76 protein-coding genes and 1 pseudogene are annotated in these 88,389 nt (G+C 71.8%); 48 read left to right on the top strand and 29 right to left on the bottom strand.

What is annotated here, in order from left to right:
• Positions 1-224: pseudogene (locus IEY93_RS27785) on the bottom strand (endo-1,4-beta-xylanase); the annotation flags it as partial.
• Positions 225-961: 737 nt separating this feature from the next.
• Positions 962-1,726, bottom strand: coding sequence for a ZIP family metal transporter (locus tag IEY93_RS27780; protein ID WP_189166084.1), 765 nt, complete (start codon positions 1,724-1,726; stop codon positions 962-964).
• 313 nt (positions 1,727-2,039) lie between these two features.
• Here IEY93_RS27780 and IEY93_RS27775 point away from each other — a divergent pair, with 313 nt between their 5' ends.
• Positions 2,040-2,792, top strand: coding sequence for a phosphotransferase (locus IEY93_RS27775; protein WP_229691531.1), 753 nt, complete (start codon positions 2,040-2,042; stop codon positions 2,790-2,792).
• Positions 2,793-2,802: 10 nt separating this feature from the next.
• The gene (locus IEY93_RS27770; RefSeq protein WP_268241587.1) at positions 2,803-3,849 is read left to right on the top strand and encodes a cobalamin biosynthesis protein; all 1,047 of its coding nucleotides are present in this window, start codon (positions 2,803-2,805) and stop codon (positions 3,847-3,849) included.
• Positions 3,850-3,938: 89 nt separating this feature from the next.
• On the opposite strand, the gene IEY93_RS27765 is transcribed toward IEY93_RS27770, so the two are convergent.
• Positions 3,939-4,298 carry a hypothetical protein gene (locus IEY93_RS27765; RefSeq protein ID WP_189166081.1) on the bottom strand — a complete coding sequence of 120 codons (360 nt, stop codon included), beginning with the start codon at positions 4,296-4,298 and terminating at the stop codon, positions 3,939-3,941.
• 233 nt (positions 4,299-4,531) lie between these two features.
• Here IEY93_RS27765 and IEY93_RS27760 point away from each other — a divergent pair, with 233 nt between their 5' ends.
• The 5 genes from IEY93_RS27760 (at position 4,532) to IEY93_RS27740 (ending at position 9,926) form a co-directional block, all read left to right on the top strand.
• The gene (locus IEY93_RS27760) at positions 4,532-6,187 is read left to right on the top strand and encodes a cobyric acid synthase (protein WP_229691534.1); all 1,656 of its coding nucleotides are present in this window, start codon (positions 4,532-4,534) and stop codon (positions 6,185-6,187) included.
• A 263-nt stretch (positions 6,188-6,450) separates the two neighbouring features.
• The gene (locus IEY93_RS27755) at positions 6,451-6,816 is read left to right on the top strand and encodes a thiol-disulfide oxidoreductase DCC family protein (RefSeq protein WP_189166079.1); all 366 of its coding nucleotides are present in this window, start codon (positions 6,451-6,453) and stop codon (positions 6,814-6,816) included.
• Between the two features lie 245 nt (positions 6,817-7,061).
• The gene (locus IEY93_RS27750) at positions 7,062-7,967 is read left to right on the top strand and encodes an ABC transporter ATP-binding protein (protein WP_189166078.1); all 906 of its coding nucleotides are present in this window, start codon (positions 7,062-7,064) and stop codon (positions 7,965-7,967) included.
• A complete protein-coding gene (locus tag IEY93_RS27745; protein ID WP_189166077.1) occupies positions 7,948-8,748 on the top strand; it encodes a DUF2705 family protein in 801 nt (266 codons plus the stop codon). Before IEY93_RS27750 ends, IEY93_RS27745 begins: the two co-directional genes overlap by 20 nt.
• Complete coding sequence (locus IEY93_RS27740) at positions 8,748-9,926, top strand: PucR family transcriptional regulator (protein ID WP_189166076.1); 1,179 nt, start codon at positions 8,748-8,750, stop codon at positions 9,924-9,926. Before IEY93_RS27745 ends, IEY93_RS27740 begins: the two co-directional genes overlap by 1 nt.
• 88 nt (positions 9,927-10,014) lie before the next feature.
• On the opposite strand, the gene IEY93_RS27735 is transcribed toward IEY93_RS27740, so the two are convergent.
• Entirely contained in the window at positions 10,015-10,593 is a 579-nt protein-coding gene (locus tag IEY93_RS27735) for a hypothetical protein (protein WP_189166075.1), read from the bottom strand.
• 208 nt (positions 10,594-10,801) lie between these two features.
• Between IEY93_RS27735 and IEY93_RS27730 the strand changes: the two genes are divergently transcribed.
• Positions 10,802-11,713: an SHOCT domain-containing protein gene (locus tag IEY93_RS27730; protein WP_189166074.1), complete on the top strand. Its 912-nt coding sequence runs from the start codon at positions 10,802-10,804 to the stop codon at positions 11,711-11,713.
• Positions 11,714-12,105: 392 nt separating this feature from the next.
• Here the strand turns inward: IEY93_RS27730 and IEY93_RS27725 are convergent, their stop codons facing one another.
• A complete protein-coding gene (locus IEY93_RS27725) occupies positions 12,106-13,068 on the bottom strand; it encodes a quinone oxidoreductase family protein (protein ID WP_189166073.1) in 963 nt (320 codons plus the stop codon).
• A gap of 327 nt (positions 13,069-13,395) precedes the next feature.
• Here IEY93_RS27725 and IEY93_RS39615 point away from each other — a divergent pair, with 327 nt between their 5' ends.
• Positions 13,396-15,801: a GH1 family beta-glucosidase gene (locus IEY93_RS39615; RefSeq protein WP_189166072.1), complete on the top strand. Its 2,406-nt coding sequence runs from the start codon at positions 13,396-13,398 to the stop codon at positions 15,799-15,801.
• A 649-nt stretch (positions 15,802-16,450) separates the two neighbouring features.
• Positions 16,451-17,803, top strand: a complete 1,353-nt coding sequence (locus IEY93_RS27715) for an MFS transporter (RefSeq protein WP_189166071.1) — start codon at positions 16,451-16,453, stop codon at positions 17,801-17,803.
• Positions 17,804-17,818: 15 nt separating this feature from the next.
• Here the strand turns inward: IEY93_RS27715 and IEY93_RS38680 are convergent, their stop codons facing one another.
• Positions 17,819-19,816 (bottom strand): serine/threonine protein kinase, encoded by a 1,998-nt coding sequence (locus IEY93_RS38680; protein ID WP_229691530.1) that lies wholly within the window; start codon positions 19,814-19,816, stop codon positions 17,819-17,821.
• A 268-nt stretch (positions 19,817-20,084) separates the two neighbouring features.
• Here IEY93_RS38680 and IEY93_RS27705 point away from each other — a divergent pair, with 268 nt between their 5' ends.
• A complete protein-coding gene (locus IEY93_RS27705) occupies positions 20,085-20,837 on the top strand; it encodes a MerR family transcriptional regulator (RefSeq protein WP_189166070.1) in 753 nt (250 codons plus the stop codon).
• Positions 20,838-20,912: 75 nt separating this feature from the next.
• Positions 20,913-21,665 carry a GOLPH3/VPS74 family protein gene (locus IEY93_RS27700; protein ID WP_203968910.1) on the top strand — a complete coding sequence of 251 codons (753 nt, stop codon included), beginning with the start codon at positions 20,913-20,915 and terminating at the stop codon, positions 21,663-21,665.
• 111 nt (positions 21,666-21,776) lie between these two features.
• Here IEY93_RS27700 and IEY93_RS27695 read toward each other — a convergent pair whose 3' ends face one another.
• From IEY93_RS27695 to IEY93_RS27680, 4 genes are read right to left on the bottom strand one after another with little or no spacing between them, the layout of a single operon-like run.
• Positions 21,777-22,856: an ABC transporter ATP-binding protein gene (locus IEY93_RS27695; protein ID WP_189166069.1), complete on the bottom strand. Its 1,080-nt coding sequence runs from the start codon at positions 22,854-22,856 to the stop codon at positions 21,777-21,779.
• Positions 22,853-23,734, bottom strand: a complete 882-nt coding sequence (locus tag IEY93_RS27690; RefSeq protein ID WP_189166068.1) for an ABC transporter permease — start codon at positions 23,732-23,734, stop codon at positions 22,853-22,855. Before IEY93_RS27690 ends, IEY93_RS27695 begins: the two co-directional genes overlap by 4 nt.
• Positions 23,722-24,606 carry an ABC transporter permease gene (locus IEY93_RS27685; protein ID WP_189166067.1) on the bottom strand — a complete coding sequence of 295 codons (885 nt, stop codon included), beginning with the start codon at positions 24,604-24,606 and terminating at the stop codon, positions 23,722-23,724. Before IEY93_RS27685 ends, IEY93_RS27690 begins: the two co-directional genes overlap by 13 nt.
• A gap of 33 nt (positions 24,607-24,639) precedes the next feature.
• Positions 24,640-25,806 (bottom strand): ABC transporter substrate-binding protein, encoded by a 1,167-nt coding sequence (locus tag IEY93_RS27680; RefSeq protein WP_189166066.1) that lies wholly within the window; start codon positions 25,804-25,806, stop codon positions 24,640-24,642.
• 328 nt (positions 25,807-26,134) lie between these two features.
• Here IEY93_RS27680 and IEY93_RS27675 point away from each other — a divergent pair, with 328 nt between their 5' ends.
• Positions 26,135-26,401: a DUF6504 family protein gene (locus tag IEY93_RS27675; RefSeq protein WP_189166065.1), complete on the top strand. Its 267-nt coding sequence runs from the start codon at positions 26,135-26,137 to the stop codon at positions 26,399-26,401.
• The gene (locus IEY93_RS27670) at positions 26,401-30,228 is read left to right on the top strand and encodes a DNA polymerase III subunit alpha (RefSeq protein WP_189166091.1); all 3,828 of its coding nucleotides are present in this window, start codon (positions 26,401-26,403) and stop codon (positions 30,226-30,228) included. The genes IEY93_RS27675 and IEY93_RS27670 overlap by 1 nt, the downstream gene beginning before the upstream one ends.
• On the opposite strand, the gene IEY93_RS27665 is transcribed toward IEY93_RS27670, so the two are convergent.
• Together IEY93_RS27665 and IEY93_RS27660 are read right to left on the bottom strand one after the other, a co-directional pair.
• Positions 30,137-30,814: a hypothetical protein gene (locus tag IEY93_RS27665; protein ID WP_189166064.1), complete on the bottom strand. Its 678-nt coding sequence runs from the start codon at positions 30,812-30,814 to the stop codon at positions 30,137-30,139. The two genes, IEY93_RS27670 and IEY93_RS27665, sit on opposite strands and share 92 nt — an antisense overlap.
• A gap of 297 nt (positions 30,815-31,111) precedes the next feature.
• Entirely contained in the window at positions 31,112-31,750 is a 639-nt protein-coding gene (locus IEY93_RS27660) for a response regulator (protein WP_372444528.1), read from the bottom strand.
• 154 nt (positions 31,751-31,904) lie between these two features.
• Between IEY93_RS27660 and IEY93_RS27655 the strand changes: the two genes are divergently transcribed.
• Together IEY93_RS27655 and IEY93_RS27650 are read left to right on the top strand one after the other, a co-directional pair.
• Entirely contained in the window at positions 31,905-32,621 is a 717-nt protein-coding gene (locus IEY93_RS27655; protein WP_189166062.1) for an ABC transporter ATP-binding protein, read from the top strand.
• Entirely contained in the window at positions 32,618-34,342 is a 1,725-nt protein-coding gene (locus IEY93_RS27650; protein WP_189166061.1) for an FtsX-like permease family protein, read from the top strand. The genes IEY93_RS27655 and IEY93_RS27650 overlap by 4 nt, the downstream gene beginning before the upstream one ends.
• Before the next feature lie 147 nt (positions 34,343-34,489).
• Here the strand turns inward: IEY93_RS27650 and IEY93_RS27645 are convergent, their stop codons facing one another.
• Positions 34,490-35,176: an expansin EXLX1 family cellulose-binding protein gene (locus IEY93_RS27645; protein WP_189166060.1), complete on the bottom strand. Its 687-nt coding sequence runs from the start codon at positions 35,174-35,176 to the stop codon at positions 34,490-34,492.
• A gap of 208 nt (positions 35,177-35,384) precedes the next feature.
• Here IEY93_RS27645 and IEY93_RS27640 point away from each other — a divergent pair, with 208 nt between their 5' ends.
• Positions 35,385-36,014, top strand: coding sequence for a GNAT family N-acetyltransferase (locus IEY93_RS27640; RefSeq protein ID WP_189166059.1), 630 nt, complete (start codon positions 35,385-35,387; stop codon positions 36,012-36,014).
• 70 nt (positions 36,015-36,084) lie between these two features.
• Here the strand turns inward: IEY93_RS27640 and IEY93_RS27635 are convergent, their stop codons facing one another.
• The 3 genes from IEY93_RS27635 to IEY93_RS27625 all read right to left on the bottom strand — a co-directional run bounded on the left by IEY93_RS27635 (position 36,085) and on the right by IEY93_RS27625 (position 38,683).
• A complete protein-coding gene (locus IEY93_RS27635; RefSeq protein ID WP_189166058.1) occupies positions 36,085-36,567 on the bottom strand; it encodes a hypothetical protein in 483 nt (160 codons plus the stop codon).
• A gap of 95 nt (positions 36,568-36,662) precedes the next feature.
• A complete protein-coding gene (locus tag IEY93_RS27630) occupies positions 36,663-37,628 on the bottom strand; it encodes an MvdC/MvdD family ATP grasp protein (RefSeq protein WP_189166057.1) in 966 nt (321 codons plus the stop codon).
• A gap of 461 nt (positions 37,629-38,089) precedes the next feature.
• On the bottom strand, positions 38,090-38,683 hold the full coding sequence (locus tag IEY93_RS27625; RefSeq protein WP_189166056.1) for a TetR/AcrR family transcriptional regulator: 594 nt from the start codon (positions 38,681-38,683) through the stop codon (positions 38,090-38,092).
• Between the two features lie 62 nt (positions 38,684-38,745).
• Here IEY93_RS27625 and IEY93_RS27620 point away from each other — a divergent pair, with 62 nt between their 5' ends.
• Positions 38,746-40,254, top strand: coding sequence for an FAD-dependent oxidoreductase (locus IEY93_RS27620; RefSeq protein ID WP_189166055.1), 1,509 nt, complete (start codon positions 38,746-38,748; stop codon positions 40,252-40,254).
• A gap of 14 nt (positions 40,255-40,268) precedes the next feature.
• Here IEY93_RS27620 and IEY93_RS27615 read toward each other — a convergent pair whose 3' ends face one another.
• A complete protein-coding gene (locus tag IEY93_RS27615; RefSeq protein WP_189166054.1) occupies positions 40,269-41,252 on the bottom strand; it encodes an AF_0692 family protein in 984 nt (327 codons plus the stop codon).
• 162 nt (positions 41,253-41,414) lie between these two features.
• On the opposite strand from IEY93_RS27615, the gene IEY93_RS27610 reads away from it, so the two are divergent.
• The 4 genes from IEY93_RS27610 (at position 41,415) to IEY93_RS27595 (ending at position 45,948) form a co-directional block, all read left to right on the top strand.
• Complete coding sequence (locus tag IEY93_RS27610) at positions 41,415-42,683, top strand: sensor histidine kinase (protein WP_189166053.1); 1,269 nt, start codon at positions 41,415-41,417, stop codon at positions 42,681-42,683.
• Entirely contained in the window at positions 42,676-43,344 is a 669-nt protein-coding gene (locus IEY93_RS27605) for a response regulator (RefSeq protein WP_189166052.1), read from the top strand. The genes IEY93_RS27610 and IEY93_RS27605 overlap by 8 nt, the downstream gene beginning before the upstream one ends.
• A gap of 35 nt (positions 43,345-43,379) precedes the next feature.
• Entirely contained in the window at positions 43,380-44,003 is a 624-nt protein-coding gene (locus tag IEY93_RS27600; RefSeq protein WP_189166051.1) for a DUF6461 domain-containing protein, read from the top strand.
• Between the two features lie 355 nt (positions 44,004-44,358).
• Positions 44,359-45,948, top strand: a complete 1,590-nt coding sequence (locus tag IEY93_RS27595) for an NsdA family TPR-like regulatory protein (protein WP_189166050.1) — start codon at positions 44,359-44,361, stop codon at positions 45,946-45,948.
• 33 nt (positions 45,949-45,981) lie between these two features.
• On the opposite strand, the gene IEY93_RS27590 is transcribed toward IEY93_RS27595, so the two are convergent.
• Positions 45,982-47,001 (bottom strand): LLM class F420-dependent oxidoreductase, encoded by a 1,020-nt coding sequence (locus IEY93_RS27590; protein ID WP_189166049.1) that lies wholly within the window; start codon positions 46,999-47,001, stop codon positions 45,982-45,984.
• Between the two features lie 59 nt (positions 47,002-47,060).
• A complete protein-coding gene (locus tag IEY93_RS27585) occupies positions 47,061-47,807 on the bottom strand; it encodes a FadR/GntR family transcriptional regulator (protein WP_189166048.1) in 747 nt (248 codons plus the stop codon).
• Between the two features lie 74 nt (positions 47,808-47,881).
• On the opposite strand from IEY93_RS27585, the gene IEY93_RS27580 reads away from it, so the two are divergent.
• From IEY93_RS27580 to IEY93_RS27500, 17 genes are all read left to right on the top strand, one after another.
• A complete protein-coding gene (locus IEY93_RS27580; RefSeq protein WP_189166047.1) occupies positions 47,882-48,658 on the top strand; it encodes a (Fe-S)-binding protein in 777 nt (258 codons plus the stop codon).
• Positions 48,655-50,121: a lactate utilization protein B gene (locus IEY93_RS27575; protein WP_189166046.1), complete on the top strand. Its 1,467-nt coding sequence runs from the start codon at positions 48,655-48,657 to the stop codon at positions 50,119-50,121. Before IEY93_RS27580 ends, IEY93_RS27575 begins: the two co-directional genes overlap by 4 nt.
• Positions 50,108-50,725 carry a LutC/YkgG family protein gene (locus IEY93_RS27570; RefSeq protein WP_189166045.1) on the top strand — a complete coding sequence of 206 codons (618 nt, stop codon included), beginning with the start codon at positions 50,108-50,110 and terminating at the stop codon, positions 50,723-50,725. The genes IEY93_RS27575 and IEY93_RS27570 overlap by 14 nt, the downstream gene beginning before the upstream one ends.
• A gap of 258 nt (positions 50,726-50,983) precedes the next feature.
• Positions 50,984-51,547 carry a DUF3887 domain-containing protein gene (locus IEY93_RS27565; RefSeq protein ID WP_189166090.1) on the top strand — a complete coding sequence of 188 codons (564 nt, stop codon included), beginning with the start codon at positions 50,984-50,986 and terminating at the stop codon, positions 51,545-51,547.
• Between the two features lie 53 nt (positions 51,548-51,600).
• The gene (locus IEY93_RS27560; RefSeq protein WP_189166044.1) at positions 51,601-52,506 is read left to right on the top strand and encodes a CPBP family intramembrane glutamic endopeptidase; all 906 of its coding nucleotides are present in this window, start codon (positions 51,601-51,603) and stop codon (positions 52,504-52,506) included.
• A 162-nt stretch (positions 52,507-52,668) separates the two neighbouring features.
• Positions 52,669-53,166, top strand: coding sequence for a hypothetical protein (locus IEY93_RS27555; RefSeq protein WP_189166043.1), 498 nt, complete (start codon positions 52,669-52,671; stop codon positions 53,164-53,166).
• Positions 53,163-53,480 (top strand): winged helix-turn-helix domain-containing protein, encoded by a 318-nt coding sequence (locus tag IEY93_RS27550; protein WP_229691529.1) that lies wholly within the window; start codon positions 53,163-53,165, stop codon positions 53,478-53,480. Before IEY93_RS27555 ends, IEY93_RS27550 begins: the two co-directional genes overlap by 4 nt.
• Complete coding sequence (locus IEY93_RS27545; RefSeq protein ID WP_189166042.1) at positions 53,473-54,393, top strand: ABC transporter ATP-binding protein; 921 nt, start codon at positions 53,473-53,475, stop codon at positions 54,391-54,393. The genes IEY93_RS27550 and IEY93_RS27545 overlap by 8 nt, the downstream gene beginning before the upstream one ends.
• On the top strand, positions 54,390-55,562 hold the full coding sequence (locus IEY93_RS27540) for an ABC transporter permease (RefSeq protein WP_189166041.1): 1,173 nt from the start codon (positions 54,390-54,392) through the stop codon (positions 55,560-55,562). Before IEY93_RS27545 ends, IEY93_RS27540 begins: the two co-directional genes overlap by 4 nt.
• A gap of 177 nt (positions 55,563-55,739) precedes the next feature.
• Entirely contained in the window at positions 55,740-56,849 is a 1,110-nt protein-coding gene (locus tag IEY93_RS27535; RefSeq protein ID WP_189166040.1) for a GNAT family N-acetyltransferase, read from the top strand.
• A 313-nt stretch (positions 56,850-57,162) separates the two neighbouring features.
• Positions 57,163-58,338, top strand: coding sequence for a sirohydrochlorin chelatase (locus IEY93_RS27530; RefSeq protein WP_189166039.1), 1,176 nt, complete (start codon positions 57,163-57,165; stop codon positions 58,336-58,338).
• A 2-nt stretch (positions 58,339-58,340) separates the two neighbouring features.
• On the top strand, positions 58,341-59,495 hold the full coding sequence (locus IEY93_RS27525) for a nicotinate-nucleotide--dimethylbenzimidazole phosphoribosyltransferase (protein WP_189166088.1): 1,155 nt from the start codon (positions 58,341-58,343) through the stop codon (positions 59,493-59,495).
• Between the two features lie 165 nt (positions 59,496-59,660).
• Positions 59,661-60,704 (top strand): agmatinase, encoded by a 1,044-nt coding sequence (gene speB / locus IEY93_RS27520; protein ID WP_189166038.1) that lies wholly within the window; start codon positions 59,661-59,663, stop codon positions 60,702-60,704.
• Between the two features lie 55 nt (positions 60,705-60,759).
• Entirely contained in the window at positions 60,760-61,995 is a 1,236-nt protein-coding gene (cobA, locus tag IEY93_RS27515; protein ID WP_189166037.1) for a uroporphyrinogen-III C-methyltransferase, read from the top strand.
• Entirely contained in the window at positions 61,992-64,901 is a 2,910-nt protein-coding gene (locus IEY93_RS27510; RefSeq protein ID WP_229691528.1) for a GTPase, read from the top strand. Before cobA ends, IEY93_RS27510 begins: the two co-directional genes overlap by 4 nt.
• Complete coding sequence (locus tag IEY93_RS27505) at positions 64,898-66,544, top strand: GTPase (RefSeq protein ID WP_189166036.1); 1,647 nt, start codon at positions 64,898-64,900, stop codon at positions 66,542-66,544. The genes IEY93_RS27510 and IEY93_RS27505 overlap by 4 nt, the downstream gene beginning before the upstream one ends.
• A gap of 598 nt (positions 66,545-67,142) precedes the next feature.
• Complete coding sequence (locus IEY93_RS27500; protein ID WP_189166035.1) at positions 67,143-67,895, top strand: single-stranded DNA-binding protein; 753 nt, start codon at positions 67,143-67,145, stop codon at positions 67,893-67,895.
• Positions 67,896-68,092: 197 nt separating this feature from the next.
• Here the strand turns inward: IEY93_RS27500 and IEY93_RS27495 are convergent, their stop codons facing one another.
• The gene (locus tag IEY93_RS27495; RefSeq protein WP_189166034.1) at positions 68,093-68,842 is read right to left on the bottom strand and encodes an SDR family NAD(P)-dependent oxidoreductase; all 750 of its coding nucleotides are present in this window, start codon (positions 68,840-68,842) and stop codon (positions 68,093-68,095) included.
• A 288-nt stretch (positions 68,843-69,130) separates the two neighbouring features.
• Between IEY93_RS27495 and IEY93_RS27490 the strand changes: the two genes are divergently transcribed.
• The 3 genes from IEY93_RS27490 (at position 69,131) to ettA (ending at position 73,194) form a co-directional block, all read left to right on the top strand.
• Positions 69,131-69,760 carry a TetR/AcrR family transcriptional regulator gene (locus IEY93_RS27490; RefSeq protein WP_189166033.1) on the top strand — a complete coding sequence of 210 codons (630 nt, stop codon included), beginning with the start codon at positions 69,131-69,133 and terminating at the stop codon, positions 69,758-69,760.
• A gap of 452 nt (positions 69,761-70,212) precedes the next feature.
• Positions 70,213-71,520, top strand: a complete 1,308-nt coding sequence (locus tag IEY93_RS27485) for a GGDEF domain-containing protein (RefSeq protein WP_189166032.1) — start codon at positions 70,213-70,215, stop codon at positions 71,518-71,520.
• A 9-nt stretch (positions 71,521-71,529) separates the two neighbouring features.
• Positions 71,530-73,194 carry an energy-dependent translational throttle protein EttA gene (gene ettA / locus IEY93_RS27480; RefSeq protein WP_189166031.1) on the top strand — a complete coding sequence of 555 codons (1,665 nt, stop codon included), beginning with the start codon at positions 71,530-71,532 and terminating at the stop codon, positions 73,192-73,194.
• 351 nt (positions 73,195-73,545) lie between these two features.
• Here the strand turns inward: ettA and IEY93_RS27475 are convergent, their stop codons facing one another.
• The 4 genes from IEY93_RS27475 to IEY93_RS27460 all read right to left on the bottom strand — a co-directional run bounded on the left by IEY93_RS27475 (position 73,546) and on the right by IEY93_RS27460 (position 77,351).
• Complete coding sequence (locus IEY93_RS27475) at positions 73,546-75,084, bottom strand: glycoside hydrolase family 13 protein (RefSeq protein ID WP_189166030.1); 1,539 nt, start codon at positions 75,082-75,084, stop codon at positions 73,546-73,548.
• A 101-nt stretch (positions 75,085-75,185) separates the two neighbouring features.
• Positions 75,186-75,575, bottom strand: coding sequence for a globin (locus IEY93_RS27470; RefSeq protein WP_275412042.1), 390 nt, complete (start codon positions 75,573-75,575; stop codon positions 75,186-75,188).
• A 14-nt stretch (positions 75,576-75,589) separates the two neighbouring features.
• Entirely contained in the window at positions 75,590-76,522 is a 933-nt protein-coding gene (locus tag IEY93_RS27465; RefSeq protein ID WP_189166029.1) for a mechanosensitive ion channel family protein, read from the bottom strand.
• 559 nt (positions 76,523-77,081) lie between these two features.
• Positions 77,082-77,351 (bottom strand): hypothetical protein, encoded by a 270-nt coding sequence (locus tag IEY93_RS27460; protein WP_189166028.1) that lies wholly within the window; start codon positions 77,349-77,351, stop codon positions 77,082-77,084.
• 502 nt (positions 77,352-77,853) lie between these two features.
• Between IEY93_RS27460 and IEY93_RS27455 the strand changes: the two genes are divergently transcribed.
• From IEY93_RS27455 to IEY93_RS27445, 3 genes are all read left to right on the top strand, one after another.
• Positions 77,854-79,254 (top strand): NsdA family TPR-like regulatory protein, encoded by a 1,401-nt coding sequence (locus IEY93_RS27455; RefSeq protein WP_229691527.1) that lies wholly within the window; start codon positions 77,854-77,856, stop codon positions 79,252-79,254.
• Positions 79,251-79,748 carry a GNAT family N-acetyltransferase gene (locus IEY93_RS27450; RefSeq protein ID WP_189166026.1) on the top strand — a complete coding sequence of 166 codons (498 nt, stop codon included), beginning with the start codon at positions 79,251-79,253 and terminating at the stop codon, positions 79,746-79,748. Before IEY93_RS27455 ends, IEY93_RS27450 begins: the two co-directional genes overlap by 4 nt.
• A gap of 225 nt (positions 79,749-79,973) precedes the next feature.
• Positions 79,974-81,959 (top strand): tetratricopeptide repeat protein, encoded by a 1,986-nt coding sequence (locus IEY93_RS27445; protein WP_229691526.1) that lies wholly within the window; start codon positions 79,974-79,976, stop codon positions 81,957-81,959.
• 46 nt (positions 81,960-82,005) lie between these two features.
• Here the strand turns inward: IEY93_RS27445 and IEY93_RS27440 are convergent, their stop codons facing one another.
• The 3 genes from IEY93_RS27440 to IEY93_RS27430 all read right to left on the bottom strand — a co-directional run bounded on the left by IEY93_RS27440 (position 82,006) and on the right by IEY93_RS27430 (position 83,223).
• Positions 82,006-82,464: an NUDIX hydrolase gene (locus IEY93_RS27440; protein WP_189166024.1), complete on the bottom strand. Its 459-nt coding sequence runs from the start codon at positions 82,462-82,464 to the stop codon at positions 82,006-82,008.
• 12 nt (positions 82,465-82,476) lie between these two features.
• Positions 82,477-82,950 (bottom strand): hypothetical protein, encoded by a 474-nt coding sequence (locus tag IEY93_RS27435; RefSeq protein WP_189166023.1) that lies wholly within the window; start codon positions 82,948-82,950, stop codon positions 82,477-82,479.
• A 108-nt stretch (positions 82,951-83,058) separates the two neighbouring features.
• Entirely contained in the window at positions 83,059-83,223 is a 165-nt protein-coding gene (locus IEY93_RS27430; RefSeq protein WP_189166022.1) for a hypothetical protein, read from the bottom strand.
• 213 nt (positions 83,224-83,436) lie between these two features.
• On the opposite strand from IEY93_RS27430, the gene purU reads away from it, so the two are divergent.
• Positions 83,437-84,285 carry a formyltetrahydrofolate deformylase gene (purU, locus tag IEY93_RS27425; RefSeq protein ID WP_189166021.1) on the top strand — a complete coding sequence of 283 codons (849 nt, stop codon included), beginning with the start codon at positions 83,437-83,439 and terminating at the stop codon, positions 84,283-84,285.
• Between the two features lie 66 nt (positions 84,286-84,351).
• On the opposite strand, the gene IEY93_RS27420 is transcribed toward purU, so the two are convergent.
• Positions 84,352-86,424, bottom strand: a complete 2,073-nt coding sequence (locus tag IEY93_RS27420; RefSeq protein ID WP_189166020.1) for a prolyl oligopeptidase family serine peptidase — start codon at positions 86,422-86,424, stop codon at positions 84,352-84,354.
• Positions 86,425-86,789: 365 nt separating this feature from the next.
• Here IEY93_RS27420 and IEY93_RS27415 point away from each other — a divergent pair, with 365 nt between their 5' ends.
• Together IEY93_RS27415 and IEY93_RS27410 are read left to right on the top strand one after the other, a co-directional pair.
• The gene (locus IEY93_RS27415; protein ID WP_189166019.1) at positions 86,790-87,299 is read left to right on the top strand and encodes an HNH endonuclease; all 510 of its coding nucleotides are present in this window, start codon (positions 86,790-86,792) and stop codon (positions 87,297-87,299) included.
• A gap of 159 nt (positions 87,300-87,458) precedes the next feature.
• Positions 87,459-87,668, top strand: coding sequence for an FmdB family zinc ribbon protein (locus tag IEY93_RS27410; RefSeq protein WP_189166018.1), 210 nt, complete (start codon positions 87,459-87,461; stop codon positions 87,666-87,668).
• A gap of 99 nt (positions 87,669-87,767) precedes the next feature.
• Here IEY93_RS27410 and IEY93_RS27405 read toward each other — a convergent pair whose 3' ends face one another.
• Positions 87,768-88,295, bottom strand: coding sequence for a helix-turn-helix transcriptional regulator (locus tag IEY93_RS27405; protein WP_189166017.1), 528 nt, complete (start codon positions 88,293-88,295; stop codon positions 87,768-87,770).
• Positions 88,296-88,389 lie beyond the last annotated feature (94 nt).

The following is an 88,389-nucleotide window of genomic DNA, read 5'->3' as shown; positions in this document are numbered from 1 at the left end:
ATCGTGGTGTAGGTCGAGTCACCCAGCTTGCCCGCGGCGATCGCGGTGCCGAAGTACCGGCCGCTCTGCGCGGCCGCCGCGCCCAGCGTGCTCTCGGCGGCGTCCGCGCGGAGGGGAATCGTCAGGGTGATGCCGATGACGCCGACCGCTCCGGCGATCAGCGCCCGGCGCAGACCGCCGGAGTGACGGCGGGCCCAAGGCGGGGCCGAGTCGTTCATGCCCATGCGTGAACTCCAGAAGTGCATAAGGAAACGGAGAGAATGCGGAGGTCGTCCGCGGACTCGACGTCGCGTCATCTAGCGAGGACGCACACCACAGGACGTCGCGGCCAGGGCCCATGCGACACGCACCACCGACTGACAAGGGCGGCCTGGGTGCTCAGTCTGGAAACGGTTGTGAAACGTGTCAAGCCCTAGCTGAAACTTTCGGGTACGGCTGAGGCTATGGCGTGGGTCAGCTGCAAAGTGCCGCGAGAATGACGGTGAAAGTTTCGGGACGGAGTTCTCGTGCGTCGCGGGTGGTGACTGTTCCATCGGGATGCTCTGAGATGCGCGGACCGTCAACCCGCGGAGTTGCCCGACAGGCGCCTGTCCGGAGCCTCGCCGGCACTACGTGACACATCCTTGACCGGCCGGACCTGATTGTGTTTACTTCCCCCACGCCACCGAATGTCGTCACGTGTGGAAGGGAGTCCGACACGGAGCCGTTGTCGCTCGCACACTTCGTCGCGTAGACGTCCGCCGGCGTGAATGCCGCTCGGGAAGAGTGCCGTGAGATCTGTGGGCCGACACCACGTTCGCCGGTCTCATCTGCATTCTCTTTCGCGTGGGTCACCGACGCGCGGCGAGGAGTCGGCCGAGGTCGCTCGGACGTGTGGGCGAGCCGCCATCTGAATTCGGGCCAGTGCTCCGGCGTTCACGCCGGGGGTGAAGGCCCGCGCGTAAGTGCTGAATCCCGGCCTTCACTTCAGGCCGGGGAGTGCGTCAGTGTGATGTGCGGCCAAGCCGATGACGAGCCACATGAACACGGTGCCCGCGAGGGTGGCGAGGAGGGTGGCCTGGGTGGGGTGGTCGGTGGTGTGCGCTTCGGGCAGGATGTCGGCGGTCGCGAGGTAGAGCAGGAAGCCGGCGAAGAAGCCCAGGTAACCGGCGAGCACGGGCTCGGGAATGTCCACCAGGAAGGTCAGCGCGGCGCCGAGCACGGGGGCCACGGCGTCGAGGAGCACGAGAGTCAGGGCGCGGCGGCGGGCGTTGCCGTACAGCGTCGTGAGGGTGAAGGTGTTGAAGCCGTCGGTGAAGTCGTGCGCGATGACGGCGACCGCCACCACCAGGCCCAGTTCCCGGCCCGACTGGAAGGCGGCGCCGATCGCCGCGCCGTCAATGAAACTGTGCACGACCAGTGCCGACCCGGCGCCGAGGCCGACGGCGGAGTGCCGGTGACTGTGGCTGGCATAGTGACCGTCCTTGACATCGTGGACGGCGAGTGACCGTTCGACGACGTGGATCGCGAGGAAGCCCGCCGCGAGCGCGAGCACCGGAACGGGGACGCCCAGAAGGCGGTGGGACGACAGCGCCAGGCTTTCCGGGATGAGGTCGAAGGCGACCACGCCGAGCATCACGCCGGCCGCCGCGCCCAGGACGATGTGCCGCCGGTCGCGGACGCGCTGTGCGACGAGCCCGCCCAGCAAGGTCGTGACGAAGGCGGCGAAGGCCAGGGCGATCGGCATGAGGTAACCGTAGACAACCCGGGCCGGTGCTCCGTCCCAGGACAGCAGGCCGGTGCCGTCTTCCGCCCGGGGAACGGGAGCGTGGAGCGGGGTGGTCGTGGTCGCGCGCGCAGTGCCCTCGGTGCCGGGACGGTGGGCCGGAGTGCGAGGGTGGCGTGCGGGTGCCGGCGGCCGAGGACGCTGGCCGCGCACCTTGCGCCGATGCCTGGTGCAGTGTGAAAGGGGACGTTCTGGAGGGAGGGGAGGACTATGCTGGTGCGCCATGTTCGTCGGCACGACTGCTCCTCCGGAAATCCCCCTACACGGCGGTGATGTGACGGAGGGGGTCGTCCGGGTGGGCGACACCGTGCGCCGGCCGATGCGGGCGTCCAGTCCGGCCGTGCACGCTCTGCTGCGGCACTTGGAGGCGGCCGGGTTCGACGGGGCGCCGCGGGTGCACGGCGTCGACGAGCGGGGACGGGAGGTCCTGTCCTATGTGCCCGGTGAGGCGGCCGTGCGTCCGCTGCGGTCCCATGTGCTGAGCGACGAGGCGCTGGTGCACCTGGCGGTGCTGATCCGCCGGTACCACGAGGCCGCCGCGGGGTTCGTCCCGCCGCGGGACGCGTGCTGGGTCCGCGGCGCGTACGACGACGCGTCGCCCGAGCTGATCGGCCATTGCGACATCACCCCAGAGAACGTGATATTTCGTGACGGCCGACCGTATGCCCTGATCGACTTCGACATGGCCCGCCCCACGACCCGCCTCTTCGACGCGGTCACCGCGCTGCGCCACTGGGCGCCCATCGCCGATCCGGTGGACCGTGACCCGGCGCAGCGGCGCCTGGACGTCGGGCCCCGCCTGCGGCTGTTCTGCGACGCGTACGGCTTCTCCGCCCGCGAGCGGCGCCGGTTGCTGGAGGTGAGCCGTCTCCGGTTCGGCCGCTCGTACGTCGCCATGCGCGCCCGCGCGGAACGGGACGGCGGGGGCTGGGCCCGCATGTGGCGAGACGGCGCGGGGGAACGCATCCGCCGCGCCGCGGCCTGGCTGGACGCCAACTGGGATGACCTGAATGCCCACCTTGTCTAGGCGAGGACGTGTGCCGGGGCTCGTGCCGGCCTTGGGCACCTCGCCGGTGCTGCGAGAGCGCTCGGCACGCCGGCACGCGGCGACGGCCGGGCGGAGCGGCTGGAAGGCACGGGCGGCAGGGCTGGCGGCCGGGGTCGTCCTGGACGCGGTGTTCGCCGACCCGCGCAGCGGAGCCCACCCGGTGGCGGTGTTCGGCCGGGCCGCCGCGGCCGTCGAGCGCCGCCTGTACGGCAGGTCGCGCGGCAGGGGCGTGGCGCACGTGGCGGTGTGCGTGGGCACGGTCACCGTCCTGGGCGCGGCGGCCGAACGGCTGACCCGGCGGGCCCCGGCGGCGCGTGCCACGCTGACCGCGGTCGCCACCTGGGCGGTGCTCGGTGGCACGACCTTGGGCCGGGAGGGGACGGCGATGTCCCGTGCTCTGGAGTCCGGCGATCTGGCCGCCGCGCGGGCGCGACTGCCCCACCTGTGCGGGCGTGACCCGTCCGGGCTGTCCGCGGGCGAGCTGGCCCGGGCGACGGTCGAGTCCGTCGCGGAGAACACCTCCGACGCCGTGGTCGCCCCGCTCGTCTGGGGAGCCGTGGCGGGCGTGCCCGGCCTGCTGGCCTACCGAGCGGTCAACACGCTGGACGCGATGGTCGGCCACCGCTCCGACCGGTACGAACGGTTCGGCTGGGCGGCGGCGCGCCTGGACGACGGCGCCAACTACCTGCCGGCCCGGCTCACCGGGGCGCTGGCCTGCGCGCTGGCGCCGCTGGTCGGCGGGACGCCGGGGGAGGCCGCCGCGGTGCTGCGCAGGGACGGCGGCCGGCATCCCAGCCCGAACTCCGGCCGCTGCGAGGCGGCCTTCGCGGGCGCGCTCGGCGTCCGCCTCGGCGGGCGCAATGTGTACGGGGAGCGGGTCGAGCACCGCCCGGTCATGGGCGACGGCCCCGAACCCGAGGTCGCCGACATCCCCAGATCGGTCCGCCTCGCCCACGCCATCAACCTCACCGCAGCCGCCCTCGCCGTCGGGGTGGCCTGGACCCTGGGACGCCGGCGCCGCGCCCTTGCTCGGTAGTGCGATGCCGGAAGCTGTGCCGTCGGCCGGTATTCGGGTTTCGCTAGGTTGGTGCGGACGGGGCGATACGCGTCCCGGTATATGGGCGCTTACGCCTCCTTTTCGATGCGCTCGAAGATGTCAGAGTCTGTCTCCTGCTGCCATTCCGGCAGGTCATCCCAATCCGCAACATAGGACGGTTTAGGGGATTCGATGTGCCGGTAAATCTGAGCGATCCAGCACAATGCCACGAAGCGGCCCTTTTGGGCGCGGGTCAGTTTGCTGGTCATACCGTCGCTGACCTCGATGAAGTCGCGCACCTGCCGGTGAACGGCGGCAGCCGCCCGTCGTTCCCACTCGGGGGTGTCCTCCCAAGGAGTCACATAGCCCGGCTTCGGTTCTCCCGGATAGTGCGCGCGCACGCCCGCGATCCACGCCTCCCGGAAAACACGTCCCTCTTCCTCGCTCATGGCCTGCATCCTTTCAAGATCAGGTTTCGGCGCGAGCATGGAGATGTGCTCGACGAACTTTGTGGCGCGAAGGCCCGCAGCCCTTGCAGCTTACGACTCACGTAGCCGACCGAACGGGCTTGCTCGGCAAGCTTTGCATCGTCTGGCCGATGCCTTCCTTGGCTGCAGGATCTCGGCGGGCCTTGAGGGTGGGTTTTGGTGGGGACGGGGGGACTGGCATTGTTCGGGGTGTGTTGAAGGGGACGTTGCTGGTCGCGGGGACTACGTCGGATGCGGGGAAGAGCGTCGTCACGGCGGGTATCTGCCGGTGGCTCGCCCGGCGGGGGGTGCGCGTGGCCCCGTTCAAGGCGCAGAACATGTCGCTCAACTCGTTCGTCACGGTCGACGGCGCCGAGATCGGGCGGGCGCAGGTCGCGCAGGCGCAGGCGGCGGGCATTGAGCCGACCGCCGACATGAACCCCATTCTTCTCAAACCGGGCAGTGACCGGCGCAGCCAGGTGGTCGTGCTGGGCAGGCCGATCGCCGACGTCGACGCGATGGAGTACGGCGCGTACCGCGACCATCTGCGGAAGGTCGCGCTGGAGTCGTACCAGCGGCTGCGCGCGTCGTACGACGTCGTGGTCTGCGAGGGGGCGGGCAGCCCGGCGGAGATCAATCTGCGCCGGGGCGACATCGCGAACATGGGGCTGGCCCGGGCCGCGGACATCCCCGTGGTGGTCGTCGGGGACATCGACCGGGGCGGGGTGTTCGCCGCGCTGTACGGCACGCTCGCGCTGCTCGACGCCGCCGACCAGGCGCTCATCAGCGGCTTTCTGATCAATAAGTTCCGGGGGGCCCGGGAACTGCTGGAGCCCGGGCTGGACATGCTGCGCGACCTGACCGGCCGGCCGGTGTACGGGGTGCTGCCGTGGCTGGACGGCCTGTGGCTGGACCTGGAGGATTCGCTGGCCCTCGATGGGCGGGGCCGGACGATGGCGGCAACCGGTGTTCCCGGGGTTCCCACGGCGACGAACGTCCCAGGGGCTCTCGGGGCGGCGGACCTCAGAAAAGCGCTTCGGGCGGTGGACTCGCAGGGGGCGGGCTTGCAGGAGGCGCCCGGGGCCTTCAGGGGCGAGGGGCTGCGGGTGGCGGTGATGCGGTATCCGCGGGTCTCCAACTTCACCGACCTGGACGCCCTCGCCGCCGAGCCGGGCGTCGTCGTGCGGTTCGTCGGTTCGGCGTCCGAAGTGGGGGACATCCGGGACGCCGATCTGGTGGTCCTGCCGGGGTCCCGCGCCACGGTGGCCGACCTGGAGTGGTTGCGCCGTACCGGTCTGGCCGCGGAGTTGCTCGCCCGGCGCGGACCGATCCTCGGCATCTGCGGCGGCTACCAGATGCTCGCCCGTTCGATCAGGGACGAGGTCGAGTCGGGTGCCGGGCTGGTCGAAGGGCTCGGACTGCTGCCCGCCACGGTGGAGTTCGCGGCCGAGAAGACCCTGGCCCGGCCGGTCGGCGCGGCGTACGGCTGCCGCGTCGCCGCGTACGAGATCCACCACGGCCAGGTCACCGTCGCCTGGCCGGAGTCCGGCGGCGGGGTGGAGCCGTTCCTGGACGGGTGCCGGGCCGGATCGGTGTGGGGGACGACGTGGCACGGGGCGCTGGAGAACGACGACTTCCGGCGCGCGTTCCTGGCCGAGGTGGCCGCGGCGGCAGGGCGGCGTTTCGTCCCCGCGCCGGGAGTGTCGTTCGCCGCACTGCGGGAGGCCCATCTGGACGCGCTCGGCGACCTGATCGAGCGGCATGTGGACACCGACGCGCTGCTCGCCCTGATGAAGAACGGCGCGCCCGCGGGCCTGCCCGTCCTCGCGCCCGGAGGCGTCTCCGGAACGGGCCCGGCGGCCGGTCGGTGACGAGGCCGTTCCGGCTGGAGCGACGCAGGTGACCGGCCGGTGACCAACCGCTCCGGCTGGAGCGATGCCGGTGGCCTGTCACTGTGCTGCCCACCCGGCGCGCTCGGCGGCCCGTTCGTGATCGGGGCAACCGGCCCCGGGGGACGATCGCGCGGCGGCGCCCGTTGTGCTGTCGAGTGGTCGCGCCATCCCAGGGCACAGGGGCGATGGCTACCGAGGCGCGTTCCGGGTAGGGCGCGGAGGGATACGGAAGGGGTTGGCGGATGCTGGTCTATGACGGGGACTGCGGGTTCTGCCGGCGCTGTGTGGACTTCGGGCGTGAGCATCTGCCGTACATGCCGACGGTCCGGGCCTGGCAGGGGCTCGACCTGGCCGAGCACGGGCTGACCCGCAAGGAGGTCACCTCGTCGGTGCAGCTTCTCGGACCGCACGGGCTGCGCGCGTCCGGGGCGCGGGCCATCGCCGTGCTGCTCGCGGTGCAACCCAGCGCGTGGTGGCGGGCCGCCGGGCTGGTGATGATGGCCCCGCCGGTGAGCTGGGCGGCCGAAGGTGTGTACCGCCTGGTCTCCCGCTACCGGCACCGGCTGCCCGGAGGTACGGACGCCTGCTCGATCGACGGCCCCCGCTAGCCGCACGTCGATCTCGCGTTCGGCGGTGGTGACCAGGTCGCGGGAGGGGGCACCATCGCCCGCAATGGTCCGGTGCTCGCTGGGGCCGGCCGGGTGCCTTTGTACGGTCGGCCGCCACGGAGTGCGGGAAGGAGCGGGTAGAGCGTTCTTGGCGGGAGCTTGCCGGGTTGTGGAAATGAAGAGGGCGGCAACTGTCCGGGTGCGTGCCTGTCGGGGGTGGCGGGTTCGGCGTCACGATGCCGTGCATGACAGCAGTGGTGCAGACCGAGGGACTGACGAAGTTCTACGGGAAACGCCGGGGCCTTGAGGATCTCACCCTGGAGATCCGTCCCGGCGAGGTGTTCGGGTACCTCGGACCGAACGGCGCAGGGAAGACGACCACGATCAGGCTGCTCCTGGACGTGATCAGGCCGACGCGCGGCGTGGCCCGCCTGTTCGGCGCCGACCCGCGTGACGCGGCGGTACGCGGGCGGGTCGGGTACCTGCCCGGCGAGCTGGCCCTGGAAGGCCGGGAGAAGGCGAGCGAGTACCTCGCCTACCTCGCCGGCGTGCGCGGCGGCATCGGCAAGGGCATGATCGAGACGCTGGCCGAACGGCTGGAGGTCGACCTGTCGGTCAGGATGGGCCGGCTCTCGAAGGGCAACAAGCAGAAGGTCGGCCTGATCCAGGCGTTCATGCACGAGCCCGACCTGCTGATCCTCGACGAGCCGACCAGCGGCCTGGACCCGCTGGTGCAGCAGGAGTTCCTGGCCATGGTGCGCGAGGCCCGTACGGCGGGCCGTACGGTGCTGATGTCCTCGCACGTCCTGGCCGAGGTGGAGCACGTCTCCAACCGGGTGGGCATCGTCCGGCGCGGCCGGCTGGTCGCCGTGGAGGACATCGCCGCGCTCCGCGAGAAGGCCGTGCGCAAGGTGGAGTTGCACTTCGACGCGCCGGTCCCGGAGGAGGCGTTCCGCGACCTGCCCGGAGTGCGCGACCTCAAGATCGAGGGGGCGGCGCTGAGCTGCACGATCGACGGCCGGCCGGACGCGCTCATCAAGGCGGCGGCGCGGTTCACCGTCGTGCACCTGGTCTCGGCCGAGCCGGACCTGGAGGAGATCTTCCTGACCTACTACAGCGAGGACGTGCACCATGCCCATGTTGGTGCGTAAGACCCTGCGCGAGTACCGCCGCGCGCTCATCGGATGGACGATCGGCATCTGCACGTTCATCGGGCTGTACGTCTCGTTCTTCCCGCAGATGCGCGACAATCCCGATTTCTACAGCCAGGCCGCGCTCGCGAAGTACCCCGAAGGCGTCCGCAAGCTAATGGGCGGGCTGGAGAACTTCACCAGCGGCGCCGGCTTCCTGCAGGCCGTCGTCTACCAGCTGTTCGTCCCGCTGCTGTTCATCATGTGCGCGGTGATCCTCGGCAACAAGGCGATCGCCGCGCCGGAGGAGTCCGGGACGCTGGAGCTGACGGTCACGCTGCCGGTGGACCGCAAGAGGCTCGTGCTGGAACGCTTCGCCGCGCTGGCCGCCGGGCTGCTCGCGGTCGCCGTGGTGTCGCTCACGGTGCTGACCGTCCTGGCGGCGGCGGTGGACATGGACGTGCCCTTCGGCCGCATCCTCGCCGCCCACATCGCGCTGTACCTGCTCGTGCTGTTCTTCGGGACGCTCGCCCTGACCGTGGGCGCGGCCACCGGGAACAAGGGGCTCGCGATGGGGGTCGCGGGTGCCTACGCGGTGGCGGGCTATGTGTTCACCGCGCTGTCCAGGGACTCCCAGGTGATGGACGTGCTGAGCCGTCTCACGCCGTTCCACTACTACAGTGAGGGAAACCCGCTGGTCAACGGCCTCCCGGTCGGAGACTGCCTGGTGCTGCTCGCCGGGACGGCCGTGCTCGCGCTGACCGCCGTGCTGTCCTTCGACCGGCGTGACGTAGGAGTGTGATGGACGTTCTCGCTCACGTGAGCGAGGCCACCGGGGTGCCCGCCGACCTGGTCGAACGGTGCCTTCCGGTGCTCAGTGCGGCCTCGGCCACCGGCCGGCTGCCCGGCCGCGACGTCGTCGAGGCGCTGCGGGCCGCCGGGACGGCCGCCGCCGAGCGCGGCGTGCCCATGCGCTCGCTGGCCGAGGCGTGCCTGCTCGCCGCCGAGCTGACCGTACGCCCCGCCCGCTTGACCGCCCGTGCCCCGGAGTCAACAGACCGCCCGGTGGAGTCCGCCGCCCACGTCGCGGAATCCACTGGTCGTCCCGCCGAGTCCGCCGGGCGGGCCGCGGAGGGGTCCGTGCTGGGGGCGGTGCGGCGGGTGCTCGGCGCGTACTTCGAGGGGTACGAGGAGGCGCAACAGCGGGCGCTGCGCCAGGAGGAGCGGGCGCGGCGGGAGTTCATCGACGACCTGCTGCAGGGACGGGCGGACCGGCTGGCCGAGCGCGCCGAGCACTTCGGGCTGCGGCTCGCCGAGGCGTACGTGGTCGCCGTGGCCAAGGACGCCGAGCCGATCGGCGAGGGCGATCCGCTGGTGCGCCGCATCGAGCAGGCGCTGATCGCCCGGTTCGGCTCGCACAACATCCTGGTCGCGGCCCGGGACGGCCTGCTGGTGTGCGTCGCGCCCGGCACGCTGACGGCGGCCACCGGGGAGTTCACCCACCATGTGCGCGGCGCGCTCGACGGCGAGTGGCGGGTCGGAGTGGGGCGCCCGCACCGGGGCCCCGGCGGGGTGGTGACCTCCTTCCGGGAGGCGAGCGACGCCATCAGGCTGGGCGAGCGGCTGGGGTTGCGCCCCCAGGTGCTCAAGGCCGCCGACCTGCTGGTCTTCCCGGTGTTGTTACGCGACCGCGAGGCGATCGAGGACCTGGTCGCCACCGTGCTCGGCCCGCTGCGCAACGCCCGCGGCGGGCCGGAGCCGCTGCTCGCGACGCTGGAGGCGGTGTTCGCGGGGCAGGGCAACCAGGCGGCCGCCGCCCGCCGGCTCGGCATCAGCACCCGCGCGGTCACCTACCGGCTGGAGCGGATCCGCAGGCTCACCGGGTTCTCCCCGGACGACCCGACCCAGCGCTTCACCCTGGAGACGGCCGTCCTCGGCGCCCGCCTCCTCGACTGGCCCCCCGACGCCGCGGAGCCCTGACCCTTGCCCCGGTCCGGCCGGGACGGTGAGCGGAGGAGCCATGCCTCCGCTCACGTCTCAGGGAGCCTGGGTAAGACGGCGGTTTCGGTTAGCCCCTTTCCGGGGTGTAAGTGAGGCCTTCCTTCCACGCGTCAGGCTGTTGCCGTGCCACGGCGTTCTTCCAACGGTTGCGCAGATCCACGCTCGTGCGGAGCGAGGGGTCGGGCAGCGGGATGTCGCCGTAATGCGGCACGATCCAGTGGCGCCCCTTGGACTGGCGGCTGACGAAGAGGTATTCGCGGCCCGGCTCCAACAGCGCGTCATCGTCCATGAGCAGCAGGCTGTTCGTCTCCTGGACGTATCCGCCCTGCTGGGCCAGCGTCACGGTTCCGGAGAGATCGCCTTTGTAGTTCTCGGCGATTTCGGCGCTCCAGAGCGTCACCGGCATCTTGCTCGTCGTGCTCATCTTCTCCTGGCCTTGCTTCGCGCTCACCTTGGCGACGAAGACGTTGTCGGCCCAGCCGGCCAGCACCTGGTCGTTGCCTACGTCGAAAGCGTGGCTCGCGTGCACGCGCTGCACCGAGAATTCCGGCGCATTTCGGAACCATCCCGTTGCCGCTCCGCCTGCGACGCCGCCGACCAGAAGACCTATGAGCGCCGAGGCCGCGACCGATCTCTTGAGGATCATCTCTGAATCGCTCCTCAGCACCAGAGGTGGTTGTCATCGGAGATGTCACGGGACTGAGGCGTGGTGACCCCGCTCACCGCGTAGTACATCAGCTGTCCGCCGGCCACGAAAGCGTGCGGGTAGCGCGGAGGGTTGGGGCGAAGGAGGTTGTCCACAGGGGTGGGGTGGACTCTGTTTCGGCGGGGGTGTCTGGCCTACCATGCGGAGCGTGATCTCCCCCCTGCAGCTCGTCCGCCGGTCGATCGGCGTCCTCCTCGGCCTGGGCGGCGCCAGTTGTGCCCTGACCCTTCTCTTCCTGTGTTCGCGAGCGGTCATGAGCATCGGCGGCAGCTGCGGTTCCGGCGGCCCGTACGTCATCGCCGTCCCATGCCCGGAGGGGGTCGACTGGCTCCTCCCGATCTCGATCTTCGGCGGCCTGGCGGGGATCGGCGTCTACGCGTTCAGCCTCCTGCCGGTGGGGCCCCGGCTGGTCATGCTGGGCTGGCCGGCGCTGTTCCTCAGCCTCGGGTACGCCTTCCTGGAGAGCGCGCTGTCGGCCCCGGAGCCCGACGGGGGTTTCCTGTTCTGCGGGGTGCTGTTCGTGCTGATGGGCATCGGCCCATTGTTCTTCCTGTTCAGCCGCGGCGCGTTCCGGGCGGTGTTCTGGGGGACGGCGCCACGGCCCGGCCCGTCCGGGTCGCCGGCGCCCACCCTTCCCGGAACCGTGCGCTGGACGACCTCGGTGGTGCTGCCAGGGCAGCAGATCAGGCACACCAGCCGCGATCGCGATCGGCCGTACGTCGACTACCCGCCGGGCGACGTCCCGCAGGACGCGCCGCCGCGCCGCCGCATCCTGTCGGGCCTGCCCGCTTCGTGGGACGACCCGCGTGGCGGGGCACGCTACGTTCGTGGCGCACCTCAGGACGGCGGGACGCCGCAGGACGACGTGCCGCAGGACCGCCCCCCGGCCGGGCCTGGGCCACGGTTCATCGAGCCGACCCCCTCGAACGTCCCCGCCGATCCTGGGCCGGGCGACCTGGTCGGCCGGCTCGAACGGCTGTCGGCGCTGCACGCGGACGGCCGGCTGGACGACGCCGAGTACGCCGCGGCCAAGGCCCGCCTGCTCAACGGCTCCCACTGATCCTTCGAATCGGAGAACGCGATGAAGAACGAGAGCGCACTGCGCGCCTGGGCGATCGCGCTGCACGTGATCGCGATCGCCGGCGGCATCTACCTGGGCGTCCTGCTCTTCGACCTGGCCGCCGGCCGTTGACCCTCCCGCCGGCCGGGGCGGGTCTCGGGTGCGGGAAAGGGCACTGGACCCCGCCGGGGGCGCGAGCCGGGGTGTCCCGGGTCCGAGGTGAGCCGGGTGCCCGGGTCCGAGGTGAGTGAGCGGGCACCGGGTCTGCCGATCAGCCGACCCGGTGACACCCATTACGGCATGAGCGGGCCCCGGTGACTCCATCACATGACGGGGTGATGTGACCGCGCTGACCTCATCACGGGGTGAGTGTGTGCCCCCGGCGGCTCTCGTCAGGGGATGAGGAGGAGTTTGCCGGTGGTGCGGCGGGCTTCGAGGTCGTCGTGGGCGCGGCGCGCCTCGGCCAGCGGGTAGCGGCCGCCGATGTGCACCTTGACGGTGCCGGAGGTCACCCAGCCGAGCAGTTCGTCCGCCCGGGCGAGCAGCTCCTCGCGGGTGGCGACGTAGTGACCCAGCGTGGGCCGGGTCAGGAACAGCGAGCCGAGCTGGTTCAGCCGCATCGGGTCGAACGGCGGCACCGCGCCGCTCGCCCCGCCGTACAGCGCGAGCAGGCCACGCGGGCGCAGCGAGGCCAGGCTGCCGTCGAAGGTCGTCTTGCCCACGCCGTCGTACACCACGTGGACGCCCCGGCCGCCGGTGAGGTCGCGCACGGCCTCGGCGAAGCCCTCGTAGCGGATCACCTCGTCGGCGCCTGCGTCCTTGGCCAGCTTCTCCTTCTCGGCGCTGGACACCGTGGAGATGACCCGGCCGCCGCGCAGCTTGACGATCTGGGTGAGCAGCAGCCCCATGCCGCCCGCGCCCGCGTGCACCAGCACCTCGTCCCCCGGCTGGACCGGGTAGGTCGAGGTGGCCAGGTAGTGGGCGGTGAGGCCCTGCAGCAGCACGGCGGCGGCCGTGTCGGACGCCAGCCCGTCCGGCAGCGGGATGGCCCGGTCCGCCGGGATCACGGCCTTCTCGGCGTACCCGCCGAGCACGCCCTGCCAGCCGACCCGGTCGCCGGTGGCGATGCCGGTCACGCCCTCCCCGACGGCGGCCACGGTGCCCGCGCCCTCCGACCCGAGGGTGAACGGCACCGGGATCGGATAGCGCCCTTCGCGCTGGTACACGTCGATGAAGTTCACGCCGCTCGCGTCGAGGTCGACCAGCACCTCGCCGGGGCCGGGCACCGGGTCGGGCACCTCGGCGTAGGTCAGCGCGGACGACCCGCCGGGGGTGTTGACGACGATTGCATGCATGCCGCTGGACTCCTTCGCGATCGACGCTGCTCGCCGATGGCCAACCATCCGCGGTGCGCCCCTTGTTCCCATACGGAACGGGCTTTCCCCGCGGAGAACCGGAATTCACCGGCAAGATCGGCGTTCGTTTCCCGCCTGGTCGCGGACGGATCCCGCACCGCTGATAATCGTGCTCACATTCGCACCTGCCACGGGGTGCGCGGGCGGGGAAGGGGCGGACAGAATGGCTCTGCCACGTTCCACCGTTCTCCGGGCGCCACAATCGGACGTCCCGGCCGTGGCGGGCACACGACAGGCACGACGACCGCAGACGGGAGTTTCCAGAGGATGTCCGCGACGACCACCGCGATGCGGGGGCAGACGCTCGCCTTTCCCGACGGGTTCATCTGGGGGGCCGCCACGGCGGCCTACCAGGTGGAGGGAGCCACGCGGGCGGACGGCCGGGGCGTGTCGATCTGGGACACCTTCTCGCGCAGGCCCGGCGCGATCGCCGACGCGCGCACCGGGGACACCGCCTGCGACCACTACCACCGCTACGCCGAGGACATCGGCCTGATGGACCGGCTGGGGCTGTCGGCCTACCGGTTCTCCATCGCCTGGACACGCGTGCGGCCCGACGGGTCCGGGCCGGTCAACCAGGCAGGGCTCGACTTCTACGAGCGCCTGGTCGACGGGCTGCTGGCGGCCGGCATCGAGCCGTACCCGGCGCTGTACCACTGGGACCTGCCGCAGGCGCTGGAGGACCGCGGCGGCTGGACCGACCGCGACACGGCGTACCGCTTCGCCGAGTACGCCGAGACCGTGCAGGCCCGGCTCGGCGACCGGGTGCGCACCTGGATGACGGTCAACGAGCCCTGGGTGGCGTCCGTGCTGGGCTACGGCATCGGTGTGCACGCGCCGGGCCGCAACTCGTGGGCGGACGCCTTCCGCGCGGCCCACCACCTGCTGCTCGCCCACGGCCTCGGGGTGCGGGTGCTGCGCGCGGGCGGCGCGTCCCAGATCACCCTGAACGTCAACCTCGCCCCGGTGCTGACCCCCGGCCAGGTGAACGACCCGGCCGTCGCGCTCTCGCCGGAGGACGCCGAGGCGGTGGACCGGGTGGACGCCCTGATCAACCGGCAGTTCCTCGACCCGGTGTTACGCGGGGAGTACCCCGCGCGGGTGCTGCCCATCATCGAGCGGGTGGCCGGGCTCGGCCACATCAGGGACGGCGACCTGGCCGAGATCGGCCGGCCCATCGACCTGCTGGGCGTGAACTACTACACCCCGTGTGTCGTCCGGTCGATGCCCGGCACCCCGGCGAACCCCGCCTATCCCGGCACCGAGGACATCGAGTTCCCCGGCGCCTTCGCCCCGACCACCGCGACCGGCTGGCCGATCGTGCCGACCGGCCTGTCCCAGCTCCTGCTGCGGCTCACCCGCGACTACCCCGGGGTCGGCCTGCTGGTCGCCGAGAACGGCGCGGCCTTCGACGACGTGGTCTCCGGAGATCGCGTGCACGACGCCGACCGTACGGCCTTCCTGGAGAGCCACCTGCGGGCGGCGCACGCGGCGATCGAGGCCGGCGCCGATCTGCGCGGCTACCTGGTCTGGTCGCTGCTGGACAACTTCGAGTGGGCCGAGGGGTACAACAAGCGGTTCGGCATCGTCCACGTCGATTTCGGCACGCAGCGGCGGGTGCTCAAGGACAGCGGGCTGTGGTACCGCGAGGTGATCCGCCGCAACGGGCTGTGGAAGGAACGGGCCCGGCGGCCGACCCTGGAGGAGGTCGCCGCCCGGGCCGGGGTGTCCCGGTCGACCGTCTCCCGGGTGATCAACGGCCAGGCGACGGTGAGCCCCCAGTTCCGCGAGACCGTCATGCACGTGGTCAACGAGCTCGGCTACGTGCCGAACTCCGCGGCGCGCACCCTGGTCACCCAGCGCACCGACACGATCGGCCTGGTCGTGCCCGGTACGCCCGGCGGGGCGGACGACCCGGCGTTCGCGGCGGTCGTCCAGGCGGCGGGTCACGCGCTGGAGGCGGCGGGCAAACGGGTCATGCTCATGCTCGGGGGGTCGCCGGGCAGCCGGTTCCGGGTGGAGGAGCAGGCCGTCGCCGGGCACCTCGACGGGGTCGTGATCGTGGCCACGGCGGGCGCCGACCCGCTGCTGAGCGCGCTCGCCCGCACCGGCGTCCCGATGGTGGCGCTGGGACGGCCCGCCGCGCCGCCGGCCGTGCCGTACGTGGCTGGCGACGACGTGGGCGGGGCCCGGGCCGCGGTCGACCACCTGCTCGCCCAGGGCCGCCGCCGGGTCGCCATGATCTGCGGCCCGGTGGACAGCACCGCCGCGCGAGACCGCCTTGCGGGCTACCGCGAGGCGCTGCGCGAGGCCGGGCGCCGCTCGGTCATCGCGACGGGCGACCTCACGCGGGCGTCGGGCGCGCAGGCCATGAGGGAGCTGCTGGAGGACGATCCGGGGCTGGACGCGGTGTTCGCGGCGGGCGACCTGATGGCGGCCGGCGCGCTGAGCGTCCTGCACGAGGCGGGGCGGCGGGTGCCGGACGAGGTCGCCGTGGTCGGCTTCGACGACCTCGAGGCCGCCTCGTACACCGTCCCCCCGCTCACCACGGTCCGCATGCCCGCGGCCGACCAGGCCCGCACGGCCGTCCGCCTCCTGCTCCGCAATCTGGACGGCGGCCCGGCGTCCTCGGTGATCCTGCCCGCCGAACTGATCGTCCGCCGCAGCGCCTGACGCGGGGTCCGCCGGTCCTGCCCGCCGCCACGAGCGCACATGCGGGTGTCATTCTTTGTGAATTGTGGCATCTGTCGCTTCGCCCTGCATAAGTCCTTAAAGAAGGACTAGCGGGTACGTACCCCCCTTTGTAGGCGTAGGGGGCTATAGGGGTAACCCCAGGCTATGGACCTCATAAGCAGCTTAATATCGCCTAAATCCCATCTTCTCCTGCAATCATGACTCTTTGTAGCCTCGCTCTGTCGAAGCGGAGGAAAGCGTCAGGGCGTCGTGGGGGGCTACGCGGATCGGACAGGCGCGACGCGGGCTTCCCCAGCCGCGCCGCGCCACCTGCGACCTGGAACGCGAGGACTGAGCGCCGGTGAGCGAAGATCTTCAGGAGACGGGGGCCGGGGATCGTCCCGGGCCGGTGACGGCGACGGCCACACCGACGGTCACGGACACCACGGCGGCGACGGGGCGCGCGTACGGTGGCGCCGACCCCGTCCCGGCCGCGAGCACCGCCCACGTCGCGGGTGCCGGCCGAGCCTTGCGCGGCGCCGCCACGGGTGGGGGCCGGGCCCGGAGGGCCATGGGCCGGGGGAGAGGCAGGCATCGGCGTACGGGCAGGGTAACGGCCACGGACGACCGGCCGGCGACGTTCCGGGACGTGTTCGGGGTCGCCGAGTACCGCGCCCTGTTCGGTGCCGCCGTACTGTCCTGGGTGGGCGACTACTTCGCCAAGGTCGCCGTGGCCTTCCTGGTGTTCAGCAACACCGGCTCGGTGCTGCTGTCGGCCATCGGCTTCGCCATCAGCTACCTGCCCTGGGTGGCCGGCGGCCCGGTGCTCGCCGCCCTGGCCGAACGCTACCCCTACCGCCGCGTAATGATCATCTGTGATGTCGCGCGGATGGTGATGGTGGGGCTGATGGCCCTGCCCGCGACGCCGCTGCCCGTACTGCTCCTGCTGCTCCTCGGCGCGTCCCTGCTCACCCCGCCGTTCCAGGCCGCCCGCTCGGCCATGGTCGCGCAACTGCTCACCGGCGACCGGTACGTCGTCGGGCTGTCCTTCCAGAACATGGCCGGCCAGTCCGCGCAGGTCGCCGGGTACGCGCTGGGCGGCGTGGTCGCGGCCATCGATCCGCACGCCGCACTGGTGATCAACGCCGCCACGTACGCCGCCTCGACGCTGCTGCTGTGGCGCGGCGTGCGTCCCCGGCCGCTGCCGGTGGTCCACACCGAGCGGCGCTCGCTGCTGCGGGAGACGTTCGACGGCCTGGGCTTCGTGTTCGGGCACCGGGTGATGCGGCCCACCGCCATGGTCGTGTTCAGCGTCGTCGGCATCATCATCGTCCCCGAAGGGCTCGCCGCGGCCTGGGCGCCGTCCTTCGGAGGCGGCTCGCAGGTCACCGGCCTGCTCATGGCCGCCCCGCCGATCGGCGCGGTGCTCGGGGCCGTCGTCACCCGCATGACCGGCCCCGAGCGGAGGCTGCGCCTGCTGCGGCCGCTGTTGCTGGCCGCGCCGCTGCTGCTGGTGCCCGTGCTGGCCGCGCCGCCGTTCGCGGTGGCGTTCGCGCTGGTGCTGCTGGCCGCCGCGGCGGTCAACACCGTCCTGGTCCCGCTGAACGGGCTGTTCGTCCAGATGCTGCCGAACGCCTACCGGGCACGTGCGTTCGGCATCATGCAGGGCGGCATCCAGCTCACCCACGCCGTCGCCGTACTGGTCGCCGGCGCGCTCGCCGAACGGCTGCCCGTGCCGCTCGTCATCGGCGCCTGGGCGGTGTGCGGACTGCTCCTGATGGCCGTGTCGGTGACGACCTGGCCGTCCCGGCAGGTCATCGCCGAGGAGGTCGCCCGCGCCGCCGAACTCAACCGCGCCCCGGAGCCGGAAGCGCCTGCGCCAATGCCCGCTCGGCCACCGGTACCCGCCCAACCGGCGATGCCCGCCCGCCAGCCGGTGCCCGCGCAGCAGGTGCTGCCGGTCCCCGCCCAGCACGCCGCCTCCCAGCCGGTCACCACCTGAACGGCCGGCCGGCGGTCAGCCCTGTTTGGGGGTGGCGGGGGTGGGGCCTTGGACGATGAAGTCGTCGAAGGTGGTCTGCAGGGTCGCGCCCGACTTCTCCGGTACGCGGGCGAGGAAGCCGACGTCGCCGTTCGGCAGGTACGGCGGGTTGCCCGAGTTGTCGACGTAGGACTGCACCCGCTCGCCGTTCACCCACAGGGCCAGCCGCACGCCCTCGCCGGTCGACGCGCACTCGGCCTGCACCTTCGCCGGTTTGCCGGCCTCCAGGCCGTCCACCGCGAGCGGTGGGGTGAGATCGCCGCCGGTGCCCTTGGTCACCCGGCGGATGCGCGCCTCGCCGTCGGCGTTCAGCAGGAACTCGTACCGGCTCTGCGGGTACTGGGCGTCGGCCCGGCAGAACAGCCCGTACTCGCCGGGTCCCTTGGCCGCCCGGGCCGTCGCTGTCACGGTGATCAGCAGCCGGTCGGGGGTCGTCGGTGTGGGGGAGGCGGACGGGTCGGGGGTGGGCGGCTGCGCTGGGATGAACGGCAGGGGGGCCTTCTCCATGTGCTCGGCCTGTTTCTCGTCCACGTCGATGGCGTAGTACCCGGCGGGCGCGTAGCCGTACCGGCCGTACTCCTTGCCGGTGTACTCGCCGCCGCTCCAGCCGGTGCCGCTCTCGTTGAAGTCGGCCCGGTAGAGGTAGCCGAGGTCGTCCGGCGGGCCGGGCGGCGCGAACAGCGCGCGTACGCCCGCCACCACGAGGACCACGCCGAGCAGGCCACCCAGCACGACCCACTTGCGCCCCGCCGCCGGCACCCCGCGCCGCACGCCTGTGCCCGGGCCGCCCGCGGACGACGTACCGAGCGCCTGCGTGCCCACCGGTCCGCCTGGCCGGGGGATGCCCGGGGCTCCCGGCGCCTGACCCGTCGGCCCGCCCGGCAGGTGGCCGTCTGGTGTTCCCGGCCATCTGCCCGGAGCATCCTGTGTCTGACCCGCCGGTACGCCGTGGCCGCCAGCCATCGGTCCCTGGCCTGCACCGGCCGGGCCGTTGTGTGGGGCGGCGAGGGTCTGCTGGGCGGTGTAGGGATGGGTGGGGGGAGAGCCCGCGATGGTGGGCGCAGGGCCGGCGAGGGTGGGTGGGAGGGCGGTGGGACTCCCGGCCGGAGGTGGGGAGACGGGCTGGGCCTGCCAGGTCTGCAGGACGGTGTGCTGGGCGTGTTCGGGGGTCGTCCGGCCGATCATCTGGTCCAGGATCTGCTGGGCCGTGGGCCGGCGCGCCGGGTCCTTGTTCAGGGTGGCGGCCACCAGGTCGCGCAGCGGCGGCTCCAGGCCGTCCAGCGACGGCTCGCCGTTGAGCACCTGGTACATGATCGAGGGCATCGAGTCGCCGCCGAACGCGGGCCGCCCGCTCGCCGCGAACGCCACCAGGCCGCCCCAGGAGAACACGTCGCAGGCGGGCGCGGCGGGCGCGCCGCGCAGCACCTCCGGGGCCATGTACCGGGGTGTGCCCATCAGCTCGCCGGTGCCGGTGACCCCGTCCAGCGTGTCCAGCGCCCTGGCGATGCCGAAGTCGATCACCCGGGGCCCGACCGGGGAGAGCAGCACGTTGGACGGCTTGAGGTCGCGGTGCACGATGCCCGCGCCGTGGATCGCGGTCAGGGCGGTGGCGACGCCGACGGCCAGCGCGTCCAGGCTGGAGCCGCGCAGCGGCCCGGAGGCGAGCACGGCGTCGTACAGGTTGGGCCCGTCGACGTACTCGGTGACGACGTAGAGTTGCTCGCCGTCGAGGTCGGCGTCCAGCACGGCGGCGGTGCAGAAGCGGCGCACCCGGCCGGCGGCCTCGGCCTCGCGGCGGAAGCGCACCCGGAACTGCTGGTGCCTGCTGTACTCGGCGTTGATCACCTTGACCGCGACCCGCCGGCCGGTGTCGTCCTGGCCGAGGTACACCGTGCCCATGCCGCCCTGGCCCAGCCGGCCGAGCAGCCGGTAGCGGCCGATCTGGAGGGGGTCGTCCGGACCTAGGTTGTTCACCACGTCGCCTTACCGCTATGAACCGCTATGAACCTGTACGCGACGGTCAGCCTATCGAGATCGCCCCATGCGCAACGGCCCTCCGCCGCAAGGACGGAGGGCCGAGAGCGTCAGGTGTCGGCGTCCCCGCGCGGCACGGCCCCGCGAACCATCAGCGCCGCCTAAGAGCGACGCCGACAGTCGATGTCGGAAGCGAGGCGGCGTCCGTGGCGTTGAATTGAGACATTCACCAACTCCACACGTCGCCCGAGCGCGGAGAGGAAGCAGCATGGCGTGGAGTACGCGTGAGCTCGCCGAGCTGGCGGGCACGACGGTGAACACCGTCCGCCACTACCACCGGCTCGGCCTGCTGGAACAGCCTGAGCGCCGCTACAACGGATACAAGCAGTATGAGGTGCGGCACCTGGTGAGACTTCTGCGCATCCGACGTCTCGCCGATCTCGGTGTGCCCCTTGCACAGATCGGTGCGGTGAGCGCCGGCGATGACAACACACCGGATGCTCTACGCGAGCTCGACCGAAATCTGCAGGCGAGCATCGAGCGGCTGGAGCGGGCACGGGCCGACATCGCCGTGATCCTTCGCGACGACGCTCCGGTGGACTCCCCGGCCGGATTCGCAGCCGTGGCGTCTCGGCTCTCGGAAGCGGACAGCTCGATCATTCACATCTCCACGCAGTTGTACGACGAGGACGCGCTCGCGGACCTGCGGAAGATGGTGGAGTCGGATTCCGGCGCCATCGGTGCCGAGCTCGGGGCGCTCCCTGCCGACGCGGACGAGGAGGCGAAGCGGTTTCTCATCGAACGGCTCGCGGAGGTCCTGACCCAGAACCTCCTGGACTATCCGTGGCTGAGCGATCCGGTCCCGCACCTGTCGAAAAGCGAACACGTCACGCAGCAGACCTTCGTCGACGCCGTCGTGGAGCTGTACAACCCCGCCCAGCTGGAGGTGCTCGTGCGTGCAAGCGTTCTCGCGAACGAGCAGGCACGAGTGGTTCGGGAAGCGCGGCGGCCGGCGGAGTGAAACGCACTTGACCCTGTTCCGAGAACACGGTCTGTACTGGACGGGAGTCGAACACAGTCCGAGAGGAACCGAGCAATGACCGATCAGCACAGGCACCTCGGCGCGGGCGGCTCTGGCGAGCCCGGCGGGAAGGCATCGCTCGGGGAACCGACCCTGGCCGAGGATCTCCTCCTGCTGCTCTTCCAGCCGGACGCCGGCCTCCGGTCCGGCACCGGCGGCATCGCCGGAGAGACCACGCTGTACTACGTGCTCGCCGGAGCGGTGCTCGCCGATCTCGCACTCGGCGACCACGTCCGGACGACGAGCGGACGGCTGGGGACGACTGTGGAGGCCGTGGCCGAGAACCCGCCGTCGGACCACCTCCTGCGCACCAGCTGGGAGTACGTCGCCGACAAGCCGCGCGGCGTGCAGACGGTCCTCGCCGCGATCGGCCCGGCGCTGCGCGAACCGCTACTGGATCGGCTCATCGAGCGCGGCGACATCCGCCGGAGCAGGCGCAAGGCGCTCGGCCTATTCGACACCTCCGTCCTCGAGGGTGGAGACGGCGACCGCCGCGACGGGCTCCTCGCCGATGTTCGCGCGGTGCTCGTCGACGGTGTCGAGCCGACGCCCCGCGTCGCCTCTCTCGCCGCGCTCCTCTATGGAAGCGGCACGCTCCCTCAGTTCGATCGCGACATTCCCTGGACCGCGCCAATGATCGCCCGCGCCGAGGAGCTCAAGAAGGGCAACTGGGGCGCGGGTGCCGCCGCGGAGGCTGTCGCGCGAACCGTCACAGCCACCATCGTCAGCAACGTCGTCATCGCGGCGGCCGTGCTGCCGCGCAGCTGACGACCTTCCCGGGCCGGGAACGCGACCGCCGGTCCCGCGATCCTGCGGGGCCGGCGGTCGCGTGCGATCTCGGCGGTGACCCTGCTGGTCGCGGAGCCGGTGCGGACGGAGTCAGTCGGCCGCGGCGGTCGCGGTGGCCGGCGGGGAGACCGTCGTACGGGGGCCGACGAGCACCGGCCGCTGCACGAGCCGGAAACCGGCCCGCTGCCCGGGGGCCAGCCGGGCGGCGTCGTGCGCGGGCAGGTCGGCCAGCAGTTCGGTGCCGTCGTCGGTGCGCAGCAGCAGCCGGACCGACGCGCCGCGGAACGAGGAGGTGAGCACCACAGCTTCGCCGTCGTACGCGGCGGTGACCAGCACGGTCTCCGGGCGGACGAGCACGTCGACCTCGGGGGTGCCGGGGGTCTCGCCGTGGACGGGCAGCCGCTGCCCGGCGACCTCGACCTCCTGCCCGTCCAGCCGTCCGGGCAGACGGTTCATCGTGCCGACGAACTCGGCCACGAACGGCGTGGCCGGCCGGTCGTACACCTCGGCGGGCGCGCCGACCTGCTCCAGCCGTCCGCTCCTGAGCACGGCCACCTGGTCGGCGACCGACAGCGCCTCCTCCTGGTCGTGCGTCACGAAGATCGTCGTGATGCCGAGCGAGAGCTGCAGCCGCCGGATCTCCTCGCGCAGCGCGACCCTGACCTTGGCGTCCAGCGCCGAGAGCGGCTCGTCCAGCAGCAGGACGCGCGGCTCCAGGGCGAGGGCGCGGGCCAGGGCGACCCGCTGCTGCTGCCCGCCGGAGAGCTGGTGCGGGTACCGCTCGCCGTGCGCGGGCAGGCCGACCAGTTCCAGCAGCTCGGCGGCGCGGGCGCGCCGCTTGGCGGCTGGCACCTTGCGCACCCGCAGCCCGAACGCCACGTTGTCGTAGACGTTCAGGTTGGGGAACAGGCTGTAGGACTGGAACACCATGCCGGCGTCGCGGCGGTTGGCCGGGACGCGGGTGATGTCCTTGCCGTCCAGCAGCACGGCCCCGGCGTCGGGGTGCTCGAAGCCCGCGACGCAGCGCAGCGCGGTGGTCTTGCCGCAGCCCGAGGGGCCGAGCAGGGCGATCAGCGTGCCGGGCTCGACGGTCAGGTCGAGCCCGTCGAGGGCGACGGTGGCGCCGAACGTACGGCGAAGTCCCCGGAACTCCACCCGAGCCCCGTTCATGAACCGCTCCTCTTCCTGGTGCCGGCGGTGGAAAGGACGAGTAGCAACAGCCAGGCGAACAGCAGGCTGAAGATCGATACGGCGACCGACATGGCGGCGTTCGAGCCGGAGATCGTGACGATCCACACGGGGAACGGCTGGTAGCCGAGCAGCCGGGCGACGGTGTACTCCCCGAGGACCAGGGCCAGCGTCAGGAACGACGCGCTGGCGAGCCCGGCCCGCAGGTTCGGAATGATCACGCGGAGCAGCACGTGCGGCCAGGAGGCCCCGCAGTTCCTGGCCGCCTCGACCAGCGTGCGCACGTCGATCGCGCCGAGGCCCGCGTCCAGCGACCGGTAGACGAACGGCAGCGCGAGCACGACGTAGGCGATGACCAGCACCGCCGGGAAGGCGGGGTTCTGCACCGCGATGATCGTCTGGTAGAAGGGCGTGGCCGCCAGGTGGTCGGGGCCCCAGCGCAGCACGGTGCTGATGCCGGCCACGAAGGTGATCGGCGGCACCACCAGCGGCAGCGTGCAGATCACCTCCAGCACCGGACGCAGGCGCGGCGCGCTGAGCCGTACGGCGAGCATCGCGGGCAGGGTGAGCAGCAGCACGACGACGATCGTGGCCGCGGCCAGCCCGAGCGAGAGCAGCAGGCTCTGCACGAAGCCCTCGGCGGAGAAGATCTCCAGGTAGGCGTCGAGCGTGAAGCCTCGCACCGGGTCGTTGACGGTGAACACGAACGAGGTGATCAGCGGCGTCAGGAAGTACAGCGCCGCGGCGGCCAGCACGACGCCGCGCCACACGCGTACGCGCCGCGCGCGGCCCTGGCGGCCGGCCGGGGGCGCCGCGGCCGGCACGGCGGCGGCGGGGACCGCGGGGGTCAGCGGAGCCATCGGGCGCTCCTGCGCTGGAGGGGGAGGTAGACGGCCATGACCAGGCCGGCCACCATGATCATGTCGAAGCTGAGGGCCAGCGCGACGTTCTCGTGGCCGATCAGCACGTTGCCGGTGAGCGCGTCGGCGATCTGCAGGGTGACCAGCGGCACCACCGTGCCGACCATGGCCGCCGCGGTCGCGTACGCCGCGAAGGCGCCGCCGAACAGCAGCACCACCCCGCCGAGCAGGCTTGGGGTGAGCACCGGGATGCCGACGTAGCGCCAGAACTGCCAGGCGCTCGCGCCGTTGTTCTGCGCCGCCTCGCGCCACTGCGGCCGCAGCCCGTCCAGGGCGGGGACGACGACCAGCACCATCAGCGGGACCGAGAAGTACAGGTAGACCAGGGCGAGGCCCCAGAAGCTGTACAGGCTCCAGCCGTGCTCGCCGAGGGCCAGGCGGGTGGTCAGCACGCCGGAGTTGCCGAGCGTGGCCGTCCAGGCGAACGCCAGCGGGACGCCGCCGAAGTTGGCCAGCACGCCCGAGGCGGTCAGCACGGCCTCGCGCAGCGCGCGGAACCGGGAGGTGACCACCGCCTGGGCGAGGAAGGTGCCGGCGACCGCGCCGCCGATCGCGACGACCGCCGACAGCTTGACGCTGCCGATCAGCGCGGTGAGGTAGGCGCCCTGGAGGGAGGCGGTGAGGTTGGCGGTGCTGGGTGCGCCATCGGCGGTGAAGGCCCCGCCGAGCAGCGCGACGGTGGGGATGCCGAAGGCCAGGGCCACGAAGGCCAGTAGGGGCAGGGCCCCGGTCCAGCCGGTGGACCGGGGGCGGTTCCCGCCCCCGGTGCGCACCGGGAGGCCGGCGGGAGCCGCCGGGTGCGTCTCAGCCATGGAGGAGGGCCGATCGCATCGTGGAGGGACGGGTCATCCCGAGACCGCGGCGCCCCAGCCGGTGGCCAGCACTTCCTTGGCCTTGTTGACCTGAGCGTCGGTCGGGAACTGCGGGGTGCCCTCGACCTTGGGCAGCTTGTCCACCAGCGTGGCGTCGGCGCTGCCGTCGGTCTGCATGGCGGGTAGCAGCACGGCGCGGGCGTACCCCTTCAGGTAGAGGTTCTGGCCCTCGGGACTGTAGAGGAACTCCTCCCACAGCCGGGCGGCGGCGGGGTGCGGGGCGTCCTTGTTGATCGCCTGAGCATAGTACTGGGCGTACTTGCCGTCGCTCGGGACCACGACCTTCCAGTCCACGCCCTTGGCCGCGAACTCGCCGGTGTACCCGGCATTGAGGTAGTCCCAGTCGATGGTGATCGGGGTCTCGCCGTTCTGGATGGTGGCGGGCGTGGCCTCGACGGGGTTGAAGTTGCCGGCGGCCTTGAGCTTCTTGAAGTAGTCCAGGCCGGGCTGGATGTCGTCGAACGAGCCGCCGCTGGCCAGGGCGGCGGCGAACACGCCCGCGAAGGCGGCGCCGGCCTTGGTCGGGTTGCCGTTCAGCGCGACCTTGCCCTTGTACTCGGGCTTGAGCAGGTCGGCGAAGGTCTGCGGGCAGCTCTTGACGCGCTTGGCGTCGCAGCCGATGGAGACGTAGCCGCCGTAGTCGTTGTACCAGGTGCCGGTCGCCTCCTTCTGGCCCTCGGGGATCTTGTCGAAGGTCTGCACCTTGTACGGGGCGAACAGGCCCTCCTGGGCGCCGCTGAGCGCGAACGCCTGGCCGAGGTCGAGCACGTCGGGGGCGCGGTCCTGGCCCTTGCGGGTCTTGACCGCGTTGATCTCGTCGGCGCTGGAGCCGTCGGGGTTCTCGCTGTTGACCTTGATGCCGTACTTGTCGGAGAAGGCCTTGATGATCTCGCCGTAGTTCGCCCAGTTCGGCGGGAGGGCGATGACGTTGAGCTGCCCCTCCTTCTTGGCCGCCTCGGCGAGCTTGTCCAGGCCGCCGAGGTCGGCGGCGGAGGTCGCGGTCGCGGCGGCGCCGGCTCCGGCGGAGGAGCCGCCCTGGGAAGCGGTCGTCGGGGCCGCGCCGCAGGCGATGGCGCCGAAATAGGTGGTGACGGTCAGGGCGGCTGCCAGACCAACGATCCGAATTCGAGAACTTTGCACGCTTGCATCCCACTTTTGTCAGAGTTGTGCCATGACGATAAGCGGGCCTGGATAACACGGCGCATCTACTTCACTGCGTTCGGGTGTCCATATATGAACAAGCGGTGACGTCGCCGTTCACCCTGCGTGCCGTGCTCCGCGCGGCCGGAACGGCGGCGGAGGGCGGGTGCGGTGACCGGCCGGAGCGGGTCGCGCCGGGCGGACCCGACCCCGCGTGGGCTGGGATGATTTGCCCTGAGGGCCGGTGAGAACATATGTTCGGATGTAGCACCGCCCGCCTTCCCCCGGGTGCTCACAAGATCGACCAAACCCTGGGAGAAGGAGCGCCTTGAGCAGAATCTACGGGGATCCCATCGAGGTGTGGACGCGAGACGGCGAGCCGGCCCGTTTCGTCTGGCGCGACCGTCTCTACGTCGTCCACCGGGTCCTCGACCACTGGGTGACCTCCCGCGAGTGGTGGAAGATCTCCGAGAACGACCCGGGCGAGCGCCGGTTCTGGCGGGTGGAGGCCAGTCCCGGTCCCGCGACCGGCACCTACGAGCTGCGCTTCGACACCGCCGCCGCCGGCTGGCTGATGCTCAGGGCGTGGGACTGATGTTCACCCACCTCCACGTCGCCTCCGCCTACTCCCTGCGGTACGGCACGGCGTTCCCCGGCGAGCTGGTCGCGCGGGCGGCCGGGCACGAGATGGACATCCTCGCGCTGACCGACCGCGACGGCATGTACGGCGCGGTCAAGCACATCCAGGCGTGCGCCGACGCCGGCGTCCGGCCCGTCGTCGGCGCCGACTTCGCCCTGAGCGCCACCGAAGGGGAACACGCCCCCTCCCGCGGCCCGGCAGGCGAGGAGAGTGCCGAGCAGCGGATCACCGTCCTGGCCCGGAACGGCGGCTGGCGCCACCTGTGCCGGCTCACCACCGACGCCCACCAGGCCGGCCGCCGCGGCGAGCCGCACGTCACCCGCGAGCTGGTCGCCCGGCACGCCGAAGGGCTGGTGGTCATGCTGGGGCCCCGCTCCGACGTCGGCCGGGCGGTGGCCGCGCGCCGCGACCAGCACGCCCGCGTCCTGCTCGCCGCCTGGCGGCGGGCCGTGCCCGACCTGGTGGTCGAGGTCGTCGACCACTACGGCCACCACGAGTCGGCCACCGCCGCCCGCATGCTCGCCCTGGCCAAGGCGATGCACGTGCCCGCCGTGCTGACCAACGCCGTACGCCACCTCGACCCCGGCGACTACCGGGTCGGCGACGTGCTCGACGCCGCGCGCAAGCTCGTGCCGCTGCACCCCCGCCACGTCGAGCACTCCGCCTCGCACGCCTACCTCAAGAGCGGCAAGGAGATGGTCCAGGCGGCCGCGCGCGTCTGCGGCGGCGACTCCGGACGCGCCGCCCGGCTGCTCGCCGAGACCCGGCGGGTCGCCGAGCGCTGCGCCTTCGACCCGCGGGACGTCCTGGCCCTGCGTGCCGAGCCCGAACGGCTGCACCTGCCCGAGGTGGACGGCGACGCGGTCGCCCTGCTGCGCCGCCGCTGCGAGGACGGCCTGGCCCACCGAGGGCTGGAACGATCCGGGCAGGCGCGCGAACGGCTGGCGGACGAGCTGCGCGTCATCGAGCGTAAACGGCTGTCAGGGTACTTCGTCGCCGTCTCCGGCATCACCGACCTGATCCGCGGCATGGGCGTCCGCTGCGCGATCAGGGGCTCGGGCGCGGGCAGCCTGGTCAACTACCTGATCCGCATCGGCGAGGTCGACCCGCTCGACCACGGCCTGCTCATGGAGCGCTTCCTGTCCGAAGGCCGCAAAGGGCTGCCCGACATCGACATCGACGTCGAGTCGGCGCGGCGGCTCGACTGCTACCAGGCCATCCTCGACCGGTACGGCGAGAGCCGGGTGGCCTGCGTCTCCATGATGGAGACCTACCGCGCGCGCAGCGCCATCCGCGACGTCGGCGCCGCCATGGGGCTGCCGCCGCACGAGACCGACCTCATCGCCAAAGCGTTCCCGCACATCAGGGCCCGGCAGATCCGCGCCGCGCTGTCCGACCTGCCCGAGCTGCGCGGCAGCGGCCTGGACGACCGCTCCCTGGACACCGTGTTCCGGCTCGCCGAGCGGCTCGACGGGCTGCCCCGCCACATCGCCCTGCACCCCTGCGGCGTGCTGGTCGGCAACTCCGGCCTGCGCGACCTCACCCCGGTCGAGCGCAGCATGCTCGACTTCCCGATGAGCCAGTTCGACAAGGACGATGTCGAGGAGGCCGGGCTGCTCAAGCTCGACGTGCTCGGCGTGCGCATGCAGTCGGCGCTGGCGTACGCGCTGGACGAGATCAAGCGGGTGGACGACCAGGACATCGACCTCGAACAGGACGTCCCCCGCGACGACCCGGCCACGTACGACATGATCTGCACCGGCCACACCATCGGCTGCTTCCAGATCGAGTCGCCCGGCCAGCGCGAGCTGGTGGCCAAGCTCGAACCACGCACCATGCACGACCTGATCGTCGACATCTCGCTGTTCCGGCCCGGCCCGGTCAACTCCGACATGGTCACCCCCTACCTGGAGGCACGGCACGGCTGGCGCGAGCCGTCCTACCCGCACCCCCGGCTGCGCCCCGCGCTGCGCGAGACCAACGGCGTCGTCGTCTTCCACGAGCAGGTGCTGAGGGTCGTCGACGTCATGACCGGGTGCGGCCTGTCGGAGGCCGAGAGGGTCCGCCGCGCGCTCGGCGACCCCGCGAGCCGCGAGCGGGTGCGGGGCTGGTGGGAGGCCGCGGTGCTCCCCGAGTTCGACCGCGAGACCACCGACCGCGCCTGGCAGGTGCTCGACGCGTTCGGCTCGTTCGGGTTCTGCAAGGCGCACGCGGCGGCGTTCGCGCTGCCCACCTACCAGTCGGCCTGGCTGAAACGCCACCACCCGGCGGCGTTCCTGGCCGGGGTACTCACCCACGACCCCGGCATGTACCCCGGGCGGGTGATCCTCGACGAGGCCCGCAAGTGCGGCGTCGCCGTCCTGCCCCTGGACGTCAACGGGTCCGGCCGCCACTGGCTGGTCGAACGCCCGCCGCCCGCGGAGCCCCGGGAGGCCACGAAGGTCCGGGAATCGATGGAGACGCGCGAGGCCGGGAACCCTCTGGAGATCCGGGGGCCACAGGAGGCGGCGGAAACGCCGGAAGCGCTGGAGGTCGTGAAGCCTTTGGCGACCGGGGATGACCGGGACGTCGTGGAGGGGTTCTCCGAGGGGTACGGCCTGCGGGTGCCGTTCTCGGCGGTCAAGGGCATCAGCGAGGCGGAGGTCGAGCGCATGGTCGCCGGGCAGCCGTACACCTCGCTGGCCGACTTCTGGGAACGCGCCCGGCCCTCCCGCCCGGTCGCCGAGCGCATCGTGCAGGTCGGCGGCTTCGACGCGCTGCACGGACTGCACCCCGGCGGCCTGCGCTGGCGTCCCGGCGAGCTGACCAGGCGCGACCTGATCGCCCAGGTCGGCGCGCTGGAACGCGCGTCCGCCACCGGCGTGACCTCCTCCCGCCGCCGGGCCCGCCGCACCGGTGCGCGGGGCGCTGCCGGCGCCACCGGCACCTCCACCGGCGCGGGGGCGGGCGGCCCGCCGCAGGCGGTGCAGATCCCGATGTCGTTCACCGAGCACGTCGAGCCCGGCGAACTGCCCGAGATGACCGAGGCCGAGGCCGTGGAGGCCGAGCTGGAGATCCTCGGGCTGGACGTCAGCCGGCACGTCATCGGCTTCTACGACGACCTGCTCGACGCGATCGGCGTGGTCAGGTCCGACGAGCTGCTCGCCGTACGGGGCGGCGCCGAGATCCTGGTCGCGGGGGTGAAGGTCGCCACGCAGACCCCGGCCGTCCGTTCCGGGCAGCGCGTCATCTTCACCACGCTCGACGACTCGACCGGCCCGATCGACCTGACCTTCTTCGAGTCGGTGCAGGAACGCTGCGCCGCCACGGTGTTCGGCTCCTGGATGATGGTCGCCCGCGGCGTCGTCCGCCGGGTCGGCGCGCGTGCGGTGTCGCTGCGCGCCGTCGACTGCTGGAACCTCGCCGAGCTGGACCACCTGTGGCGCACCGAGGGCCTGGAGGCCGTACGCGCCGTGCTCGGCCCCGGCCGCGGCGACCAGGCCGGTACGGGGCGCGGGCGCCGGTCGCGTGCCGCCGGGGCCCGGAAGGCACGCGCCGAGGGCGATCGGGCGGGCGTCGGCGGGCGGCCCACCGAGTACGGCAACGGCTACCGGCTGTCCCCCTACGCCGACATCGGCCCCGCGCCGGGCGTGACCACCCCGCCGCGCAAGCTCTGGCACGCCAGCCCGGGCAGCTCGGGACCGATCGGGTTCATTCCCCGGCCGGATAGGTGTGCCGGGGAAGGGAGCGCAGGGCGGGCAGCAGCTTCAGAGAGTGGGCGATCGAGGAAGGGCGGGCGCTGACCCGCGCCTGGGTGACCTCCTTGACGGTCGCCGCGCACAGCAGCGCGGCGACCACCGCCACCACCAGCTCGGCCGGGCCGAGACCGGTCAGGGTGCCGCCGTGCGGGGCGTGCGCGAACGGCGGCCGCACGATGAGCAGGAACACCATGGCCAGGCAGCACGCCCACCACACGGCCAGCAGCACCAGCCAGGGGCGCCGCCGGCCCTCCCGCAGCCCGGCGTCCTGCCGGAGGGCGTGCAGGAGCAGCGCGGGCGCGGCCAGGTTGAGCACCGGCACGAACCACGCGATGGCGATCATGCGAGGGGTCGCGCCCGCGCGGCGCAGCCAGGCGAAGTACGAGCAGCCGGCGGCCACGGTGGTCGCGACGACCAGCAGGACCAGCACGGCGAACCACGACATCGCGCCGGTGACGGCCTTCGCGCCGGGCGCGTCCGGGTCACCGCCGAGCCGGGCCACCTGCCGCGCGAGCTGCTTGCCCCGCGCCTCCTCGAAGACGACCAGGCAGGCGAAGGTGGCGATCTGGGCGGCGAGCGCCAGGTAGACGCCGGCCGCTGACCTGCTCAGTGCCGATCGGGCATAGCGCATGTGTGTCTCCCCCCGGCATGCGCTGAAAGTCGTGGTTCGTCTGCGACATAGCGCGACGCCTGACTCACTCCTATCCAGCGGACCTCTCCGCTAATCGGCGCGGCGACGAAGAAGATCCAGGATCTCCCCCAGATGTGCCCCCCGCTCCGCACGAGCACGCCCCGCGCCACCAGAAGGCCCAGGTCAGGCAGGGCAGAAAGGCATGGTCGGGTGGGGCGGCAGGCTCAGGTCACACAGGGCCAGGAGGTGCAGAGCGGGCCGGGAGGTGAGGGCCGGGTGGGTCCGGGGCTGCGAGGCTCAGCGGACGACGCCGGTCTCCCAGGCCCAGGCGGCGACCTCGACCCGGTTACGCGCGCCGAGCTTGGTCTGGATGCTCGCCATGTGCGTCTTGACGGTGGACAGCGAGATGAACAGCTCCCCGCCGACCTCCTGGTTGGTGCGGCCCCGCGCGACCAGGCGTACGACGTCCAGCTCGCGCTCGGTCAGCGGCTCGCGCAGCGGCCGGGACGGCGCGGGCATCGGCCCGGCCAGGTGCGACAGCAGCCGCACGGTGATCGACGGCGAGACCAGGGCGTCACCGTTGGCCGCGGCGCGCACCGCCTCGATCAGCAGGGTGGGGCCGCTGTCCTTGAGCAGGAACCCGCACGCGCCCGCGCGCAGCGCCCCGTACACGTACTCGTCCAGGTCGAAGGTGGTGACGATGACCACCCGCATCGGGTCGGGCACGCCGGGACCGGCCAGGATGCGGGTGACCTCCAGCCCGTCCAGCCGGGGCATCCTGATGTCCAGCAGGCAGACGTCGGGCCGCAGCAGCCGGGCCTGCTCGACGGCGGCGACGCCGTCGGCGACCGCCGCGACCACCTCGATGCCGGGCTGGGCGTCGAGGATCATCTGGAAGCCGGTTCGCACGAGTTCCTGGTCATCCGCGACGAGCACCCTCACCCGCCCGATTCTGCCAGCGATGCGGCACTCCTCGGACCCGCACCGGCGGTTCGGAGCCCGCGGAATCGTCCTTTCGGCCGACCGGTCCGGCCGCTGATCCGGCGACCGGCCGATCCGGCGGAGGCCGGGCGCGCGGGACGCTTCTCGCATGTCATCGCAGACCGTCGTCCTGTCCGGGACGGGCCTCCGGAAGAGCTTCGGGCCCACTGTCGCCCTCGCCGGCGTCGACCTGGTGATCCACCGGGGCGAGGCCCTGGCCATCATGGGGCCGAGCGGCTCGGGAAAGTCCACTCTGCTGCACTGCCTGGCCGGGATCATGAAGCCGGACTCCGGCGAGGTCCACCTGCTGGGAGAGCGCATCGACCGGCTGGGCGAGCGCAGGCGCAGCGCGCTGCGGCGCACCCGCTTCGGCTTCGTGTTCCAGTTCGGCCAGCTCCTGCCCGAACTGCCGGCGGACGAGAACATCGCGCTGCCGCTCATGCTCGGCGGCCTGCCACGCGGCCAGGCCGTCCGGCGGGCCCGGGAGTGGTTCGGGCCGCTCGGCCTGGCCGGCATGGAGGGCAGGCGGCCGGGCGAACTGTCCGGCGGGCAGGCCCAGCGGGTGGCCATCGCCCGCGCGCTGGTCGTCCGTCCCGCGGTGGTGTTCGCCGACGAGCCCACCGGCGCGCTGGACCAGGCCACCGGGCACGAGACGATGCGCCTGCTGGTCGAGGCGACCCGGCACAACGACGCGTCCCTGGTCGTGGTGACCCACGACCCCCAGGTGGCCCGCTGGTGCGACCACGTCATCGAGGTCCGCGACGGCCGCGTCCTCCCCTATGCCACCCCCGCGCCTGCTTCAATGGCGGGGACGGAGGGGCGATGAGGAGCCTGTTCGACCTCACCTGGCGGCTGCTGCGCGGCGGGGGCCGGCGGGGCCTGCTCGGCTCGTCGCTGACCCTGGCCGCGGTGGCCGTGTCCACGGCGCTGCTGCTGTTCGCGGTCGCGGTCAACTTCGCCTTCGCCGGCCGGGCCGAGCGCGGCGCCTGGCGCAACCCCGTGCCGCTCACCGGTACCGAGACCGGGCAGGCCCGCGCGGTGCAGGCCGTCCGCACCGGCTTCGTCGGCGACCGGGCGCTCACCGTGGTGCACCTCGCCGTGCTCGCGCCGGGCCTCGCCCTTCCTCCCGGAGTACCTCGCCTGCCCGCGCCGGGGGAGGTGCTGTTGTCGCCCGCGCTGGCCGAGCTCGCCGCGGACGATCCCTCGGTCGCCGCACGCGTGCCCGGCAGACGGGCCGGGACGATCGGCGACGAGGCGCTCGTCCACCCCGGAGAGCTGGTCGCCCTCGCCGGGCACACCCCCGGCGAGGCGATCATGACCGCCCAGTGGAAGGGGGACTACCGGCTCGGCCCGTCCGCCTCCAAGGTCGCCGATCTCACCGGTGCCCCGTCCTCCGACGCGACCGCCTACCAGGCGCTGGCGGCGGTCGCGAGCGTCCTGATGGTCGTGCCGCTGCTGGTCTTCGGGGGCGCGGCGGCCCGGCTCACCGTCGCCCGGCGCGACCGCCGTCTGTCGTCCCTGCGCCTGGTGGGCGCGACCCCTGGCCAGGTCGTCGCGATGACCGTCGCGGAGGCCGTGGTCACGGCGCTGGCCGGGGCGCTGTGCGGGCTGCTGCTGTACGCGGCCGCCATCTGGCCGCTCACCGGGGTGCGGATCGCCGGGGGTGGCTGGTTCGCCTCCGACATCTGGCCGGGCGTGCTCCCGGTCGGCGCGGTGCTGCTCGCCGTCCCGCTGCTGGTCGGCCTGTCGGCGGTGGTGGGCCTGCGGCGGGTCGTGGTCGGCCCGCTGGGCGTGGCCAGGCGGCAGACCCCGCCCGGGATGCGGTTCGTCCGCGTGCTCGTGCTGATCGCGTGCCTGGCCGCGACGCCGCTCCTGGGCGCCGGGGTGAGCCTGACCGTCGTCGTGGCCGTGCTGAGCGCGGCGTTCCTCGCCGTCAACCTCGCCGGTCCCTGGGTGGTCGGTGTCATCGGCCGGATCACCGCCGCGACCGCGCGCCGCCCGGCGGCGCTGCTCGCCGGGCGGCGCCTCGTCGATGACCCAAGGTCGGCCTGGCGCACGGTGAGCGGGGTCGCGCTGACCGGCTTCGTGGCCGGGTTCATCGGCCTGCTCACCCCGAGCGCGTCTCTGTCGATCGAGAACGACCCGATGACGGCCTGGCTGCTGCGCGACATCAGGACCGGCACGCTCATCGTCCTGGTGGTGTCCTTCCTGGTGGCGATCGTGAGCGCGGGCATCACGGCGGCCTCGTCGATCCTGGACCGGCGGCAGACCTACGCGTTGCTGCGCCTGGCCGGCACCGATCTGGCGGTGCTCGATCGGGCACGCCTGCTGGAGACGCTCGTCCCGCTGACGGTGATGGGCGGCGGCTCGATCGCCGCAGGGGTGTGCTGTGCGCTGCCCTTCGCCCGGCTCACCATGAGCGGGACGGGGGCGCTGACCCTGCTGGTCTGCGTCGTCGCGGGGTTCGCCGGAGTGATCGCCGCAGGCGCCGCGAGCCGCCCCCTGCTGCGCTCGGTCACCGCCGACCCGGCCCCGCGCCCCGACTGACGGCGCTCCGGCCCGCGTCCCGGTCGATGGCGGCGCTTCGCCCGGCGATCACGGATCGACGTCGCCGGGCGAGCGCGGCCCCTCGCGCTCCCGGCTGACGGCGTTCCGGTCCCGCGTCCGGAGCGACGGCGCTCGGGTCACGGGCGTTCAGTACATCGTGGCCGTGGTCCGCTGGGTCACCGCCGGTGCGAGCCGCACCCGCTTGGCGATGGCCCGGTGGCCACGGGAGTCGGTCACCCTGACGGTGAGCGGCCCCTTGCCCGCACCCGACGAGGCGATCCAGTAGTTGTAGTCGGTGCGGGCGAGCTTGTGCCACACCCCGCCGGCGCCTCGTACCTCGACCGAGGTGAGCGGGTTGCCGTGGTCGATCACCAGCAGCCCCAGCCACCACCGCGACGACCCTTCCTTGACCCGGAAGGAGAGCGGCGCGCCGACTCGCGGATCCCGGACCGGGCGGTAGGTCACTCTGGCCAGGCCTTTGCCGGGATCCGCGACCCGGGCGAAGCCCTTACGGCTCAGGTCGAGCTGACCTTTCCGGCATTCCGGGCACTGGTCCACCACCTTGACCCGGACGGTACCGCGCGGCCCGGTGACGTCCAGGTATCCGCCGCAGGCGGCGCCGCCCGCGTACTCGCCGGGGGAGAGCGCGACGTAGAGCCCGTCTGCCGGAGGCGTGAGGTAGGAGCAGTTGCCGCCCCCGGACCGTAGGTCGTAGAAGGTCGCCTGGCCCTTGACACCCGCGATGCCGTGCCCGGCGGCTTGCGCGCAGACCGGCGAGGCGAGAAGCGAGACCGCGGCCGGCACGGCGGCGAGCACGAACGGGAGTCGTCGCATCCGAGGTTCCTCTCCAACGGGACTCAAGCGACGCTAGCGAAATCAGGGGCTCCGGGTACGGCGAACCACCATGTCGCCCGATGACCCGTCTCGCGACCTTTCACCCGCGACCGTCGGGGATCGCCGCGCGCCTGGTGAAGCGACGCCAGGGGGCGGACACGACATCTCCGACGTCCTGCGCACCCGGCCGGAGCGGTACCGTTCCCTCATGGTTCAGGGTGATGTCGCGGAGGGGACCGCGCGGACGGCGGCGGGGGTCGAGGAGTTCCTGGCGGGCCGGGGACAGGACGACTCGCGGGTGACACTGCGCCCCCTCACAGCGGGCGACCGCGACGAGTTCATCGCGCTCACCCGGGCGAGTCTCGACCTGCACCATCCGTGGGTCGTCCTGCCGCGCACCCCGGAGGACTTCGACGCCTACCTCGCGCGGTACGACCACGAGAACGCCCAGTCCCTGCTGATCTGCGTGCGCGACACCGGCGCCGTCGCCGGCACGGTCAACATCAACAGCATCATCCGGGGCCGCTACCAGAACGGCTCACTGGCCTACGCCGCCTTCGTGCCCTATGCCGGGCAGGGCTACATGTCCGAGGGCCTCGACCTGGTGCTGCACTACGCGTTCGGCCAACTGCGGCTGCACCGCCTGGAGGCTCAGATCCAACCCGGCAACACGCCTTCGCTGAAGCTGGTGGAACGCCACGGCTTCCGCTTCGAGGGGCTGGCACCCGCCCTGCTGTACGTCGACGGCGCCTGGGAGGACCACGAGCGCTGGGCCATCACCAACGACATGCTCGCCCCCGGCCCCTGGCCGCCCCACCCCACCCTCCCCGCGCGCTGACGAGCACGTCGGCTAGAAGCACCGGCGAGCCGCCGCACTGCGACCACTGACGGATGGACGCGGACCGGGGTCACGCTTCGAAGAACGGCTGGAGCCAGACGGAGTGCAGTTCCCGTCCTCTCCGCCCCAGCACCACGCCCGTGGCCACCTCGGTGCGCTCATCGTCTGCGCCGTCGGGAGCGATACGGAGCCAGCCGCAGGCGGGGTCGTACGCTGTCGGCCACTCGCCCACCGCGGCCAGGGCTTCCGAGACCCCCATCTCGAACGGCTCGTCCGGATCCAGGATCACCGCCCCCGGCTTGGCGGCCGGCGGCGACAGGGAGACCTCCTCCCAGAGAGAGCGCGGGTGATAACCCCAGACATAGAGGGCACGCCGCGACGAAACTCCCACCTCGATCTGAAGAGTGCCGATGGTGACACTCGTAACACCCTCGCCGCCAACGGCACGGGCGAGATCGGCGGGGCTCCCCGGCTCGAAGGAGAAGCCGTACTCGTGCTCGACATACGTCAGCACCCCCTCGATCCGCCCGTCACCCACCTCCACGACCCTCATCTATCGGCTCACCTCCGTCGAACGCGGCCGTGCCATCGCCGGCACTCGAGCATGCCCGGCCTCGTGCCGCGGTCCGTACAGAGCCGAGTAACGGATCAAGGAGATGAATCGTCCCGCTCCGCCGCGTGCCTCCGCTGAGACGACGGGTCCCGATCGAGTGGGCGCGGGGTGAGGAGCAGGTCGCAGAGGGCCTGGGTGATGGGCATGGCGGTGATCTGCTCGATCAGCAGGAAACCGCCCGCGGGGTCGGCCTGGAGGAAGACGTGACGGCCTTCCGGGGTCAGCCGCAGGTCGATCGCGCCGAACGACAACCCGAGCCTGCGCATCAGGCGCAGGCACCTGCGGCGCACATCTCCGGGCAGCTTGTGCGGCCACAGCCGCCGCCCATCGGTGCCGGAGCGGATCTCCGCCGCGAACACCCGGGAACCCGCGACGATCACCCGCAGCGCCACCTCGCACGGGACGTTCGCCTGGGCGGCCAGCGGAAAGGCCGCCGCGCCGTTCTGGCGGGGGAGGGCCGGGGTCTCGGCGGGCGGGGCGGGCTCGGCGACGTCCCACGGCCGGTCCAGCACCTGGGTGACGATCTGCCCCCGGTGGGCGAGGTAGAAGTCCAGCACCTCGCCGCGGTCGGTGCTGACCAGGGTGGACGGCAGGGTGAAGCCCAGCCGGCCGGCGAGCGAGAGCTGGTGGAGCCTGCGCCGGGAGCGCAGGATCACCGAGCGTGAGGCCGGTACGACCGGGCAGGTCAGGGTGTCCCACACGTCGGAGGTGAACCCCTCCAGCGGCGCGCCGCCCCAGCCGGGCGGCCCGTCGCCTGCCGGTCCCGGCCGGCGGAACCAGACCGAGGTGAGCCGGTCGAGATCGAAGCGCTCCTCCCGGGTCACCAGCGTGCGCCGCGCCGCCCCCGAGGGGTCCAGCGCGACCGAGAGCCGCGCGGTGCCGGGCAACCGGCCCGGGTCGAAAATGAGCGTTCGCGCGCCTCGTTCGGCCAACGCGAGTGTGACGTGCCGCACTTGGGGGTCGTCCTCTTCGGCGAGGACGAGCACCGTCCCGCTGTCCATCAGCTACCGCTCTCCACCCGTGTCGACGCCGGCTTTCTGGACGCTTCCACGATGCCTCGGACAACTTGCCCGATGCTTGTCGCCGAGAATTGCTACAAAGCTAGTAGGGATAGTTGAAAAGCCTGGCAAAGCGGTTTACCGTGGAACCAGTGGACGCCGGCGTGGCCCCTCCCGCGGCGGCGGCCGATCGCGCGGGGCACCGTGCGTGCGAGACCCGGGTACGGCGTAGAGCGGGGCGCGCTCTGGAGAATGGCCGCCGTGCCCGCGAGCACCGGGGGAGAGAGCGTATCCGGGGCTGGGCGCTCTCCCTCCCGGTGCTCACCCGTGCCCCTCTGCGGCCACCTGTCGTCCGGCGCATGGGCGAGCAGCCGGATTTCCGCAGACTCTCTCCAGGTACTGGCTGCTCGGGGTGTCCTCGCGAGCGGGAGGGATCTCCGGCCGGTGGCGAACGTGGAGTGTTATCACAGTTGGGCGAACGCCTGGTCGGCGTCGGCGACGGCCTCGGGGTGGACGTCGAGGGCGCTTCGCCCGTCGGCGATCTTCTGCCAGTTCGTGCGGGCGAGCACCCGCTGGACCGCGAGCACCTGGGCGGCGCGCAACCGCGCTTCGATGCCGGTGCCGAGGGTGCCGGCCAGCGCGTCCTCGTCCTCGAGCATGTACTGCGTGAGCCGTCCCGCCAGGCTCGGTGTGGTGAACACCAGGCGATGGAACGCCACCACCTGGGGGTGATCGTTCAGGCCGGTGACGGGCTCGTGCCGATCGAGACCGGCCCGGAAGTGCCGATGCAGCGCCGTGACCGGCGGGACGCCCGGCTCGCGGTCGCGTACGACGCGCGCGGCCTCGCCGTTGTGGTCGGCGAAGCGGTGCAGCACCAGGTCCTCCTTCGTCGGGAAGTACCGGAAGAGGGTCGGCTTGGAGACCTCGGCCGCCGCGGCGATGTCGTTGATCGAGACCCGGTCGAAGCCGTGCGCCAGGAACAGCGAGATCGCCGCGTCGGCGATGGCGTCATGGGTCCGCGCCTTCTTGCGTGCCCGCAGTCCCGTCGGCTCGATCACCTGTCCAGTGTACCGTTTGTAACCGAGTTGCATTTTTGACCGAGTAACGCTTTCATGGCCGCATGACTCGAACGGACGTCCTCGTGGTCGGCGCCGGCCCGACCGGCCTGACCCTCGCGTGTGATCTCGCCCGGCGCGGCGCCGCGGTGCGCATCGTCGATCGGGCCCACGACTTTCCGACCGGTTCCCGCGGCAAAGGGCTGACCCCGCGCAGCCTGGAGGTCTTCGACGACTTCGGGGTGATCGACCCGATCCTGGCCTCCGGGGTCACCCACATGCCGCATCGCAAGTACCAGGGCGCCGAGGTGGTCGCCGAGGTCGATCCCGTCGCCGGACAGGTGCCCACGCCCGACATCCCCTACCCCGTCGGCCTGATGATCCCCCAGTGGCGGGTGGAGCGGATCCTGCGCGAACGGCTGGCCGGCTTCGGAGTCGCCGTCGAGGCGGGCGCCGAACTGCGCGCCTTCGAGCAGCACGCCGACGGCGTGACCGCCACGGTCGGCGAAGCCCGGATTCAGGCGCGATATCTGGTCGGCTGCGACGGTGGCCGCAGCACCGTCCGCAAGGCACTCGGCCTGAGCCTGCGCGGCCACACGCCGGACGTCCAGCTCATGGCCGTCGGCGACGTCGAGGTCGACGGGCTCGGCCGCGACGCCTGGCACCAGTGGTTCACCGGCGAAGGCGCGATCATGCTGTGCCCGCTCCCCGGCACCGACGCCTTCCAGGTGCAGGCATCACCCGAACTCGACCAGGACGGTTCGCCGCTCGAGCCGACGCTGGAAGGGTTCCAGCGGACCTTCGACCGGATCGCCGGCGTCCCCGGCGTACGACTGCACGATCTCGGGTGGCGGTCCACCTACCGGGTCAACGTCCGCATGGTCGACCGGCTCCGCGTCGGCCGGGTGTTCCTCGCCGGAGACGCCGCGCACGTGCATCCGATCGCGGGTGGCCTCGGCATGAACACCGGCATCCAGGACGCCTACAACCTCGGCTGGAAGCTCGGCCTCGTCCTCGACGGCCATGCCACGCCGGGCCTGCTCGACACCTACGAAGAGGAACGGCTGCCCATCGCGAGCCGGCTGCTCGACATCACCTCCGAACGGCTCGACGCCGTCCTCGACGCGATCAAGGAGAGAGGCGGTGGCGTGGACGCCGTGGCCACGCCCGAACTCTCCCAGCTCACGCTCCGATACCCATGGAGCCGGCTCTCCCGCCAGACCACGAGCCGGCCCACCGGGCCGCGCGCCGGCGACCGGGCACCGGACGCGCCGCTGCGCGACGCCACCGGCACGCCGGTCCGCCTCTTCGACCTCTTCCGCGGCCCGCACTTCACCCTGCTCGGTCTCGGTGCACACTGCGCCCCCGTGCTCGGCGAGGTGGAAACCGGTGCCCGCATCGTCAAGACCTACCTCGTCGGGCCCGGCGGCCTGCTCGACGACGGCGGGCACGTGGCCGACGCCTATGGCACCGACGCCCTGATCCTGGTCCGCCCGGACGGCTACATCGGTCTGGTCGCCGGCCCGGAGGAGAAGGAAAGCGTCGGCGCGTACCTCGGCGCCGTACGGCACTGAGCGGTCGTCATCGGTCACCGGGTGCGCCGCGCGAGCAGGGCCAGCAGACCGATCATGACGACTCCGAGGGCGGCCAGCGACACCCGGTCGGTGGCGTTCTCACCGTTGGCGATCACCCCGAACGCGGTGTGCGCCACGAGCGCCCCACCGGCCAGCGCCAGGCCGTGCCGGTCACGCCACGCACCCCGCGACGTCCACCGGTGCACCAGCACCCCCGCCGCCACCGCCGGCAGGGCCGCCGCCACCATCGGGACCACCACCCAGCCGCCCTCGGTGAAGGCCGGGTGGCGGGCGCCGCCGAAGGGGAACAGCAGCGCGAGATAGCCGAACGCCGCCACCCCCGCCAGGCACGCGACGACCGGCGGCGCCGGAACCGTTCCCGGCGCGGTGGCCGGCAGGCCCGGTGAGCGAGGGACGAACCACAGCGCGAGCACCACCAGCACCGCGATGACCAGCACGAACGCCGCCAGCGCCATCGGCGGCGCCTGGTAGCCGGGGTCGATCAAGGCCGTCGTCGACCGCAGCAGCAGGGCGCCAAGCACGAACACCACCCCCGCCACCACCAGCCCGGTCCGCCGCAGATAGGGCCGATCGCGAAGACCCGGGACGATGAGATCCACCAGCAGGATCGGCAGTGCCACGCTGAACACCGCGTGGTAGGGGATGTTCAGCTCGGTGTAGGCGCTGTTCAGGCCGAAGATCCTGGGCGCCCAGCCGGCCACGCCGTAGATCGTCGGACTGGTCAGCGCCTGCAACGCCAGCCCTTCCTCCACGATCCCGTACGCCGCGCCGAGCAGCAGGACGGCAGGCCAGCCCCCGCCGGTACGGCGGACCAGCTCACGGATCAGTACGGTGCCGGCGCCGTAGATCGGCACCCACAGCACCAGCAGCCACGCCTGGCGGAGCGGCGGATTGCCGAGGGAGAGCTCGGCGACGACCGGGGTGAGCCCGGCCAGCAGGAGCGCGGCCCACCGGCCGCGTGCACGTGAGGTGACCATGCGCCCACGGTCTCCCGCGGCGGACGCGCCGCGCTGCCGCCGCCGGTCCGGTCCGTAGCGTCTTCGGTCGCTCCTGGATGGTGACTTTGGTTGCCACGGCGAGGCGGCGATGACGACCTTGGTCGCTTACCGAGCGGGAGACCGGCCGATACGCTGCGAATCGTGTTCGCAGCCCAGGACCGCAACGGCGACCACCGGACGTACGCAGCAGCCGCGGACGGCGACGGCCCAGGACGGGACGACGAAGCCGGTGGCACCGGAAGCCACCGAGGCTCGGGGGCGAGTGGCCGACCGGGTCCGGGACGGTCACGGCGTGACCGGCTGGCCGGCGCCGGCGGCATCGTGCTCGCCGCGGCGGGGGCCGTCGCGGTGGTCTGGGGAGACCTGACCCCCGCGACGCCCGGCTGGTACCTGTGGGCCGACATCGTCGGCGGAGCCCTGGCCTGCGCGGGGATATGGCTGTGCCGGCGGTGGCCGGTGGCCGCGTCGCTGGCCGTCATCGCGCTGTCCGTCCCGGCCGCGGCCGCGTCGGTGGCCGCGGGGATCGCCACGCTCATCGCGGCGCTGTACCGCCGGCCGCCCGTGGCCGCCGCGGTGGGAGTGGCCTGGGTGGCGGCCACGCTGGTCAGATTCGCCTGGCGGCCGCCCGGGCTCGCGCCGTACCCGGTGTGGGCACTGGTGGGCGTGCTGTTCGGCGGAGCCATCGTCGGCTGGGGCATCGTCGCCAGGACCCGCCGGGAGCTGCTGGCGTCCCTGGCGGAACGGGCCCGCCGCGCCGAAGCCGACCAGCGGGTCCGCGCGGAGGAGGCCCGCCGCGCCGAACGCCTCGACATCGCCCGCGAGATGCACGACGTGCTCGCCCACCGGCTGTCCCTGCTGGCGGTACACGCCGGTGCGCTGCACTTCAACGCCGCCGCCCGGCCGGACGAGGTCGCCGAAGCGGCCGGAGTGATCCGCACCAGCGCCCACCAGGCACTGCAGGAGCTGCGCGCGGTCATCTCCGTGCTGCGCGAGAGCCCATCGGCCGAACTCCCGCTGACCGGGCTCGCACCGCTGGTCAAGGAGTCCCGGCGGGCCGGGATGCGCATCGAGCTGCACGAGCACGGCGTACGCTTCGCCGGCCTGCCGGAGACCACCCGGCGCACCGCGTACCGCGTCGTCCAGGAAGGGCTGACCAACGCGCGCAAGCATGCGCCCGGCCGGCCCGTCACCGTCACGGTCTCCGGCGCGGCCGGTGGCGAGCTGACGGTCGAGGTGCGCAACCCGCTGCCCGCCGGGCGGGAGGCGGCGGAGCTGGCCACCACCGGGGCCGGAGCCGGCCTCGCCGGACTGGAGGAACGGGTCTCGCTGGCGGGCGGGCACCTGGAGCGAGGACCCACCAACGACGGCGGGTTCCGGCTGGCGGCACGACTACCATGGCCCCATGAGTGAGCCGGTCGGCGAACCCGCGATCCGGGTGCTCATCGTCGACGACGACGCGCTCGTCCGCGCCGGGCTGACGCTCATGCTCAAGGGCGCGCCCGCCCTCCAGGTGGTGGGCGCGGTGGCCGACGGCGCACAGGTCCAGGCCGCGGTAGCCGAACACGCCCCCGACGTGGTCCTGATGGACATCCGGATGCCCGGCATCGACGGCATCGACGCGACCCGCAGATTGCGCGCCCGCCAGCACGCGCCCGAGGTCATCATCCTGACCACCTTCGACGCCGACGAGCACGTGTTCCGGGCACTGCGCGCGGGAGCCGGCGGATTCCTGCTGAAGGACACACCGCCCGAGGCGATCGTCGAGGCGATCCGGCGCGTCGCCGTCGGCGAGCCCATCCTGTCGCCGAGCGTCACCCGGCGGCTGATCGCCCACCTGCTGCCCGAAGAGAACGACCAGCGGCGTGCCGACGCCCGGCGGGTGCTCTCGGCACTCAGCGACCGCGAACGTGAGGTGGCGCTCGCTGTAGGCCAGGGCAAGCCCAACGCCGTCATCGCCCGCGAGCTGCACATGAGCATCGGCACGGTAAAGGGCTACATCTCCCGCATCCTCACCAAAACCGACCTGGACAACCGCGTCCAACTAGCCCTGCTCGTCCACGACGCCTCATAGCACCCCGCCGAGATCGAGATGGACCAGGAGTATTGGTGGAAATCACGTACGCCGACGTGAACTGGCTTGCCCATGGATGGGAGCTGGGCGACGTATGGTGTCTTACCTTTGTGCGAGGTATCGAAGAAGCGGAGGCGCTGCGGCGGTTCGGCGCCCACGAAGAAAGCATCCGGCCGCTGAGCTACCGAGAACTAACGGACGAGGGGTTGTTCCCTCACACGGTTCTCGCTGGCCGCCTTGACGGTTGGGCCGCGATCATCGAACGGAACGGCAGCGAAGCAATGCAGGTCGATGTATTGCGAGCGCTATCGGCACAAACAGAACTCGTAATCGTGCTTCGGCACGACCACGCGAACGACCTGTTCGCTTATGCCGTTGATGGCGAGGTGCTGACCTCCTTCGATCCACGGAAACCTGGATGGCGGGACGGCAGCGATCCGGACCGTCTCTTGGACGCGATGAGGGAAGTCGGCTTCGATCCCACGCACGTCCCTGGAAATCACCTCCTGCACGATGAGAGTGACGAGAACGAGGAGTCGAACATCGATCGCCCGGCAGTGGACGGAGCGCTCATGCTCGCCGCCCGACTGACGGGCGTCGTGCTGTCTCAGAGCGTCTTGAACGGACCGCTGCTGAGCGGTGTCGTCGGCTCTCGGTGAAGGCGTCAGGGAGTCACGGCCAGGTCGGTGGTCATGGGGACGCGCGTGGGGCCGGGGCGCTGAGGTAGGCCCATACTCGGTGGCCGCCGACGGGAGTGCCCTGGTACCGACGCGGGTGGCGAGCGTCGTCACGATCGCCAAGCCCGCGCTCGTTCTCCTCGTAGGAGTCGTGCCGGCCGCCGCTGTCGAACCGTGCGACGCCGACCAGTGAGCTGCTCGAACGCGGCCTGCTCGCCGTGGTCGTCCTGCCTGGCGGACAACGGCGAGCATCATCGTTTCGCTAACCAAGAGTGATTGAGGAGATACTCTCTGTTTAACGATTCTGTACCAAGGCGAATGTGGGAGGCGTTGGGCCATGTCGGGAGAGGCGATTCAGGTCCTGCTCGAATGCCGGCGGCGCAGTGAGGCTCTGCGCGCGATGGGCTACGGCTTCGAGCAGATCGCGGACGTGTTCGCGGTCTACCACGAGGTGAGCCCGCTCCGGGTGTACCGCTACACCTACGGGCGCACCGCCGCCGAGGCCGTGGCGCTGTACAACGACCTCGACCCGGCCGGGACCGCCGCGCTCCGCGAGTCGCGGCTGTACGACTACGAGCACTGGCCCCGGCGCGGCATGCGGCCCACCGCGCGTACGGTGGCGCTGTTCGCGCAGGTCTACCAGACCGCCGCCCGGCGTCTGGTCACCGACGAGGTGTACGCCTCCTACAGCCTGCGCGACCGGCAGCTCATCGACCGTACGGATCACCGGCATCTTCCTGCACAGCAGCCTTCTCGCGCCCCGAGCCCGGTTTCTCAGCATGTCACCATGGGCGTGGAAGCGGCACGTGACATGGTCCCGGCTCCCACAGTGCAGGACTGCGCCTCGTTGCTGCGTGCTCTCCGAGCCGAGGAGGCCGATGTGAAGCGCCGCGATCTGCTGTTCGAGCTGGCCCTGGCGCTCGGCGGGGCTCCTGCTGTGATCCTGCTGCGGCATCTGTCCGCGCCGGAGAAGGACCGGCTGGCGGCGGCGGTCCGATCCTCCACGCGGGTGGACTCCGGAACTGTGGAGGTGATCGAGAAGCTCACCGCCCGGTGCCGTCGCCTGGACGACGACTTCGGACCCGAGACCGTGCTTCCCATCGTCAACGGCCAGCGCCGCCTCGTCGCCGATCTCCTTCGCCGCGAGACTCTGCTGCCCGGCCTGCGTGACCGGCTCACGTACGCCTACGCGGAACTCAACCAACTCGCCGGCTGGCTGCACCACGACCTGATGGACTATGCCGGGGCACACCGGCGCTACCAGGAGGCGTTGACGGCGGCTCACGAGGTCGCAGATCCGACTCTGATCTCGTACCTGCACACGTGCCTGAGCGGGATGTCGCTTCACCAAGGCCTTGTAGGGGAAGCGCTCGACCACATCTTCGCCGCACAGGGTTGGGCACGGCAGAGCGTGAGCACGGTCTTGAGATCGGTGCACGCGATGGACCTCGCCCGAGCACTGGCCACAGCGGGCAGGGTCCGGGAGAGCGAACAGGCGCTCGCGCAGTCGCGCCATTTCATCGACCAGCCCCGGAGTGAGGCGGACCCGTCGTATCTCTACTGGTGGAGCCCGAACGGCGTACGAAAAAACACTGCCTTCTGCATGCTGGCCTGGGGGCGCCCCGATGATGCCATCGACGCGGTCGAGAGGACCCTGGCGGCACCCATAACCCGCAAACTGGCTCGCGGTGAGGCCCTCCTGTACTACGCCAGGGCGCTGACCCAGAAGCGTGAGATCCCCACGGCCGTCGACAAGATCCGGGGTGCGGCTCAGATCACCATCGGGCACAGCTCTGGCCGGCTCGCGGAGTCGGTACGGCAGGCGCGTGCCCGCCTCCAGCCATGGGCGGACAACAAACACGTCCGCCTCCTCGACGAGGAACTCCGCTCCCTGGGCATCATCGCCGGCGTCTCAGGACTTGCCTGACCTGATGCCGCCTCCTTCGTGTCTTACGGATGATCAGCCGAGGACGAGGTCGCGGATGGTGCGGAGGGTGGGTTCGTCGCGGGGGCCCATGACGAGGAGGGTGGTCACCGGGCTGTCGCGCCAGAGTTCCAGGCGCTCGCGGACGCGGCCGGCCGGGCCGACGAGGGAGATGCCGTCGGCCAGCTCGTCGGGGATCGCGTGGAACGCCTCGTCCTTGCGTCCGGCCAGGTACAGCTCCTGGATCTTGTGGGCGGCGTCGGCGAAGCCCATGCGGGCGACGATGTCGGCGTGGAAGTTGCGTGCCTTGGCGCCCATGCCGCCGATGTACAGGGTGAGCATCATCTTCACCCCGTCCAGCGCGGCCCGCACGTCGTCGGTGATCATCACCAGCACCATGGCCGCGATGTCGAAGCCGGGGCGCGCTCCTGCCAGGGAGGGGCCGTACATGCTCTCGATCTTCTCGGGGAACACGAACAGCGGCAGCCAGCCGTCGGTGATCTCGGCGGCCAGGGCGACGTTCTTCGGCCCCTCGGCGCCGAGGTAGACCGGGATGTCCGGCCGCAGCGGGTGGGTGATCAGCTTGAGCGGCTTGCCCAGGCCGGCGCCACCGGGGTAGGGGAGCGGGTAGTGCGGGCCGTCGTTGGTCACCGGCTCCTCGCGGCGCCACACCTTGCGCATGATGTCGACGTACTCGCGGGTGCGGGCGAGAGGCTTGGGGAACGGCTGCCCGTACCAGCCCTCGACCACCTGCGGGCCGGAGGCGCCGACGCCGAGCAGCAGCCTGCCGCCGGTGAGGTGGTCGAGCGTCATGGCGGTCATCGCGGTGGCGACCGGCGAGCGCGCCGACATCTGGACCACGCTGGTGCCGAGCTTGATCCGGCTGGTCCGGGCTCCGTACCAGGCCAGCGGGGTGAAGGCGTCCGACCCGTACGCCTCGGCCGTCCACACCGAGTCGTAGCCGAGCCGTTCTGCGGTCTGCACGACCTCGGTCGCGTCGTCGGCGTTCCGCTGCCAGTACCCAAGGTTCAACCCGAGTCTCAGCTCGCCGCTCATGTACCCTCCCAGGTCCTCCGGCGAGGTGATTAGAACACGTTCTAGCGCTGTGGTCGAGGTCAGAACAGTTCGGGGTAGGCATGGGCCAGGTGGACGGTCACCGCCTCGGCGGCGGTCGCCGCGTCGCCGGCCAGGACGGCCCGGTGGATGCGCCGGTGGTCCTCGCGCAGCACGCCGGTGTCGCCGAGCCGTTCGACCGCCTCGATCGCGTACTTGCGCATCGCGCCGCGCAGCGCCCGCATCACCGCCGCGACCAGACGGTTGCCGGACGCCTCGGCGATGGCCACATGGAAGGCGATGTCGTGCCGGACGAACTCCTCGGGGTCACGCGCGGCGTCCATGGCCTCCATCGCCGCCGCGGCGGCCGCCAGGGCGTCATGTCGAGTGTCCCCGTCTGTGCCCGCGTTCCCGTCCACGTCCGCCGCCCGGTTCGCGTTCGCCGTGTGGGCGGCGTGTTCGGCGGACCAGCGTTCGATCATGAGGCGGGTGTCGATGACCTCGCGCAGCGAGAGGCTGGACAGGGACAGGCTGAGGCGCAGCAGGTCGGTCAGCGCGCTGTCGGGGCGTGAGGTGAGCACCGCCCCGGCGTCCGGGCCGCGGCCCACCTGCGATGACACCACGCCGAGCGTCTCCAGGACGCGGATGGCCTCGCGTACCGAGGCCCGGCTGACGCCGAGCTGCTCGGCGAGCTGCCGTTCGCCCGGGAGGCGGTCGCCCACCTTGAGCCCGTCGCCGGCGATGCGGTGCTCGACCTGGAGGAGCACCTCCTCGAACGCGCGGGTGCGCCGAGTGCCGTCCGCAGCCACCGTGACCGTCCTTTCCCGCCCTGGAGTATGGTCTGACCATACTCGGTACCGAGCACCTGTGGAGGAAGGCCGCGATGCGGGTCGCCCTGTTCATCACGTGTCTGAACGACACGCTCTTCCCCGGCACCGGGAAGGCGGTCGTGACACTGCTGCGCCGTCTCGGCTGCGAGGTGGAGTTCCCGCAGGCCCAGACGTGCTGCGGCCAGATGCACGTCAACACCGGCTACCGCGACGAGGGGGTACGGCTGGCCCGGCACTTCCTGGAGGTCTTCGAGGGGTACGACGCCGTGGTGGCCCCCTCCGGGTCGTGTGCCGCGATGGTGCGCGAGCAGTACCCGAAGCTGGCCGCGGGCATGGGGACGACCCGGCCGGGGGCACTGGCGAGCGCCCACGGCGGGCGGTCGCCGTTCGCGCGGGCCGTCGCCGAGACCGCGCCCAAGGTGTACGACCTGTCGGAGTTCCTGGTGGACGTGCTCGGCGTCACCGACGTCGGCGCGTACTTCCCGCACCGGGTGACCTACCACCCCACCTGCCACTCGCTGCGCGGCCTGCGGGTGGGCGACCGCCCGGCCACCCTGTTGCGGCACGTGCGCGGCCTTGAACTGGTCCCGCTCCCGGGCGAGGAGGAGTGCTGCGGGTTCGGCGGCACGTTCGCGGTGAAGAACGCGGCCGTCTCCGCGGCGATGTGCCAGGACAAGGTGGCGAACGTCATCACCACGGGCGCCGAGGTGCTGTGTGCCGCCGACAACTCCTGCCTGATGCACATCGGCGGCACGCTGAGCCGCCAGCGGGCCGGGGTGCGGGTCATGCACCTGGCCGAGATCCTCGCGAGCACGGAGGCCGACCGATGAACACCGCGTTTCTGGGCATGCCGTCGTTCCCGCGCAACGCCGAGAAGGCGCTGCGCGACTCGCAGCTGAGGTTCAACCTGCGCAAGGCCACGCACACCATCCGCGCCAGGCGCGGCGCCGTGGTGGCGGAGTTGGCCGACTGGCCGGAGCTGCGCGCCGCCGGCCGGGCGATCAAGGACGACGTGCTGTGCAACCTGGACCGCTACCTGCTGCAGGCCGAGGAGGCCGTGACCAGGGCGGGGGGCAAGGTCCACTGGGCGTCCGACGCCGCAGAGGCCGACCGCATCGTCACCGACCTGGTCAAGGCCACCGGCGAGACCCGGGTGATGAAGGTCAAGTCGATGGCCACCCAGGAGATCGGCCTGAACGAGGCGCTGGAGCGCGAGGGCGTCACGGCGTACGAGACCGACCTCGCCGAGCTGATCGTGCAACTCGGCGACGACTGGCCCTCGCACATCCTGGTGCCGGCCATCCACCGCAACCGCTCGGAGATCCGGGAGATCTTCCTGGAGCACATGGCGCAGTGGGGGCGTCCGGCGCCGGACGACCTGGCCGACGACCCGCGCACGCTGGCCGAGGCCGCCCGGCTGCACCTGCGCGAACGCTTCCTGTCGACGAATGTCGGCATTTCGGGGGCGAACTTCCTGATCGCCGAGACCGGCACGCTGGTGGTGCTGGAGTCGGAGGGCAACGGCCGCATGTGCCTGACCCTGCCGCGCACGCTGATCAGCGTGGTCGGCATCGAGAAGATCCTGCCGACCTGGCGCGATCTGGAGGTCTTCCTGCAACTGCTGCCGCGCAGCTCGACCGGCGAGCGGATGAACCCCTACACCTCCATGTGGACCGGAGCCACCGAGGGCCAGGAGTTCCATCTGGTGCTGCTGGACAACGGGCGCACCACCGTGCTGGCCGACGAGATCGGCCGCCAGGCGCTGCGCTGCATCCGCTGCTCGGCCTGCCTGAACGTCTGCCCGGTGTACGAGCGGGTCGGTGGCCACGCGTACGGATCGGTGTATCCAGGGCCGATCGGGGCCATTCTCACTCCGCAACTGCGGGGTATGGCCTCCGAGCTGGACGCTTCGCTGCCCTACGCGTCCAGTCTGTGCGGCGCGTGTTACGACGTGTGCCCGGTGGCCATCGACATCCCCGAGGTGCTGGTCCACATGCGGTCGAAGGCGCCGCACGCCCCGGCGGAGCGGTTCGGGCTGGGCGCGGCCGGGTGGGTGCTGGACCGGCCGGTACGGCTGCGCGGCGCGCAGCGGGTGGCCGGGCGCCTGCGCGGCCTGGTGCCGAAGTCGCACCTGCCCGGGCCGGGCGCCGCCTGGACCGCCACCCGGGACGTGCCCGACGTGCCCGCCGAGTCGTTCCGTGACTGGTGGCGGCGCACCCAGAAGGGGGACGAGCGCGTGGGGCGTCCTGACCATTCGGAGTCTTCGGAGGAGGTGGGCGGTGAGCTCGCGTGAAGCCATTCTGGCGCGCATCCGCTCGGCGGTGGCGGGGGCGCCGGCGGTCGAGGTGTCCCGCGGCTACCGGCCGGTACGCTCCGAGCCCGGTTCGGCCGACCTGTTCGCCGAGCGGGTCCGCGACTACCGGGCGGTCGTGCGTGCCGTCCCCGAGAGCGAGGTGGCGGCGGCGGTCGCGGCGGCGCTCGCCGAGCGGGGGGTGCGCCGGCTGGTCGTCCCCGAAGAGCTGCCCGGCGGGTGGCTGGACGCCGTTCCCGCCGAGGTCGAGCCGCTGCGCGACGAGCCGCCGCTCACCGCGGCCGAGCTGGACCGGGCGGACGGCGTGGTGACCGGCTGCGCGGTGGCCATCGCCGAGACCGGCACCATCGTGCTGGACGCCGGGCCCGGCCAGGGGCGCCGCGCTCTCACGCTGGTGCCCGACTACCACCTGTGCGTGGTGCGGGCCGACCAGATCGTGCCGGGCGTGCCCGAGGCCGTCGCCCGTCTCGACCCGGCCCGTCCGATGACCTGGATCAGCGGTCCGTCGGCGACCAGCGACATCGAGCTGAACCGCGTTGAAGGGGTGCACGGCCCCCGCACGCTCGAGGTCGTCATCGCCCTCTAGCCCTGACCGGCACATCGCGCCGGCGGGTTCCACCAGGTCCCCGAATGCCCCGGGACGGTCACATCGACCGTCCCGGGGCATTTCGCGTACGACCGGGGCATCGCAAGATCAAGGCTCTGAACTGCGAAAACGCTCGCCGGTGTTCGGTCCTGGCCGGATGATCCGAGCAACCTCTCTTGACGGACGACGCGTTTGTAAAGTTATCATTTACACGTGCAAGAGACATTGACAGAGGCGGTGCGGGCCTTGAAGGCGCGCCTGGAGGCGTTTCTCGCCGCACGTGTCCTGACGAGCGGTGACGACTGGGCCGACTCGATAGGGCGCGCCGTGAGCATGCAGGCGGCCGCCGATGACGTCGTGCGCGCCGTCGTGCAGCAGGCGCGCCAGAACGGCGCCACGTGGCAGGTCATCGGGGATGCGCTCGGCGTGAGCCGGCAAGCGGCGTTCCAGCGCTACGGCAAGCCGATCGATCCGAGAACAGGAGAGCCCATGAACACCACACCCCTGCCCGGCGTCGCCGAACTGGCCGCCTCGGTGATCGAGGACCTCGCGTCCGGGCAATGGGCGCGTGTCACCGGGCAGTTCGATCCGACCATGCGCGATGGCCTGTCGGAGGACGCGCTCGCGGCCGCGTGGGCGCAGATCGTCGGCCTGTCAGGGGCTTTCGAGGGACATGGAGAGCCTGAGGTCACCCGGGCCGGCGACCTGACGATCACGAACACGCCGCTTGCGCTGGAGGCGGGCGACTACACGGTACGGATCGCGTTCCGCGACGACCGCACCATCGCCGGTCTGCACATCCTCGAAAGGCGGACGTCGTGAGCATCGAATCTCCGGGCGGATCGAAGACGGCCATGCCCCGAGGCGGACCCCGCATGAGCGGCCGCGATCTGCGGTCCATCGGTGTGTTCACCATCCTGGCGTTCGCGCTCGCCTGGCTCCTCGCGCTCCCGCTCTGGTTCGGTGACGGACTCGCCAGTCCCTGGTTCGCCCTCGTGGCCGTCGCCACGATGACGACCCCCGCGATCGCCGCCCTCGTCGTCGTGTTCTTCGTCGAGCGGCCGCAGCACAAGACATGGACGCTCGGACTGTGGCCGTTGCGGCCGGTCCGGAGCCTGCTCGGCTACGGGGCGCTGGGGATCATCGTGTCCATCGCGCTCGTCCTGGTGGCGCTCCCGATCGGCGCGCTGCTGGGGGTCTACCCGGCCGACTTCGCGAACTTCTCCGCGTTCCAGCAGGTCCTCGACGAGCAGGCGGGCGCCGCGGGAGTGGCCGACATCCCGATACCGATCGGCGCGCTCATCGCCATCCAGCTCGCCGCGCTTCCCTTGGCGGCGTTCATCAACCTCATCCCGGCGCTGGGGGAGGAACTCGGGTGGCGAGGGTGGCTGCTGCCGAAACTGATGCCGCTGGGTACCGTCCCGGCCCTGCTGATCTCGGGCGTGATCTGGGGCCTGTGGCACGCTCCGCTCATTCTCCTCGGGTACAACTACCCGGATGCGCCGGGCTGGCTCGGCCTGACCGCGATGGTCGGTATGTGCATCCTGGTCGGCGCGGTCTTCGGCTGGCTGCGGCTCCGATCGGGGTCGGTGTGGCCGGCGGCCCTCGCGCATGCCGCGTTCAATGGGGCGGGCGGGACCTATCTCCTGTTCGCGAAGGCCGGCGAGCACGTCGACACCACGCAGGCGACCATCCTCGGCTGGAGCGGCTGGATCGTGCCGCTCGCGCTCGTCGTGTTCCTGATCGCCACGGGACGGTTCACTCCCGCGAAGCACCCATGACCGTGCAGCAGGGTTGCCGGTTGAAGGCCGGGCATGTACTTGAATGACGGTTGAGTACTTGCTACCTTGTTGAGCGGATGAGGGAGGGTTGAGCCCATGAACGTCGGTGAGGAGAGCGGGCGTGGCGCCGGGCCCGGTCCGCGTGCAGGGAGGCGGGGCGATATGAACACCGGTCCTGGCGGCGATCACCCGGCGACCGGCGGTTCGGACGCCGACGCCGGTCCGCGGTCCGATACGGGCCTGAGCCCCGATGCCGCCTATGCCGAGATCGTCCGCATACGCAGGAGCGTCGGGCGGTCCGCCGCGCAGATCGGCTGGATCTACCTCCTCTGGGGCATCGCGTCACTGCTGTACTGGCCGGCGATGTTCTTCGCCCCGTCGCCCGTCCCGCGCGTCGCCATGGTCGCGTGGCTGGCGATGACCGCGCTGTCGGTGGTCTACGCCTACCGGCAGCGGGTGTACGAGCACTCCGGCCTGCAGGGCAGGGTGTCCTTGGCCTGGGTCGCCGTCATGGCCGGTGTCGCGCTGTTCGGTCTGTACGTGCTGCCCGACGACCCCTCGGGCTGGTGGGTGGCCGCCGGCCTGGCCCTCGCGGTGGTCTCCGCGCTGCCCGTGCTGTACGCCGCCTGGCGTATCCGCCCCTGGGGCGGCGCCCGGTGACCGAGAGGGGAGCCCACCCCCGCCACGATCTCGACCAGGTCATCCACGCCCCGGTCCGGCTGTCGATCATGGCGGCGCTCTCGACCGCCGAGAAGGTCGAGTTCCGGTATCTCCGCGACACCATCGAGGTCAGCGACTCACTGCTGTCCAAGCACATGCAGACCCTGGAGGAGGCCGGCTACGTCAAGGTCGAGAAGGCGTTCATCAGCAAGAAACCCGGTACGTGGCTCTCGCTCACCCCGGCGGGCCGCGCGGCGTTCGGCGAGTACGTCTCCGTCCTGGAGAAGATCACGAAAGGGACCCCCCATGCTTGAGGTGGAAGGGCTCAGGAAGCGCTACGGCGACACCGTCGCGCTCGACGGAGTGAGTCTCACCGTACGGCCCGGCGAGACGTTCGGCTTCGTCGGAGCCAACGGCGCGGGAAAGACGACGACCATGCGCATCGTCATGGGCGTGCTGGCCGCCGACGCCGGGCAGGTGCGCTGGAACGGCGGCCCGGCCGGCTTCGCGACCCGGCGCCGGTTCGGCTACATGCCCGAGGAGCGCGGGCTCTACGCCAAGATGCGGGTGGCCGAGCAGATCGAGTACTTCGGCAGGCTCGGCGGCATGCGGGCCCCGGACGCGCGGCGGTCGGCCGAGGCCCTCATCGAGCGGCTGGGCCTCGCGGCCCGGCGTGCGGACGAGGTGGACGGTCTCTCGCTGGGCAACCAGCAGCGCGTGCAGCTCGCCGTCGCCCTCATCCACGACCCCGAGGTGCTGGTGCTGGACGAGCCCTTCTCCGGCCTGGACCCCATCGCCGTCGACGCGCTGGCCGGTGTGCTCGCCGAGCGGGCGGCCGCAGGGGCGCCGGTCGTCTTCTCCAGCCACCAGCTCGACCTGGTCGAGCGGCTGTGCGACTCGGTGGGCATCATCAAGGCCGGCCGCATGGTCGCCCAGGGCACCGTGGCCGAGCTGCGGGCCCGCGAGTCGCGCAAGCGCCTGCGCGTCGTCGTGACCGGCGCCGAGCCCGGCTGGATCGACCGGCTCCCCGGCGAGGTCGTGGCCAAGACCGACCGCCCGCACGCCGCCGTCCCGCAGGGCGCCGGCGACGAGCGGTACGACGAGGTGATCCTGGTCCCGTCCGACGACCAGGAGGCGCTGCGCGTCGCCGCGTCGGCGGGCCGGGTGCAGCATTTCGGCTGGCAGGAGCCCTCGCTCGCCGAGATCTTCCGAGAGGTGGTCGCGTGAACACCATCCTGCTCGTCGCCCGGCGCGAGATCGGCGTGCGCGGGCGCACCAAGGGCTACCGCTACGGCCTGCTGGTCACCGCCGTGCTCGTCGCGGTGCTGGCCATGCTCCCCAAGCTGCTCGGCGGCCCCGACGACCACACCGTCGGGCTGGCCGGCGCGCGGGCCGATCGCCTGCAGGCCGCGCTCACCGCCCAGACCGCCCAGGACGACGACCTGTCCATCACCGTGACCCGCTACCCGGACGAGGCGGCGGCGCGGGCGGCCGTCGCGGCCGGCGACGTCGAGGCCGCGATCGTGGACGACGCGAAGGTCATCTCCACGACCGTGCTCGGCGGCAGGTTCGCCGTCGCCCTGGACACCGCCCACCGGATGGTCACCACCGAGCACAACCTCACCACGGCCGGCCTCGACCCGGCCAAGGTGGCCCAGGCCCAGCAGGTGGCGCCGATGGCGCGGGTCACGCTCAACGGCACCGGCGAGGACGCCGACGTCCGGTCGGTCATCGCGATGGCCCTGGTCGTCATCCTGTTCATGTTGCTGATCCAGATCTGCACGTGGGTGGCGATGGGCGTGGTCGAGGAGAAGGGCAGCAGGATCGTGGAGATCCTGCTCACCGCCCTCCGCCCCTGGCAGTTGCTGGCGGGCAAGGTGCTCGGCCTCGGAGTGCTCGGCCTGTTCCAGCTCGTCGTCATCGCCGCGGTGGGCCTGACCGCCGCGCAGGTCTCCGGCGCGGTGCCGCACCTGCCCGACGGCACCTACGGGGTGGTCGCCGGAGTGGTCGTGTGGTTCCTGCTCGCCTACGCCTTCTACGCCGCGATGTACGCCGCCATCGCCTCGCTGGTGTCCCGGCAGGAGGAGCTCAGCGGCGTGCTCACCCCGGCCACGATGCTCATGACGGCGTCCTACCTGGTGGGCTTCTTCGCCGTCGGGTCACCGGACGGCGGGCTGACGCATGTGCTGTCGCTCGTCCCGCCGTTCTCCTCCCTGGTCATGCCGGTGCGGGCCGCCGTCGTGCAGGTGCCGCTGTGGGAGACCGCGCTGGCGATGGGTTTGATGGTGGTGGCCGCCGCGGCGGTGCTGTACGCCGGCGGGCGCGTCTACCAGCGGGCCGTGCTCCGTACGGGCGCCAGGGTGCGGTGGGGTGAGGTCCTGCGCCGCTCGTCCTGACGGCCCGGCCGAGGCCCCGCGCGGGCCTCGGCCGGTGCCCTTCGCGGGGGACTCGCGCGGGGCTCCGGAGAGCCGGGAGGAGCCGCAGGAGGGCCGGGCCTCGCGGTGGACCTGCCGAGTTGCGGACATCCCCCGATGTGCGGTGAGCTGATGTGTCCGCACAAGGGGGATTAGAGATTGACCGGCTTCGACCAGCAACTGACGATCACCACGCGACGCCTGCTCCTGCGCCCCTTCGGCCCGGAGGACGCCGACCGGGTGCGCACGGTCATCGAGTCGGGCGCCCGGTTCCTGCCGCCCGGCGTGCCCGGTCACCTCTCCGGCGTCTCCCAGTGGCTCTCGTACGGCGTGCACGAGCTGTGGCGGTCCGGCCAGGGCATCCACCTGGCCATGGTCGCCGAGGGGACGATCGTCGGGGCGATCAGCCTGTTCAAGACCGTCTGGGGCGCGGGCACGGCCGAGGTGGGCTACGGCGTGCACCCCGCCCACCGCGGCCGCGGCTACGCGCCCGAGGCCGTCACCGGGCTGACCGAGTGGGCACTCACCAAGGGGGGCCTGCGGCGCGTCGAGCTGCGCGCGAACCTCGACAACACCGCCTCGCTGCGGGTCGCGGAGAAGGCGGGGTTCACCCGCGAGGGGCTGCTGCGCGGCGGGGGATTCGAGGAGGACGGCCCGCACGACCTGGTCGTGTTCGGACTGCTGGACCGCGATCTGTCGATGGGGCCGCCCACGGTGAGCGGCCGCGGCTTCGGCACCGGGGTCCGTCTTGAGAGCGATCGGCTGATCCTGCGCCCGTTCACCGGCACCGACGCCGGCGACGTCTTCGCGGCGGTCGACGGCGACCCTGAGATCCACCGCTGGATGCCCTGGGCCGAGGGGTACGACCTGCAGCGGGCTTACGAGTGGTGCACGAGGTACGCCCACGCCGACTCGATCAACGGCGTGCACTTCGCCATCGAGCCGAAGGCCGGCGGGCGCCTGGCGGGGTCGGCCGGCGTGCAGCGGGCCGACTGGGAGCGCGGCGACGTCGAGATCGGCTACTGGATCTCGCCCTGGGCGCGGCGGCGCGGGTTCGCGCACGAGGCCGCCCGCGCGGTCAGCACGTTCCTGATGATGCGCGGCTTCCACCGCATCACGCTGCTGGCCGCCGTCGGCAACCTCGCCAGCCAGGCCGTGGCGCGCAGGGCCAGCTTCACCGAGGAGGGGGTGCTGCGCCAGGCCCTGCCCATCTCGGGGGGCATCTCCGACGCGGTGCTGTTCAGCCTGCTCAAGAGGGAGGTGCTGTGATGCGCCCCGCCCGGCTTCGCCGCCGCCGGAGCCTCGTCCCCTCGTCCGGCCGCGCCGGCTGACCGGCCGTCACACATCCGGATGCCCCCGCTCCGGCCCGCCGAGTCCCGCTCGTTCCGGCCGGCCCGTACGGCTGGCTGCGGTACGTGCCTGGGCCGTTTCCCTGGGTACGTAACGCCCGCGACCCGGAGGGCCATGAACGGATGGTCTGGGTTCTCCCAAAAGGTGAGCAAAGGCATGTCCAAGTGTTGACAGATTCAGATATCCTCGCGACCCGACCAGATAACCGCAGGTCAAAGGATCGGAGATCCATATGAAGCCGCCGCTTCTGCTCATAGGGCACGGGGCCCACGATGACACCGGCGCGGCAGAGTTCGGCCGCTTCGTCCATCGGCTGCGGTGCCGGCTCGACCAGGTGGCGGCCGACGTGTCCGGCGGTTTCGTCGCCCGCGGCAGGCCGTCGCTCGGCGACTCGGTGACCTCGCTCATCGCCCGAAGGCACCACCGTCTGGTGGCCGTTCCGCTGGCGCTCGGTGACAATGGTGACATTCCCGCCGAGATCGCCCGGGCCCAGGTCGTCCACCCGACGCTGAGCTGCGACCTCGCCCGGCCGCTCGACGCCTCGCCGCGGCTGCTGGCCCTGATGGCCGAGCGCCTGGCCGACGCGCTCGCCGAGATGCCGCGCCTGGCGTCGGTCCCCACGGGCGAGGCCTCGTCGCGCCATGCCCCGGTGTGGGTGGGCGACGAGCACGGCGACGGCGTCTTCGAGCCCATCTCGCCCGCCGAGACCGCCGTGGTGCTGGTCGGGCACGGCTCCGCCGACACGGCGGCCAACGCCGAGGTGCACCGGGTGTCCCGCCTGTTCTGGGAGACGCACGCGCCCGAGCTGCTGACCGTCGAGACCGCCTACGTGTCCGACGCCCCGCCGAGCGTGGCGCAGGGCATCGAGCGCTGCCGCCGCCTCGGCGCCCGGCGGGTCGTCGTGCTTCCCTACCTGCTGTTCGCCGGCAGTGTGCTCGAGCGCATCTGGGCCGAGGCCCTGGCCTACGCCGCCGGGCACCTCGATCTCGACGTGCGCTGCGCCGAGGTGATCGGCGACTGCGAAGGGCTCGCCGACCTGATCATCGACCGGTACGAGGAGGCGCTGGGCGTGGCCCGCGAGGGCGGCTCCGCCCCCGCCGCTCCGCTGCTCCTGGACCCTCCGGGCCGCGAGACGACGGACCGGGAGCCGCCGTCCCTGGAGGAGCTCGACGAGCTGGAAGAGCTGGAGGACCTCGACGAGCTGGCCGAACTCGATGTCCGGCCCGCGGCCGAGGTGATCCAGGAGGCCGGTGCGGACGCCCCGCGTGAGGATGACGTCCTGCGGGTGGGCGCCGCGCACGAGGAGACCCTGCGCGAGGGCGTGGCACGGGGCGGCGGACGGCTCCGCGTGCCGCCGATGCCCGCCATGGCCGGCCAGGAGGCGACGATGGTGGAAGGGCTGGTGTGACCATGGAGGTGACGGTGCCGGGTCCGGTGCTGGAGCGGACGCTGGCCGCGATCGGCCCCGCCGACCAGGAGGCCATGCGACTGGCGCGGGCCCACCAGGACAATCTGACCAAGCCGCGTGGGGCGCTCGGCGTGCTGGAGGAGGTCGCCGTACGGCTGGCCGGCGCGGCCGGGGCCTGCCCCCCGCCGCCGCCCTCGCCCGCCGCCCTCGCGATCTTCGCCGCCGACCACGGCGTCCACGCCCAGGGCGTGAGCCCCTGGCCGCAGGAGGTCACCACCCAGATGGTGGCGAACTTCCTGGCCGGCGGCGCGGTGGCGAACGCCTTCGCCGCCCAGGTCGGCGCGTCGGTCACCGTGGTCGACATCGGGGTCGCCGCCGACCTTCCCGCGGCGCCCGGGCTGGTCGTGCGTAAGGTCGCCCGCGGCACCGCCGACCTGTCGCTCGGCCCGGCCATGACCTCCGCCCAGGCCGTCGCGGCGCTGGAAGTGGGCATCGCCGTCGCCGGTGAGCTGATCGCCGCGGGCGCCGCGTGCCTGATCACCGGCGACATGGGCATCGCCAACACCACGGCATCGGCCGCGCTCATCTGCGCTTTCACCGGCCAGGACCCCGCGGTGGCCACCGGCAGGGGCACCGGCGTGGACGACGCCACCCTGGACCGCAAGATCGCCATCATCCGCCGCGGTCTCCAGGTCAACGGCATCACGGGCACCACCGGGGGAGGAGCCGACCCGGACGGCACCGAACGAGGGGCCGACCCGGCCGACGCAGCCGAGGCGCTGCGCAGGCTCGCCGCCGTGGGCGGGCTGGAGCACGCGGCCCTGGCCGGGTTCATCCTCGGCGCCGCCGCGGCCCGCGTCCCGGTGATCCTGGACGGCGTCATCGCCGGCTCCGCAGCCCTCGCGGCCTGCGCGCTCTCCCCGGCCGCGGTGGAGTACTGCGTCGCGGGCCACCGCTCGGCCGAGCCCGGGCACGCCCTCGCGCTCGACCACCTCGGCCTGCGCGCCCTGGTCGACCTGGAGCTGCGGCTCGGCGAGGGCACCGGCGCGCTGCTGGCCTACCCCCTGGTCGGTGCGGCCGTCCGCGTCATGCACGAGGTCGCCACCTTCGACTCCGCCGGCGTCACCGACAAGAACACCCAGACCGCCGCGGGGTGACGTCCGGGCTCCCATGCCGCCCGGACACCCTCGACGCGCGGGACTCGCGATGGCCGCGCATCGCCGGCGCCCTGCCCGGCGGTGTGCGGCCGCGTCGATGTCGCCAGGACTCTGCCGACGATGCGGTTAAATGGTGACATTCTGCGATTTCGGCGTGATTGGACCATGATGCGCTACGGCCCGATGTTCGGTCCCGACATCACGTTCCTCGGCGTGCCGCGCTGTGACCTCGGTGACCCGGAGAGCTTCGCGGGAGCGGACATCGTGATCGTCGGAGCCCCGTTCGACGGCGGCACCAGCAACCGTCCCGGCGCCAGGTTCGGCCCGGCGGCCCTGCGGCAGGCGTGCTACCTGCCGCACGACGGCTCCCGGCCCAGCCTCGCGCTGCGCGTCGACCCGCTGCGCGACCTCACGGTCCTGGACGCCGGTGACGTCGAGTGCTACTCGGGCGACATCGAAACGTCGATCGCCGCCATCGAGCAGGCCGTGTACACGATCGCGGCCTCCGGCGCGACCCCGCTCGTCCTCGGCGGGGACCACACCGTCGCCCTGCCGGACGCGCGCGGCGTCGCCCGCCACCACGGGTTCGGCCGGGTGTCGATGATCCACTTCGACGCGCACGCCGACACCGGGAACATCGAGTTCGGCCACCTGTACGGGCACGGCCAGCCGATGCGCAGGCTCATCGAGTCCGGGGCGCTGCGCGGCGACCGGTTCCTGCAGATCGGCCTGCGCGGTTACTGGCCCGGCCCCGAGACGCTGGACTGGATGGCCGGGCAGCGCATGCGCTCCTACGAGATGACCGAGATCGTGGAACGCGGGCTGACCGAATGCCTGACCGAGGCGTTCGCCATCGCCACCGACGAGTGCGACGGGGTGTTCCTGTCGGTGGACATCGACGTGTGCGACCCCGGCCACGCGCCCGGCACCGGGACGCCCGAGCCCGGCGGCCTGTCCGCCCGCCAGCTCCTCGACGCCGTCCGGCGCATCTGTTACGAGCTCCCCGTGGTCGGGATGGACGTGGTCGAAGTGGCCCCGCCGTACGACCACGCCGACATCACCGCCTATCTCGGCAACCGCGTCGTGCTGGAGGCCCTGTCCGGCATCGCGCGCAGGCGCGCGGTCGCGTCCGGCGGCGAGCCCTGGGATCCGCGCGCGCCACTGCTGTCCGGCCGGCGAACCGTGCCCCCCACCGTGCCGGGCCTGTAGGTTTACTCCACGGATTACGGGTCTTGCCTCTTCCTGGGAAAGGGAACACCGTCCCATGTCGTCGCCCTACCTGCTCGGTCTGCGCCTCAACGGCAGGCGCGTTCTCGTCGTCGGCGGCGGGCGCGTGGCCCAGCGCAGGGTGCCCACCCTGCTCCAGGCCGGCGCGTCGGTCACTCTCGTCTCGCCGAGCCTGACACCGGCGCTCGACGATCTCATCGCCGACGGCCGGATCACCTGGGTCCGCCGGCGCTACCAGGTCGGCGACTGCGACGGCGCGTGGCTGGTGCAGGCGTGCACCTCCGACCGCTCCGTCAACGCCGCGGTGGCCGCCGAGGCCGAGGCCAAGCACATCTGGTGTGTGCGCGCCGACGACCGCGACGCCTCCGCCGCCTGGACACCGGCCAGCGGGCGGGTGGACGAGATCAGCGTGGCCATCACCGCGGGCGGCGACCCGCGCCGCGCCGCCGGCATCAGGGACGCCGTGGTCGAGGCGCTTCGCGACGGCACGGTCGGCGCCCGGCGCAACCGCAGCAAGCCGGTCGGCGTCGCCCTGGTCGGCGGCGGCCCCGGCGACCCCGGGCTGATCACCGTCCGTGGCCGTCAGCTTCTCGCCCAGGCCGACGTGGTCATCGCCGACCGCCTCGCCCCCCGCCCTCTGCTGGACGAGCTCGCCCCGGACGTCGAGCTGATCGACGCCGCGAAGATCCCGTACGGGCGCTATCTCGCCCAGGAGAAGATCAATGAGCTGATGATCGAGCACGCGCGGCAGGGACGCTTCGTCGTCCGGCTCAAGGGCGGAGATCCCTACGTCTTCGGCCGCGGCGGCGAGGAGGCCCTGGCCTGCGCCCGGGCCGGCATCCCGGTCATCGTGGTGCCCGGCGTCACCAGCGCGGTGGCCGTGCCCGCCGCCGCCGGCGTGCCGGTGACCCACCGCGGGGTCAGCCAGGAGTTCCACGTCATCTCCGTCCATGTCGCGCCCGACGATCCGAAATCAACTGTTGACTGGGCGGGACTGGCGAGATCCACGGGAACCCTGGTACTTCTGATGGCTGTCGAACGAATAGCCATGATCGCTGACACACTGCTACGCGAGGGACGTTCGCCGGAAACCCCCGTGATGGTGGTACAGGACGGTACTCTTCCGACCCAGCGCGCTCTTTATGCCAGTCTTTCCACGGTGGCGGAGCGAGTGACCGCCGCTGGGACGCGGCCTCCGGCGATCGTGGTCGTCGGCGACGTCGTCAGGGTCGGCCAGGAGATCGAAATGGTTCGAGCGGAGCGGGTTCCGTGAAATCGGCTGCGAACAAGACCGCACGCGCCGACGGACAGACCGAGCGGTCGGGTGAAGCGGTGATGGGCGGCGAGACCCACGAGGCCCCGGAGGTCCCGGAGGCCCCGCAGGAGCAGACGATAACGTTCCAAGCGCTCCAGCCCGGGGACGAGGGCCCGGGTTCCACCGCGCCCGTTGACGTTCCGGAAGATGCCGGGGACACCGCGCCGGGTGGCGAGGCCGCCGATGCCGCAAGCGCCGGTGGATCGGGCGGCGAGGGCGCCTCCGCCCCCGCGGAAGACCTGCCACGCGTCGAGGCCGGGGAGCCGTCCGACGCGGACGCCGAAACCACGCGACCCGCCGAGCAAGGCCGGGATGCCGAGAACGCAGGGGGAGGGGCCGCCCCGGAAGAGGCGTCCGGCGAGACGGTGGGCGATCTGTTCCGCCCCGCCCATGCCGTCTCCTCCGGTGCGGCTCCCGGCAGCCTGTTCCAACCCGCGCAGGGCCTTCCCTCGGGTACGACTCCGCGCAGCCTGTTCCAGCCCGCGCAGGAGGGCTCTTCCAGTGGAAGCCCCGGCAGCCTGTTCCGTCCGGCGCAGGACACCGCGGTGGAAGAGACGGGCGGCAGCCTGTTCGAGCCGGCCCGGCACGACCGGCAGGACACCCGGAACGCCACAGGCACCCAGAACGCTCCGGACACCGGTGACGCCACCGGCTCGCAGTCCCTCCAGGGCGCCGGGAACGCCGCCGGCCCACTGGACTTCGGGATCCTCCAGGACGTCCACGACACCTGGGATGCCTGGGACACCGGGCAGACCGTCCCGGACGCCGATGACGCACCGGCCACCTCGCCGGCGGCGGACACCGCTGTGCACGAGGAAGCACCGCACATCACCGCGGAGCCTGCCACAGAGGCAGAGCACGGGCCGGACGACGACCTCGCGGCTGATTCCGTCTCGCCCGCCGAGTTGGCGTCCCCGGCCGCCGCGGAAGTCCAGGAAGACGCCATAGCCCAGGAGGACACCGAAGCTCGGGAAGACGCCGACGTCGGCGAGGACGCCGAAGCGCGGGTGGGCGCTGAAGCGGAGCCGGACGCGGTGGCGTCCGTGGACGCGGAGGCGCGAACGGAGCCGGAGGCGCCGGCCGGTACCGCGTCACGCCATGACCCCGCCTGGCCCGACCCCGTCACCCGGGCCGATCCGGAGTCCGGCGCCGATCAGCTCAGGCGGGTACGCGAAGTGCCGCTGCCCAAGCCGGTGTCACGGGCGCTCAGCGCGGCGCTCGCCGGGCTGCGCGACAGCGTCGGCGGCGTACGGCTGGGCCTGGAGGTGCCCGGCGTCGACGAGGCCCGCAAGGCGCAGACCGAGATCCTCGCCCAGATCCAGGACTACGTCATCCCGCGGGTGCACATGAGCACCGCGCCGGCATTGGTCGCCGTCGTCGGCTCCACCGGGGCGGGCAAGTCCACCCTGGTCAACACCCTCGCCGCCGCCAAGGTGAGCACGACGGGCGTCCGGCGCCCCACGACGGGCACCCCCGTCCTGGTCTGTCACCCCGACGACGGGGAGTGGTTCGCGAAGGGCGAGGTGCTCGGCGGGCTGGTGCGCGTCGACCGTCCGACGCCCGGAAGCGGCCTGGAGAGCCTCGTTCTGTCCTCCAGCGAGCGACTGCCCCCCGGGGTGGCGCTGCTCGACACCCCCGACATCGACTCGGTGGAGGAGTCCCATCACGCGATGGCCCAGCGCATGCTGGACGCCGCCGACCTGTGGGTCTTCGTCACCACCGCCACCCGCTACGCCGACGCGCCCGCGTGGAACCTGTTACGGCTGGCCAAGGAGCGCGGCGCGCGCATCGCGATCGTGCTCTCCCGGGTGCCGCCCAAGTCCCGGGACGTGATCGACAAGCACTTCGCCCGGATGCTGCAGGAGTACGGCCTCGGCGAAGTGGAACGGTTCGTGGTCAACGAGACCACGATCACCGCGGGGCGCCTGCCCGAGCAGGAGATCTCGGAGCTGCGCATGTGGCTCACCGAGCTCTCGGTGGACGACCAGCGCCGCGAGCAGGCGGTCAAGGCCACGCTGGACGGTGTGCTGAACAGCTTCCGCAGCCGCGTCCCGGCACTCGCGCGGCACATGGAGGCGCAGGTCGCGCTCCGCGCCGAGCTGCGCACCGACGTGGACGCCGCCTACATGGGCGCGCTGGCCGAGATCGACGACGCGTTCGGCGACGGCTCGCTGCTGCGCGGCGAGGTCCTCGCCCGCTGGCAGGACTTCGCCGGGTCGGGCGACCTGATGAAGACCCTGCACCTGCGCCGTCCCGGCAGGCAGGCCGCGAAGTCCGCCCAGCAGGCGCCCGCGCGTCTGCACGCCTTGCGGGCGGCGCTCCGCTCCGCCCTGGAGGCCGTGATCGTCTCCGCGGGCCAGCGGGCGGCCGAGGAGGTCGTGCTGCGCTGGCGCCAGCGGGACGGCGCGGGCGAGCGCCTGGCCGACACGCCGGGGCTCGGCCGGCCGTCGGAGGAGTTCGCCCGCCGGGTCGGCCGCACCGTGGGTGCCTGGCAGGAGCACGTGATCGGGTTGATCCGCTCCGGCGGGGTGACCAAACGGTCGGTCGCCAAGCTCGTCGGCTTCGACGAGGAGGCCCTGTCGATGGTCTTCGTGATGGGCCTGCTCGGCTACGGCAACTCCGACGTCGCGGCCGTCTCCGGCACGGGCACGCTCCCGGAGCGGCTGCTTCGCGGAGTGCTCGGCGCCGAGGCGCTGCGCAGCATCGGCACCAAGGCGCGCAGCGACCTGCGGGCCCGCGTCAGTGTGCTGTTCGACGAAGAGACGTTCAGATACGTGCAGGTGCTCGACGAGGTGGGCATCCCCGACGAGGCCGCGGCCAAGCGGCTCTACCAGGCAACGTACAACCTTGAGGTCGCCCGATGAGTGTCAGCGTCCGTGCCGCGACGACCGAGCCGCGTAACGACCTGGGGCACCGGCTCTCCGCGCTGTCCAAGATCGTGGAGCTCGGGCCGGGCAGGGTCGATCCCGCGCTCATCAGCGAGGCCGGCCGGCTGCTGCTGCGCGCGGGCGACCGGCTCAAGCTCTCCGGTGAGCACACCGTCGTCGCGCTGGCGGGCGGTACGGGCAGCGGCAAGTCCTCGCTGTTCAACCGCATCTCCGGGCTGGAGCTGTCCCCGACCGGGGTACGCCGCCCGACGACCGCCCGCACCCACGCCTGCGTGTGGGGCCTGGACGGAGCGGGTCCGCTGCTCGACTGGCTCCAGGTGCAGTGGCGCCACCGGTTCGCCCGCGCCAGCGCCCTCGACCGGGGCGAGAGCCAGCTCCACGGCCTGATCCTGCTCGACCTGCCCGACCACGACTCGATCAGGGCGCTCACCGACCACGAGGCCGACCGCCTGATCCAGGTGGCCGACCTGATCGTGTGGGTTCTCGACCCGCAGAAGTACGCCGACGCCGCCACGCACACCAAGTACGTCTCGGAGCTGGCGGGGCACGAGGCGGTCACCGTGTTCGCGCTCAACCAGGCCGACAAGCTGGCGCCCGAAGAGCTCGCCGAGTGCGTGGTCGACCTGTCCGACCTGCTCAAACGCCAGGGCGTGCAGCATCCGCGCATCGTGCCCACCTCGGCCACCACCGGGCGGGGGGTGAACAGCCTCAAGAGCGTGCTGGCCGAGTCGGTCGTCCAGCGGCGCGCCGCTGTCCAGCGCCTGGAGGCCGACGTCAACCGGATCATGGTGAAGTTCGCCAAGGTGATGCCGGCGCCCGAGGCCATGGCCGTGCAGCCCACCGTCGACCTCGCCCGGCAGGAAGGGCTCACCGACGCGCTGTGCGACGCGGTGGGCGTACCGGCCGTGGGTGAGGCCATGGAGAACGTCTACGGCGTGCGCTCCATCGACTGGGTCGGCTGGCCGCTTGCCCGGTGGGCGGCGCGGCTGCGTCCCGACCCGCTGAACAGCCTGCGCCTGGGCAACATCCGCGACGAGATCAAGACGGTGACCGCGGCCTCGGTGAGCGCCCAGCCGGCGGAGGTCGAGAACGCCGTCCAGGCGCTCGCCGACGTTCTCGGCTCCGGCATGCCGGAGGCATGGCGCAACGGTGTCAGGGACGCCGCCCGCGCCCAGCTCGGCAAACTTCCCGAAGTGCTGTCCAAGGAGCTCGCCGAGATCGCGCCCAGCCTCGACCGTGTGCCGCGCTGGTGGTGGCTGCTGAAGATCTGGCAGTACCTCCTCGTCGTGCTGTTCGTCGCGGGGGTCGGCTGGGCCGGCGCCATCCTGGCGTACGGCGTGTTCAAGGTCGGCCAGGCGCCGGCCGATCTGCTGGGCGACGTCTCGACGCTGCCATGGCTGGGGCTGATGATGGTCAGTGTGCTCGGGCTCGGCCTGCTTTCGGCGATCGCCAGCCGCAACTTCGTGGTCCTGGGTGCGGGGGCCGAGCGCGAGCAGCTCGAACGCGAGATGCGGCGGCGGATCTCCGTGGTGTCCAAGGAGATGGTCATCCAGCCGGTGGAGCAGGAGCTCGGCCGTTACAACGAGTTCTTCGCCGCTCTCGCCGTCGCCCGCCGCTGACCTCGGCCCGGCCCAGCCCGTGCCCCACCAGGCCGGCCGGATCGCCCGGCCATGAGTCGCGGGGTGCGGGGCGGCCATCGGGATCCGCGCAGGTGAAGGCGCGAGGCAGAGCACACTCGTGCAGCTCCTCGGCCCGGTCCCTTCCGTAGGAGAATCGGTGATCGGTTCATGTGGCGGCCGAGTAGGCAGCAGAACCTGCTGATGGCCGCGTCGACGGTGGGTCGCTAGGAGGTAGGGGGCACCTGCCCGGCCCCCGGCCATGACCACCACGCGGGCGAGGTTGCGTTCGATCGTGATCGGATGGTCGCGCCCCGGCGTTGCCACGGGCCTGATCATGGTCATCCTTCCCTCGGTCCACCGAAGCCGCCCGGAAACGGTGCGGCACGCGGCCGGCGCCGCGGGTACTCCACCGGATCGGCCCGGTCCTGGGGGATGACCTGCCGGTGGGCTGGTGGGGCGTCCCTTCGTCCACAGGTGTGCGATCGGCGTCGTGCTCTGTCCACAGAATGTGGTTCGGTAACCGCGGGGCGTGATGGGCCGGGTCAGACTGACTCCCGTGCCGGTGGAGCGGGTCCGCCGGTCCGCCATGGGAGGCACGATGAACGACACCTACATCACGCTGGTCGGCAATGTCAGCGCCGAGCCGCGGCAGTACGACTGCAGTGACGGGTCCCGGGCCACCTCGCTCCGGCTCGCCTCGACGCGTCGTGTGTTCGACAGGGCGTCCCAGACCTGGCACGACGGTGAGACCACCTTCTACGCGGTGCGGTGTTACCGCACCCTCGCCGAGAACGTCGCCCGGTCGGTCCGGCTGGGGCAGCCCATCGTCGTGTACGGCAAGCTCCGCATCCGGTCCTACGAGCGCGATGGCCAGCGCCGCACCTCGGCGGAGGTCGAGGCCACCTCTGTCGGGCATGACCTGCGGCGGGGCGTGAGCACCTTCCAGCGGCCGCAACGCGGCCCCTCTTCTCCCGCCCTCGATCAGGCCGCCCACGAGCATCTCGTCGCCGCACCCCACACGCGCTTTCCCGCCGCCGCCGATGGCCACCTGACGGCGCTTCCCGGTGGGCCACCCACAGCCGCTCCCGGCGATCGGGCGCCGGCTCCGGTCGCCGATGCTCCCTTCGCGATCCCCTTCGCAGAGCCCGCGGTGGCATCCGAGTGGGACCCCACCCTCCCGGCCGCCCAAGCGCCGCCGCCCGACTGGGACCCCGCGGAGCCGTCCGCCATGGCCGAGCCCTTCCCTGAGGCCGAGGTGGCCACGGCGGCCGAGCGGGCCCCGCTGAGCCCGGCCGAGACCGGCGCCCCGCAATGGGTCGCCCCCTTCGCCACCGACCCCGTCGCCGCCTGACGGTGATGAGGGAGGTGAGTGCCTCCTGAGGGCTGCCCCGCTGTCTGACACCTCCTATCCGACCTCGGCCCCGGCCGCCCGCCGCCGGGAGACCCGGATCGCCGCGCTGGTGAAGCGGGCGGTGAGTTGAGGCACCGGGCGCGCATGATTCGTCCTGAGATCGGCTTCGGGCTGCGGGACGCGGATCGCCGAGGCCCTCAGACCTGGCTGACGCCGCCGTCCACATAGATCTCGGCGCCGGTCATGAAAGTGCTGGCACCGGAGGCGAGGAAGACGACCGCGTCGGCGATCTCCTCCGGGCGGCCCAGCCGGTTCATCGGCACACCGGAGGCGAGGTCCTTGAGCAACCGCTCCGCGCCCTCGGCGTCGGGGGCGAGGCCGCTGAGGCCGGGGGTCTCGATCGGCCCGGGCGCGATGCTGTTGACCCGGATCTCGCGGCCCACGAGCTCGGCCGCCCAACTACGGGTGAAGGAGCGCAGGGCCGCCTTGCTGGCGGCGTAGACACTGAACGCCGCGGCCGCCTTCACGTCGATGTTGGAGCTGGTGATCACGATAGAGGCCCCGCGGTTGAGGAGAGGAAGCACCGCCTGAACGGTGAACAGAGTGCCGCCGACGTTGGTGTTGAAGGTGTCGGCGTAGTGCTGCCAGGTGATCTCGCCGAGCGTGGCGAACTCACCGCCGCCGGCGTTGGCGAACACGATGTCCAGCCCGGCGCCGCGGTCCCGGATCGCCGCGGCGACCCGGCCGAGGTCGGTCAGCGTGGCCACGTCGGCCTGCACGCCGATGGCGTTCTCCCCGATCTCGGCGACGGCGGCGTCGAGCGCCGCCTGCCGCCGGCCGGTCAGGAAGACGTACGCGCCTTCGGCGGCGAGGCGGCGGGCCGCCGCGAGGCCGATGCCCGAGGTGGCGCCGGTGACGAGGGCGGTCTTGCCGGTGAGCTGTCCCATGGTCGTTTCTCCTTCGTTCGCTTCATGAGGGCGGCCGGCTCGCGCCATGCGCCGGAGCGGCAGGCCGGATGAGCCGGGGTTTCGCCGGTGCGTTGCGCACATCCGATCGCTCGGGTGGCGGAACGCCTGATCTGGACGTGTATCGGCCGACTACGTGGCGGAGGCGCTGAGTCCTGCCCCGTCCCGATTTCTGTATCGATCGGTACACAAGTCGGAACGTTATCACGTGTGCGGACACTTCTGTACCGATCGGTTAAGGTGAGGTGCGACACTACGCCGGAGACGGGAATGGCAGAGAAGATTCGGGAGCGCGGCCGTCCGAGAGCCTTCGACGCGGACGTGGCGCTCGACCGGGCGATAGAGGTGTTCTGGCGGCAGGGCTACGAAGGCGCCTCGCTCAGCGACCTCACCGACGCCATGGGCATCAGCCGGCCGAGCATGTACGCCGCCTACGGCAACAAGGAGGAGTTGTTCCGCCTGGCCGTCGCGCGCTACGCCGAGGCCGACATGGCCTACGCGCGGGAAGCGCTCGCGGAGCCGACGGCTTACCAGGTGATCGAGAAGTTCCTGCGAGCGAACGCCGACGCGCTCACCAGGGCCGACCGCCCATCAGGGTGCCTTTCCATCCAGGGAGGCCTGTCCACCGGCAGTGACGGCGGCAGCATCGCCCGGTTCCTCGCCGCGAGCCGGCTCGCCGGCGAGCAGGCCCTGGCGGAACGCCTGTCCCGAGCGGTGGATGAGGGGGACCTGCCGGCCGGGACCGATCCGGCGGCCCTGGCCCGCTATGTCATGGTCGTCAGCGAGGGCAACGCCGTCCACGCCGCGGCCGGCGTCGACCGGGCGAGCCTGCACGCCACCGTGGAGATCGCTCTGCGCGCCGTCCCCCGAAGTGCCGGTGACGCGGAAGCGGGCGTGTGACCGCATCGCATACAGGGTGTCCTTGCGCCGCTCCACTGGCACGAGCCGCTCGCGTGCGCCGGCGGCCGGGTCGCCTGAAGGGGGCAGCCGGCGGTGGGGCCGGGGTGTGACGTTGCGCTGGGGGGAGTGGGCTGGTGCTGTGCCGCGCCCCAGAGGTCCCACAGTGGTGCGCGCGTGCGTGGGCGCGGAGGGTGAGTGCTGGGGCGCGCGAGGTGGGTGTGCTCGGGGGATGATCAGGTCCAGATGATGCCCCGCACCATGGCTGCTCCTTTCCCCGGGCCCGCTCGACGGCGAGCGGGTGTGACGAGGCCGACACTCCGCGTCGGCCGGACAGCCAAAGGTAGCGGTTCCCGTCGCGGGCCGCACACCGTGCGACTATTGTGTTACACATCGTGAGGCTAGGAGTCGGGGCGGCGAAGCGGTCCGGATAGATGTGAGCGTTGGGGGATGCGATGACGGCGTCCGGTGAACTCTCGGCAGAGCCGCGAGACGGCATGCTGTCGCTCGCCGACCGATGGCCCTTGCTGGCCCAGCCCGCAGCCCTGGTCGCCTACCTCTGCGGCACGGTGGCCCTCGCGCTCGGCGTGGCGGTCTGCCTGGCGGCCTCGACCCCGTTCCGGTGGCCGGAGCTGCTCACATTCCTGGCGTTGATGGCCTGCGGGGCCGTCTGCATCGAAGCGACCCGGCGGCTCGGCATGCCGGCCGGGGTCTCACGTGACCTGCTGTCCGCCTGGTGGCTGCCCGCCGCGTTCCTGCTGCCACCGGTCTACGCACTGCTGGCGCCGCTGCCGCTGCAGTTCCTGCTGCAGATGCGCGTGCGGCAGACCGTTCTGTACCGGCGGGTGTTCAGCGCCGCCGCCATCGGCCTGGCCGCGGGCACCGCCTCGATGATCTTCCATGCGGCGGCCTCGGGCGACGCGGACGTGCCGCTCGGCTCAGGCGGCGCGCTCGCGGCGGCGGTGGCGTGCGGCGTGATCTTCACCGTGCTCAACACCGCGCTGATCGCCATCGCGCTGTACGTCTCCGATCCCGGCAACACCCGCTGGCGGGAGGCCCTGTGGGACCGCGAGCGCGTCCTGCTCGACGTGGTGGAGCTGTGTCTCGGCGTGCTGGTGGCCATCGCCTGCGCCCTGAGCCCGCTTCTGCTGCTGCTCACCCTGCCCCCGGTCGTGCTGCTGCAGCGCAGCCTGCTGCACGCCCAGCTCACCGCCGCCGCCCGCACCGACGCCAAGACCGGGCTGCTCAACGCCACGGCGTGGCAGTGTGAGGCCGACACCGAGATCGTCCGGGCCCGGCGCACCGGTGAGACGCTCGCCCTCCTGATCGTCGACATCGATCACTTCAAGCGGGTCAACGACACCTACGGCCATCTGGTCGGCGACCAGGTGCTGGCCGGCGTCGCCGACGCGCTGCGCAGCCAGCTCCGCGACTACGACGTGGTGGGCCGGTTCGGCGGTGAGGAGTTCGTGGTGCTGCTGCCGCGTGCCGACGTGGCCGAGGCCCGCAGGGTCGCCGAGCGGCTGAGATCCCGGGTCGGCCGCGTGGCGATCCCCGTCGAGGACACGATGATCTCGGTGACCGTGTCCGCGGGGGTCGCCGTGATGAGCCTGCACGGCGACGATCTGATCGAGCTGCTCGCCGCGGCCGACCTCGCTCTCTACCGGGCCAAGGAGCTCGGCCGTGACCGCATCTGCCTCCCGGTCGCACCCGAGCCCCCGCCACACGCGCGAGCGGACAACGCCGACGGCGGAATCCCCTAGTCTTGTAGCATGCCCGAGTACATCTATACGATGCAGCGCGTTCGCAAGGCGCACGGCGACAAGGTCATCCTTGATGACGTCACGCTGCATTTCCTGCCCGGAGCCAAGATCGGTGTGCTGGGCCCCAACGGCACTGGTAAGTCCACGCTGCTGCGCATGATGGCCGGCCTCGAGCAGCCGTCCAACGGCGATGCGCGGCTCATGCCCGGCTTCACCGTCGGCATGCTCCAGCAGGAGCCGCCGCTGAACGAGTCCAAGACCGTGCTGGGCAACGTGCAGGAGGGCGTCGCCGAGACGCTGGCCATGCGCGCCCGGTTCGAGGAGATCGCCGAGCTGATGGCGACCGACTACAGCGACGCGCTCCTCGACGAGATGGGCAAGCTGCAGGAGGCGCTGGACCACCGCAACGGGTGGGACGTCGACAGCCAGCTCGAGCAGGCGATGGACGCTCTCCGCTGCCCCCCGCCGGACGCCGACGTCACCAAGCTGTCCGGTGGCGAGCGCCGTCGTGTGGCGCTGTGCAAGCTGCTGCTCGAGCAGCCCGATCTGCTGCTGCTGGACGAGCCCACCAACCACCTCGACGCCGAGAGCGTCCAGTGGCTGGAGCAGCACCTGGAGAAGTACCCCGGCACCGTCCTGGCCGTCACCCACGACCGTTACTTCCTGGACAACGTCGCCGGCTGGATTCTCGAGCTCGACCGTGGCCGCTGCTTCCCGTACGAGGGCAACTACTCCACCTACCTGGAGCAGAAGGCCGCCCGTCTCAAGGTCGAGGGGCAGAAGGACGCCAAGCGCAAGAAGCGCCTGGAGGAGGAGCTCCAGTGGGTGCGCTCCAACGCCAGGGCCCGCCAGACCAAGAGCCGGGCGCGTCTGCAGCGGTACGAAGAGATGGCCGCGGAGGCCGACAAGTACCGCAAGCTCGACTTCGAGGAGATCCAGATCCCGCCGGGTCCGCGCCTCGGCACCACGGTCATCCAGGCACACGACCTGACCAAGGGCTTCGGTGACCGCCTGCTGATGGAGAACCTGTCGTTCGACCTGCCGCGTAACGGCATCGTCGGCATCATCGGCCCGAACGGCGTCGGTAAGACGACCCTGTTCCGCATGATCATGCAGGCCGAGAAGCCCGACAGCGGCGACATCACCGTCGGTGAGACCGTCAAGATCTCCTACGTGGACCAGGGCCGCAGCAACATCGACCCGGCCAAGAACGTCTGGCAGGTCGTCTCCGACGGGCTGGACCACATCAAGGTCGGCCACGTCGAGATGCCCTCGCGGGCCTACATCGCGGCCTTCGGTTTCAAGGGCCCCGACCAGCAGAAGCCCGCGGGCATCCTGTCCGGCGGCGAGCGCAACCGCCTCAACCTGGCGCTCACCCTCAAGCAGGGCGGCAACGTGCTGCTGCTCGACGAGCCCACCAACGACCTCGACACCGAGACCCTGTCCAGCCTGGAGAACGCACTGCTCGACTTCCCGGGCTGCGCGGTGATCACCTCGCACGACCGGTGGTTCCTGGACCGTACGGCCACGCACATCCTGGCGTGGGAGGGCGGCTCCAACTGGTTCTGGTTCGAGGGCAACTTCGCCGACTACGAGAAGAACAAGGTCGAGCGACTGGGCGCCGAGGCCGCGCGCCCGCACAGCGTCACCTACCGCAAGCTCACCCGCGACTGACGCATGGCCGCTCCGGCCCGGGAGTGGTCCTCCACCACCGGGCCGGTCGGCTCGATGCGCCCCTGGCCTTCGGTGCGCGAGGTCCGACGAGGCCGGTACGCCCGGCCCAGTGGGGAGAAACCACAACCGGAGGAGCATTTCTCCACCGTGGTCGGCGCACAAGGAGGACTTTTACTCGCTGTGGGTGGGCTTCTATTCATCAGAGCGGTGAAGTAACCCTCCGCAGTCCCAGCACCGGGTGGAGGGTTGTCCTCCGGATCGGGTGAAGAGTTTTCTCCCCTGGTGCAGACCCACCGGCGCTGGGACGAAGCGCGGAGCCGGCGAGCACGGCACGACTCCGCGGCCGGCGCATCAGGCGGAGCGGAGCCAGACCGCTGTGTCGGGGGCCAGGGTCGTCTCGTCGGGCGTGCCGCTGGACAGCAGGATCTCGCGGTGCGGCGGCAGTGGCACGGGCGCCTCGCCGCAGTTCACCGCGCAGATCAGCTGTCCCCGCTCGAAGACGAGCGTGTCGTCCGGCGAGTCCCGCCAGGCGATGGCCTCCGGCAACGAGGCGCGCAGCGACCGGCGCAGTTCCAGAGCCCGCCGATAGAACGACAGCGTGGAACGTGGGTCCGCCGCCTGCCGCTCCGCCGTGAGCCCGGCCCACCCGGCGGGCTGGGGCAGCCACGGGCGGGCGCCGCCGGGGGAGAACCCGAACGGCTCCGCGGCGCCGGACCACGGCAGCGGCACCCGGCAGCCGTCCCGGCCCGCCAACTCGCCCTTGGACCGGGCGAAGATCGGGTCCTGACGCGCCTCCGGGGGAATATCCTTCACCTCCGGCAGGCCCAACTCCTCCCCCTGGTAGAGATACGCCGATCCGGGCAGTGCCAGCATGGCCAGCAGGGCGGCCCTTCCCCGGGCGAGCCCCGCCTCGGGGTCCAGCGAGCCCTCGCCGTACCGGGTGATGTGGCGCACCACGTCATGGTTGGACAGCACCCAGGTGGGCGCGGTGACCGCGACCAGCGTGTCATCAATGATCTTGCGGAACGCCGTGGCCGACCAGGGCGCCTCCAGCCAGGCGAAGTTGAAGCTCTGGTGCAGTTCGTCCGGGCGGACGTAGAGGGCGAGGTCCTCGGCCGTGTCGGTCCACACCTCGCCCACCGCGGCGCGGTCGCCGGGGTAGGAGTCGAGCACCTTGCGCCACGCGCGATACACCTCGTGGACCTCCGGCCGGCTCCAGACGGGCGAGCGGGACTGGAAGCCCTCGTCCGACGGTGGCACGTCCGGCAGGCCGGCCTCCTTGTACAGGCCCATCGCCACGTCGATGCGGAACCCGTCCACGCCGCGGTCCAGCCAGAACCGCAGGATGTCCAGGAACTCCTGATGGACGTCCTGATTGCGCCAGTTGAAGTCGGGCTGCTCGGGGGCGAACAGGTGGAGGTACCACTGCCCGTCGGGCAGGCGGGTCCAGGCCGGCCCGCTGAACACCGAGGTCCAGTTGTTCGGCGGGGCCTCACCGTCGCGGAAGATGTAGCGGTCGCGCTCAGGGGACCCCGGCCCGGCGGCCAGGGCGGCCTGGAACCAGGGATGGGCGGAGGAGCTGTGGTTGGGCACGACGTCGACCATCAGCCGCAGGCCGTGCGCGTGGGCGTCGGCGACCAGCGCGTCGAAGTCGGCCACCGTGCCGAACAGCGGGTCGACGCCCCGGTAGTCGGCCACGTCGTATCCGCCATCGGCCATCGGGGACGGCTGGAAGGGAGTCAGCCAGATGGCGTCCACGCCCAGCTCCGCCAGATAGGGAAGGCGGGAGCGGATGCCCTCGAGGTCGCCGACACCGTCTCCGGAGGCGTCGGCGAAACTGCGAACGTAGATCTCGTAAACGACGGCGTCACGCCACCAAGGGGATTCCATCACATGTCCTTGGCTGCCCCTCCGGACGGAGGGTTATGCGTTGGGCGGAAGGTCGTGCGTGCGGAGAGGTCACGCCCGATGGCAGGTCGCGTGGTCGGCGATCACGCGTTGACGAGACTGTGCGCGGCGTACTGCAGGTAGGTCCACAGCTCGGCCGACCGCTCCTCGGGAAGTTCGAGGGAGTCCACGGCGTCACGCATGTGCTTCAGCCATGCGTCGCGCTCGGGTTCGCCGATCACGAACGGCGCGTGCCGCATGCGCAGCCGCGGGTGGCCCCGCCGGTCGCCATAGGTCTTCGGGCCGCCCCAGTATTGGATGAGGAACAGCCGCAGCCGCTCTTCGGCCCCGGTGAGGTCTTCCTCGGGGTACAGCGGGCGGAGCAAGGGGTCCTCCGCGACGCCCTGGTAGAAGCGGTGGACCAGACGCTCGAAGGCCTCCGAGCCGCCCACGGCGTCGTAGAAGGACATGGACTCTGCAGGAGTAGCGGACACGGTCTCCAGCCTACTCAGACGACGGCGAGGGCGACGCCCGCCCGGTCGAGCGCCGATTTGACCCGCATGCGCATCTCGCGGGCGACCTCGGCCTGGTGGGCGGGGACGGTCTTCACGGTGATCCGGAAGATCATCGCTTCGGCGGAGATCTGCTCCAGGCCGAAGACCTGCGGCTCCTCCACGATCGCCGTGTCGCGGAAGGTGGGGTCCTCCCAGATCTCCTCGGCGATGCGCTTGAGCAGGTCGCGGATCGCGGCGATGTCGGCGTTGTAGGCCACCGGGACGTCCACCAGCGCGCGCGACCACCCCTGCGACTCGTTGCCGATGCGGGTGATCGTGCCGTTGCGGACGTACCACACACGGCCGTCGGCGTCGCGCAGCCGGGTGATGCGCAGCGTCACGGCCTCGACCGTGCCGACCGCCGTGCCGGTGTCGATCATGTCGCCGACGCCGTACTGGTCCTCCATCAGCATGAACATGCCGGCGATGAAGTCCTTGACCAGCTCTTGGGCGCCGAAGCCCACGGCCACGCCGAGGATGCCGACGCTGGTGAGGATGGGCGTGAGGTTCAGCCCGAAGCGCGCGAGGATCATCATCGCGGCGGTGCCATAGATGACCACGGAGACCAGGCTTCGCAGCACCGACCCCAGGGTCTCGGCCCGCTGACGGCGGCGCTCGGTGAGCAGGGCCGCCGCGCCGTCGGCGACCCCGGCGTTGCGCAGCCGCAGCCGCTCGGGCAGCACGCCGTCGGCCGCGCGCCGGATCACCCGGTCGATCAGCCGGTGCAGCAGCGCCCGCGCGATGAGCGCGGCCACCGCGATGAGGACCACGCTGATCAGCCAGGCCAGCGGTGAGGCCCACCCGGCGGGCAGCCAGTTGAGCAGCAGGGTGCAGGCCACGTCGTCGTTGCCGCCGCTGACGCAGGCGCTGGTCATGGCCTTTCCCATGTCGGAGATCCACGGTACGCCGGGAGACGTTACGGGATTGGGCTCGACAGCGGGCGTCAACACGCGAAGGCACCTCTCGGATCGGGTCGGCCGGCGAAGACAATTATCAGGCCTTGACCTACATGGAACGGTACTTGACCTGATCGCCGTCGCCGGCCGGCCCGGCCGCCGTCACATCACGCCGGGGAAGACGGGAGTGCCCGGGCCCGGGGCCGCGGAGGGCGGGCCCGGGGCACCCCGGTGACGAGCGGCTCGGACGGGACACGCACCCGGAAGCGTGTCCCGCTCCGTTTCCGATCGGGAGTTCCCCGATCACCACCCGGCCGGGGCGAGAGGCCCGGCCGGGTGGTCGTTCATGAAAGCCCTGCGCGTGGTGACACGCGCGAGACGGCCGGAGAAGGCCGTAGGGATACAGAGCCGGCGGGATGCCCAGCGTCCGGGACGGCCGTGTCGCCACGGCCGCCGGACGCTCCGCACCGGGCACCCCGCCGACCCCGAAGAGCCGCGGTGCCCACGGACGGACGGCGGTGACTGCGCTGCACCGCGTCCGTCACGTGTCCTACTCGCTCACCGCGGCCAGCACGCGGGCGACCTTCGTCGCCGCCCCCGCCGGATCGTCGACCTGGTGCATGCGCTCGCCCCACGACCACCAGTAGTAGGCGGGGGTGGCCTGCGGCCGGCAGGTGACGTTCTCGGCGAGACTGGTGGCCCTGGGATTGATCACGCGGACGAACGCCCTTCCTGATTGCGTGTGCACCACCCGGGCGAGCAGCCCCCGAGCGTCGAGTTCGTCGACCAGGCGTTCCAGGTGTTGGAAGCTTTCGTCCACTTCGCGTCATCCTCTCTGCGACCCTTCCACCGGTGATCTCATCGGTGAATCGGTGCTGGTGGGCCAAATCTGACTCACTCGTTGCCGATGGGTCAACGAAGGTTCGGAGGGGCCCGGGTGAGGGGATATTTCAAGTGGGTTGAAAGAACGCCCCCAGAGGGGGACGATCCTATCCCAGCAGGTTCCAGTGTCCTTTCAAGGCCGGTCATTACTGGTCCATCATTCTTGTTAGACGGAGCGTGACATCCTGCGCTGCGTCAGCGCGGATGGGACCGGTCAGGGCGGGCGACCGCTTGACGACCACATGGCAACTGGCCACGAGAGAGGGGCCGGGATGTCCGGCAGGCAGCACAAGGAAACGGAGTTGGCGCGGCGGACTCGTGCGCGAGGCCTGGCGGGCGGGCGCACCATGGCCCGGATCGCCGAGGAGATTTTCGAAGAGTGCGGCCCGCAATTCGGGACAACTCGGATCAAATCTCATCGTCTCGCTCACGGAATCGCTTTGGCCGACGTTGTCGAACAGGTGCGGGCCTTGTTCGAACGCGACGGCAAGCCGATGCCCGGCATTGGTGAGACTCTTCTCAGCGCCTACGAAAGCGGGCTGAAGCGTCCCGGGCCCGAATATCTCCACTACCTGTGTTCCGTCTACCGGGTCGAGCCGGCCGCCCTCGGCTTCGAGGGCCCGTGCATCTGTGGCCACGGCCACCGGATGCCGGGCGTCGTGCGGGGCGGCCAGCAGGATGCCGAGCCTGGTCCTCCCATCGATCCGCGCGAGTTGTGGATCAAGCCGCTCAGCGACCCCTCGACGACGGACGGGGGTGAGGAGGACGAGAACGTGTTACGTAGGACGCTGCTGCAGATCATGGCGGGCGGAGCCGGAGCCGCCGTGCCGCTGACCGCTCCTGTGCTCGGCGCCGCCGACGGCATCCGTCGGCGGATGGACGACACCCTGGTGTCGAGCACCGTCTCGCCGGCCATGCTGGACCATTGGGAGGAGGCCGCGACCTCCTTCGGCAAGCAGTACATGAACACGCCGCCCATGCGGCAGCTCTGCGACGTGCTCCTGGAGTTCAGCCAGGTGCGCCAGGCGCTCGACCGGCACCAGCCGATCGACCTCCAGGAGCGCCTTTGCATCCTCGCCGCCCGGCTGTCGGGCCTGGCGGGCATCATCATGATCGATTTCGGTGACCAGCGGATGTCCAGGTCGTTCTTCCGCACCGCCCGCCTGGCGGCCGACGAGACCGGTGACCGCGCGCTGCGGGCCTGGGTCACCGCGCGCGAGGCGCTGGTCCCCCTGTTCCTCGGCGACCCTCGCGACGCGCTCACCCTCGCCAAGAAGAGCCGGGACCTCGCCGGGCAGACACCGTGCGCGGCCAAGGCGATGGCGCCGGTGGTCGAGGCCAGGGCTCTGTCGATGCTGGCGAACGCCGGCGGCAAGAAGGACGTCGTGGACCAGGCCAAGCGGGCGCTGTCGCGGGCGCGGGCGGCGTTCGCCCAGATGACCCCCGCCCAGCAGGAGGACACCGTCTTCGGCTACACCGAGCGCCAGCTCTACTTCCACCAGGGCGACACGCTGGCGCGGCTCGGCCAGACCATTGAGGCCGACCTGATCCTGGAGCAGGCGCTGGAGAAGTACGAAGGCGATCTGCTCGACCAGACGCTGATCCGGTTCGACCGGGCGCACTGCCGGCTGCTGGAGGGCGACGGGGACGAGGCGCTGCGCCTGGGCATGGAGGCCGTGCGCCAGGTCGGCGAGGGCTTCCGTACCGACATCATCCTGCGCCGGGCCAACGAGCTCGTCCGGGCGATCCACGCCCGGTGCGGCGACATCGCGGGCCTGCAGACCTTCCGGGACGTCCTCGCGTCCTCTCCGCCCACCACCCCAGCCGCGGAGCCCGTATGACGCTGAGGCTCCGGCGCTATCGCTGGTCGGATCGGGACGCCGTCCTGGAGCTCCACCGCACCTGTCTCGCCGAGGTCGGCATCATCGAGGGGGACGGGGTCTACTACGAGGACGACATACCGCGGATCACCCAGGTCTATCTGGCCGATCGCGGTGAGTTCCTGGTCGGTGAGGTGGAGGGCGCGGGCATCGTGGCGATGGGCGGCCTCCGGCGTGTCGACGACGATACGGCCGAGCTGTGCCGGTTGCGGGTACGTCCGGGCTTCCAGCGCCGCGGCTTCGCCAGCCGGGTGCTGGAGGCCCTGGAGGAGGCCGCGACGCGACTCGGATACCGCGCCTTGCGTGGCGACACGACCCTCCAGCAGGGGGCCGCGCTCGAGTTGTACCGCAAGTACGGCTGGCGCGAGGTGCGCAGGGAGGACCGGGGCGGCCTGGTGGTGGTTTACGGAGAGAAGCATCTCCTTCCCCAGCCGTCCACCCAACTAACTCATTAGCGACAAGTATTCACTTATGCCGAACAGATCAGCGGCGATGCTTGCGGATGCTTCATTTTCCTCCACATAATGGGATCTTTGTTGCTGCATGCGCAGGAGGCCCGAAGTGAAGAAGATCGTCGTCCGTAAGCCTGGAATGGTGCAACTGTCCGGTTCCGCCAGCGCCATCCACAAGGGGTGACCGGCCACACCGGTCGCAACCTCTGGATCCATGGGGGACGCTCGGTGGACCGCCGGAAGGTGTTGCGGGACCTGCTCGCGGCTCCGGGCACCGCCCGTCAGGGCATCCCGGTGTTCGACGCCCACCGGCGGCTGCGTGGGCCGTACACCTTCGGGGGAGGCCTGCTCGCGGCCCTGCTCCCCGCCGCGTCGCAGCGCTCCTCCCTGGTGGTCGGCCGGCATGACATCGAGATCAGAGCGGCGGCACCCGATCTCCGTGATCGGGTGGCCGCCCGCCACGAGCCCCTGGAGGCGAGGGTCCCGGCCGACGAGCGCATCCTCGTCCCCGCCCCTCGCCGCACCCTGCGCCTCGCGAATGGCATCACGGAATTCGTCCGCGACTGCGGAGCCGCCCCGCCGATCATCGCCGTGGACAATGCCGATCGTGCCGACGCCACCGACAGGGAACTCCTGGCGACCCTCCTGCGGCGCTGCGATCCGCAACGGCTGATAATTGTCTGCTGTTCCACCGAACCGCCGCCGCCTTTTTTCGATGGTCGTGAGATAAAGGCCGAATCATCCACATCGGTGGCGCCGGAAAACCTCGCGGCCCGTTACGTCGCCGCCGACGGCGTCCTGGACGACCCGCGGGCGGTTGACGCCTACCACGCGTTGCCGGCCGCCGAGCGCGCCCGCCTGCACGATCACCGGGCGGACGAACTCGCCGCCACCGGCCTGACCTCATGGACCCTGGGGGCCATCCCCTACCATCGCGAGCACGGCTCCGACCCGAGAGGGGCCGGGGTGGCGGCGCTGTCCGCCGCGCTCGACCACTGCATGCGCGAAGGTTTCCTGGACGCCGCCGCCGACCTCGGCGCGCGCGGCCTGCGGCTCGCCGAGCCCGGCTCGAAGCGCTGGTGGAACCTCCTGCAGGGCACCGCGACGGCCCTGGCCGGCCTGGGACGCACCGACGAGGCCCGTGACCTGTACGACACGGCCCGGCGCACCAGCGTGGACCCGGAGGTGCACGCGGCGTGCGCGTACGGCACGGCCATGCTGGACGCCAGGCACCCCGACCCCGCCCGGCGCGATCTCGGCCGGGCCGAGGGCTGGGTCAACGAGGCCATCGCGATCTCCCATCTGCTGCCGGACCGCGCCGTCCGGGCGTTCAAGCTGGGCTTCGACCTCAACGGCAAGGCGCTGATCGAGATGCGGCGCGGCCGGGCCGACGCGGCGCTCGCACTGGTGGACCAGGCCATCGAACTGGCCGGACGCGACCTGCCACCGGGACGGCACCCGATCCACCGGATGGTCCTGCACGCCAACCGCGCCCAGTTGCTCGCCAGGCTGGGCCGGTTGCCCGAGGCGCTGACCGAGATGGACACCGCGGTCACGGCCGACCCCGCCTATCCGGATCAGCGCCTCGACCGCGGCAACCTGCTCTACCGCGCGGGACGCCCGGAAGCCGCACGCGCCGAGTACGACGCGGCGATCGACCTCAGCCCGCCACTCCCCGAGGGGTACTACAACCGGGCGCAACTGCTGCTCGCCACCGGGGACCCGCACGGAGCGAAGGCCGATCTCGATCGCGTCCTGGAGCTCGATCCCGGCTACCTGGACGCCTACATCAACCGGGCCGGTCTGCTCGTGCAACTCGGTCTGGACGAGCAGGCGCGCGCGGACGTGGCCGCCGGCCTGGCCCTGGCGCCCGGGAACCCGCACCTGTCGTGTGTGCTCGGTCAGATCGAAGCCCCGGCGGGCCGCCACGCGCAGGCCAGAGCGGCCTACGACCTGGCCGTGTCGAATGCTCCCGACCTCGCCCCGGCCTGGGCGAACCGGGCCATCCTGCGCTACGAGACCGGTGATCTCGAGGGTGCCGTGGCCGACCTCACGCGCGCGATCGAGCTGGGGGAGCAGGCGACTCTCTACTACAACCGCGCGATCGCGCTGAAGGATCTCGGCAGGCACGCCGACGCCGGGGCCGATCTGCGGCGCGCCCACGACCTTGATCCCGACGACCCGGACATCCGCGCGGCCCTCGCCGAGTCCTGACCGCCACGGCCCGGCCGGCGCACGGCGTCCGCGCCGGGCCACCGTCTCATTCGCGGGCGGGCGGGTCCGCCAGCAGGGCGATCACCTCGGCGAGCGCGGGCGGCTCGACCGGCTCGGCCAGTGAGGCGAGCTCCGCCGGTGTGAACCAGCCGTGGCCGAGATAGGTGTCCTGTTCCTCGGCGGTCGGCGTGGTGGGCGCGACCGGCGGCACCGACGCGAAGCGCGCCAGGTAGAACGGCTCGACCTTGACGTAGTGGACGCCCAGCCAGTGGTAGTCGCGCTCCACCGGCACCCAGATGTCCACCACGGCGTCACCGGGTAACCCGGTCTCCTCTGTCAGCTCGCGCCGCGCGGCGGACAGCGGCGTCTCCCCGGGGTCGATGCCGCCGCCGGGGGGCTCCCAGAACGTCACGCCGTTGATCGGGTCGCGCCAGTGCAGTAACAGGACCCGGCCGGTGCCGTCCAGGCAGATCACCCGCGCGGCCGGCCGATCACTGATCTCCATCGGCCGGGCCCGCTAGGGACGGCCCGGTGACTCGGGTTTTCCCGGGACGTCCGGCCCGCCGGGATCGTTGGCTCCGTCCGCCTCACTCGGGCCGTCGAGGCCGTCCGGCCAGGTGTTGGCCCTGATGATCTCCCAGAACTCGTCCCCGCGGGCGGCCGCCTGCTCGGCGCCGCGCTGCTGGAGCTCGGCGGCGATGGCGCGCTGCTCCTCGTAGGCGCCCTTCATCGCGTCGAGCCACTCCACGGGGTCGACCCCGGCCCGCCGGGCGGATCGCATCGCCATGTCGGCGTACTGCTCGGGCGTGGCGTTGAACGTCCAGCCGGTGCGCTCCATGAGCTGCTCGTCGGTGAGTTCGCCGCGCTGCCAGGCGATCGCCTCGGCCAGATGCTCTGCGACGAACACGGCATTGATGTAACCGGGCAACATGGCCGCCAGAGCGACGGCGGCACGCTTCTCTCCTGGCGACAACTGGTCCCACTTCAGCACCCGCGGGCTCCTTCCGCTCCTCCGGGCGCCACTGTACGCCTCGTCGTGGCAGGCCGGCAGCATCGTGGACGGCCGTGCGCGGAGCGCTGGGGGCGGTGAGGGCGGTGTTCAGTCGCTGGACACGACGAGATCGGTCAGGTCCAGGTGCCGGGACAGCTCTGCGACGTCGGGGTAGTAGGCGACGTAGTGGCGGCCTCTGCGCACGCGCAGCCAGGGCTGGTTGCCCAGGACCAGCACTTCGACCTCAAATCCTCTGCTGTCGACCCATTTCACGTTATTAAGGCTATGAGGCCGCAGGTCAAGACAGGGCAAGTGACCGCGCGGGATTGCGTCACCGTACCGTCGGCCGACTGTAATGGACTTTGACCGTACCGGGAGGCGACCCGCCGTGGCGCCACGTCGAGGCGATCTTCGGGAAGTGGACGCGGCGATGGGGGTCCGGAGCGGTAATCTGCGTCAACGGATTGGCGAGAGGGTGGGTGGCCGATGACCTCCGATTACGTGCTGACGCTTTCGTGCCCCGACCGGCCGGGGGTGGTCGCGGCCGTGTCCGGGCTGCTGGCCGCGCACGGATGCAACATCACCGAGAGCCAGCAGTTCGGTGACCGGGAGGCCGGCCGCTTCTTCATGCGCGTGCAGTTCACCTCCACGCTCGGTGAGGACGACCTGCGTGCCGCCTTCGCCGGGCTCGCGCCCGACCTGGCCATGGACTTCCGGCTGCACGACCTCGCCGTCAAGCCCCGGGTGCTGGTCATGGTGAGCAAGCTCGGGCACTGCCTGAACGACCTGCTCTACCGCGTGCGCTCAGGGCTGCTGGACATCGAGATCATCGCGGTGGTGTCCAACCATCCCGATCTACGTCCGCTCACCCAGTCGTACGGCATCGACTACCACCACCTGCCGGTGACGCCCGAGACCAAGGGACGCCAGGAGGCCGAGGTGCTCACCCTCGTCGACCACTACCGCGCCGAGCTGGTGGTGCTCGCCCGGTACATGCAGGTGCTGTCGGAGGACCTCTGCGGCAAGCTGTCGGGCAAAGTGATCAACATCCATCACTCGTTCCTGCCGTCCTTCAAGGGCGCCCGTCCCTACCACCAGGCGCACGCGCGCGGCGTCAAGCTCATCGGCGCCACCGCGCACTACGTGACCGCCGACCTGGACGAGGGGCCCATCATCGAGCAGGAGGTCGCCCGGGTGGACCACACCCACTCACCCGAGGACCTCGCCGCCAAGGGGCGCGACCTGGAATGCCAGGCGCTCGCCCGCGCCGTGCGGTGGCACGCCGAGCAGCGCGTGCTGCTGGACGGCCACAAGACCGTCGTCTTCCCGCGCTGACGGCCCCGCCGCCCGCTCCCGCGTCACCGCGTGAGCGGGCGGGAAGCGGACGGCGGGGCGGCCGGATCAGCGGGTCAGGCCGGTGTGCCGGGCCAGGAACGTGAGCTGGTCGGCGGCGAGCTCCACCGAGCGGCTGACCGCACGCGCCCCGTGCCCCACCTCGCTCTCGTTGCGCAGCAAGATCGGCCGGTCGTCCGCCGCCTGCGCGTGCTGCAGCGCGGCGCACATCTTCCACGCGTGCAGCGGGTGCACCCGGGTGTCGGAGCCGAAGACCAGGAACAGCGTCGCGGGGTAGCGCACCCCCTCGCGGACGTGGTGGTAGGGGGAGTAGCCCCGCAGCCAGCCGAACTGCTCGGGGTCGTCGGCCGAGCCGTACTCCACGTTCCACGTCGCCCCGAGGCCGAACTTCTCGTAGCGCACCATGTCCAGCAGCGGCGCGGCGCAGGCCACGGCCGCGTACAGTTCGGGCCGCTGGGTCAGCGCGGCTCCGACCAGCAGGCCGCCGTTCGACCCGCCGGAGATCGCCAGTTGCTCCGGCGTGGTGACCCCGGTGGCGATCAGGTGCTCGGCCGCCGCGTGCAGGTCGTCGAAGACGTTCTGCTTGTGAGCGAGCATGCCCGCGCGGTGCCATTCTTCGCCCTGCTCGCCGCCGCCGCGCAGTTGCGCGACGGCGTAGACCCCGCCCGCCTCGACCCAGGCGAGAGTCGAGGCCGAGAACCCCGGGGTCATGGACAGCCCGAAGCCGCCGTACCCGTAGAGGATCGTCGGCCGGGGACCGTCGCCGGGCCGGGACACGACGATCATGTGGACCGCGGTGCCGTCCGCCGACTGGTAGACGACCTGCTCGGTGGTGACCTCCGGCACCTCCACCGCGCCGGGTGAGGCCTCCCACAGCGTGGTCTGACCGGTGCGGGCGTCGTAGCGCATGACGCCGGTCGGGGTGGTGTGGTCGGTGTAGGCGAACCACGCCTCGTGGCCGCCCTCGGGCCGCTCGTGGATGCCGCCGATCGTGCCGAGGCCGGGGGTGGGCACCTGGCCGACCTTCGCGCCGGTGGCCAGGTCGTGCACGGTGATCTCGCTGATCGCGTGGCGGGTCCACCCCACGAGCATCACCGGGTGGTCCAGGTCGTCCAGGATCGCGAAGTCCGACATCACCGCCTCGGGGTCTTCGGGGATCAGGTCACGCCAGTTCTCGTACGCGGGCGTCTCGGGGGAGGTGACGCACACCCGTGCGCGGGGGGCGTCCCGGTCGGTGAAGACGTACAGGCGGCCGTCCCGGCCGAACAGCAGCGAGGTCTGCGCGTCCACCCCCTGCTGGACGGAGACCAGCGCGGGTGCGTCGATCGCCGAGGCCGACAGGTCGGCCGCCCACAGGTCGTTGCGCGGCGCGGTGCCGCGGGAGGCGGAGATGGACAGCCACCGGCCGTCCCGGGAGACCGCGACGCCGTAGTAGTTGGTCTTCTCCAGCCCTTCGCCGAGGATCATGACGTCCTCGTCCGTGGAGGCGCCGACGCGATGCAGGTAGACCCGGCGGTGGAACTGCTCCTCGCCTTCGGGCACCTGGCCGGGGGCGAGCCTGCGCACGTAGTAGAAGGCCTCACCGCCGGGCAGCCAGGCGATGGGGGAGTAGCGGCACCGGTCGATCGGCCCGTCCAGCCGCTCGCCGGAGGCCACGTCGATGACGTGCAGCCGGGACTCCTCGTCGCCGCCCACCGAGATCTGGTACGCCAGCCGCCTGCCCTCCTTGTCCGGCTGCCAGCTGTCGATCGTGGTCAGGCCGGACGGGTCGAGCGCCATCGGGTCGAGCAGCGCCTGCTCGACCCCGTTGGGGCCGGCGGTGTAGAGCACGGCATGCTCCTGCTCGGCCGTGCGCCGGGTGAAGAAGCGGCGTTCTCCCCGCCACACCGGGGCGCCGACGCTGCCCGAGCGCACCAGCTCGGCCACGCGGTCGCGGAACGCGTCCCGTCCCGGTGCGGAGGCCATCTCCGCACCGAACAGGTCGCTCTGCGCGTCCAGCCATTCCTTGACCGCGGGCTGGTCGGGATCTTCCAGCCAGCGGTACGGATCGGGGACCGGGGTGCCGTGGTAGTCGTCCACGACGTCGTCACGGCGTGCGTTCGGGTACGGCGTACGGGTCATGGAGTGAGCCTAAGGCACCGCGTTACCCGACGTGAGCCGCGCTTTCCGCTGCCGTGCGCTGTTCGTGTCGCGGAGATTGGACCGGTTCTCAGTGATCTTTGCCTAATAGGTTTGCTTAGCGGGGTGAAACGGACATAAACCGGTAGGCGGGGTCTGGGAGACACGACCGTTAATTGGGGTGGCGGGAGAGTCGACCGAGAGGCCACACTTGCTGAAGGGCGGTGCCGTGGAACCCATCCGCTGGGCCGCCCGGCGGAGGTGCACGTGACGGAAGCATCCGGAGCCCAAGACGACGGGCCGCAAACCGGGATGTGCCGCGGCACATCCCTCATAGCGGTGTTCACAGCGGCGGAGAAGGTCCGCTGATGCGCCAGGTGCTGCTGCTGAACGCCACGTTCGAACCGCTCACCACACTCAACCTGCATCGGGCCGTCGTGCTCGTGATCAGAGAGAAGGCGGACGTCGTCCATCGTGACGGGCGGGGCGCGGTGCTGCGCTCGGCCTCGCGCACCATGGAAGTGCCGTCGGTCATCCGGCTGCGGCGCTACGTCCGCATCCCCTACCGGTCTCGCATCCCCCTGACCCGGGCCGCGCTCATGCGCCGGGACGACTACCGCTGTGCCTACTGCGGGCAGCGGGCCGAGACCATCGACCACGTCCTGCCGCGCTCGCGTGGTGGGCTGCACACCTGGGAGAACTGCGTCGCCTCCTGCATGACGTGCAACCACCGCAAGGCCGACCGGCTGCTCGAGGAGATCGGCTGGTCGCTGCGGGTCACTCCGGTGGTGCCACGCGGCGCCCACTGGAGGCTCATCGGCGCCCAGCTCGACGGCGACCCGCAGTGGGCGCCCTATCTCACCGAAACGGCCGCCTGACGCGGCTCGTGTGCCGCTCGGTCGTGTGGCGGAGGCCTGCCCCTGTGGCCCTCCGCCACACGTCCGCTGCGGGCTCGCGCCCCGTGCGGCGACGAGAGGGGCGGCGATCGTGCCCGAAGGCTTCTCCCCGGCGGCGGGCAGCCGTCGTACCCTTGTGCCATGCCGCGTTATGACTATCGATGCAGGGCCTGTGGTTCGACCTTCGAGCTGTCCCGGCCCATGTCCGCCGCGGGGGACGCCGCGGTGTGTCCCGAAGGCCACGACGACACGGTGAAACTGCTGTCCACGGTCGCCGTCACCGGCGGCGCCGCCGCGCCGCGCCCGGCCGGCGGCGGTGGCGGGTGTTGCGGCGGCGGCTGCTGCGGCTGACCTCCGCCCAGACCGCCGCCGCTCACCGGCACCGGCGGTCTGTCGTCTCCTGATGCCGGCGGCGCCTTCAGGGTGGTGCGGTGCCCGCCGGGCCGCTGGTCAGGCGGGCCGGCGGTTCGGCAGCGGGAAGAGCGGACGGGTGGTGCGGCGCTCGGCGGTCGCCCTGCGCTGGAAGGGCAGATAGCGCTCGGCCCGATGCGGCCGGGCGGGCACCAGCGTCTGCTCGACCGCGACGACGCGGTCGAACCGGAAGGCGCGGATGGCGCCCCTGGCGCGGCACCACCCCACGAGATACCAGTGGTCGCGGTGCACCAGGCAGGTGACCGGCTCGACCTCGCGCGAGGTCACCCGGCCGGCCGCGTCGCGGTAGTGCAGCAGCACCACCTGCCGCCCGGTGATCGCCCCGGCGATCGTGCGGGCGCGCCGCGCGATCTCGGGCGGCAAGGGTGTGGTCAGGGTGTCCAGCGTGGTCGCCACGACGTCGTCATCGAGGTCGAGCCGGTCGAACACGCGGCGCAGCCCGCGGCGGGCGGTCAGCGCCTGTGGGCCCTCGCCGAGATGGGCGAGAGACAGGGCGAGGGCGGCGATTTCGGCGGTCGTCAGGGGCGATGTGGTGACGTTTGCCATATCCCCACAGTACGTCCCGGCACCGACATTTTTCGAACACCAGATCACCTCCGGGTCGTCCGGAGGGTGACTCTTCTTTACCCGCAGGTCACGG

The sequence above is a fragment of the Sphaerisporangium melleum genome, assembly GCF_014646695.1.
Lineage (GTDB): Bacteria > Actinomycetota > Actinomycetes > Streptosporangiales > Streptosporangiaceae > Sphaerisporangium > Sphaerisporangium melleum.
The sequence above is the reverse complement of the archived record's forward strand: the minus strand, read 5'-3'. Positions and strand labels throughout refer to the sequence as shown.

Excerpts from the sequence above, each read along its gene's own strand:
- IEY93_RS27780 (WP_189166084.1), bottom strand. The coding sequence starts at position 1,726 with ATGCCGATCGCCCTGGCCTTCGCCGCCTTCGTCACGACCTTGCTGGGC.
- IEY93_RS27765 (WP_189166081.1), bottom strand. The coding sequence starts at position 4,298 with ATGAGCGAGGAAGAGGGACGTGTTTTCCGGGAGGCGTGGATCGCGGGC.
- IEY93_RS27755 (WP_189166079.1), top strand. The coding sequence starts at position 6,451 with ATGCTGGTCTATGACGGGGACTGCGGGTTCTGCCGGCGCTGTGTGGAC.
- IEY93_RS27750 (WP_189166078.1), top strand. The coding sequence starts at position 7,062 with ATGACAGCAGTGGTGCAGACCGAGGGACTGACGAAGTTCTACGGGAAA.
- IEY93_RS27745 (WP_189166077.1), top strand. The coding sequence starts at position 7,948 with ATGCCCATGTTGGTGCGTAAGACCCTGCGCGAGTACCGCCGCGCGCTC.
- IEY93_RS27740 (WP_189166076.1), top strand. The coding sequence starts at position 8,748 with ATGGACGTTCTCGCTCACGTGAGCGAGGCCACCGGGGTGCCCGCCGAC.
- IEY93_RS27735 (WP_189166075.1), bottom strand. The coding sequence starts at position 10,593 with ATGATCCTCAAGAGATCGGTCGCGGCCTCGGCGCTCATAGGTCTTCTG.
- IEY93_RS27725 (WP_189166073.1), bottom strand. The coding sequence starts at position 13,068 with ATGCATGCAATCGTCGTCAACACCCCCGGCGGGTCGTCCGCGCTGACC.
- IEY93_RS39615 (WP_189166072.1), top strand. The coding sequence starts at position 13,396 with ATGTCCGCGACGACCACCGCGATGCGGGGGCAGACGCTCGCCTTTCCC.
- IEY93_RS27705 (WP_189166070.1), top strand. The coding sequence starts at position 20,085 with ATGGCGTGGAGTACGCGTGAGCTCGCCGAGCTGGCGGGCACGACGGTG.
- IEY93_RS27700 (WP_203968910.1), top strand. The coding sequence starts at position 20,913 with ATGACCGATCAGCACAGGCACCTCGGCGCGGGCGGCTCTGGCGAGCCC.
- IEY93_RS27695 (WP_189166069.1), bottom strand. The coding sequence starts at position 22,856 with ATGAACGGGGCTCGGGTGGAGTTCCGGGGACTTCGCCGTACGTTCGGC.
- IEY93_RS27690 (WP_189166068.1), bottom strand. The coding sequence starts at position 23,734 with ATGGCTCCGCTGACCCCCGCGGTCCCCGCCGCCGCCGTGCCGGCCGCG.
- IEY93_RS27685 (WP_189166067.1), bottom strand. The coding sequence starts at position 24,606 with ATGGCTGAGACGCACCCGGCGGCTCCCGCCGGCCTCCCGGTGCGCACC.
- IEY93_RS27670 (WP_189166091.1), top strand. The coding sequence starts at position 26,401 with ATGTTCACCCACCTCCACGTCGCCTCCGCCTACTCCCTGCGGTACGGC.
- IEY93_RS27665 (WP_189166064.1), bottom strand. The coding sequence starts at position 30,814 with ATGCGCTATGCCCGATCGGCACTGAGCAGGTCAGCGGCCGGCGTCTAC.
- IEY93_RS27655 (WP_189166062.1), top strand. The coding sequence starts at position 31,905 with ATGTCATCGCAGACCGTCGTCCTGTCCGGGACGGGCCTCCGGAAGAGC.
- IEY93_RS27650 (WP_189166061.1), top strand. The coding sequence starts at position 32,618 with ATGAGGAGCCTGTTCGACCTCACCTGGCGGCTGCTGCGCGGCGGGGGC.
- IEY93_RS27645 (WP_189166060.1), bottom strand. The coding sequence starts at position 35,176 with ATGCGACGACTCCCGTTCGTGCTCGCCGCCGTGCCGGCCGCGGTCTCG.
- IEY93_RS27640 (WP_189166059.1), top strand. The coding sequence starts at position 35,385 with ATGGTTCAGGGTGATGTCGCGGAGGGGACCGCGCGGACGGCGGCGGGG.
- IEY93_RS27635 (WP_189166058.1), bottom strand. The coding sequence starts at position 36,567 with ATGAGGGTCGTGGAGGTGGGTGACGGGCGGATCGAGGGGGTGCTGACG.
- IEY93_RS27630 (WP_189166057.1), bottom strand. The coding sequence starts at position 37,628 with ATGGACAGCGGGACGGTGCTCGTCCTCGCCGAAGAGGACGACCCCCAA.
- IEY93_RS27620 (WP_189166055.1), top strand. The coding sequence starts at position 38,746 with ATGACTCGAACGGACGTCCTCGTGGTCGGCGCCGGCCCGACCGGCCTG.
- IEY93_RS27615 (WP_189166054.1), bottom strand. The coding sequence starts at position 41,252 with ATGGTCACCTCACGTGCACGCGGCCGGTGGGCCGCGCTCCTGCTGGCC.
- IEY93_RS27605 (WP_189166052.1), top strand. The coding sequence starts at position 42,676 with ATGAGTGAGCCGGTCGGCGAACCCGCGATCCGGGTGCTCATCGTCGAC.
- IEY93_RS27595 (WP_189166050.1), top strand. The coding sequence starts at position 44,359 with ATGTCGGGAGAGGCGATTCAGGTCCTGCTCGAATGCCGGCGGCGCAGT.
- IEY93_RS27590 (WP_189166049.1), bottom strand. The coding sequence starts at position 47,001 with ATGAGCGGCGAGCTGAGACTCGGGTTGAACCTTGGGTACTGGCAGCGG.
- IEY93_RS27580 (WP_189166047.1), top strand. The coding sequence starts at position 47,882 with ATGCGGGTCGCCCTGTTCATCACGTGTCTGAACGACACGCTCTTCCCC.
- IEY93_RS27575 (WP_189166046.1), top strand. The coding sequence starts at position 48,655 with ATGAACACCGCGTTTCTGGGCATGCCGTCGTTCCCGCGCAACGCCGAG.
- IEY93_RS27560 (WP_189166044.1), top strand. The coding sequence starts at position 51,601 with ATGAGCGGCCGCGATCTGCGGTCCATCGGTGTGTTCACCATCCTGGCG.
- IEY93_RS27555 (WP_189166043.1), top strand. The coding sequence starts at position 52,669 with ATGAACACCGGTCCTGGCGGCGATCACCCGGCGACCGGCGGTTCGGAC.
- IEY93_RS27545 (WP_189166042.1), top strand. The coding sequence starts at position 53,473 with ATGCTTGAGGTGGAAGGGCTCAGGAAGCGCTACGGCGACACCGTCGCG.
- IEY93_RS27530 (WP_189166039.1), top strand. The coding sequence starts at position 57,163 with ATGAAGCCGCCGCTTCTGCTCATAGGGCACGGGGCCCACGATGACACC.
- IEY93_RS27525 (WP_189166088.1), top strand. The coding sequence starts at position 58,341 with ATGGAGGTGACGGTGCCGGGTCCGGTGCTGGAGCGGACGCTGGCCGCG.
- speB (WP_189166038.1), top strand. The coding sequence starts at position 59,661 with ATGATGCGCTACGGCCCGATGTTCGGTCCCGACATCACGTTCCTCGGC.
- cobA (WP_189166037.1), top strand. The coding sequence starts at position 60,760 with ATGTCGTCGCCCTACCTGCTCGGTCTGCGCCTCAACGGCAGGCGCGTT.
- IEY93_RS27505 (WP_189166036.1), top strand. The coding sequence starts at position 64,898 with ATGAGTGTCAGCGTCCGTGCCGCGACGACCGAGCCGCGTAACGACCTG.
- IEY93_RS27500 (WP_189166035.1), top strand. The coding sequence starts at position 67,143 with ATGAACGACACCTACATCACGCTGGTCGGCAATGTCAGCGCCGAGCCG.
- IEY93_RS27495 (WP_189166034.1), bottom strand. The coding sequence starts at position 68,842 with ATGGGACAGCTCACCGGCAAGACCGCCCTCGTCACCGGCGCCACCTCG.
- IEY93_RS27490 (WP_189166033.1), top strand. The coding sequence starts at position 69,131 with ATGGCAGAGAAGATTCGGGAGCGCGGCCGTCCGAGAGCCTTCGACGCG.
- IEY93_RS27485 (WP_189166032.1), top strand. The coding sequence starts at position 70,213 with ATGACGGCGTCCGGTGAACTCTCGGCAGAGCCGCGAGACGGCATGCTG.
- ettA (WP_189166031.1), top strand. The coding sequence starts at position 71,530 with ATGCCCGAGTACATCTATACGATGCAGCGCGTTCGCAAGGCGCACGGC.
- IEY93_RS27475 (WP_189166030.1), bottom strand. The coding sequence starts at position 75,084 with ATGGAATCCCCTTGGTGGCGTGACGCCGTCGTTTACGAGATCTACGTT.
- IEY93_RS27465 (WP_189166029.1), bottom strand. The coding sequence starts at position 76,522 with ATGGGAAAGGCCATGACCAGCGCCTGCGTCAGCGGCGGCAACGACGAC.
- IEY93_RS27450 (WP_189166026.1), top strand. The coding sequence starts at position 79,251 with ATGACGCTGAGGCTCCGGCGCTATCGCTGGTCGGATCGGGACGCCGTC.
- IEY93_RS27440 (WP_189166024.1), bottom strand. The coding sequence starts at position 82,464 with ATGGAGATCAGTGATCGGCCGGCCGCGCGGGTGATCTGCCTGGACGGC.
- purU (WP_189166021.1), top strand. The coding sequence starts at position 83,437 with ATGACCTCCGATTACGTGCTGACGCTTTCGTGCCCCGACCGGCCGGGG.
- IEY93_RS27420 (WP_189166020.1), bottom strand. The coding sequence starts at position 86,424 with ATGACCCGTACGCCGTACCCGAACGCACGCCGTGACGACGTCGTGGAC.
- IEY93_RS27415 (WP_189166019.1), top strand. The coding sequence starts at position 86,790 with ATGCGCCAGGTGCTGCTGCTGAACGCCACGTTCGAACCGCTCACCACA.
- IEY93_RS27410 (WP_189166018.1), top strand. The coding sequence starts at position 87,459 with ATGCCGCGTTATGACTATCGATGCAGGGCCTGTGGTTCGACCTTCGAG.
- IEY93_RS27405 (WP_189166017.1), bottom strand. The coding sequence starts at position 88,295 with ATGGCAAACGTCACCACATCGCCCCTGACGACCGCCGAAATCGCCGCC.